This is a genomic window from Ruminococcus sp. BSD2780120874_150323_B10, assembly GCF_015553695.1.
Lineage (GTDB): Bacteria > Bacillota > Clostridia > Oscillospirales > Acutalibacteraceae > Ruminococcoides > Ruminococcoides intestinale_A.
Map to the genome: position 1 here is coordinate 128,660 of NZ_JADNHD010000002.1, position 96,333 is coordinate 224,992.

General features: G+C 39.8%; 81 protein-coding genes, 2 tRNA genes and 1 pseudogene. 17 read left to right on the plus strand and 67 right to left on the minus strand.

The window, feature by feature from the left end; translation table 11 throughout:
* Window positions 1-13: 13 nt before the first annotated feature.
* Complete coding sequence (locus tag I2E21_RS02185) at window positions 14-4,798, minus strand: phosphatidylinositol-specific phospholipase C domain-containing protein (RefSeq protein ID WP_195410285.1); 4,785 nt, start codon at window positions 4,796-4,798, stop codon at window positions 14-16.
* 180 nt (window positions 4,799-4,978) lie between these two features.
* Here I2E21_RS02185 and I2E21_RS02190 point away from each other — a divergent pair, with 180 nt between their 5' ends.
* Both I2E21_RS02190 and I2E21_RS02195 read left to right on the plus strand, forming a co-directional pair.
* Window positions 4,979-5,692, plus strand: coding sequence for a LytTR family DNA-binding domain-containing protein (locus I2E21_RS02190; RefSeq protein WP_195410286.1), 714 nt, complete (start codon window positions 4,979-4,981; stop codon window positions 5,690-5,692).
* A 13-nt stretch (window positions 5,693-5,705) separates the two neighbouring features.
* Entirely contained in the window at window positions 5,706-7,013 is a 1,308-nt protein-coding gene (locus I2E21_RS02195; protein WP_243240575.1) for a GHKL domain-containing protein, read from the plus strand.
* A 379-nt stretch (window positions 7,014-7,392) separates the two neighbouring features.
* On the opposite strand, the gene I2E21_RS02200 is transcribed toward I2E21_RS02195, so the two are convergent.
* The 4 genes from I2E21_RS02200 to I2E21_RS02215 all read right to left on the minus strand — a co-directional run bounded on the left by I2E21_RS02200 (window position 7,393) and on the right by I2E21_RS02215 (window position 13,109).
* Window positions 7,393-7,479: transfer RNA gene (locus tag I2E21_RS02200), tRNA-Leu, on the minus strand.
* 658 nt (window positions 7,480-8,137) lie between these two features.
* A complete protein-coding gene (gene upp / locus I2E21_RS02205) occupies window positions 8,138-8,764 on the minus strand; it encodes a uracil phosphoribosyltransferase (RefSeq protein ID WP_195410288.1) in 627 nt (208 codons plus the stop codon).
* Between the two features lie 86 nt (window positions 8,765-8,850).
* Complete coding sequence (locus I2E21_RS02210) at window positions 8,851-10,410, minus strand: glycoside hydrolase family 32 protein (protein WP_195410289.1); 1,560 nt, start codon at window positions 10,408-10,410, stop codon at window positions 8,851-8,853.
* 116 nt (window positions 10,411-10,526) lie between these two features.
* Complete coding sequence (locus I2E21_RS02215) at window positions 10,527-13,109, minus strand: TetM/TetW/TetO/TetS family tetracycline resistance ribosomal protection protein (RefSeq protein ID WP_195410290.1); 2,583 nt, start codon at window positions 13,107-13,109, stop codon at window positions 10,527-10,529.
* Window positions 13,110-13,559: 450 nt separating this feature from the next.
* Here I2E21_RS02215 and I2E21_RS02220 point away from each other — a divergent pair, with 450 nt between their 5' ends.
* A complete protein-coding gene (locus tag I2E21_RS02220) occupies window positions 13,560-13,772 on the plus strand; it encodes a hypothetical protein (RefSeq protein ID WP_195410336.1) in 213 nt (70 codons plus the stop codon).
* On the opposite strand, the gene I2E21_RS02225 is transcribed toward I2E21_RS02220, so the two are convergent.
* Entirely contained in the window at window positions 13,767-14,666 is a 900-nt protein-coding gene (locus tag I2E21_RS02225; protein ID WP_195410291.1) for an RluA family pseudouridine synthase, read from the minus strand. The genes I2E21_RS02220 and I2E21_RS02225 overlap by 6 nt on opposite strands.
* On the minus strand, window positions 14,659-14,943 hold the full coding sequence (locus I2E21_RS02230) for a DUF1294 domain-containing protein (protein ID WP_186934851.1): 285 nt from the start codon (window positions 14,941-14,943) through the stop codon (window positions 14,659-14,661). The genes I2E21_RS02225 and I2E21_RS02230 overlap by 8 nt, the downstream gene beginning before the upstream one ends.
* Window positions 14,944-14,969: 26 nt before the next feature.
* Between I2E21_RS02230 and I2E21_RS02235 the strand changes: the two genes are divergently transcribed.
* Window positions 14,970-16,244, plus strand: a complete 1,275-nt coding sequence (locus I2E21_RS02235; RefSeq protein WP_195410292.1) for a family 10 glycosylhydrolase — start codon at window positions 14,970-14,972, stop codon at window positions 16,242-16,244.
* Here the strand turns inward: I2E21_RS02235 and mtaB are convergent.
* Window positions 16,220-17,512, minus strand: a complete 1,293-nt coding sequence (gene mtaB / locus I2E21_RS02240) for a tRNA (N(6)-L-threonylcarbamoyladenosine(37)-C(2))-methylthiotransferase MtaB (RefSeq protein ID WP_195410293.1) — start codon at window positions 17,510-17,512, stop codon at window positions 16,220-16,222. The genes I2E21_RS02235 and mtaB overlap by 25 nt on opposite strands.
* Before the next feature lie 120 nt (window positions 17,513-17,632).
* On the opposite strand from mtaB, the gene I2E21_RS02245 reads away from it, so the two are divergent.
* Window positions 17,633-17,869, plus strand: coding sequence for a hypothetical protein (locus I2E21_RS02245; protein ID WP_022235142.1), 237 nt, complete (start codon window positions 17,633-17,635; stop codon window positions 17,867-17,869).
* A gap of 55 nt (window positions 17,870-17,924) precedes the next feature.
* Here the strand turns inward: I2E21_RS02245 and hisE are convergent, their stop codons facing one another.
* The 34 genes and pseudogenes from hisE to murD all read right to left on the minus strand — a co-directional run bounded on the left by hisE (window position 17,925) and on the right by murD (window position 52,887).
* Window positions 17,925-18,257 carry a phosphoribosyl-ATP diphosphatase gene (gene hisE / locus I2E21_RS02250; protein WP_022235143.1) on the minus strand — a complete coding sequence of 111 codons (333 nt, stop codon included), beginning with the start codon at window positions 18,255-18,257 and terminating at the stop codon, window positions 17,925-17,927.
* 20 nt (window positions 18,258-18,277) lie between these two features.
* Window positions 18,278-18,604: a phosphoribosyl-AMP cyclohydrolase gene (hisI, locus tag I2E21_RS02255; RefSeq protein WP_022235144.1), complete on the minus strand. Its 327-nt coding sequence runs from the start codon at window positions 18,602-18,604 to the stop codon at window positions 18,278-18,280.
* Between the two features lie 10 nt (window positions 18,605-18,614).
* The gene (hisA, locus tag I2E21_RS02260) at window positions 18,615-19,334 is read right to left on the minus strand and encodes a 1-(5-phosphoribosyl)-5-[(5-phosphoribosylamino)methylideneamino]imidazole-4-carboxamide isomerase (protein WP_022235145.1); all 720 of its coding nucleotides are present in this window, start codon (window positions 19,332-19,334) and stop codon (window positions 18,615-18,617) included.
* Complete coding sequence (gene hisB / locus I2E21_RS02265) at window positions 19,335-19,913, minus strand: imidazoleglycerol-phosphate dehydratase HisB (RefSeq protein ID WP_022235146.1); 579 nt, start codon at window positions 19,911-19,913, stop codon at window positions 19,335-19,337. It lies immediately after the preceding gene.
* Window positions 19,914-20,094: 181 nt separating this feature from the next.
* Window positions 20,095-21,396, minus strand: a complete 1,302-nt coding sequence (hisD, locus tag I2E21_RS02270) for a histidinol dehydrogenase (protein WP_022235147.1) — start codon at window positions 21,394-21,396, stop codon at window positions 20,095-20,097.
* Window positions 21,393-22,022 carry an ATP phosphoribosyltransferase gene (gene hisG, locus I2E21_RS02275; protein ID WP_022235148.1) on the minus strand — a complete coding sequence of 210 codons (630 nt, stop codon included), beginning with the start codon at window positions 22,020-22,022 and terminating at the stop codon, window positions 21,393-21,395. The genes hisD and hisG overlap by 4 nt, the downstream gene beginning before the upstream one ends.
* 19 nt (window positions 22,023-22,041) lie before the next feature.
* Window positions 22,042-23,211: an ATP phosphoribosyltransferase regulatory subunit gene (gene hisZ, locus I2E21_RS02280; protein ID WP_195410294.1), complete on the minus strand. Its 1,170-nt coding sequence runs from the start codon at window positions 23,209-23,211 to the stop codon at window positions 22,042-22,044.
* 137 nt (window positions 23,212-23,348) lie between these two features.
* The gene (locus I2E21_RS02285; RefSeq protein WP_195410295.1) at window positions 23,349-24,677 is read right to left on the minus strand and encodes an AI-2E family transporter; all 1,329 of its coding nucleotides are present in this window, start codon (window positions 24,675-24,677) and stop codon (window positions 23,349-23,351) included.
* A gap of 15 nt (window positions 24,678-24,692) precedes the next feature.
* The gene (locus I2E21_RS02290) at window positions 24,693-29,063 is read right to left on the minus strand and encodes a PolC-type DNA polymerase III (RefSeq protein ID WP_195410296.1); all 4,371 of its coding nucleotides are present in this window, start codon (window positions 29,061-29,063) and stop codon (window positions 24,693-24,695) included.
* Between the two features lie 17 nt (window positions 29,064-29,080).
* Entirely contained in the window at window positions 29,081-30,124 is a 1,044-nt protein-coding gene (gene ispG, locus I2E21_RS02295) for a flavodoxin-dependent (E)-4-hydroxy-3-methylbut-2-enyl-diphosphate synthase (RefSeq protein WP_303106225.1), read from the minus strand.
* 16 nt (window positions 30,125-30,140) lie between these two features.
* Entirely contained in the window at window positions 30,141-31,514 is a 1,374-nt protein-coding gene (gene rseP / locus I2E21_RS02300) for an RIP metalloprotease RseP (RefSeq protein ID WP_195410297.1), read from the minus strand.
* Window positions 31,515-31,556: 42 nt separating this feature from the next.
* On the minus strand, window positions 31,557-32,708 hold the full coding sequence (locus I2E21_RS02305; RefSeq protein WP_022235154.1) for a 1-deoxy-D-xylulose-5-phosphate reductoisomerase: 1,152 nt from the start codon (window positions 32,706-32,708) through the stop codon (window positions 31,557-31,559).
* A gap of 3 nt (window positions 32,709-32,711) precedes the next feature.
* On the minus strand, window positions 32,712-33,542 hold the full coding sequence (locus I2E21_RS02310; RefSeq protein ID WP_186934862.1) for a phosphatidate cytidylyltransferase: 831 nt from the start codon (window positions 33,540-33,542) through the stop codon (window positions 32,712-32,714).
* A gap of 19 nt (window positions 33,543-33,561) precedes the next feature.
* Window positions 33,562-34,305, minus strand: a complete 744-nt coding sequence (locus tag I2E21_RS02315) for an isoprenyl transferase (protein WP_195410298.1) — start codon at window positions 34,303-34,305, stop codon at window positions 33,562-33,564.
* Between the two features lies 1 nt (window position 34,306).
* Complete coding sequence (gene frr, locus I2E21_RS02320) at window positions 34,307-34,861, minus strand: ribosome recycling factor (protein WP_022235157.1); 555 nt, start codon at window positions 34,859-34,861, stop codon at window positions 34,307-34,309.
* A gap of 31 nt (window positions 34,862-34,892) precedes the next feature.
* Window positions 34,893-35,606: a UMP kinase gene (gene pyrH, locus I2E21_RS02325; protein ID WP_022235158.1), complete on the minus strand. Its 714-nt coding sequence runs from the start codon at window positions 35,604-35,606 to the stop codon at window positions 34,893-34,895.
* Between the two features lie 98 nt (window positions 35,607-35,704).
* Complete coding sequence (locus I2E21_RS02330) at window positions 35,705-36,163, minus strand: YaiI/YqxD family protein (RefSeq protein ID WP_195410299.1); 459 nt, start codon at window positions 36,161-36,163, stop codon at window positions 35,705-35,707.
* Between the two features lie 112 nt (window positions 36,164-36,275).
* Window positions 36,276-36,776: pseudogene (locus I2E21_RS02335) on the minus strand (peptidylprolyl isomerase); the annotation flags it as partial.
* A gap of 1,126 nt (window positions 36,777-37,902) precedes the next feature.
* Window positions 37,903-38,319, minus strand: a complete 417-nt coding sequence (locus I2E21_RS02340) for a hypothetical protein (RefSeq protein ID WP_022235161.1) — start codon at window positions 38,317-38,319, stop codon at window positions 37,903-37,905.
* A gap of 40 nt (window positions 38,320-38,359) precedes the next feature.
* A complete protein-coding gene (locus I2E21_RS02345; RefSeq protein WP_195410300.1) occupies window positions 38,360-39,697 on the minus strand; it encodes a glucose-6-phosphate isomerase in 1,338 nt (445 codons plus the stop codon).
* A gap of 149 nt (window positions 39,698-39,846) precedes the next feature.
* Complete coding sequence (locus I2E21_RS02350; protein WP_195410301.1) at window positions 39,847-40,995, minus strand: D-alanyl-D-alanine carboxypeptidase family protein; 1,149 nt, start codon at window positions 40,993-40,995, stop codon at window positions 39,847-39,849.
* Between the two features lie 56 nt (window positions 40,996-41,051).
* Window positions 41,052-41,552 carry a zinc ribbon domain-containing protein gene (locus I2E21_RS02355; protein ID WP_022235164.1) on the minus strand — a complete coding sequence of 167 codons (501 nt, stop codon included), beginning with the start codon at window positions 41,550-41,552 and terminating at the stop codon, window positions 41,052-41,054.
* Between the two features lie 81 nt (window positions 41,553-41,633).
* Window positions 41,634-42,101 (minus strand): 2-C-methyl-D-erythritol 2,4-cyclodiphosphate synthase, encoded by a 468-nt coding sequence (ispF, locus tag I2E21_RS02360; RefSeq protein ID WP_022235165.1) that lies wholly within the window; start codon window positions 42,099-42,101, stop codon window positions 41,634-41,636.
* 15 nt (window positions 42,102-42,116) lie between these two features.
* Window positions 42,117-42,824 carry a 2-C-methyl-D-erythritol 4-phosphate cytidylyltransferase gene (ispD, locus tag I2E21_RS02365; RefSeq protein ID WP_195410302.1) on the minus strand — a complete coding sequence of 236 codons (708 nt, stop codon included), beginning with the start codon at window positions 42,822-42,824 and terminating at the stop codon, window positions 42,117-42,119.
* 24 nt (window positions 42,825-42,848) lie between these two features.
* Entirely contained in the window at window positions 42,849-44,120 is a 1,272-nt protein-coding gene (locus I2E21_RS02370) for an O-acetylhomoserine aminocarboxypropyltransferase/cysteine synthase family protein (RefSeq protein ID WP_022235167.1), read from the minus strand.
* A 24-nt stretch (window positions 44,121-44,144) separates the two neighbouring features.
* Window positions 44,145-44,660 carry a hypothetical protein gene (locus I2E21_RS02375; protein ID WP_195410303.1) on the minus strand — a complete coding sequence of 172 codons (516 nt, stop codon included), beginning with the start codon at window positions 44,658-44,660 and terminating at the stop codon, window positions 44,145-44,147.
* A 226-nt stretch (window positions 44,661-44,886) separates the two neighbouring features.
* Window positions 44,887-45,135, minus strand: a complete 249-nt coding sequence (locus I2E21_RS02380) for a hypothetical protein (RefSeq protein WP_195410304.1) — start codon at window positions 45,133-45,135, stop codon at window positions 44,887-44,889.
* Between the two features lie 359 nt (window positions 45,136-45,494).
* A complete protein-coding gene (locus I2E21_RS02385; RefSeq protein ID WP_022235170.1) occupies window positions 45,495-46,067 on the minus strand; it encodes a dipicolinate synthase subunit B in 573 nt (190 codons plus the stop codon).
* The gene (dpsA, locus tag I2E21_RS02390; protein WP_195410305.1) at window positions 46,064-46,939 is read right to left on the minus strand and encodes a dipicolinate synthase subunit DpsA; all 876 of its coding nucleotides are present in this window, start codon (window positions 46,937-46,939) and stop codon (window positions 46,064-46,066) included. The genes I2E21_RS02385 and dpsA overlap by 4 nt, the downstream gene beginning before the upstream one ends.
* Before the next feature lie 435 nt (window positions 46,940-47,374).
* Window positions 47,375-48,640: a methionine gamma-lyase family protein gene (locus tag I2E21_RS02395; protein WP_022235172.1), complete on the minus strand. Its 1,266-nt coding sequence runs from the start codon at window positions 48,638-48,640 to the stop codon at window positions 47,375-47,377.
* Window positions 48,641-48,646: 6 nt separating this feature from the next.
* The gene (locus I2E21_RS02400) at window positions 48,647-49,423 is read right to left on the minus strand and encodes a GNAT family N-acetyltransferase (RefSeq protein WP_195410306.1); all 777 of its coding nucleotides are present in this window, start codon (window positions 49,421-49,423) and stop codon (window positions 48,647-48,649) included.
* Window positions 49,424-49,441: 18 nt separating this feature from the next.
* On the minus strand, window positions 49,442-50,473 hold the full coding sequence (locus I2E21_RS02405; protein WP_195410307.1) for a M42 family metallopeptidase: 1,032 nt from the start codon (window positions 50,471-50,473) through the stop codon (window positions 49,442-49,444).
* Entirely contained in the window at window positions 50,466-51,488 is a 1,023-nt protein-coding gene (locus tag I2E21_RS02410) for a M20/M25/M40 family metallo-hydrolase (RefSeq protein WP_186934872.1), read from the minus strand. Before I2E21_RS02410 ends, I2E21_RS02405 begins: the two co-directional genes overlap by 8 nt.
* 7 nt (window positions 51,489-51,495) lie before the next feature.
* The gene (murD, locus tag I2E21_RS02415; RefSeq protein ID WP_022235176.1) at window positions 51,496-52,887 is read right to left on the minus strand and encodes a UDP-N-acetylmuramoyl-L-alanine--D-glutamate ligase; all 1,392 of its coding nucleotides are present in this window, start codon (window positions 52,885-52,887) and stop codon (window positions 51,496-51,498) included.
* A 193-nt stretch (window positions 52,888-53,080) separates the two neighbouring features.
* On the opposite strand from murD, the gene I2E21_RS02420 reads away from it, so the two are divergent.
* Window positions 53,081-53,839: an SDR family oxidoreductase gene (locus I2E21_RS02420; RefSeq protein WP_186934874.1), complete on the plus strand. Its 759-nt coding sequence runs from the start codon at window positions 53,081-53,083 to the stop codon at window positions 53,837-53,839.
* A 40-nt stretch (window positions 53,840-53,879) separates the two neighbouring features.
* Window positions 53,880-55,328 carry a PLP-dependent aminotransferase family protein gene (locus I2E21_RS02425; protein ID WP_195410308.1) on the plus strand — a complete coding sequence of 483 codons (1,449 nt, stop codon included), beginning with the start codon at window positions 53,880-53,882 and terminating at the stop codon, window positions 55,326-55,328.
* Between the two features lie 123 nt (window positions 55,329-55,451).
* On the opposite strand, the gene I2E21_RS02430 is transcribed toward I2E21_RS02425, so the two are convergent.
* Window positions 55,452-55,712 (minus strand): helix-turn-helix domain-containing protein, encoded by a 261-nt coding sequence (locus I2E21_RS02430; RefSeq protein ID WP_022235179.1) that lies wholly within the window; start codon window positions 55,710-55,712, stop codon window positions 55,452-55,454.
* A 434-nt stretch (window positions 55,713-56,146) separates the two neighbouring features.
* On the opposite strand from I2E21_RS02430, the gene dinB reads away from it, so the two are divergent.
* Genes dinB through I2E21_RS02445 form a run of 3 tightly spaced genes read left to right on the plus strand, consistent with a single transcriptional unit; the run spans window position 56,147 to window position 58,577 of the window.
* Window positions 56,147-57,421: a DNA polymerase IV gene (dinB, locus tag I2E21_RS02435; protein WP_195410309.1), complete on the plus strand. Its 1,275-nt coding sequence runs from the start codon at window positions 56,147-56,149 to the stop codon at window positions 57,419-57,421.
* Window positions 57,422-57,444: 23 nt separating this feature from the next.
* On the plus strand, window positions 57,445-57,684 hold the full coding sequence (locus tag I2E21_RS02440) for a hypothetical protein (RefSeq protein ID WP_195410310.1): 240 nt from the start codon (window positions 57,445-57,447) through the stop codon (window positions 57,682-57,684).
* A gap of 8 nt (window positions 57,685-57,692) precedes the next feature.
* Window positions 57,693-58,577, plus strand: coding sequence for a radical SAM protein (locus tag I2E21_RS02445; RefSeq protein WP_195410311.1), 885 nt, complete (start codon window positions 57,693-57,695; stop codon window positions 58,575-58,577).
* Window positions 58,578-58,668: 91 nt separating this feature from the next.
* Here the strand turns inward: I2E21_RS02445 and I2E21_RS02450 are convergent, their stop codons facing one another.
* From I2E21_RS02450 to I2E21_RS02490, 9 genes are all read right to left on the minus strand, one after another.
* Entirely contained in the window at window positions 58,669-59,160 is a 492-nt protein-coding gene (locus I2E21_RS02450) for a DUF2798 domain-containing protein (protein WP_195410312.1), read from the minus strand.
* Between the two features lie 310 nt (window positions 59,161-59,470).
* A complete protein-coding gene (uvrA, locus tag I2E21_RS02455) occupies window positions 59,471-62,299 on the minus strand; it encodes an excinuclease ABC subunit UvrA (RefSeq protein ID WP_195410313.1) in 2,829 nt (942 codons plus the stop codon).
* Between the two features lie 64 nt (window positions 62,300-62,363).
* Entirely contained in the window at window positions 62,364-64,373 is a 2,010-nt protein-coding gene (gene ftsH, locus I2E21_RS02460; RefSeq protein ID WP_279310039.1) for an ATP-dependent zinc metalloprotease FtsH, read from the minus strand.
* Between the two features lie 43 nt (window positions 64,374-64,416).
* On the minus strand, window positions 64,417-64,962 hold the full coding sequence (gene hpt / locus I2E21_RS02465; RefSeq protein WP_195410314.1) for a hypoxanthine phosphoribosyltransferase: 546 nt from the start codon (window positions 64,960-64,962) through the stop codon (window positions 64,417-64,419).
* Window positions 64,955-66,298 (minus strand): tRNA lysidine(34) synthetase TilS, encoded by a 1,344-nt coding sequence (gene tilS, locus I2E21_RS02470; RefSeq protein WP_195410315.1) that lies wholly within the window; start codon window positions 66,296-66,298, stop codon window positions 64,955-64,957. The genes hpt and tilS overlap by 8 nt, the downstream gene beginning before the upstream one ends.
* On the minus strand, window positions 66,291-67,658 hold the full coding sequence (gene dnaB, locus I2E21_RS02475) for a replicative DNA helicase (protein ID WP_022235188.1): 1,368 nt from the start codon (window positions 67,656-67,658) through the stop codon (window positions 66,291-66,293). Before dnaB ends, tilS begins: the two co-directional genes overlap by 8 nt.
* Before the next feature lie 32 nt (window positions 67,659-67,690).
* Complete coding sequence (gene rplI, locus I2E21_RS02480; RefSeq protein WP_022235189.1) at window positions 67,691-68,137, minus strand: 50S ribosomal protein L9; 447 nt, start codon at window positions 68,135-68,137, stop codon at window positions 67,691-67,693.
* Between the two features lie 18 nt (window positions 68,138-68,155).
* Window positions 68,156-70,108 (minus strand): DHH family phosphoesterase, encoded by a 1,953-nt coding sequence (locus I2E21_RS02485; protein ID WP_195410316.1) that lies wholly within the window; start codon window positions 70,106-70,108, stop codon window positions 68,156-68,158.
* Between the two features lie 34 nt (window positions 70,109-70,142).
* Complete coding sequence (locus I2E21_RS02490) at window positions 70,143-72,026, minus strand: ribonuclease J (RefSeq protein WP_295054347.1); 1,884 nt, start codon at window positions 72,024-72,026, stop codon at window positions 70,143-70,145.
* A gap of 509 nt (window positions 72,027-72,535) precedes the next feature.
* Between I2E21_RS02490 and rnhA the strand changes: the two genes are divergently transcribed.
* The 4 genes from rnhA (at window position 72,536) to I2E21_RS02510 (ending at window position 75,392) form a co-directional block, all read left to right on the plus strand.
* Complete coding sequence (gene rnhA / locus I2E21_RS02495) at window positions 72,536-72,979, plus strand: ribonuclease HI (protein ID WP_022234884.1); 444 nt, start codon at window positions 72,536-72,538, stop codon at window positions 72,977-72,979.
* A gap of 42 nt (window positions 72,980-73,021) precedes the next feature.
* Window positions 73,022-74,221, plus strand: coding sequence for a cysteine desulfurase NifS (nifS, locus tag I2E21_RS02500; protein WP_022234883.1), 1,200 nt, complete (start codon window positions 73,022-73,024; stop codon window positions 74,219-74,221).
* Between the two features lie 15 nt (window positions 74,222-74,236).
* On the plus strand, window positions 74,237-74,665 hold the full coding sequence (gene nifU, locus I2E21_RS02505) for a Fe-S cluster assembly scaffold protein NifU (protein WP_022234882.1): 429 nt from the start codon (window positions 74,237-74,239) through the stop codon (window positions 74,663-74,665).
* A gap of 556 nt (window positions 74,666-75,221) precedes the next feature.
* Window positions 75,222-75,392, plus strand: coding sequence for a hypothetical protein (locus I2E21_RS02510; protein WP_195410318.1), 171 nt, complete (start codon window positions 75,222-75,224; stop codon window positions 75,390-75,392).
* A 41-nt stretch (window positions 75,393-75,433) separates the two neighbouring features.
* On the opposite strand, the gene sigK is transcribed toward I2E21_RS02510, so the two are convergent.
* From sigK to I2E21_RS02580, 14 genes are all read right to left on the minus strand, one after another.
* Entirely contained in the window at window positions 75,434-76,129 is a 696-nt protein-coding gene (gene sigK, locus I2E21_RS02515; RefSeq protein WP_022234880.1) for an RNA polymerase sporulation sigma factor SigK, read from the minus strand.
* An 84-nt stretch (window positions 76,130-76,213) separates the two neighbouring features.
* Window positions 76,214-77,902 (minus strand): ABC transporter ATP-binding protein, encoded by a 1,689-nt coding sequence (locus I2E21_RS02520; protein ID WP_195410319.1) that lies wholly within the window; start codon window positions 77,900-77,902, stop codon window positions 76,214-76,216.
* Entirely contained in the window at window positions 77,877-78,617 is a 741-nt protein-coding gene (locus I2E21_RS02525) for a hypothetical protein (RefSeq protein WP_195410320.1), read from the minus strand. Before I2E21_RS02525 ends, I2E21_RS02520 begins: the two co-directional genes overlap by 26 nt.
* A gap of 87 nt (window positions 78,618-78,704) precedes the next feature.
* On the minus strand, window positions 78,705-79,580 hold the full coding sequence (locus I2E21_RS02530) for a leucine-rich repeat protein (RefSeq protein ID WP_195410321.1): 876 nt from the start codon (window positions 79,578-79,580) through the stop codon (window positions 78,705-78,707).
* A gap of 6 nt (window positions 79,581-79,586) precedes the next feature.
* Complete coding sequence (locus I2E21_RS02535; protein ID WP_158552409.1) at window positions 79,587-79,748, minus strand: hypothetical protein; 162 nt, start codon at window positions 79,746-79,748, stop codon at window positions 79,587-79,589.
* Window positions 79,749-79,817: 69 nt separating this feature from the next.
* Window positions 79,818-84,848 (minus strand): InlB B-repeat-containing protein, encoded by a 5,031-nt coding sequence (locus I2E21_RS02540; RefSeq protein WP_195410322.1) that lies wholly within the window; start codon window positions 84,846-84,848, stop codon window positions 79,818-79,820.
* Between the two features lie 472 nt (window positions 84,849-85,320).
* A tRNA-Ser gene (locus tag I2E21_RS02545) sits at window positions 85,321-85,413 on the minus strand.
* A gap of 69 nt (window positions 85,414-85,482) precedes the next feature.
* Window positions 85,483-86,361: a TIGR01212 family radical SAM protein gene (locus I2E21_RS02550; protein ID WP_195410323.1), complete on the minus strand. Its 879-nt coding sequence runs from the start codon at window positions 86,359-86,361 to the stop codon at window positions 85,483-85,485.
* A 340-nt stretch (window positions 86,362-86,701) separates the two neighbouring features.
* A complete protein-coding gene (locus I2E21_RS02555; RefSeq protein WP_022234360.1) occupies window positions 86,702-87,358 on the minus strand; it encodes a TIGR03936 family radical SAM-associated protein in 657 nt (218 codons plus the stop codon).
* Window positions 87,333-89,189, minus strand: a complete 1,857-nt coding sequence (locus I2E21_RS02560; protein ID WP_195410324.1) for a TIGR03960 family B12-binding radical SAM protein — start codon at window positions 89,187-89,189, stop codon at window positions 87,333-87,335. Before I2E21_RS02560 ends, I2E21_RS02555 begins: the two co-directional genes overlap by 26 nt.
* 13 nt (window positions 89,190-89,202) lie before the next feature.
* Window positions 89,203-89,811 carry a site-2 protease family protein gene (locus I2E21_RS02565; protein WP_195410325.1) on the minus strand — a complete coding sequence of 203 codons (609 nt, stop codon included), beginning with the start codon at window positions 89,809-89,811 and terminating at the stop codon, window positions 89,203-89,205.
* Window positions 89,801-90,163 (minus strand): hypothetical protein, encoded by a 363-nt coding sequence (locus I2E21_RS02570; RefSeq protein WP_195410326.1) that lies wholly within the window; start codon window positions 90,161-90,163, stop codon window positions 89,801-89,803. The genes I2E21_RS02565 and I2E21_RS02570 overlap by 11 nt, the downstream gene beginning before the upstream one ends.
* Before the next feature lie 42 nt (window positions 90,164-90,205).
* On the minus strand, window positions 90,206-91,558 hold the full coding sequence (locus I2E21_RS02575; protein WP_195410327.1) for an MATE family efflux transporter: 1,353 nt from the start codon (window positions 91,556-91,558) through the stop codon (window positions 90,206-90,208).
* A gap of 32 nt (window positions 91,559-91,590) precedes the next feature.
* Window positions 91,591-92,073: a VanZ family protein gene (locus I2E21_RS02580; RefSeq protein ID WP_195410328.1), complete on the minus strand. Its 483-nt coding sequence runs from the start codon at window positions 92,071-92,073 to the stop codon at window positions 91,591-91,593.
* 225 nt (window positions 92,074-92,298) lie between these two features.
* On the opposite strand from I2E21_RS02580, the gene I2E21_RS02585 reads away from it, so the two are divergent.
* From I2E21_RS02585 to I2E21_RS02595, 3 genes are read left to right on the plus strand one after another with little or no spacing between them, the layout of a single operon-like run.
* Entirely contained in the window at window positions 92,299-92,748 is a 450-nt protein-coding gene (locus tag I2E21_RS02585) for a small multi-drug export protein (RefSeq protein ID WP_186935009.1), read from the plus strand.
* Window positions 92,749-92,794: 46 nt separating this feature from the next.
* Entirely contained in the window at window positions 92,795-94,012 is a 1,218-nt protein-coding gene (locus I2E21_RS02590) for an aminoacetone oxidase family FAD-binding enzyme (RefSeq protein WP_195410329.1), read from the plus strand.
* The gene (locus I2E21_RS02595; protein ID WP_195410330.1) at window positions 94,009-95,601 is read left to right on the plus strand and encodes an FAD-dependent protein; all 1,593 of its coding nucleotides are present in this window, start codon (window positions 94,009-94,011) and stop codon (window positions 95,599-95,601) included. The genes I2E21_RS02590 and I2E21_RS02595 overlap by 4 nt, the downstream gene beginning before the upstream one ends.
* A 74-nt stretch (window positions 95,602-95,675) precedes the next feature.
* Here I2E21_RS02595 and I2E21_RS12520 read toward each other — a convergent pair whose 3' ends face one another.
* The gene (locus tag I2E21_RS12520) at window positions 95,676-96,233 is read right to left on the minus strand and encodes a leucine-rich repeat protein (RefSeq protein WP_347708274.1); all 558 of its coding nucleotides are present in this window, start codon (window positions 96,231-96,233) and stop codon (window positions 95,676-95,678) included.
* Window positions 96,234-96,333: the final 100 nt, after the last annotated feature.

Sequence of the window (96,333 nt, forward strand, 5' to 3'; positions counted from 1 at the left end):
AATATATATTTTTTTATTTTTCAATGCGTCCTCTTTTCTTCAATACAGCAAAGGCAAGCAAAGCGATAATTGCCGTAAGTGAAATTGTATAAATCACGGTTGCGCCCGTCTTTATTGTTGTATTGTCAATCTGTGTATTGCCTGTGTTGTTGCCGCCGCTTGACGAGGTTTCCACAAGTGCAAAATCAGTCGGCTGTGATAATGTAAACACTGCTTTTCCGTTTTCAAAAGAGTCGGGCTTTATGTATTTTATGCCGTCATCGCCGTCAAGTACCGCAAGGCTTACATTTTTGCCGCTTACCGGCAAGGTGAGTTTTAAATTATTGTCACACCAAAATTCCGCAAATGCCGAGTTTCCGTTATTGTCCGAAAGTGTGCCCTTGTAAAAATCAAGAATTTTTCCGTCCTTAATAAGCGACTCGAATTTTTTATACTGTTCGTCATCTGTTGAATAAGCAGTGTAGCTTACATTGAGTGACGAGTGCATATTGCCCGAAAGAGTAATGCCGCTGCCTACAGATTTAACGCTGTACTTTAGGAAGCTGCCTTTGATGTACGGATAACCTCTGTTAAAGTCAGAGCAAATAAAGTTTATACTGTCATCTGTAACACTGTTTAACTTATCCGCAAGGCTTGCGCTTGCCATTTCAACCGTTCTTTCGTATGCAATATTTGTACTGTCGGCTTTTGCCTGTGAATCCGTGCCTACTGCATTGAGTGAATTTTGTGCTGTGTAAAATACATTCTTGACTGTTACACCGTCAGTTCCCACAATGCCGTTCAAGCCGACAATCGAACCCTTTGCAGAATTGATTTTGCAAAGTACATTGCCGCAGTTATAGGAGCTTTCGATTTTGCCGCTGTTCTTGCCGACTAAACCGCCTGCAACCGTTGAAGTATCGAGTCCTGTCTTGCCTGTGTTTGCACAACCGTAAATTTCGCCTGTGTTAATTGCCGAAATACCGCCGCACTCGTTGCCCTTTACGATCGAGCAATTTCGTGTGCCTGTAATTTTACCGTTGTTAATACCCGCAACACCACCGCAGACATCTGCGTTAAGAATCGAGTTAAGATCCGATGCGTTGATTTTTAAATTTTTGATAAAGATTGTACCCGATACAGCGTTTATACCGCTTACGCAATGGTCAATCACACCGTCATTTACAGCCGCAATTCCGCCGCCTGTTTTTGCACTGCCCTTAAAGTCGCAGTCATAAACAAACAAATCTTTTACAATGCCTTTTTCTCCGATAAATTCAAACAGTCCGCCGTATTCGCCTGCGGAAATATTAAGTGCGCCTATGCTGTAGCCGTTGCCGTCAAATGTGCCGTTAAACGGTTTATTTTCAGCAACAGAGCCGATTCCCTGTGCCCAGCTTGAATTTTCATCTGCGTAAATATTATTTACAAGAATATAATTCTTGTCGCCGTATCGCTTGTAATCGGTTCTTACAACCTGTGAAAGTTTTACAAGGTCGCTGTAGGTTTTTATAATAAATCTGCCGTCGTCGTCCTTGTCAAACTCATCGGGTGTTCTCTCAAAGTTTGAATATGTATTGTCAAAGTCCGCATAATAAACCGTACCGCCGTTAAATACGGGGTAATCGTCAGGAGTAAGACCGTTGTCTATGTTCTGATACCAAACCTGTGTGCCGTCGGTAACACCGTTGTTGAGTTTAAAAGCAACTTCACCGCACTTAAATTCGGAAATTGTTTTTTCGTTTGCCGATAACCCCAACTTGCTGTCTGTACCGAACGGAGTGTTTCCCGTATCTTTGTTGTAATAATTGTTTGCGATATTCGACTTGTTAAAATTCCTTGCCCAACCGATAATTGCGCCGCAATGACTGCCGCTGCCGTTATCGCTTATCTTTGTGTAATTGTAGCAGTTTTCGATTGTCGGGTTTGTATTGTTAAGGTAGCCGAGAATACCGCCGACATATGCGCCGCTTTGCGTTGCTGTAACTGTGCCTAAGTTTGCGCAGTTTTTAACTCTTGCGCCGCCGTTTGAGTAAGCTATTACGCCGCCGATACAATCGGAAGAATTATTGAGGTGAATGCTTCCGTAGTACATACATTTCTCAATATCTGTTTTATCATTTCCTACAGAGCCGATAATGCCGCCTGCGTGCGTTACCTGCGAACCGTATTTGTCATTATTTATATTTACATAAGAAACTACATTTTTGACAGAACCCAAATTAATGTAGCCGACAACACCGCCGATATGACTTGCGGAATTTTTGACTGTAATGTCGCCGTAAACCGTAATATCGGAAACACTGCCCTCGTTTACAGAACCGAAAAGTCCTGTGTAATCTGAAGCCTTGCTTATATTAAGATTTAAAATACTGTGTCCTTTGCCGTTAAAATTGCCTTTATAATTATTGACAGGCGCCCATTCCCTATTTTCAAGGTCAATGTTTGCGGCAAGTTCTGCGTTTGCACCTGCATTTTGCTTATCAAAATCAGCATAGCTGTGGTCGCCGTTTACAAGTGATGAGAACCAGAAAAGCTGACCTGCGTTGTTTATCGTATACACATCGGTGCTCTTATTATAAATGGCAGGCTGATACTGACCGCAAATTGTGCAAAAGCCCTTTTCATTATATGTATGAGTGTGTTGTGATACAAAGTTTGTCATATAAATTCTTTCGCTTAGCTTTGCGTCAATATAGTTTGCCATAACAAAACCAATGCTTTGTATAGCGCTTGATGTGGCTGGCTGTGACAAAAAGCTGTCCTCCATAAGCGACCTGTTTACTATTCTTGGCTGATTAATATTATCCTTAGCACCCGAATAGTTAAAAAGATAATTTCCTTGCTCGGTATATTTATTCTTAGTAGCATCGGAAATTGTGCTGTAAAAATAAAGGAGTTTTGTATCTGCGTCGCGCTCGCCGTAATTATCCTGTACATAAATATTGCTGTTTCCTACACGAACGGCATTTTTATTAAGAGAATAATCATTATCGTCCCATCTGCTTGCATCCATACCGAAAGCGTCCATTACAGAAAAGCCTAAATCTTTGCTTTCTGCTTTTTTAATGTAACTGTCCGAAAAATCGAGTCTGCGAATAAATACAATTTTTCCTCTTACATCCTTGAGCTTAGGCGAATACTCACTTCCGCCCTTCTGCGGTTTGTAAATCGGATAATTTTTATTATTCAGATATTGCTTTAAAACAATATCACCGATAATTTCGTCGCTGCCGTTCGAATCTCCCTTCAAAGTCATCACAACAGTTTCGTAAGGATGTTCTTTAAGGAAATCTTTGGCAGTGTCCATTATATTACGCAGAGTCATATCACTGCCGTCCCTGTTGTGGCAGGTGTAAAAATTTTCTCCGTGAATAATAGTAGGATTACTGTCTTCGTTAGTTGATTTTCTTCTGTTAATTCTTATGTCCCATGCTCTTACTCCCGAATTAAGCTGTTCGTCGGGATAAAGCTGCTGACAACATACTTTTGAAACCTGTTCTGCGACATCAGTCATATAAGTTGCGCCTGTGTCATGCGTTCCGGGCATATTAACCTCTGAAAGATACATATCATCAGGCAAATGTGACATCCAATTGCCGCTGTTTATTACATAGCTTTTATCGGTTTTGTTTTTTACATCTTCGGCAGTATATGAATTTAATGAATTCATATTAAGAAATTTCAAATCCCACTTAAAAGCTTTTTTGGAAAGAATAAGTTTTACATCATTGTTATCGTTTTTATTTTCATATCCCTCAATCGAAAGATACAGCTTGTTGCCTACATTATAAATGTAATAAACATTAGCCTCGGAATCAACAGGAATAAATCTCCAAAGCTGACTCAAATGATTGTTGCCTAAATTTTCCCAAACATGAATAACAGCCTTATTTGGGTTATTCACACCGTCTACATCCCATACGGCATCATATGGGACTGACGAACCATAAGCATTTTTCGGAACATTCTCGTTAATATCATAACTTCTCAGTCTGTAAGCTCTTCTTGAGCTGACCCATTCCGCAGTAATTTTAGGAGTTGTGCCGGTGTAATAAAGCTGCAGGCAATTACCTTGAACCACTGCGTCATTATTTACATTTACATCACTGATATAATCTTTTGGATAAAGCATAAAAACAGGAGCGTTTTCCTGCGGCGTTATTTTATTGGAATCACCGCCGGGAATCTGCTGTTCTCCGAAATTTTCGGATACATCATCCGTAGCCCTAACAACCCACTCTGTTTTTTTAGATGTCAATGCAATTTTTGATTCTTGTTTATAAGCATTATTCTCCGTACCGACATAAAGATTGTTGTTTTTTTGGTCGGTAATTTTAGCAATTATGTAGTATGTATCTGCTTTGTTAGGTACAGGCTCAAATCTGAAATATTGATTATCATTTTTCAATGTGTCGTCCCATTGATGAATAACATTACCTACCTCCGACTTTTTATGTTCAACATCGAGCCATTTTTTAAAATCATCACATTTTATACCGTAATAATCACCTTTTTGCTGAAGCTTCATCTTACATTGCTTACCGCCGAGATAATCAAGATGAGCTACATTTGCTCCATATCCTGTACCGTTGATGTTCCAACGGAACTCGTTGCGGGCAAGCGGCTTATCGGTGTCTTTATCAGGCAAATTAAGATAAATATAATACAGCTTGGCTGTGTCAAACTTTGCCGATTTTGAGGCGTCCATACTTTTTAGCTCTGCCGCATTTGCAGTCACTGCAAAAGTGCCGAGCGTAATAATCGCCGTGAGCAGCAGTGCCGTGAACGATTTAGTCAGTCTGATTGCTTTGTTCATTTGTTTCCCTTCTTTAACAATATTTTTATTTTTTATAATTATACCTATATTTTGCGATTTATTCTATACAAATAGCACGAATTGCAGAAATCCGTCACAAATTGATATGCAAAGACAAGATTTTTACAAAAAAATGTGGTACAATGTTGAATATAGTAATATCGTACCGAGGGGATTACAATGCGCATTGCTGTTATTGACGATCTGAAAAGTGACAGACAATTGCTGATAAGCAGGCTTAACAAGTTACTTTCGGATAATAGCATTAACGGAGAAATATACGAATTTGAAAAAGGAATTGATTTTATAAATGCCTCAAAGCAAACAGCATTTGAAGTTGCATTTATGGATATTTACATAGATAAAGAAAACGGAATAGAAATTTCAAAACTGCTTAGAGAATTTGATAAGGAATGTATCCTGATTTTTACAACCACTTCGTCAGACTATGCACTCGAGGGCTTTAAAGTAAGGGCATTTGACTACCTTGTCAAACCATATACGACAGATGAACTTAAAATTGCATTTACGGATATTTTAAACCGCCTGCCGTCATCGGACAAATATATAGAAGTAAAAGTAATCGGCGGCACACAGAGAATCAGGCTGAATGAAATAATCTACGCCGAACATTTTAAGCACTGCATCAACATATACAAAAGCGACTGTGCAACCACCGTGGTTCGCAGTACATTTGCGGAGTTTGGCAAACAGCTTGAAAGCGACGAAAGATTTTTTATGTGCAACCGTGGAGTAATTATTAATTTTGATTACGCAAGCGATTTTGACGGAACGGAATTTATACTGAACAACGGAGTGAGAATTTCGGTCAGCCGAAGTCTTACAAAATCCGCAAAAAGTCGGTTCGCCGATTTTATCTTTAACAAGAGGTGATATTGTGACGGAAATGCTACGACCTATGCTTGAGCTTGCCGTGCTGATACCCGGCACTTTACTTGCATACCTGCCTATGAAACAGCATTTAAAAATAAAAATGGGCGCATTGACGGCAATTTGGCTGTCAACACTCCTTATGCTTTGCATAGTGGGCGGACTGTTTTGTTATTCGTTTGAAATAAAAACAATTTCTTTAATCCTGCCTGCCTTTATGCTTATGACCATTGCCTACTGCGCAACGCTTAGGACATCTATATTGAAATCCGCAAATATTGCACTTGCCGTGTGCGGCGTTTATGCCTGCCTTGCAAGCATAACACGAGCCATTGACTCAATAGTTTATCCTAAAAATATCGAGCCTTGGTTCGGGCTTACGGGCGGAATTGTTTTCAATATTTTTTGCTGGATATTTGTAATGCTTGCGTTTTACCCTGCCTCTCACGCAGTATGCGACCTAATAGACGACGAAAACATTGCTCACACATGGTATGTGTTCTGGATATTACCCGCTGTTTTTATCACCATAAACATATTTATAATACCGTGGAATCCAAACATTCTGCATACAGGAAGAATTATGCAGGGATATATTGTAATCTGTTGTACGATGCTCGGTTTGCTTTTGCTTTTTTACGCTCTGTTTTACATAATGGCAAAAAGCCTTAATAACAATCACAAGCTCACACAGGAAAACACAATTCTGTATATGCAGCAAGAGCAGTACAACACGCTTAATAAGGCGATTGAAGAAACCCGACACGCCCGTCACGATATGCGGCATCATCTGTCGATTCTTAATTCGTTTGTCAAACGAAAAGATTGGGCAGGCCTTGAAAATTATTTAAGCAAAATGAGCAAGAGTATTCCGAGTTCGGAACTCAAGCTGTGCGAAAACAATGCGATTGACGGAGTAGCGGGGCATTATTATCATAGGTATAAAGATTTGGAAATACCGTGTGTATTCAAGCTCGAACTTCCAAAAGAACTTTCCGTATCTGAAATTGATATTTGCCTTGTGCTCTCTAATTTGCTTGAAAATGCGCTTGAGGCAAGTATGCGAACCGCACCCGACAAACGAAGAATAACCGTGTTTGCAAGAATGCACTCGGATAATGTAGTGCTTATTAAAGTAGAAAACTTCTACAACGGAGTTGTAAAAGAAAAAAACGGAATTTTTGAATCAAGCAAACACAGCGGCGAAGGCATCGGCACACAATCCGTCCGCCGCATAGCCGAAAAGGGCGGCGGCTACTGCCGTTTCACGCAAAAAGACAGCATCTTCACCGCCGATGTAATGCTTAGAGGAAAAAGTAAATAGTTGCAGGAAAATAAAAAGCACAGACTTTCGTTATTTTGAAAAGCCTGTGCTTTTTAATTTTTAATACTGAATTTTATTCATATCCCCTTATCCTTACCGCAAGAACCGTTTTTTAAATTTTCCGAAATATTATAATTAGTATTTCAGAAAAGAAAAAAGAGCAGTTAAAAATTACTCTTTTGGTGCAGGTAACATACTTTTGTTTTAGAAAAAACTTTTTACCTCGCCTATTGCGGCTTGTCCATAGTCAAAGTATCATCAACGCTCTCGCTAAAAACAGTCCACCGGACTGTTTTCTTAACGCTCGTCTTCAAGTCCTGAAAGAAAATCAACAAAATTTTAAGAGGTATTAATACTTATGTGTACTAATACCTCTTTGTGGTGCAGGTAACAGGACTTGAACCTGCATGAAATTGCTTTCATATGGACCTGAACCATACGCGTCTGCCAATTCCGCCATACCTGCATATATATTAATTTGTATTCTTGCGACAGGTTAGTCTGCCTACAAAATCTATTAAAATAGATTTTGTATAAGTTCGTATTGCCAAATCACAGATTTGGATACTCACTTAAATTCCGCCATACCTGCATATCTATTAATTTGTGTTCTTGCGACAGGTTAGTCTGCCTACAAAATCTATTAAAATAGATTTTGCATAAGTTCGTATTGGCAAATCACAGATTTGGATACTCACTTAAATTCCGCCATACCTGCATATCTATTAATTTGTGTTCTTGCGACAGGTTAGCGATATTCAAAATATCATACTAACAGATTTATTATATCAAATCAATTAATAAAAGTCAATCGGATAGGCGAGATTTTTATATTTTGTTTTACAGCAGACAGCACAAAAATGCTGTCCGCCCTAATCAAATATAATTTAGACCGTAAGAATAAATATCATTCCAATTTCTGTGTATAACTATATCGGCTGTCAGGTCAGTATCATCATACACTATATTATATCAAAGAGGATTGACCTGCTGCTCAGAAGGCAGTTACTCTGTCATAAAAAAGAGTAACCGTAAATTTAAGCCGCCCCAAAAAGTTAGACTGAAAATCTAAAGATTTGTAGGTCGGTTTTTATGGCTACTCCTATATTTATCAGCGTTTTTTATTATTTAGTACCGAAAATTCTGTCGCCGGCATCACCGAGGCCCGGACGGATATATGCGTTATCGTCAAGTTCACGATCGAGTGCGCCAACATAAAGCTGAATGTCAGGGTGCGCTTTCATAAGGGTTTCAACGCCCTTAGGCGCTGCGATAATTGACATAAATTTAATTTTTTGACCGCCGTGCTCTTTGATGTAATCTACAGCGGCAACTGCCGAACCGCCTGTCGCAAGCATAGGGTCTACAACAACAATCTGTCTTTGGTCGATCGGCTCGGGAAGTTTGCAGTAATATTCGTGAGGCTCGTGAGTGACAGGGTCACGATAAAGTCCGATGTGACCTACTCTTGCTGACGGTACAAGTGCGAGAATACCGTTTACCATACCAAGACCGGCTCTTAAAATCGGTACTACGGCAAGTTTTTTACCTGAAATTACAGGCTGTTTTGACTCTTCAAGCGGAGTTTTAATAGAAATTTCCTGTGTTTCAAGGTCAGAAAGTGCCTCGTATCCCATAAGCATAGCAATCTCTTCAACAAGTTTTCTAAACTCGTTTGTAGATGTGCTCTCTTTTCTGAGCAATGTGATTTTGTGTCGGATAAGCGGGTGTGTCATATATGAAACAGACATAATTTTCCTCCGTATTTTTTAATATTTTATCAACTTTATATATAATATCACATTTTATAAATATATTCAAGCAGTAAATAAAATTTTTAGTGAATTGAATTTAACTCGGAAACTCTTATATTGTGAATTGTTGCGTCTTTTGATTCGATACGCAAGCTGTTCAGATTACTGTCGGCGATATATGTCATACCCATAAATACAGTGCCGAAATCAGCGAAAATTTCAGTGTATAAAGTATCGAAAATTATTCTCAAATCTACTGTGCCGTTCTCACATTTAAGCGGTGCGGATTTATCAAGACACTGCAATATTTTATCATCTGCATTAAAAGATATTTTAAGACCGAAAAGCTCCAAAGAAAAAGATTTTTCCGCACTTGCAGAAACAGAAATATCGCAGGCTTTGCTTTGAATACTCTTAATAAACGGCATATCCGAATTAATCACAACATCGGTTTTGACATCTCTGTTTTTATAAAGCGTTTCAAATTCTTTTACAGGCAATGCCGATAGATACGGTTCACCGTTAATTGTTTTTATAGTCATATTTTGCGGTATGTTAAGACAACTGCCAAACGGATTATTCGGTATTACAAATGACGCAAAAGCAGTTCTCACTCGTCTGCCGTTAGGTATATCCGACCAGGATTGAGCGGCATATGACGCATTACCGAAATTCAGTCTTTTTTGTTCGGTTTCAATAATAAATTTATTGCCGTCAAACGAGCCGATATAATACCTGTCGGAGGCGGCTGAAAATATCCATTTAATATTTTTGCTGTCGCCGTCTGCGCAAAGCGGATAAAAGTCGGGACATTCCCCATCGTCGGGTAATGAAATTTCCTGTATTTGCGACCAATCAAGCAGATTTTTGGATTTTAAAATTGCAAAGCTGTGACCGTCAAGGAACAGCACCATAATATAACTGTCATCAGGTTCACAGTATATTACTTTCGGGTCACGGTTTTCTTTTATAATATTTTTAATTATAGGATTTTTGTCATATTTAATCAGCGTTTTGCCGCCGTCATTACTGTAAGCAAGACATTGTGTAAACGGTTTTCCTTTAGAGGTTTCTGATGTATTTCCCGCAGAAGTATAAAAATATAAGATTGCAGGCTCATTACCTCTCTGTAATCCTGTCAGATTTTTCTTGTCAATTATTGCACTGCCCGAAAACATTGTGCCGTCTTTATCGGGAAAAAGTACATCTCCGATTTCTTCCCAATGTATAAGGTCATCACTTACTGCGCCGCCCCAATGCATATTTTCCCATGTTGTGGCAACTGGATTGTGCTGAAAATACATAAGATACCTGCCGCCGTAATATACAAGTCCGTTCGGGTCGTTTATCCAGCCTTTTGAAGCCGTAAAGTGCACCGAGGGTCTGTATTTTCCGTCATAATCGAATTGTATTTTATCGGCTTTTTCAAAGCAAATATTCATCATAGGATTGGATATAATTTTTATCTTGTTACCCTTAAATCTTCTCATATTAACAGAAAATTTATAATCGGGAGAATCATTGTCAAGTTTTAAAACTATATCATAAACGAGTTCATTGTCAATATAAAAATACAGCCTTTTGTTTTGTGCGTTATCGCTTGTCGGAAACAATATATAATTAGTATCACATAAAAATTCCATTTTATCACCTTGAAAAATCAGTAATATTAATAACAATTTAATTATATTATCAGTATTTATATTTGTCAATACTTCACAAAGCAAAAGCCTACAGATTGTATTCTGCCAACTTTCGTTTAATCGTTATTTATAATATTTCTGATTTCTTCTTCCGCCTGTCTTACTTCTTCAAGAAAAGCGAGTGAGGATACACGCAATGCGCCGTTTCCGAGAATTATCATTTGCTCAAGTGCGTCAGAAGTGACAACACGCACTCTGTTGTTTTTCGCAAGTTTATGCGATACTTTCTCTATGTACATATCAGCAGTTTCTGCCTCTTTGGTGTAAACAATGCTGATTCCGTTCACGGTTTCCACTTCTCTGTACTGCCCTTTTACACGGTAAGCATCAAATACGAGAATGAGATTGCACTTGCTGTATCCCTGATAATTGCAAAGAATATTTATAAGCACCTGCCTTGCACAGTCAAGACTGCGTTCCGTCAATTCTTTGAGGTGCTCCCAGGCAAAAATCACATTGTATCCGTCTACAAGCAAATATTCCGTGCCGTTGTACTGCGGATTTTTCATTAATTTTTCAGCCGCCTTATCTATTGCGGAAACCGCAGTAACCTTTCGCTTTTCGGGTGCTTTTTTATGAGTAATCGGGCCGTAAGTCTGCTCAAAAATTTGCATAAGTTCTTTGTCAAGAGCAAAAACATCGTCCTGATTTTTGCATTTTTCAAAGGCGTTTTTGCTGTTTGTACTTACGCTGTCCTCCTTAACGGGTTCAAGAATACTCGGCAAATGCATATGCTGTGCAACTTCATTCCAAGGCACATTGTAACCTGCACCGTGCGAGCAAAAGACAGAGCCGCAAGGATTTTCTAAGTCGGCATCGCAGTCATAACCGATACTTTCAATAACTTCTTCTGCATTGTGACACGGCTCATATCCCTTTAAAATACACGCAAGTTTGCCCTTGCCGTGAGTGTATTGCATAACCTCTTTTGTGTAACTTCCCATTTCCGAAACAGGGCAGGTGCCGCTCAAAACCGTAACATCTCCCCTGCTTTCCGGTGATGAAAATGTACCGTTCATACGCTGAATATCCGTCATTGCCCTGCCAATATTTTCATTGGGAACTTCAAGCGTAAATTCATAAACGGGTTCAAGCAAAACGCTTTTTGCCGAGCGCAAGCCTTGTCTTACAGCTCTGTAAGTTGCCTGTCTGAAATCTCCGCCCTCGGTATGCTTTGCGTGAGCTTTGCCCGATACAAGCGTAATTTCAACATCAGTAATCGGTGAACCTGTCAACACTCCGATGTGCGTTTTTTCGTGCAGATGAGTAAGAATAAGCCTTTGCCAATTACGGTCAAGCAAATCTTCTTTACAGCGTGAATTAATGATAATTCCACTGCCACGCTTAAGCGGTTTTATAAGCAGATGAACCTCCGCATAGTGCTTGAGCGGTTCAAAATGGCCTACTCCCTCAACGGTATTTTCAACGGTTTCTTTATAAATAATACTGCCCGTGCTGAATTCAACCTTCATACCAAAGCGTTCGTAAATTATACTTTTGAGCACTTCAAGCTGAATTTCGCCCATAAGCTGAATATGAATTTCCGCAAGTCGGCTGTTCCAAACCACATTAAGCTGTGGGTCTTCATTCTCTATAATCTTAAGTTTTGTAAGGGCAGTGTGTGGGTCTGTTCCGTCCAAAAGGTCGACACGATAAGTGAGAACAGGCTCAAGCATTGGCAAATCGGAATCCGCTTGAGCACCGAGCCCGTCACCGGGTTTTGCAAAGGTAATGCCTGTTACTGCGCAGACAGTACCTGCCGCCGCCTCGTCAATCGCAGTGAATTTCTCTCCCGAATACACTCTGATTCGGTTCACTTTTTCGGCATTGACATTTTTGTCACTCTTAAGCACTTCACGCACCTTTAAACTTCCGCCCGTCACTTTCAAAAAAGTAAGTCTGTTGCCCTGATTATCCTCTGCGATTTTAAAGACCTTCGCACCGAATTCATCGGGATAATCGGGCATTTGTGTATATAAGTCAACGCAATCTATAAATTCACGCACGCCGTCAAGCTTCAGTGCCGAACCGAACATACACGGAAAAATTTTGCGCTGTTTAATCGCTCTTACAATATCCGAATTTTCAACGCTGTCGGTTTCGTAAAATTTCTCGAGAATTTTATCGTCACATACAGCAACACTCTCACGAAAAGCATCCGTATTTCGGTATGTAAAATCAATGCAGTTTTCATCAAGATTTGTTCTAAGCTGTGCCATAACCGCAAGTTTATCCGCACCGTCAAGATCCATTTTATTTACAAAAATAAAACACGGCACATTGTATCTTTTAAGGAGTTTCCAGAGTGTTGCAGTGTGACTTTGCACACCGTTTGTACCGCTGATTACAAGAATTGCATAATCGAGAACCTGCAAGGTGCGCTCCGCCTCGGCTGAAAAATCAATATGCCCGGGGGTGTCAAGCAGAGTAAATTCGGTATCGTTGTACTTCATTACAGCCTGTTTTGAAAATATGGTAATGCCTCTGTCACGCTCAAGCGAAAATGTGTCGAGAAAAGAATCCCTGTGGTCAACTCTGCCAAGTTTTGTAATATTGCCCGAACAGTACATAAGCGCCTCTGAAAGCGTAGTTTTTCCCGAGTCAACATGAGCAAGTATTCCGACTGCGATTTTCTTCATTTTATCACCGTACCCTGCAAAATAATACAAAAATCAATTAATAAAATTATATCACAGCAAACGCAAGTTGTAAATTATCCAATTGTATTTTTATAACTTAGCAATCATCGGTCGGGTAAACACAGCAAAAGCCAAGCCAATCTTCTTAAACTCGTTTTCCGATAAATTTGTAACTTAATCATTTTCTTAACTTCTTTTAAAGTTATTTTCATCAAGTTAGTTTTTGCTAACTTTTCTTTTAAGAAAAGCTGTGTGTAAAGCATCGTGTAAATACTTGTTCACACAGGTTATGTTTTTAGATATTATGGTTTATACTATATAATTAGCACTTACAGTTTTTTCTGCGTAAACGGCTAACCTTTTGCCGCTTTGCGACATTTCATCGACAAGATTAAAAATATCACCGAATTATTACGGCATTGCGTAAAATAATAACTACGGGGTGATTTTATGAAAAGTAAAAATAAAACAAACAATGCGACAAAAGAAAATGAATTTGCAAACGCAAATAAAAATCTTGAACGCTGTCTTGACCAAATGGCGAACGCTTATTCAACCTATGACTGCACAGGGCTAATTCCGAGCAAGCCCGAAAACGAGGCACAGCTTGAGTCATACAAAGAAGTTTACAACTACCTGCCGACCGATGCGGACACTTTATAAAACAATGTTGTTTTCGAGAGCGGCATTTATTTCCCGAGAAATATTTTTCATATCATCGGGAATCGGCGCAGTGACAGTAATCGGCTGTTTTGTTATCGGGTGCACAAAATCAAGTTTACCGCAGTGCAAAGCCTGCCTTTGAATTTTATCGAGTTTGCCTCCGTACAAATCATCGCCCTCAAGCGGATGACCGAGGTATGCCATATGGCAGCGAATCTGATGCGTTCTGCCTGTTTCAAGCACAAGACTTACCAGCGTGCAGTCTTTGCCCTTTACAAGGACTTTGTAATGCGTAACGGACGGTGCGCCGTCTAATGTGACCTCTCGCACCATTTTGGAGTCTTTTTTTAACGCAATCGGTGCATTTACAGTGCCGTTTTCATTTATAATTCCCGAGCAGACTGCAATATATGTTTTATTAAGAGCAAATTTTACAGCATTTGCCGTGTATCGGTCTTTGGCAATAAAAACTATACCGGAAGTATCCTTGTCGAGCCTGTTGATTGCACGAAAAGTGAACTCCTTGCCTTTGCTCTGCGCATAAAATGCCACAAGATTGGCAAGCGTGTCGCTTTGGTGCTGTTTTACAGGGTGAACAGGCATTGAATACGGCTTGTTTACAATTAAAATATAGTCGTCTTCGTACAAAATGTCAAGCTCGCCCTCGACAGGCTCTATACCGATTTTTTCATCGGGCAGACTGATTTCTACAGTTTTTCCTGCCGACACAGTATCTATCGTACGCAAAATTTTTCCGTCCATCAAAATACCGTCTTTTTCACGCTTTAATCGTGTTATCATTCTTGATGAAAGTCCGCAGAACGAGCGCAGAAAGCTAAGGGCATTCACCCCGTTATATTCGGTTGGAACGGTAAAAATCAGCTTATCAGACATAAATATATCTCCATATCAGAAACACTAAAATACATTGAAGTGCAAAAATTACAGGAATACCAATCATAAATTTCGGATGTTTGGTTTTGTGGCGGATAATCAGCATAGTTATATACATAGACACACTGCCGCCGAGCGCTGAAAGCAAAAGCAAGGTGCTTTCGGGAATTCTCCACTTTCTTTTAATTGCTTTTACTTTATCTGATATTGTTACAATGATTGATACAAGGTTTATCAGTACAAGATAAATCAGTAACAATTGTGAATAAATTTCCATATTACACCTCAAAAGGAAGGATTTAGATGTCTGTAAAAAAACTTGCACCTGTAATTGTATCTGCCGTTCTGCTGATAACCGCCCTTGTGGCACGAGCGTACTCGGTGAAAAACGAAGCAAAACCAACCTCAACCGCAACGGTTGACACTGCCACAATCGACAGTGCAGTCGATGAGCAGCCGAAAAAAGCCGAAAAAGAAATGCGTGGCGTGTGGGTTTCTTACATAGAACTTGATATGCAGAACGAAACGGACAAAAGTGAAGCCTCATTCAGAGAAAAATTTAAAAACATAGCAATCAACAGCAAGAATGCAGGATTTAATACGCTTATAGTACAAGTCCGTCCGTTTTGTGACGCACTGTACGATTCAAAATTTTTTCCGTATTCGCACATTTTGAGCGGCAAACAGGGAGTAAATCCGGGTTATGACGCACTTGAGGTAATGTGCGAGGTCTGTTCGCAGCTTGACCTTGACATTCACGCATGGGTGAACCCGTACAGAATCAGCACAGACAGCACTCCGCAAGCCTTGAGTGAAACCAATCCGTATGTGATTGACAACGAAATAGGCGAAGAAACCGAAAACGGAATTTTTTTAAATCCCGCAAACAAAATGGCACGAAACCTTATAATCGACGGTGTAACCGAAATTGTAAGGAATTACGATATTGACGGAATACAATTTGACGATTATTTTTATCCCACGCAAGACAGTGATTTTGACGATACGGAATATTCCGAGTATGTGGAAACCGTAGGCGAAATGAACTGTATGTCAATTGATAATTGGCGGCTTGCCAATGTAAACACACTGATTTGCGATACCTACAGAGCAATTCATAAAATCAGTGATGATGTGGAATTCGGCATTTCCCCGCAGGGAAATATCGACAACAATGCACAGATTTACGCCGATGTAAAAACATGGTGTATCTGCAAAGGTTTTGTGGACTACATATGTCCTCAGCTTTATTACAGCCTTGACAATCCCGCATTGACATTTGAAGATTCCCTCACCGCATGGTCTGAGCTTGATATTAATAAATCGGTAAAACTATATGTCGGATTGGCGGGCTATAAAGCAAACAGCGATGCCGACGAGGGCACTTGGCTTTACAGCAACAATATTCTTGCCGACGAATATAAAACAGCTGTTAATAACGAAAAAGTCAGCGGAATTATGCTCTACTCATACTCCGCACTTAAAGACGAAAACGCAGGTACGGAAATTGCTAATCTTACAAAGGCTATGAGCAATAATTTAGATGCCGAAAATCAAACAACAGTACCCATACAGTAATCATCTTCGGCAGATGTGATTTTAACATTCACAATCTGACCGCAAAGGCTTTCGTCGTCGGATATAATATGAACAGGTGTGTAGTTTTTTGTGTAACCCTCAAGATAGCCGTGGCGAAGTTGCTCAATAAGCACAGACTCAGTAAGACCGACCTGTGTTTTCAGAAATTCCGCTCTTGACTCGGCAACAAGCTCGCCCATCTCTTTGGCTCTCTGCTCCTTGATATTCGGCGCTATCTGGTTAGGCGCTTTGTCGGCAACCGTGCCTTTTCTTCTTGAATACGGGAACACATGTACCTTTGCAAAGCCTGTCTGCTTTACAAAATCCATAGACGCTTTAAAATCGTCTTCGGTTTCCCCTGCAAATCCAACCATAACATCGGTGGTTATTGAAGAATTGTCAAATGTATTTCTGATGTTAGATACAATCTTGCTGTACTCGGCGGTATCGTAATGTCTGTTCATTGCTTTTAATGTGTTGTCACAGCCGCTCTGAAGTGAAAGGTGGAACTGTGGGCAAAACTTAGGTTGAGCGGCAAGCCTTTTTATCATCGGTTCGTCCATTTGCTCCGGCTCAACAGAACCAAGTCTGACACGCTCAATTCCCTCTTGTGCGCACACACATTCTACGGCATCGGCAAGGTTAAGTCCCTCGTCCTGACCGTATGCGGAAAGATTGATACCTACAAGCACAACCTCAAGATAACCGTTGTTTGCGATTTTTTCCACTTCGGCTTTAAGCGCCTCTATGCTCTTTGAACGAACTCTGCCTCTCGCAAAAGGAATAATGCAGTATGAGCAGAAGCGGTTACAGCCGTCCTCGATTTTTATAAATGCTCTTGTATGCTCGCCGAGAGAAGATATGGATAAATCTTCAAATTTCTCGTTTTTTACAGGGTGCGGTGATATAAAAACATTTTTCATATGATTTTCAATATATTCGTAAATGGCGGGAACAAGCTCCGCTCTTTTTGCGTTTCCGAGCACTATGTCGCAATTCTCAAAATTTTCCTGTCTGTCGGGAAAAGCCTGCGGCATACAGCCTGTAAGCACAATAATTCCGTCAGGATTTTCTCTGCGGATTTTATTGATAAGCTTACGGTTTTTAGCGTCACTTACAGAGGTAACTGTGCAGCTGTTTACTACAGTTATATCGGCAGGTGTGTTTGGCTTGGCAAGTTCAAATCCGTTTTTCAGAAGAACCTCACGCATTGCCTGTGATTCATACTGGTTTACTTTACAACCGAGGGTTATTATATTAAAATTCATACTGATTTTCCTTTTTTTCGTATAATATGTGGATTTTAAAATATTGCTTATTTTGTTATTGAATTAATGTCAAAAAAATGGTATTATAGTGCTGTTATTATTTTAACGAGGTGATATAAGATGTTTAATATTCCGATTACAATTACAAGTCAAAAAGAAATTATGGATGTATTTGAAATTTTCACAAAATTTCCCCACGAAACTATAATGATAAAAAACGGCGATGTCGCCATTGACGGACACTCTATTATGGGATTTTTCTCGTTAGATATTAACAAGCCTGTTGAGCTTGTTTTAAGCTCCGAGCCGACAGAAAGCTTTACAAATGCGCTTTCAAAATATATGGTTGCCGCATAAATAAAATTTACACATTTTTAAACCCTATGACATTTGCCATAGGGTTTTTGTTTTATCAGGAATTTTTATCAACAGTATGGAACTTCTTTAAGTTACCTGTCTTTTCGCTGCGCTTGTCAAGCTCTGCAAGCACATCTTCAAGAGGGATGTTCTGCTGAACCATCATAACCGTAAGATGATAAATAAGGTCTGCAATCTCATAAACAGTTTCGCTGTTGTCGCCGTTCTTTGCGGCAATAATTGTTTCACTGCACTCCTCGCCTACTTTTTTGAGAATTTTGTCAATTCCCTTGTCAAGCAGGTAACAAGTATATGAACCTTCCTTTGGATTATCTCGTCTGTTTACAACTGTCTGATAAAGTGCTGAAAGAATTTCATTCTCGTTCACTTGTATTCACCCTTTATATATTATTTTAATTGTGTATAAAAACAGGAATGATTGCCTGTGTGACAAGCTGCGCCTGTCTGCTCAACCGTAATAAGCAAAGTATCGTCATCGCAATCTCCGAAAATTTCAATTACTTTTTGAAGATGTCCCGATGTAGCGCCCTTGTTCCAAAGCTCCTGACGGCTTCTTGACCAAAACCATGTGTATCCTGTTTCAAAGGTCTTTTTCATACTCTCTTTATTCATATAGGCAAGCATAAGCACTTCGCCTGTTGATTTTTCCTGAATAATTGCAGGAATTAAATCTGATTTCACAAAAAATTTATCAAAATCAATATTTTTTTCCATAGTGTTTTCCTTAAATCTTGCTTGTAATTTCAATAGCCTGTTTCAAATCGAGGTTGCCTGTGTAGATAGCCTTACCGCAGATTGCGCCGTAAACATCAAGCTCCGCAAGGTTAATTATGTCTTTAAGAACAGACACGCCGCCGCTTGCTACTACTCGGCAGTTTACCTCGTGAACAAGGTCGTCAAGCTGCTTTAAATTAGGGCCTGCAAGTGTACCGTCCTGGTCAATATCGGTAAACACAATCTGACCAACGCCAATATCCTCCATACGCTTTGCAAGCTCTATGTAGTTGATTTCCGACTCGTCAATCCAACCCTCGGCACAAACCATACCGTTTTTAGCGTCAATGCCAACAACAATTTTGTCGCCAAAAGCCTTTACCGCCTCAATTACAAAGTCAGGATTTTTTACAGCCGCCGAACCCAATATAACCTTGTCGATGCCGTTGTTAAGGTAGCGTTCAATAGCAGCCATATCACGAATACCGCCGCCTACTTCTACCTTAAGTCCGCTCTGCTTTGCCACATCAATGATGAGGTCTGCATTTGCGAGAGTAGCGTCCTTAGCGCCGTCAAGGTCAACCATATGCATATACTGTGCGCCTGCAGCTTTAAACTGTTCAGCCGCTTTATAAGGTGTGTCGCACACCTTTTCTACTGTTGAGTAATCACCTTTAAAAAGTCTTACGCAGTTACCGTCTTTAATATCTATTGCAGGTAAAATAATCATTTATAACACTCCTTTAGTGGAAAGAGGTTTATTTGAGGTATTTTCCTTTACGGCAAGTCTTAATGCGTGAGCAACCGCTTTATAAATTGCTTCTGTAATATGGTGAGAATTGTCACCGTACAAAGACTTTATGTGCAGAGTAATGCCTGCATTGTAAGCAAGTGCTCTCATAAACTCAACAGTCATTGCACAATTGTACTGACCGCACATTTCCTGCGGAAATTCTGCGTCAAATACAAGGAAAGGTCTGCCGCTTATATCGACAGAGGCAAACGCAAGCGCCTCGTCCATCGGTACATAAAAACTGCCGAAACGGTCGATAGAAGATTTATCTTTTAAAATTTGAGAAAATGCCTTGCCGAGGACTATACCCGTATCCTCAACTGTATGATGCTCGTCAACATACAAATCGCCCTTAACCTCAAGCTCAAGACCAAAGCCTGCGTGTGTGGCAAACGAATTGAGCATATGGTCAAAAAATCCAATGCCTGTGTCAATTGAAATATCTCCGCCCTCAAGACAAAGTGAAAGCTTGATGTCGGTTTCTTTGGTTTTACGGCTGATTTCTGTTTGGCGCATTTTCTCACCTCAAATAAGTTATCTAAACAGAGCCTAAAAGCTCAGTCTATATGATTATATCCTTTTTAAAGACGATTTACAATAAATATTACAAAATTTTAATAATTTCCGTAAATTTAAATCAAATAATTTTTTGACAAAACACTCTGTCAAATCACTATTCATTTTAACTTAAAATCATTTATTCAAAATCAATGTCATCAAATCTGACTTTGATTGAATTTGCGTGTGCTGTAAGTCCCTCTGTGTCCGCAAAGCGAACTACATCCTGCGCATCGTTTCTTAATGCCTCTTCTGTGTAGCAGATAAAGCTTGATTTCTTAACAAAGCTGTCAACCGATAGCGGTGAGAAAAATCTTGCTGTACCGCTTGTAGGAAGAACATGGTTAGGACCTGCAAAATAGTCGCCGAGAGGTTCAGGTGAATAGTTGCCGAGGAATACCGAACCTGCGTTGTCGAGTTTGCCTACATACTCCATCGGATTTTCACAGCATACTTCGAGATGCTCCGGAGCAAGCTCGTTTGCGAAAAGTACGGCCTGTTTCATATCACTGCACACAATAATCGCACCGAAATTGTCAAGCGAAGAATTTATAATTTCATTTCTCGAAAGGGTTTGAACCTGTCTTTCAAGCTCTTTTACAGTCTGATTTGCAAGTTCTTCGCAGTCTGTAAGAAGAATTGCAGACGCAAGTTTGTCGTGCTCTGCCTGGCTCATAAGGTCGGCGGCAAGAAATTTAGGATTAGCCGATTTATCGGCAATAATAAGAATTTCGCTCGGGCCTGCAATCATATCAATATCAACGGTACCGTACAAAAGTTTTTTGGCTGTGGCAACAAAGATATTGCCCGGACCTACAATCTTGTCAACCTTAGGTACGCTCTCTGTGCCGTATGCCATAGCAGCAACAGCCTGTGCACCGCCCATAAGGAAAATTCTGTCAACACCCGCAAGCTTGGCGGCTGCAAGAATATTTGGGTTCGGCTTGCCGTTTTTCATAGGAGGTGTGCACATTACAATTTCCTCAACACCTGCAATTTTAGCGGGAATTGCATTCATAAGTACAGATGACGGATACGCAGCTGTACCGCCGGGAACATAGATGCCGACACGCTTCAAGCCTCTGATACGCTGTCCCATAATAACGCCGTTATTCTTTGTGGTAAGCCAGCTCTGCTGAACCTGACGCTTATGGAAATCCTCAATATTCTTTGCGGCTTTTCTTACTGTTTCGATATATTTAGGGTCACATTCAGAAATTACGGCGTCGATTTCATCAGCAGAAATCTCTGCCTTTTCAGGTGCTTTGCCGTCAAATTTAACGGTGTAGTCATATACCGCCTTGTCGCCGTTTGTCTTAACATTTTCAATGATTTCAGACACAATCGGAATAACATTCTTGTCTGAATTTTGCGCTCTGCTTTTGAGAAGCTCTATAAAATCGTATTCCTTTTTTCCGTCAGCAATTACAGTAGTAATCATTTTGTTACAGCCTCCAGTTTCTTTTGAAGTTCCTCAATTTCTGCCTTGCGAAGTTTAAGGCTTGCTGTGTTTGCAATCAGTCTTGCCGAAATTTCAGTTACCCACTCAATAACCTCAAGTCCGTTTGCCTTTAGTGTTGAGCCGGTTTCTACAATATCAACAATGCCGTCAGAAAGTCCCACAAGCGGAGCAAGCTCTACAGAGCCTTCGATTTTAATAATTCTGACATCCATATTTTTATCGTCAAAAAATGCACGGGTTACATTCGGATATTTAGTTGCAATAGTCTTTGTGTTGTATCCGCTGTAAAAATCTGTGCCTTTTTTAGTAGCAAGGGCAAATCTGCACTTGCCGAAGCCTAAGTCGAGCAATTCATAAAAAGAATTGCCGTTTTCGAGAATGGTGTCCTTACCTACCACGCCGAGGTCGCACACACCGTGCTCAACATATGTAATAACATCGGCCGCCTTTGCAAGCACAACCTCAAAGTCGTTGTCACCAATCGGAAGAATAAGTCTTCTGCCCTTATTGATAACCTCATCGCAGTTGTAGCCGATTTTTTGGAAAAGCTCAATAGTTGTTTTCTCAAGTCTGCCCTTTGTAAGAGCTATTCTTAATGGTTTCATTTGAAAAATCCTTTCACACTCAGCCGATAATCTGTACTTTTTCTATACCCATTTTTTCTGCAAAAGCCTTTGCCTCTTCAAGAGTTTCGAGCACGCAGAAACGGGCGTTAATTCCGTTTCTCTGCATATCGGCAACGGCATTGATTGCCTCAATCTCTGCGCCGTCATTTGCATAAACGAGAATATCGGGTACATCAGTATAGCTTGTATTTTTATCGGAAAGCAGTTTTTCTGTGATTGCGTCCGTATCAATCGCAAAACCCGCTGCGCCCATAGGAGCGTCAAATTCAGAAAGAAGGTCATCGTATCTGCCGCCCGAAAGGACTGCGTCACCTATGCCTGAAATATATCCGCAGAAAACAAAACCTGTATAATAATCGTTTCTCTGTACAAGACCGAGGTCAACAATGAGTTTGTCCCCAAGTCCGAGAGTTTTAAGCGAATCGTAGAGTGTATGTAAATAATTGAGTGCGTCAACAGCCTTTGTGCCGCTGCAAAGCTCTGTTGCCTTGTCAAACACTTCGTCACCGCCAAAGAGCGACGGCAAACTTCTGATAGCGGTTACAGCCTTGCAAGGCGCAAGTTTGTCAAGCAGGTTATTAAGAGCAGAATAATTTTTGCCCTCAATGGTAACTCTGATTTTCTCTTTGAAATCCTCGTCAATATCTATTTCACTGATAAGTGCGTTAAATACCTGTGCGTGACCGAGTTCGATTCTGAAATCATCGGCAACGCTCATAATCGCTCTGATTGCTGTTGAGAGCACCTCAAGGTCTGCCCTCTTGCCCTTTACGCCGAGCAATTCAACGCCCATCTGCATAAATTCATTTCTTCTGCCCATAAGAGTAGGGTTATTTCTGTACACTGCCTGCTTATAGTAAAGTCTTACAGGCATAATGCTGTTTTTAAGTCTTGACGACACCATTCTTGCAATCGGAAGTGTTGAATCGGGACGCATAACAAGAAGTCTGCCTTTGTTGTCAACTGATTTAAACATTGACTGCTGGTCAATTCCGCTGCATTCCATTGAAAAAATATCGTAAAATTCAATGCCCGGTGTGATTACTTTCTTAAAACCACCCTTTGTAAATACCTTTTCTATTTTGCCGCATACATCGTCCATTGCCGAACACTCCGCAAAAAGAAAATCTTTCATTCCTTCTGGGGTAATTTTTAAATTCTTTTTCATAAAAACCTCTTTATAAAACGCTTTAGTGTGCTAATATGCTAATATAATAACATATAAAAATGTACTTGTCAATTTTTTAACAAAAATATTTTTAATTACAGAGCAGCAAACAATTTTACTGCTCTGCAAAATAAATGTTATTCTTTGTCGTCTTTATTATCGTCATCGCTTTCGGAATTTGTATGTTTATCGGGTTTGATAAACTTCAAAAGCTTTTCCTTTTGAGCGTTTTCCTTTTCTTCTCTTATCTTCTTTTGTTCTGTGGCAATCTTTACATAATTCAGCACCTCAAAGTCAAGTGCCTCCTGAGCGATTTTGCCTTTGTTGTCAATAGCGTTTTTAACTCTTTTGCCGATCAGCGTATAAATAACCGCATATATAGGAGTACCTAAAATAAAGCCTACCATACCGAATAAACTTCCGCCGACGATAACGCTGAAAAGTACCCAGAAACTTGAAAGTCCGACCTGACTGCCGATAATCTTCGGCTTGAAAAGGTTGCCGTCAAGCTGTTGAATAACAAATACAATCGCAATGAATATAATCATATCCCACGGGCTTTCAAGGAAAAGAATAATAGCACTCGGGATTGCACCTATGAAAGGTCCGAAAAAAGGAATAATATTTGTTACGCCTATAAGAACCGCAATCAATGCGGCATACGGCAATTGGAAAATAGACATTGTAATGAATGTGAGCACTCCGATAAAAGCGGCGTCAATAATGTCGCCAACAAGGAATCTACCGCATTTTGTATCGGTAATATCGACAATCTCATAAACTTTAGGCAAGAATTTTATCGGAATAAACGCAACGGCAAGTCGCTTTACCTGTCTGCACAGCATTTCCTTTGCTGACAGGAAGTAAACGGAAATTACAATACCCATAATAAAGTTATAAATTCCCGCCGTGGTGTTTGTAATCATAGGTACAAGAGTATCAAACAACACATTTTTTGAGAAATTTGCAATTGTAGTGCCGTTTAAATTATTTGCAATCTCTTTGCCGAGTTGAGCAAAAGATGCGTCAATATCAATGTTTGCATTATAAGTCTTATTAGCCCAATCGGCAACGCTTGAAAGCCATTCATATACTGAATTAAAATATGACGGCACTCTTTCAACAAGGCTCGAAATATTGTCGCCGATCTGCGGAACAAGAATGGCAATCAAAAATCCGAGTACGGCAATTACCGCCGTATATGTGCAAATTATAGATAACGGTTTGCGCATTTTCGCAAAAAAAGCTTTTTTGTTTTTCAAAAATCCGAATACTTTTGAATAAAAGAATTTGTAAGGAAAATTCAAAATATACGCAAACAAAAATCCTATTACAAACGGTGTCAGAATAGATGCAAACATACAAATTGCGTTCCATACCACACTGAAATTATCCTTTACAAACAGCAAAAATATTGTAAAAAGAATACAAATCAGTACATTTTTTAATGTAAAAAGTTTTTTCATTTATTACGCTACTCCTTAAAACAATGACATCTGTGAGCTTTCCGGAAGTCCCTCAAGTGCGCCGATATTTTTCAGCGACTCAATAATAGACTTGGAAACCTTTGTCTTTATCTGCATTTCTTCAATGGAAAGGTATGTATTTACCTTTCCCGATTCAGCGAGAGATATTGCGGCGCTTTCGCCAAGTCCGGGAATTGTTGAAAACGGAAGTCTTATTTTGCCGTCCTCAACCTTGAACATTTTAGCCTCGGATTTGTAAATGTCAACAGGCAGAACTTCAATTTTTCTTGCAAGCATTTCATTTACAATCTGAAGTGTAGCGTACTCCTGATCTTCTTTTGTAGACGATTCGTGGGCGCTTTGCTTTTGCTTTATAAGTTTCATTCTGTTTTTAACAGCCTGATGTCCCTGCATAAGCACAACACCGTCAAGGTTTTCGCTTCGTACCGTAAAGTAAGCTGCGTAATATTCAACAGGCTTATGCACCTTGTACCAGCCAAGTCGCAATGTAGAAATCATATATGCGGCGGCGTGGGCTTTCGGGAACATATACTGAATTTTCATACAGGAATCAATGTACCATTCGGGAACATTGTTATCTCTCATCGCCTTGAAATGTTCTTCGGTAAGCAATTTTGTCGCATTACCTTTACGGACAATTTCCATTATCTTAAATGCCATACCCGGCTCAAGTCCCTTATGCATAAGGTAAGTCATAATGGAATCTCGAGTACCGATAACGCTTGAAATATCGCAGGTATGATTATGAATAAGCTCCTGCGCATTGCCAAGCCATACACCTGTTCCGTGTGACAAACCTGCAATCTGCAAAAGGTCGGTAAATGTTTTTGGCTTAGCCTCTACCAACATTCCTCGTACAAAGGAAGTACCGCATTCGGGCAAGCTGAATGTACCTGTTTCTGAGCCTATATCTTCGGGAGTTACACCGAGAGCTTTGGTTGATGTAAACAGGCTCATAACCTCGGGGTCACTCATTGATACTTTCATAACGGGAATACCCGTATAAAGTTCAAGATAGTGATAAATTGTCGGAACATCGTGTCCGAGCTCATCAAGTTTTGTAATTGTATCGTGAATAGAATGGAAGTCGAAGTGAGTGGTAATATTGTCGGACTTCATATCGTTTGCAGGGTGCTGAACAGGACAGAAGTCGTAAACTTCGCTTGTTCTCGGTACAACAACCATACCGCCTGGGTGCTGACCCGTTGTACGCTTAACGCCCGTACAGCCGAGAGCAAGTCGCTTGATTTCAGCCTTATGAAGAATCATACCCTTATCGTTGGCATAACCCTTTACATAGCCGATAGCGGTTTTTTCCGCAACGGTAGAAATAGTACCCGCCTTAAACACATTGTTTTTACCGAACAGTTCCTCGGTATATCTGTGCGATTTTGACTGATACTCACCGCTGAAATTAAGGTCAATATCAGGCACTTTGTCGCCTTTAAATCCAAGGAATGTTTCAAACGGAATTTCGTGACCGTCCTGGTCCATAAGAGTGCCGCACTCGGGGCAATTCTTAGGAGGCATATCAAAACCCGAACCGTAACTGCCGTCTGTAATAAATTCGCTGTGCTTACATTTTGGGCATATATAGTGCGGACAAAGCGGATTTACTTCGGAAATACCCGACATTGTCGCAACGAATGACGAACCTACAGAACCTCTGGAACCTACAAGATAACCGTGTGCCTCGCTGTCGGCAACGAGTTTTTGAGCGGTCATATAAAGTACGGAGAAGCCGTAGGTTGTAATTGAATTAAGTTCTTTGTCAAGACGAGCCTTAACAATTTCAGGAAGAGGGTCACCGTATTTTTCCTTTGCCCTTTCCCATGTGATAGAAACGAGTTCTTCCTCCGCACCCTCAATGTTAGGAGGGAAAGTTCCCTTCGGAATAGGTCTTATCGACTCGCACATATCGGCAATTTTGCGTGGATTTGTGACAACAACTTCGTATGCCTTTTCTTTGCCGAGGTACTCAAATTCTTTGAGCATTTCCGCTGTGGTTCTAAGGTAAAGCGGAGCTTGGTCTTCGGCATCTTTAAAGCCCTGACCCGCCATAAGAATTTTTCTGTAATCGGCGTCCTTCGGGTCCATAAAATGAACATCGCAAGTAGCACAAACAGGCTTGCCGAGTTCTTTGCCGAGTTTTACTATAGTCTTATCAATTTCGTGGAGTTCTGCCTCATTGGCAAATCTGCCCTCACGAATCATAAAATTATTGTTTCCCGCAGGCTGAATTTCAAGGTAGTCATAAAATGATGCAATTGCTTTGATTTCAGGCCACGGCTTTCCGAGAAGTATAGCCTGATACAGCTGACCTGCACAACAAGCCGAGCCGATTATAAGTCCCTCACGGTGCTTAACAAGCTCACTCTTAGGTATTCTCGGCTTTTTATAAAAATATGTGAGATGAGCGTAAGAAATCAATTTATACAAATTCTTAAGACCTGTTAAATTCTTTACAAGAATTATTTGGTGATAAGTCGGCAGTTTTTTGAAGTCACCGCCGCCTGCAATCTGTGTATTGATTTCGTTGGTTTTTGTAATATTGTAGTCATCTTTAAGACGGGTACAAAGATTTATAAAAATTCTTGCAAGCATTTCCGCATCGTCGGTTGCACGGTGATGATTAAAGTCGCCAAGTCGCAAATACTTTGCAACGGTATCCAGCTTGCAGTTTTTAATATCGGTCAAAATGGCTCTTGAAATTGCAACGGTGTCAATGGAAGTGTAGTTGTACTCCCTGTTCATATTTTCGCAAGCCTTACGGATAAACGAGGTATCAAACGGTGCATTATGCGCAACAAGCACATTGTCGCCTGCAAATTCAAGAAATGCGCTAACCGCCTCGCTCTGTGACGGTGCGTCTTTTACCATAGCGTCGGTAATGCCCGTAAGCTCGGTTATCTTTGCGGGAATCGGCATACCCGGATTTGCAAAAGTTGAAAAAGTATCGGTTATCTGTCCGTTTTCAACCTTTACGGCACCGATTTCTGTGATTTTGTCATGATTTGCGGAAAGACCGGTAGTTTCAATATCAAAGCAGATAAATGTGCCGTCAAGCGGTTCTTCGCTTTTGCCCGAAACAGATTCTACAAGGTCATCCATAAAGTAAGCCTCTGTGCCGTAAATAACCTTGATTTTTTCGCCGTCTTTATTAATTTTATCGGCGGCTTTCATAGCATCAGGGAAAGCCTGTGCAACACCGTGGTCTGTGATTGCAACTGCCGGGTGTCCCCAATCGGCGGCTCTTTTTACAAGGTCGCCTGCCGAGGTTACTGCGTCCATCTGCGACATATTCGTATGCAAATGCAGTTCGACACGCTTTTCCTCCGCTTTATCCACAACCTTAACCTTATTTGCAGTGCCGATTGACCTTGCAATAAGCATAAGTTCGCCTGCGTAGCGGTCATATTCGACATCGCCCTGAACAACTACTGTGTCACCTTTTTTCAGGTTATCAAGAATTGCGGTGTCTTTGATTGTTCCGAAAACTTTTACGGATGTAGAACCCGAATAGTCGGTAATGTCGATTACAAAAATATTTTTATCTCCCGACTTTGTTACCTTTTTTTCAATATCAAAAATATCGCCCCATACGACTATTCTGCCTGTGTCGGCAACAATTGTGCTGATTGGCTCGATTTTACCTCGTATAGACCTGCCGTAAAAAGGTTTTATTGAGGCTTCAACAATCTGCGGCAGCAAAAACTTGCCCTCCCGCACTTCAATTTCCTGCACTGCATCGGAATTTCTCTTTTCCTTTACAGCCTTTGTAACAGCCTCATTGCTCGCAGTATCGTGCACGCTTTCTTCAATCTTTTGTCTTTCGATTTTTTCTGCGGCATTTTTCATTGTCTGCATATATTCTTCGCTCTGTCCGTCAACTTCAAGCGTACCTGTATATATAATGTTGATTTCAAGCGAAAATTCCTCTGCAACAAGCCTTTTAAGAGCCTTGTCAAAACCCTTGGCATCTAAAAGGCTTTTGCCGCCGTTATTAAGTGTGATTTGCAAATTACCTTCCTCATAGGTAACAAATGCGTTGTTAAGTGTGCCGTTAATACTCGGAATATCACGCTTAACCGCCTTATACAGCTCAGGAAAATAATCTGCTGAAAAAAGTTTAGAATCATAAATCGGATTAATTCTGACAGAGCCGAGATTTAATTCGGATTTGGAAATTTGTTTTTCGGCAGCAAAAAGGTTATCCCTCAACACAAGACCGCCAAATTTGGCAGTCATTGTGATTGAGCGATTATTACTGTTAATATTAAGTTTTAAAAGCTCGGCTGATGATATATCATCAGCGAGCGGTTTATCCGCAAGATACGGATTAAAGACTTCTCCGAGTGTTTTCATATTCTTCCTTATAAGAATTATAATTTATCGATTTCATCCATAAGAGCGTCAACAAGCTGCTCCTCGGGAACTTTTCTGATTACTTCACCTTTTTTGAATACAAGACCGCAGCCGTCACCGCCTGCAATTCCGATGTCAGCCTCTCTTGCCTCACCCGGGCCGTTTACAACACAGCCCATTACGGCTACTTTGATATTCTTTTTACAGTCTTTAAGTCTGTTTTCAACCTCTCCCGCAATTTTTACAAGGTCAATTCTTGTTCTGCCGCAGGTCGGGCAGGATACAAACTGCACACCGCTCTTTTTAAGTCCGAGCGCTTTTAAAATATCGTTAGCGGCATAGATTTCCTTTACAGGGTCAGCCGTAAGAGAAACTCTGATTGTGTCGCCGATTCCGTGAAGTAACAGCGAACCGATACCTGCAGCCGACTTGATAATGCCCATTCGTTCGGTACCTGCCTCGGTAACGCCAAGGTGGAGCGGATAATCGCACTGCTCGTTTGCAAGCTCATAAGCCTTAACCATAAACGGAACGGTTGAGCTTTTCATTGAAAGAACAATATCGTTAAAATCGAACTTTTCAAGCAAAGACGCATGATAAAGCGCACTGTCGCAAAGCGCCTGCGGTGTGGGGTGACCGTACTTTGCGAGAATTTCCTTTTCAAGCGAGCCGGAATTTACGCCGATTCTGATAGGAATATTTCTCTGACGGCAAGCGTCAGCAACCGCCTTTACCCTGTCATCAGAACCGATATTGCCCGGATTTATACGAATTTTATCAACACCTGCGGCACAAGCCTCAAGCGCCAATTTATAATCGAAATGTATGTCGGCAACAACGGGAATTGTAAGAGCCTGCTTTAATGCCGGAATAAGTTTAACCGCATCCTTGTTAGGAATAGCGGCTCTTATAATCTGACAACCTGCTTTTTCAAGTTCAATCGCCTGTTTAACCGAACCCTCAATATCAGTTGACGGTACATTCAGCATTGACTGAACGCTTACTTGTGCACCTCCGCCGACAAGCACATTGCCGACCTTAACTTGTTTTTTACTTCCCACTGTAATTCCTCCTGTGCTACAGGCTTAGCTGTCCGGTAAACAACTGCCATATATCCTTACAGGTTACAACAACCATAAATCCCATAAGAATAATAAAGCCTGCTGCATTGATATATTGCTCAACCTTTCTCGGTATCGGCTTTCTGAATATCCACTCAATAAGCAAAAGCAAAAATCTTCCGCCGTCAAGTGCCGGGAACGGGAGCATATTGAATATACCGAGATTTATTGTAATCAAGGTCATTACATTTAAAATATTAAATACCGCAGAACCGAAGTTTGTTTCAAGTCCCTGTGAGGCAACCTGTGTTACCGCAGATGCAATGCCGACAGGACCTGACATATCTTTAAATCCAAATCTGCCCTGCACAATCCATACAACCGACTGCCATACCATTCTGCCGACTGACAAAGCTTCGGAAAATCCCTGTTTAATTACAGAAGTGAATGTCTTGTCGATTGGCTCAACATAAAAATCAAGAGAAACCGACGGCTTATCTGCCTCTTTATCCTCTTCGTTTTTATAGTAAGTAAAGAACTGAACATCGTTTAGCTCAACTTCTTTGCCGTCCCTTATTACCGTAACAGTTGCAGTATAACGCTGACGGGTATCTTTTTCGGTAATTGTCGGGAGAGTATAGTCTGTTACACCGATTGTATCATAAAGTTTTTTGACGGTATCGTCCATCACCTTTTTAGCCTCGGTTTTGTCGGCGGAATTATTCACCACCGTACAACCGTCGGTTGTGATATTGTAAAGTTTCAGGAGCGTATCGTCATCGGGCTTTTTATCGGTTGCGATTTTACTGTACTCCGTACAGATTGCATTTGCGCAGTCCTGCTTATATACGGATACAGACTTACCGTCAACATTTTCACAGTTTACACCTGCAAACGAAAAAGATAAATCCTTTGAATTGTAAATATCATATCCGTTGACCTTAACGATTTTATCGCCGATCTGTAAACCGCAGTTTGCGGAATAAGAGCGTGGGTCAAACTGTTCAACAGTCGTAGAAGAGTATGCCTCCTGCGGAATGACCATTATAAAAGAAAAAATTATGCCAAGAATTATATTCATTACCGCACCCGCAATAATGACTATCATTCGTTTCCAGACCTTTGCATTATTAAACGAGCGCGGCTCGGGACTGTCTTCGTCCTCGCCCTCCATTGCACAGAATCCGCCGATTGGAAAAAGTCTTAAAGAATACTGTGTTTCGCCCTTTTTAAAACTAAAAAGCTTTGGCCCCATTCCAAGTGCAAATTCATTTACCTTAATGCCCGAAAGCTTTGCCGTAATGAAATGTCCGAACTCATGTAATCCTATAATCAGCTCAAAAAGCAGCACCGCAATTACTACCAAGGCTATAGTTACTAATATTTGCATATTTGGTCAATCAACTCCAGATAAAAATTCCGCAAAATCTAATTATTTGTTTACCGTTCTGCGTACAAACTCTCTTGCAAGTGCGTCTGCGTTCAGAACATCCTCAACATTTTTTTGATTAATTGTCTTTACGGCATTTAATGATTCCGTAACAAGACTGCCTATTTCAAGGAAAGATATTTTTCCCTGACGGAATAAAGCGTTTGCCTCTTCATTTGCGCCGTTTACCACAGCCGTAGCCGTACCGCCTGTATCAAGGGCTTTCTTGCATGCTGTAAGACATTCAAAAGTCTTGTAATCAGGCTCAAAAAATGTCATTTTGGCAATATCCGCAAGTTTAAGCTCGCCCACAGGCGACTCATAACGGTCGGGATATGTAACCGCATACTGAATAGGAATACGCATATCGGGCAAGCCGAGTTGAGCGATAACCGAATTATCGTCATACTCAACAAGCGAATGGATTATACTTTCTCTGTGAACCACAACATCAATTCTGTCGCCCTCAACATCAAAAAGTCTGCTTGCCTCTATAATTTCAAGTCCCTTATTCATCATTGAAGCAGAGTCTATGGTGATTTTAGCGCCCATACTCCAATTCGGATGATTAAGAGCCTGCTCTACCGTAACATTTTTAAGTTCGTCACGGGTTCTGCCAAAGAAAGGACCGCCCGATGCCGTAAGTATCAGCTTTTTAAGCGCCTTATTCTGCGGCATACCCTGCAAGCACTGAAAAATTGCCGAGTGCTCGCTGTCAACAGGCAAAAGCCTTACATTATTATCCCTGACAGCATCCGTAACAAGATGTCCGCCCGCAACAAGAGTTTCCTTATTTGCAAGCGCAATATCTTTTTTGGCATTTGCCGCCGCAATTGTGGGCAGCAAGCCTACCATTCCCACAACGGAATTAAGTACAAGTTCGCAACTTTTTTCGGTTGCCGCCGCAATAAGTCCGTCCATTCCGCCGAGAACTTTTGTATTGGTATCTTTGACCGCAAGCTGTAATTCTTTTGCTTTTTCTTCGTCAAAAAGCACTGCAATCTGCGGCTTATACTTTCTTATCTGCTGTTCCGTTAGCTTTACATTTGAATTTGCGGTAAGCGCTGTAACATTCAAGTTAAGTTTATCGACAACATCAAGCGTTTGAGTACCGATTGAACCTGTTGAACCTAAAACGGAAATATTTTTAATCATAATTTACACCACCGTAGCAAAAGGCAAAAACTGATTGATTGCAAGCATAACAGGAGCGGTAAAAATAATGCTGTCAAATCTGTCGAGCATACCGCCGTGACCCGGAAATACAGAACTGTAGTCCTTAATGCCTACACTTCTCTTGATAAGAGAAAAACTCAAGTCGCCGAAAATAGAAACCACGGCGTCAACAACACCGAGAATGATAAGAGCAACAAAGTTAAACTTATATTCGGGAGCAATTACAAACGCAAAGAGCAAACCGAGTACAACGGCAGTCAATACGCAGAAAATTACTCCGCCGACTGCGCCCTCAACCGTCTTTTTAGGGCTGACATTCGGACAAAGTTTATGTTTGCCAAAGCTTGCGCCGATAAAAAATCCGCCTGCGTCCGCCATCCAAGGAAGTGAAAAAATAGTTGCAAAGTAAAAACTCAACGGCTTGCAATTAAGGCAAAGAGCCGAAAACGCACTCATTCCGAATGTGATAAGAAGTGTGCCGAACATCGCATACGCAAAGTCAAGATAATTGATTTGCTTGTGATTGTATATCAGCATAGCAAACCCCACTATCATAAAAACGGCAATAATCGGATATACCAAGCCCGTATTTAATACTATGGGAATTACTGCTGCAAATAGTATGCACGGAACCGAAATAAAATATTTTTTCAACAGCTTGTTAGCGTGTAAGTATTCGCCTGTCATAAACGCCGTAACCGCAGCTACCGCAAAGGCGATTACGAGCGGCTGTATTTCTCCCAAAAACAGCAAAACTAAAATTATGGAAATGCCGACAACCGCTGTAAGAAGTCTTGCTTTTAATGATTTCATAACTGATCTACCTGCTTCTTTATACTCCTCCAAAGCGCCTGTTGCGTTGAGAGTATATATTAATAGCCTCGTCAAGGTCTGATTTTTCAAAATCAGGCCAGAGCTTATTCATTATGACAAACTCGGTATAAGCAGCCTGCCATAGCATAAAGTTTGAAATTCTGTATTCACCGCTCGGTCTGATAATCAAATCGGGATCGGGCTGACCGGCGGTATAAAGATAATTTGAAAAAAGCGCTTCGTCAATATTTTCAACATCAATCTTACCGCTTTTTACATCTGTGCTTATATTTTTAACGGCACGCACAATTTCGTCACGGCTGCCGTAATTCATAGCAATATTAAGCACCATACCGTCACGGTCTTTTGAGCTTTCCTCGTTTTCAATCATAAGATTTTGCAAATCTAAGCTGAAATGAGATTTATCTCCGATAAATTTTACAACAATGCTGTCATCTTTAAAGTCCTCAAGCGCCTCGTTAAGGTAAGACTTAAAAAGTTTCATAAGAGCGCTGACTTCGTCCTCTGGGCGTTTCCAGTTTTCAGTTGAAAAAGCATAAACGGTAAGATATTTTATACCGATGTCCGAGCAATATCTTGTGATTTTTCTGAAAGTTTTTGCGCCCTCACGATGTCCGACAGAACGAGGCAGACTGCGCTTTTTTGCCCATCTGCCGTTACCGTCCATTATAATACCTATGTGTTCGGGTAAAATTATATCCGTTTTTTTAGCTTCTTCAGACTTTGAATTCCAAAAAGCCATATTACATCTCCAAAATTTCTTTCTGCTTTGCGGCTGAAATTGTGTCTATATTCTTGATATACTTGTCTGTAAGCTCCTGCGCTTTCTTTTCGCCCTGCTTTAAATCGTCCTCTGTAAGCTCACCGCTCTTCTTCATAGCCTTAAGTTTGTCGATTAAGTCACGGCGAACATTTCTTACCTGTACCTTTGTATCTTCGGAAATCTTCATAATGTCTTTTACGATTTCCTTTCTTCTGTCCTCTGTAAGAGGCGGGAATACAAGGCGGATAACCTTACCGTCGTTCTGTGGGTTAATACCGATGTCAGATGTAAGAATAGCCTTTTCAATCTGTCTTAAAACAGACATATCCCAAGGCTGAACGGTGAGAGTTCTTGCCTCTGTTACCGAAACTGCCGCAAGCTGATTTACAGGAGTAGGTGCACCGTAATAATCAACCTTTACCTTATCGAGTACACCGGGGTTTGCTCTGCCGGCTCTGATTTCAGAAAACTCCTGCTGCATATGAGATACTCTTCTCTCCATTGATTCAGAAGCCTTTTTAATCTGTGTTTGCATAATGTTTCCTCCGTTAATTCATCATAAAATATTAGTCTATAGCATCAACTACAGTACCGATGTTTTCACCGCATACCGCACGATAAATATTCTCAGGGTCTTCAAGGCTGAAAACGAGAACAGGGAGCTTGTTGTCCTTACAAAGTGAAGCTGCTGTGCTGTCCATTACCGCAAGGTCCTTGTTGAGAACCTCGTGGAAAGAAACAACATCGTACTTCTTAGCATTTGGATTTGTTTTAGGGTCGCTGTCATATACGCCGTCAACCATTGTAGCTTTCATCATAATGTCAGCCTCAATCTCGTTTGCACGAAGAGCGGCAGCTGTGTCTGTGCTGAAGAACGGGTTACCTGTACCGCAGCCGAAGATTACAACCTTGCCTGATTGGAGATGGCACATAGCCTTGTTGCGAATGTAAGGCTCTGCAACCTGGCGCATTGAAATAGCGGTCTGAACTCTTACTACGCAGCCGAGCTGCTCAAGTGCGTCTGCTACGCCGAGAGCGTTGATTGCAGTTGCAAGCATACCCATATGGTCTGCTCTTGTTCTGTCCATATCACCTGAACTTCTGCCTCTCCAGAAGTTACCGCCGCCAACAACGATACCTACCTGAACGCCTGCGTCTACGCACTTTTTGATTGGTTTACATATTTCAACAACTTTGTCGAAGTCGATACCTGTTTTCTGATCACCTGCAAGTGATTCGCCTGAAAGTTTTAATAAAATTCTATTGTATTTTGGTTTCATAACTTAACACCCCACTGTGTAATATAATTACTATAATAATACTATAAAATGCCTGTTTTGTAAAGAAAATTAAGACAATATTTTCTATTTTGCGTTCTTTATTTTAAATCGTGTGACAATATTCTGCATAAAAGACTTTCAAATGCCGATTCAAACCTTAAATCGTCCTCTTTTGTACGCTTTTTAGGCCCTTTGAGATGATTTTTTGAAGATGACATTCTTGCCTTTTTGTTGATATGCCGCTCCATTAAAAGTCCGTCGATATTCTCGTTTGTAAATATTTTTCCCGACTGATGAATTGCATAACCGCCTTTGCCGAGTACAAGAGCCGCAACTCCGTAATCCTGCGTAACAGCAATATCTCCGCTTTGACAAAGATTTGCAAGCGCAATGTCAACAGCGTCGGCGCCTGCACCGATTACTTTAATTTCACTGTAATTTGATGAAAGAATGTGGTTTGTATCGCAAAGCAAAATGACAGGCACTCTGTGCTTTTTCGCAATCTTTTCAACTTGTTTTACAACGGGACAAGCGTCTGCATCTACCAATATTTTCAAGCGTTTACCTCCTTTTTATATCGTAATGTTTTTATTAAAGTTACACAAACATTGAAATTAACTCTAAGGCAATAACCTAAAAACGGACTTGAAAAATCAAGTCCGTTTAGTTTTAATCTGTAATTTTAATTGAATTTATAACTGGCTGATTTTCTGCGTCTACAGAACCGTTGCTGTCGGTTGTTACCGCATTTTTACAGATTTCATCGACAATATCCATACCGTCGGTTACATATCCGAAGCAAGCGTACTGACCGTCAAGATATGTGCTGTCTGACTGAACAATAAAGAACTGTGAACTTGCGCTGTCCATATCTGTTGAACGAGCCATAGAAATCGCACCTCTTGTATGTGAAAGGTTATTTTCTACGCCGTTCTGCGAAAATTCACCCTTGATTGTGTTATCCGAACCGCCTGTACCGTTTCCTAACGGGTCGCCGCCCTGCATCATAAATCCGTCAATAATGCGGTGGAATGTAAGTCCGTTATAAAAACCGCTGTTTGCAAGATTTATAAAGTTTGCAACCGTAATCGGAGCAACATCACCGTCAAGCTCAACCTTAATTACACCGTAATCACGAATATTAATCTCTGCGTGATGAGTACCCTTTGCCTCATCGGTGCCTATGGTGGCAGATGTATTTGTTCCGGCAGTTACAGAAGCATCCGTAGCTGATGGGGTACTGTTATTTTTATTTGAAGTTACGGCAAAAACAACTATAACAGCAATAAGAAAAACAGCAACGGCTGAAATTGCAATCCACGCTTTCTTTTTATCCGATTTTTGTGGTTTAGCCAAAGACAGCACTATATCATCAACTGCTTTTTCGGCAGTATCGGAAAGTTTTTTCTGTGCCGCAGCGCTTTTAACTATATCCGATGATGCCGTCATTAAGAAAACAATATCTCTTTTACTGAAATTTCCGTTTGACAGTCTTAACTGTTTTTTTACATTTTCTCTGCCGTAATCAAGAGAATTTTGCACTTTATCTTCAGAAATTTTTAAAACATCGGCAATTTTCTTTGCGTCATAATCGCATAATAAATTAAGAGCAAGTGCGATTCTTTGATTTGCTCCTACGGCTTTAAGAGCATTCACAAAAAGTTTTTTCTGTTCGGCTGTAATTGCAGATACAGATGATATTTTGTCTTTATCCGCAAAAGGCTGTAACTTTGCAGGAATATTGTCAGAGTTTTTTTCATCGGAAATAAAGCCTTTGCAAACTCTTGCGGTTTCGTATGTTACAATTTCATCAAGGTTGTCGACTTTAGGATTTTTTTCTATGGCAGAAAAAACAGCCTTAAAAGATTTTTTAAATGCATTTTCAGCTTTTTGACTGTCTGAAATTACAGTTGAACAGAAAAAGCAGACATAATTCTGATATTTTTCGGCAATAAAATCAAGTGATTTTTTATCGCCGAGTGACGCTTTTAAAATTAATTTTTTTAAATTCATCGTTATTCCCTTCCCATTTAGTTTTTCTGTAAAATTATATAAACTAAAACTGACAGTAAGATATAATTTTTGTGAATTTCAAGTGAAAAAGTTTTGAAAGTTGAAAAAAGTAAGATTTTAGCAGAATATTTTACTGCATAATTATAAAAGTTTGGTCAACCTTTTATAATATCTAATGAAGTATTCAGCTAAACCATAATTTATCAATCTTACCGCAACGCAAAATTGCAGAAAAAACGGGCTGCCCTGCAAAAGAGAGCAGTCCGTTAAAACTTGAAATTAATTATACCTTCTGGCAAACAGCGTTGATAGATTCAGGAAGTTCTGACTCCTCTGCTGAAATAAGAAGAACGATGTTTGTCGATGAAGCCTCTGAAAGCTCCTGCAACTTCTTTGTGAAAGTTTCTACACCGTCAACACCTGTAGGACAAATCTTGAATGTTGAGTCAACAAGAATGTCTGTAACATCATAGTTGCCTGCGCAGATACCGCTGATAAAACCAAAGAGCATATCGTAACCCTCAATGAGGTACTGCTCGGTATCAATAAGTCTTGCCTTGTGTGTTACATCGTAAGTAAGCTTTGCGCCCTTTTCGATTACAACAACATTACCTGCAGAAGCAGCAACTGCCTCATTAGCAAGAGCGATAAGTTTTTTTGTTTTGCCTGTTCCTTTTTTACCGATAAGTAAAGTAACCATATTATTTCCTCCAGAATATTAAACTTATTTACAAAAGAAATTACTTGAGTCTTGCCTCAAGAGCAGCCTTCTGATCCTCATAACCCGGTTTGCCAAGGAGAGCAAACATATTCTTCTTGTAGCTTTCTACGCCGGGTTGGTTAAATGGATTTACGCCAAGCATATAGCCGGAAATAGCACAAGCCTTTTCAAAGAAATAGATGAGATAGCCAAGCTCTGATTCGTTCATCTCAGGAACATTGAGAACGATGTTAGGTACACCGCCGTCGTTATGAGCAAGAACCGTACCCTCAAAAGCCTTGCGGTTTACATATCCCATTGTCTTTCCCGAAAGGAAGTTAAGACCATCAACATTTGTAGGATCTGTGCCGAGTGTAACTTCTTTTTTACATTTATCAAAGAGAACAACAGTTTCAAACATAGTTCTTCTGCCGTCCTGAATGTACTGACCGAGTGAGTGAAGATCTGTTGAGAAGATAACGCTTGCAGGGAAAATGCCCTTGTTATCCTTGCCCTCACTCTCTGCAAAAAGCTGCTTAAACCATTCAGACATCATTGTGTAAGCAGGCTCGTAAGATACCATAACCTCCATTGTTTTACCCTTACGGTAAAGAATGTTACGGAGTGCCGCATATTTGTAGCAATCGTTTGTAGCGAGGTCGTCATTGTCAAATTCTTTCTGTGCAGTTGCCGCACCCTGCATAAGAGCGTCAATGTCAGCGCCTGAAACAGCAATCGGAAGAAGACCTACTGCTGTAAGTACAGAGAAACGACCGCCTACATCATCAGGAACTACGAATGTTTCGTAACCCTCTTCGTCTGCAAGAGCCTTAAGTGTGCCCTTAGCCTTATCTGTTGTGCAGTAAATACGCTCTCTTGCACCCTCTTTGCCATACTTTTTCTCAAGCATTTCACGGAATACACGGAATGCGATGGCAGGCTCGGTTGTAGTACCTGATTTTGAAATCATATTTACAGATACATCTTTACCCTCGCAAAGCTCCATAATCTCTGCAAGTGCAGATGAGCTGATTGAGTTACCTGTAAAGTAAATCTGCGGTGTATCCTTACAAGTAAGGTTGTAGTTCTGTGAAGTAAGAAATTCAATTGCGGCTCTTGCACCGAGGTATGAACCGCCGATACCGATTACGATAAATACATCGGAATCTTTTTTAATCTTCTCGGCAGCAGCCTTAATTCTTGCAAACTCCTCTTTGTCATAATCTGTAGGAAGATTAAGCCAGCCAAGGAAATCGTTTCCAAGACCTGTACCGTCGTGAAGCACCTTGTGAGCAGCCTTTACTTCAGCAGCCACACCCTCATACTCGTGTTCATTAACGAAACCTTTTAAATATTTGTCTGTAAGTTTTGTAGCCATTATTAATTCCCCCAAAATTCCCTTTCGGAATAATACTGCGTAATATACCGTAAAAACGGTGATAAAAGCAACATAAAATCCGAAACAAGTATCTTTGCTGTCTTATTATACTATAATTCCCGACTTTTTGCAAGGTCATTTTGTATATTTTATAAAGAAATTATAGAATTTAATAAAACCGAGAAAACTGAGGCAAAAGAAATCTTTTCTGCGTCCTGCAAAGCGGTAATTTCAAAGCTTTTTACGGCAATGCCTTCAAGGCTGTATGTAACCGTGCCAAGCTTTTGTCCGCTCACAACGGGGGCTTCTATGCTTTCGGGCAAATCAATTTTTGAAACTATCTTTGAACTGCTGTTTTTATCAAGCACAATGCTTGCGTTTACATCACAGCCGATACCGATATTTCCCTGCATACCGTTTTCAACCTTAATTGTTTTCGGTAAATCTTCGGGTGCTTTCAACTGTGTTACCGAAAAGTTTGCAAAACCGTAATCGAGCAAAGCCGCTGCGTCCGAAAAACGCTCTTTACCCGAGTTACAGCCGAGAACTACCGCAACAAGGCTCATATCTCCCCTTTTTGCCGACGCCGACATACAACAGCCGGCATCATTTGTAGTGCCTGTTTTCAGTCCCGTTATGCCGTTATAAGTTTTCAGAAGTTTATTTGTATTTACAATCTGTGTTTTTCCGTCACGAAGATTATCAAGCCATATTGAAGTGTAATCAAAAATCATTTCGTGCTTCATAAGTTCTCTCGACATTACCGCAACATCATAAGCTGAGGTAATGTGTCCGTCCTCGTCAAGTCCGTTGCAGTTTTTAAATACCGTGTCTTTCATTCCGAGCTGACTTGCCTTTTCATTCATTTTCTCTACAAACACTTCTTCACTACCGCACAGATGCTCTGCAAGCGCAACGGCGGCATCATTTGCAGAGGCAACCACTGTGGCTTTTATCATATCGTCTGCGCTCATAGTTTCGCCCTCTTCGAGCCATATGTCGCTGCCGCCCATTGACGCTGCGTGTGCCGAGGCGGTGATTGTATCGTCAAGGCTTAATTTTCCGTTGTCGATAGCCTCGCAAACAAGCAGCATTGTCATAACCTTTGTAATGGATGCGCAGGGACGCTGTTCGTGCGGATTTTTTTCAAACAATATTTTGCCCGATGAAGTTTCCATAAGCACGGCCGACGGCGCTGTAATCGTTTCTTCCGTCACAGCATTGACATCAACCGAAAATACAGGTATCGCCGTAAAAATTATTGCAATAATCAAAGCCAACGATAATTTTTTTATCATAAAAACACCTCGTTCAATAATATGAACGAGGTGTGGCTTGTATGATTTAAGTTAAATCATTTAAGAAAACCGAGGCTGCGAATAATCGGAATTTCGATTGACTTGTTGGCAAGTGACTTGAAAAGACAGATATAATTGCAAACAAGAACGATAACCTCACAAACAGCTGCCGCAATCGCAAAAATACAAGTCCATGATAAAACAGCTCCGATTACGCCGAGGAAAAACATTACAACAAATGATTTAAGTCCCTGCTTGATATGGAAATCAAGATACTTAGACTTTCTTGAGCTCTGTGCAATAAGTGCAACAATAATACCGAGTATGCTTGATACATAAATCACTGCTGCCAAAAGCTTGTTTTCAGAAACATCTTCGGCAGAAAATTCAGCTGTATGGTCATATTGATCTACAACAGGAGCGGGAGCTGCCGCATACTGATTGTACTGTGGCTGCTGTGCCTGTGGTTCTGCCTGCTGTGCAACAGAAAAACCGCAATTCTGGCAAAAAACAGCGTTGTCTTCCATCTGTGCGTTACATCTTGGACAATTTTTCATTTTTGTGTGCCTCCATTATTTTTGTGTATGATACAAACATTCATAGTTTAATATGTATGCTCAATATCCTTAATTAATTCATTATTCGATAATACAAACAGCGTGAGCGGAAATGCCCTCAAGCCTGCCTGTAAAACCGAGCTTTTCTTCTGTGGTTGCCTTTACGCTTACCTGCGAAATATCAATGCCGCAAGCATTCGCAATATTTTCTCTCATGGCATAGATATAATCCTTAAGCTTCGGCTTTTGGGCAATTACCGTAGAATCAATATTGCCGATTTTGTAGCCGTTTTCGTCAAGGATTCTGCAAACCTCTTTGAGCAAAGCGATGCTGTCAGCGCCTTTGTACCTTTCGTCGGTATCGGGAAAATGTTTGCCTATATCACCGAGAGCCGCAGCGCCGAGCAAGCTGTCCATTACTGCGTGAACAAGCACATCGGCATCGGAATGACCGAGCAAGCCAAACTCATACGGAATTTCTGTTCCGCCTAAAATGAGTTTTCTGTTTTCTGCAAATTTATGAACATCGTAACCGTGACCAATCCTCATATGTTATCCTTTCACTCAACAATTACCGTTTTTAAGGCGGTTTTTAAGTATGCTTTCCGCAAGAATTACATCTACGGGAGTGGTGAGTTTAATATTTTCTTCACTGCCCTTTACAACGAGAACTTCGCCGCCCATATTTTCGATAAGAGCGCAGTCGTCGGTAAATTCAAGGCTGTTTTCTCCTGCATTTTCAAGAGCAAACATATACAAATCTCTTTCAAAAACCTGCGGAGTCTGCACTGCTCTAAGCTGTGAGCGGAGCGGTGTGCTCTCAATCTTATTAAATCCGTCAACGATTTTGATTGTATCCGTAACGGATGTTCCGAGGGTTGCCGCACCGGTTTCAAAAGCCGCCTCAACAACTCTTTCGATTTCGTCAACAGTAATAAGCGGACGGGCGCCGTCGTGAATAGCAAAATATTTTGCCTTTTCATTCGCCGCCTTAATGCCGTTGCGCACGCTTGCGGAGCGTGAAGAACCGCCGAGCACAACTTTGCTGACCTTTGTAAATCCGTTTTGATTTACAAGTTCGTTAATGCGGTCAACATCCTGCTCACGGCAAACTATAACAATTTCTTTTATAAGGTAGCATTTCTGAAATGCTTTTAAAGTATATTCAATAGCCGGCTTGTCAAGAAGCGGAATAAACTGTTTGCTGTCTGCAATTCCCATTCTTACAGAGCCGCCCGCCGCAACTATTACAGCAGAAACATAAGCTGACATAAAATCAACTCCCGAGTATAATTTTTAAATTTTTTCAAACGCCTGTGCAAGGTCTGCGATAATATCATCCGCATTTTCAATACCTACAGAAAGGCGGATAAGGTCAGGAGCTACTCCTGCCTCAATAAGCTGTTCGTCTGTCATCTGGCGGTGTGTGTGGCTTGCGGGGTGAAGAATACATGACCTTGCGTCGGCAACATGAGTAACGATTGTGATAAACTTAAGCGAATCCATAAACTTTATTGATTCTTCTCTGCCGCCCTTGATACCGAAAGCAAGTACACCGCAAGAACCGTTCGGAAGATATTTTTTAGCAAGCTCGTGATACTTGTCGTCTTCAAGGTCAGGATAGGAAACCCACGCTACATTTTCGTTGTTTTTAAGATATTTTGCAACGGCAAGTGCGTTTTCGCAATGCTTTTTCATTCTAAGGTGAAGTGACTCAAGACCGATATTGAGGTAATAAGCGTGCTGTGGTGACTGAATAGCACCGAGGTCACGCATAAGCTGTGAAGTAGCCTTTGTGATGTAAGCCGCCTTACCGAAACGCTCGGCATAAACAATACCGTGGTATGAATCGTCGGGAGTTGTAAGTCCCGGATATTTGTCAGCATGAGCAAGCCAGTCAAAATTACCGCTGTCAACAATACAGCCGCCAACCGCTGTTGCGTGACCGTCCATATACTTGGTTGTTGAGTGAGTAACAATGTCTGCGCCGAACTCAAACGGACGGCAGTTTACGGGAGTGGCAAATGTGTTGTCTACAATAAGCGGAACACCGTGTGAATGTGCAAGTCTTGCAAATTTTTCAATATCAAAAACAGAAACAGTCGGATTAGTGATTGTTTCGCCGAATACAACCTTAGTGTTTGGCTTAAAGAGCTTGGCAAGTTCTTCTTCAGGGAGATCCTGGTCTACAAATGTGCATTCAATGCCCATCTTCTTGAGGGTAGTACCAAAGAGATTGTATGTACCGCCGTAAATTGAAGATGAGGCGATAAGATGGTCGCCTGCCTCGCAGATATTAAACACAGCAAAGAAGTTTGCAGCCTGACCGCTTGAAGTGAGCATTGCAGCCACGCCGCCCTCCATAGCGCAGATTTTAGCGGCTACGCTGTCATTGGTAGGGTTTTGAAGTCTTGTGTAAAAATATCCCTCTGCCTCAAGGTCAAAGAGTTTACCCATTTCTTCGCTTGTGTCGTACTTAAAAGTAGTGCTCTGATAAATCGGCAATTCTCTTGGCTCGCCTTTGTGCGGCTGCCAGCCTGCCTGCACACATTTTGTTTCAATATTCATAGTTTTTCCTCCAAAATAATTAATTTAACCAAATAAACCTTTTATAAAACCCGTTATAAAATCTGTGCCGTACACTGCAAGAGCAACAAGCGCAAGAAAAGCAATGGCTGAAAGGACTCTTACGGTGGTGCGTTTAACACCGCTCATCTTCTCGAATTTTTCGTCAAGAGTAGGCTCGTTACTGTCTTTTTGCTCAACCGCATCTTCAAGAACCTGAGTATCATCTTCTTTAATTGCGCCGATTCCTATACATATATCGTAGGCTTTTTCATATGCGGCATAAGGAACCAAAATATCGCTTTCGGCAGAATTTTTATTTATAAATTCCTGCTTTTTAAGCTGTTTGTCCTTAATAACGCTGTCGCAAGGGATAGAATTGTCTTCAAGTGCTGTTTTAACACGCTCAAGCTCAAATCCCTCGGCAGAAAGGAGATATACGGGAGTATTCTCGTCGATAATGCTCTCAAGAGGAGAATTACAGTTACTGCACACTGCGTCCTCATCATTGTGCAAATGCTTGCATTTAGTACATAGCTTCATAAAAATGTTTCCTTTTTTTATAAAAAATATCACAATAATTTATTTGCAATTCGTATTATTTACCATTTTATCACAAAAAAGCATATGTAGCAATACCTCACCGTAAACTATTTGTGATTTTATAGGAATTATTTTTTTATTTACGCAAAATTCAAATTTTTCACACACAAAGCAAAAGGCGGCAAGTCTGTGCCTGCCACCTTATCAAGAAAGGGTTTGTTGTTATTTAATTATTCTGTGATATATGAATCTGCAGTGCTGTTACATCGGCAACGGAGAGTTTGCCGTCTTTGTTCATATCAACGCAGTCAAACAACTGCTTGTTTGTTTCGTCAATAAAAGCCGAACCGTCGGTGTTTTTTTTGCCTGCAATGTGCATTTGTAAGTATGTAACATCGTTTACATTTAAGAAGTATTTGTATTCCACTTCATTTTCAGCAGCACTAACTCCAACAATCGGAATTGTGCCTACCAAAAGAAATACCGTAAGAATTTCAGATAAAGTCCGTCCAAAATTTTTTTAATTTTATTATTTTTCATGTGTATTCTCCTTTATAAAAAATATTTTTTGTTAAAGCCTGTATAATTACTGCATTTTGCGGTATTTGTCAATATATTTTATAATATTATCAAAAATTATCTTTTTCATAAGTCATTCTCTTCTTTTCAGCCTTTAGAATATATCGGCAATCGTGCCAATTATTTATAAAAAACACTTTTTTGCCATAAAAATCCCCTTTACGGTAATTTTGATTGCATTATACCGTAAAGGGGCGTTTTGTATATTTTCCGTTTTTGACTGACTTATTCAGAAATCGGAACTGTTGTTTTGTATCATATAAATATCGGCTGATGTTGTTTGCCTTGCAGTGCAAGCTCTACACATTCTTCTATTTTAGAAAAATCAGCCACAAGTGAATTTGGCTTTTTAATGCAATTATCCTGCCGCATCGGGACAAAATAAATGTTCTTTGTGTTCATAAGTCTGCCTATGTTCTGCGCAGACGCTCCGAGTGCGTCGTTTGTTGCAACGCACAAAAGTACAGGCCGCAGAATACGCAGATGTGATTTTGCCGCCATTGTTACCGAGGTGTCGGTTACGCCGAGCGACAGCTTTGCAAGTGTGTTGCCTGTGCAAGGTGCTATCAGAAGTAAATCGCACATTTTTTTCGGTCCTATCGGCTCTGTCTGCACCGAGGTGTGAAGTACCTTTTCTCCTGTTATATCCTCGCAAGTTTTAACCATTTCCTCTGCCTTGCCAAATCGAGTATCTGTTGAGTAGGCGTTACCTGACATTATCGGAAGTACCCTGTAGCCTGAATCAACAAGCTTCTGCATTTGTTCAAAGGCTTGTGAAAAGGTGCAAAAGGAACCGCACATTGCATAGCCAATGGTTGCTTTTGTCACCTGTAAACCTCCTTGATTATGTTAAAAATCGTTTTTCTGATAATTTCTCCCGCTGCCTTTGGTGCGGTTCTACCGGGCAATGACAAGGCACGAACGGCATCGGTTTTGTACCTGCGTGCCGCCTCAAAATCCACTCCTCCCGGAAGTGAGGCAAGGTCTATTATAATGGTGTTGCGGTCTGTATTCATAAGCAAGTCGCTGTCAAAAATCATAACGGGAATTGTATTAAAAACAAGGTCGTATCCCTTTACGCTTTTGAGAGCATTTGTGTTGATGTGTTTGCAGCCGAGTGCGTCTATATACGCAAAATCGACTTCGTTTCTTGCGCTTACCGTGACCTGTGCATTAAGAGATTTCAGCATTTTTGCAAGCATTTTTCCTATTCTGCCAAATCCGCAAACAAGGCATTTGCTGTCAAAAATCGTTCCCTCGTACTCATTCATCGCAATTTCAACCGCTCCCTCGGCGGTGAGCAACGCATTGGCAACCGCAAATTCCTCTTTTGCCGAATAATCGTAAACCTCGCAGTCTGCAAGCTGCGGATATGCTTTTAAAAATTTATTTTTCATAGCAACAAATATCGGCTTTTCTTTTAAAAGAGAAATCATTTCTTCGTCAAGCCTTGTTTTGTTGTCCGAAAACGGCGTGTTTACCGTACCGTCTGCGCAAATTGACGGCAAAGGGAAAATTATTGCATCTGATTTTGAAATTGCGGTTTTTATGTCGGATATTTCAATCGCACCGAGGCTTTTCAGCTTATCAAAACCGCCGAGAATTACATCGTAACAACAGTCTGATATTGACTTTGCAAGAAAAAGCTGCCGTTTATCTCCACCAATTATGCCAAAGGCTTTTAGCTCTGATTTTTTCATTTTTAACACCCGCACAATAATTATTCTCTACAATGGTATATTATGCAAAGTCGGAATTTATGTGTTATTTAAAAGAGGTTCTGTCTTAAATGCTTTGGAAGATTATTAAATTATGGTTTAGCGGAATAAATCGGAAAAGCAATTATAAAAGTTTGGTCGACCTTATCAAAGGTCGTGGGTGTGGGCAAAGCCCACAAATACTTTCCGTTTATGCAATCTAACGATAGCCAATCAGCGTGGCTGTTTGCGCACGATAAATTGTTATATCGGAAGATTTTATGGGCGCTGCCCAAACCCGCAAGCCTTTAAAAAGGCTTGGCCTAAATTTTTTAATTATTAAATCGAAACTTTCTGCCTTTTGATAAAAAACCTCAAAAGAAAAAACTGCCCATACATTATGAGCAGTTCGGTAAAAATAAAATGTCAAATTATATTTTAATTTTCTTCGCTTTTCTTTAATATCTTATCCGCCGCAAGCATTACGCCGAGTTTGCCCGAACAGAAATTAAGTCCGCCCTGCATCCATACTGCGTACGGTTCTCTTAACGGTGCGTCTGCGGAAAGTTCGATTGACGAGCCGAGTGTAAACGCACCCGCCGCCATAATTACCTGACTTTCATAACCCGGCATATCCGACGGTTCGGGCTTTACAAAGCTGTCTACGGCAGAGCCGCTCTGTATTCCCTCGCAAAAACTGCAAAGCTTTTCTTCGTTTCCGAGCATAATAAGCTGAATAATATCTCCCCTGTTTTCACTGTATTTAGGAGTTGTATCATAACCGAGAATTTCAAAAAGAGCCGATGCAAACACTGCCGTCTTTAATGCCTCGCAAGACACAAACGGAGCGTGATAAGCACCCATAAAGAGTTCACGGTTGTTGCCGAGCGTTGCACCGATTTCCTTACCCGTACCCGGAGTTGTAAGTCTGTATGCGCACATCTCGACAAGTTCTTTTTTACCTGCGATATATCCTCCCGTAGGAGCAATTCCGCCGCCTGCATTCTTAATGAGCGAACCTGCCATAATATCAACGCCGACAGACATTGGAGTAACCTTTTCAACAAACTCGCCATAGCAGTTATCGAGCATAATAATTGACTTTGGTGACGCTTTTTTGGAAATTTCACAAAGTTTTTTGATTTCTCTGTATGTAAGCGAAGGTCTTATGCTGTATCCTCTTGAGCGCTGGATATAAACCATTTTCGGCTTTTCTTCTCTGATTCTCTGCTCGACTGCCTCGTAATCAACAGTGCCGTCAGCCTTTAAATCAACCATTTCAAAGTTAATGCCAAAATCTTTTAGCGACCCGGGATAATTGCCCTCAAGTCCGATTGCCGAGCGAATTGTATCATACGGCATACCTGTTACGGAAAGCATGGTATCGTTCGGTCTTAAAATACCAAAAAGAGCAACCGTAAGAGTATGTGTGCCGCTTGCAAAGTTATGTCTTACAAGTGCGTCCTCGGCGTCAAAAGCATAGGCATACACACGGTCGAGAGCATCTCTGCCGAAATCGTCATAGCCATAGCCTGTTGAACCCGAAAAATGACTTTCTCTTACCCCTGCCTCCTGAAAGGCTTTTATCATCTTCTGCTGATTGTATTCCTGAATATCGTTAATTTCATCAAGCTTGCTTTTGCAAAGCTCCATAGCCTTTTGCGAGGCCTCGATTATTCTGTTGTCTATATCAAAAAAACTCAAAATTTATCATCCTTTAAAATGGTATTCACACCAGCTGTCAAAGCAGTTGAATTTTAAATTATCGTAAAATGCCTTGTTTGCATTCTCCGCCCTGTGTACAAACACACTTCTGCCCTCTTTTACAAGAATATTTGTAAGGTGATTTACTATGTATGTACCGTAACCTTTGTTACGGAATTTCGGCAGACACGCAACCGCACCGATTACAGCGCCCTGCCTGCTTTCCGCAACAGTCATTGCAATAGCCGCAAGGTCGTTTCCGTCATACAACCCGAGAAGCCGCATTGTGCCGTGGCGCAGTTTGTGGTTTATATCCACATAAAAATCCTCAAATTTCGGCGGAGTAAAATATTTATCCGCCGCCTTTGCAATAAGCTCGTAAGCCTCTTTTATCTGCGGTGTGTCTATTCTTAAGTTATCGCTTTCAGATAATTCCTCTTTGCGTACAAGTATAGGACCTTGCGATTTTTCGTATCCGAACAAATCAAGGCTGTATTTATTACTGCAAATTACCGAAGCTGCACCTGCCACACGCATAAAAGTCGATACTTCGTCTATATCCGTTTTATCGGTCAGAAAAAGAATAAAATCCGTGCCGTTTCGTGCGATTGCTCCCGTTGCAGTGTTGCTTTCGTCATCAAAAACAGTCCAATAATCCACAAACGGAAGATGCGGATTGTAACTTGTACAAAGCGAAATTATGCGGCAGGCAAAAGGATCAAGTCCGTCAAGGCTTTCTATTGTGCTGATAAATTTATCGCAATTATCGGCAGTCAATATCATCTGTCATAATCCTTTCGTTTAATATTCTCCACCTGCAATCTTATTTGCAAGTGCCGACACAATTTTTATAATATCATCGCAGTCGCTTACATTCGCAACTGTAACGCTGCTATGCAAATATCTGCAAGGAAGTGAAATTGCAAGGGTTTTTACTCCGCCTCTGCTCTGGTGAATTACGCCCGAATCGTTGCCGCCTGCAACCGCTCTTTTATATTGAGCCTTTGCACCCGTTTCCTTGGCACATTCAAAAGCCATTTCAGACATTCTCTTATCGTAAATTGTGCGTCTGTCCATTACAGAAATAACCGCACCGTCACCGAGATTGCACACCTGTCTTGTTTCTTCAACACCTGCAATATCCGCTGCGGTTGTGGTTTCCACAACAATGGCAAATTCAGGGTCTACGCTGTACGCCGCAACCTTTGCTCCACGCAGTCCGACTTCTTCCTGTACGGCAAACACAAAGTGCATATCATACTCAAGTTCGCTTTTTATAAGCTCAATAAGCGCAAGACAGCCAAAACGGTCGTCAATAGCCTTTGATTTGATTGTATAGCCGTTATTTTCGTATATAGAATTAAAATTCACACTGTCGCCATAGCTTACAACGCTTAGCGCATCATCTTTGCTTGTTGCACCGATATCAATGTACATTTCGCCGTACTTCGGCACAGCGGTTCTTTCATCTGATTTGCTTAAATGAATAGGCTTTACACCGATTACACCGTTTACCTTATTTTTGCCTACGGTTACAGTTTTGCCGAGCACAACCCGTCTGTCAAGACCGCCGACTTCATCAAATTTAAGGTAACCGTCAGAAGTAATATCCGTTACCATAAAGCCCACTTCGTCCATATGAGCCGAAAGCATAAGTTTTGCCTTTGCTCGGTTTTTGCCTTTTTTAAACACAATGATGTTGCCGAGGTTATCCGTTTTGATTTCATCGGCAAACGGCTTTATTTCGTTTATAATAATTTCTCTTACACTGCCTTCGTCACCCGAAATACCTTCGACAGTGCAGAGTTTTTCAAGCAATTTAAAATCAGTCATTAAAAGCACCTCCGCCGATAATATATTCAGCAAGCAGAGCTGCCGTATTTTCTACATCAGAAATATCAATAACTTCAATCGGAGTATGCATATATCTTTGCGGAATCGAAACAACGGCAGAAGCTACACCGCTTTTTGTAACAGAAATATGGTCAGCATTTGTGCCCGTTGTACCCGAAATAGGCTCATATTGAAAAGGAATGTTCTTTTCCTTAGCGACAGAAATGAGTTTATCACTCATAGCCTTGCTAAGAATCGGAGAAATGCAAATCATCGGACCTTTTGCAAGTTCAACGCCTGCATATTGACCGCTTACATCGGGTTGAGATGCAAAACTTACATCAACGGCAATTGCCTCGTCGGCATTAATCCGGTAAGCACCTGTTTTAGCACCTGTTCCGTAAGTTTCCTCCTGAACGCTCAAAAGAATAACAACCTTGTACGAAAGTTCTTTTTTACCGATAAGCTCGGCACATCTGATAAGAGCGGCAATACCGCATCTGTCATCAAGTGCGGGAGCGGTAATTCTGTTATTCATAAGTTCCTTCGGTTCGCCGTAAAATGTAAGAACATCACCGATTTTGATTTTCTCGGCTACCTTTTCATAAGGCAAACCGAAGTCAATCCATACCTTGTCAATAGGAGCTGCTTTATCTTCTCCGCCGTCAGACAGGTGCGGAGGCATACAACATACCACTCCTTTAACAGGCTCGTCTGAACAAGATACAAGTACAGCGTCTGACAATACCCTTACATCAATTCCGCCGCAGGAGGCAACCTTAACAAAACCGTTTTCATTAATCGAAGTCACAATAAAGCCTATTCTGTCAAGGTGAGCGTCAAGCAAAATCGTTTTGTCTGCATTTGCATTGCCGAGTGTAGCGATTACATTTCCGTTTTTATCTATAGTTGTATCAGCAAAGGCAGAGAGTTTTTCGGCACAGAACTTTGCGATTGGCTCTTCACTGCCCGATACTCCGCCTATGCGGCATAAATCAAATAAAAGCTGTTTCATATTCACATTATCTCAAAGCGTTTACAATAGCCTTGAAATGATTTCCTCTTTCCTCAAAATTCTTGTACAAACCAAAACTTGCGCTTGCCGGAGAAAGCGAAACAATGTCGCCTTTTTCGGCGTGGTTTACGGCAGCCTCAACTGCCTCTTCCATATTGGTAACATTTATGATTGTAATTTCATTTTCGTTGTAGTTTTCAGCCTCAACAACGGCTTTTTCAATCTTCGGAGCAGTATCGCCGAGAAGAATGAGAACCTTAACCTTATCGTTGATTACAGGGCCGAGCGGCTCATAAGGAATATGCTTGTCGTAACCGCCTGCAATGATGATGATTTTTTCATCATAGAGCGAGAGCGTGCCGAGTGCTGTTCTTGTAGGGCTTGATGCAATGGAATCATTGTAATACTTAACTCCGTTGTACTCCCTTACAAACTCCGCTCTGTGTTCAACACCGCCGAAAGTCTTTGCAACAGCCTTAATAGTTTCAATATCAACCATTCCCCATACAGCGGAAATAGCGGCAAGATAGTTTTCAACATTGTGCATACCCGGAATTTTAATATCCTTGATGTCCATAATCTTTGTAACCTTGCCGTAGTCGCTGTAGCAAACAGTTGTACCGTCAAGATAAGCGCCGTTTGCAAGGCTTTCTTTTACACTGAATTTTGCAAGCTGACCACGAACGCTGTCAGAGAAAGAATTTGCAATTTCATTGTCAAGGTTAAGCACTGCCTTTGAAAAAGCATTCTGGTGAAGTACGATGTTTTTCTTTGAATCCACATACTCCTGCATATCCTTATGTATGTCGAGGTGGTTCGGCGCAAGGTTTGTAACCACTGCAACATCAGGACTTTTTCTCATTGAAATAAGCTGAAAACTTGAAAGCTCAACCACTGCCACATCGTCCTCTTTAATGCTCTCAATTTCAGGGAGCAAAGGCTTGCCGATGTTGCCGCCGAGGTGTACATTCACACCGCTTGCTTTCAAAAATTCGGAGATAATTGTTGTGGTTGTGGTTTTGCCGTCGGAACCTGTAATTGCAATGATTTTACATGGGCAGAGGTCAAAGAACACTTCCATCTCGGAAGTGAGTACAACGCCTTTTTCTCTTAATGCAACAAGTTCAGGTCTGTAAAACGGTGTGCCCGGACTGCGGAAAATAATGTCGCCGTCAAGTTTTGAGAGGTAATCCTCGCCCAAAACAAGCTCTGCGCCGTATTCTTTGGCTTTTACGGCATTTTCACCGAGTGATTCAAAATCTTTTTTGTCATATGCAGAAACTACTGCGCCTTTATCCGAAAACAGTTTTATCAAAGGCAAGTTACTTGTGCCGATACCGATAAAACCGACTTTTTTACCCTTTATACTTTCAAAAAACTTATCTGCTAAGTTGTTCATAGAACTATCCCCTTTTTATAAAGTAAGAATTACATACATATTTAATTATACCTTGTTATAACAGAAAATTCAACCGTAAACAGCATATTGCAATATAAATTTTCGCAAATGCTTTTCGACTTTAAATACTTGATTTAAACAAGTACATATGATACAATTATTTTTACAGATACAGTACGCAAAAGGAGGATTTATGTATAATTTAAAAGGAAAAACCGCTGTAATTACAGGCGGTAATTCAGGAGTAGGTGCCGCAACGGCTATGCTCTTTGCAAAAAGCGGAGCAAATGTTGTAATCAGTGCACGCCGACAGGCGGCTCTTGATGAGGTTGCATCTAAAATCAAAGCAGAAGGCGGTAATGTGCTTACCGTTTTGACCGACATTTCAAAAGATGAAGATTGCAAAAATCTTATGAAAGCAACCGTAGATAAATTCGGCGGTATTGATATTTTGGTAAACAATGCGGGTGTTCTCGACACCGGTCTTGCCCCTATCGATAAGTTTGACGATGTTGAAATTCAAAAATTGATTTCAATTAATCAGGTCGGTACAATGCAGTGTATTCGTGCGGCTCTTGAATATATGCAAGAGGGTTCGTCTATCGTAAATGTTGCTTCTGTTGCGGGCGTAAACGGCGGTGGCGGTGCGGCTTATGTTTCCACCAAATCCGCAATCATCGGTATTACAAAGCATACCGCTTTACTTCTTGCCGACAAATACATTCGCTGTAATGCAATTTGTCCGGGTACAATAGTTACACCTATGACTATGAATATGAAGCCTGAAAATCTTGATATGAAAATGTTTGGTGCAATGAGCAAACACGCTGACTTAAAGATAAAGCCTTGTATGGCAGAAGATGTTGCAAATATTATAGAATTTTTCGCATCCGATAATTCAAAGGCACTTACAGGTCAGATTTTAGTAAGCGATTTCGGTGCGTCGCTCTAATGCTCTGTCACATACAATTAAATTTATACGGGAGTAGGATTTGTCTTACTCTCGTTTTTTATTTTGCGTATTGCTTAAAAACAAGTTAAATGCTAAAATATCTAAGGGTGATACTATGCTCTATGACTTTATAATTATTGACAAAACTTCTTGTGCTCCGCTTTATATGCAGATTTACGCATCAATAAGGCGTTCCGTGGAAAACGGAAGTCTTGTAAAGAATACAAAGCTGCCGTCAGTGCGCCAGCTTTCAAGCGGACTTGAGGTATCAAAAACCACTGTATCCGCAGCTTACGAACAACTTTGCGTTGAGGGTTACATCAAAAACAAGCCGCAAAGCGGATATTATGTTGAGGCACAGTTTGAAAACGCCCCAAAGAAAAGCGAAAATACGCACAGCTCCGCAATTGCACAGATTAAAAGATATGACTACGATTTCAGCGGCAAAAGCATTGACGATAAAATCATTAATATTGACGAATGGAAAAAGTATGTCAAAGAGGTAATAAACACGGGATATATGCTTATGTCGTACGGCGAACCGCAGGGCGAAACCGTGCTTAGAAATGCACTGCAAAAATACAGCCTCGGAGTGCGGAGCGTAAATACAAGTGCCGAAAACATTGTTGTGGGCGCAGGAACACAGCTTTTGCTCTACCTTTTGTGTTCTCTTGTGGGCACGAACAAAACCGTTGCAACGGCAAAATCAAGCTACATTCAGGCGGAATTTATTTTTAAAACCTTAGGACTTGATATAAAGTATTTTGATACGGACAGCAAGGGAATTACCATATCCTCTCTCGAAAAAATAAATCCCGATATGGTGCTTATCAATCCGAATTTTATTGCTGAAAACGGTATGAGTATGCCCGTAAGCCGCCGACTTGAGCTTATTAAGTGGGCAAAAGAAAACGATTGCATTATCATTGAGGACGATTATAACGGCGAGCTCAGATACAGTACACACCCTATGCCGTGCGTGCAGAATTACGACATTGAAAACACGGTATATCTCGGCTCATTTTCAAAAATTCTTTTGCCGTCGGTCAGAATCAGCTATATGGTACTGCCCGACAAACTGCTGAAAAAATACCGACAAATCAGCCCGTACATAAATCAGACCGCCTCAAAAACCGAGCAGAACGCACTTGCAAAATATCTTGAAAACCGCAGACTTGACGCTCATTTAAGAAAAGCAAGGCGAGTTTATCTTGAAAAAAGCAAACAAATAACAGACTGCGTATATAAGTATTTTGGCAGCGACACACAGATAATATTCAACGAAACCTCGCTTTATATTTCGGTAAAAATAAAAGGAATTTCCGATTATAACGAAATACGAAAAAAACTTGACGAAAACAACATTGCGGTAATGCCCGAAAAAGCAGAAATCAATGCACTGAACCTAAGTTTTTCGGGTATTTCCGTTGACAAAATAGACGCAGGTATAAAGAGAATATGCGATGTAATACAGCAAGAGAAAAAGTAAACTTTTTAAAGTCCGAATTTCTCATTTCACAAACAACCGTACAAAGCGAACAGGTGACCTTACTTTTGTAAAGTCACCTGTTTTAATGGTAGGAAATAATATAATAAAAACAATCAAGCAAAATTAATTTTTAATCTTCTCATCTCTGCCAAGAAGATAATCGACAGATACCTCAAGAATGTCTGCAAGCGCAACAAGCTCAACATCTGTTACAAATCTGATCTGTCCCTCGAGCTTAGAAAGACCCGATGCGTTCATATCTACTCCGCTTACCTGAAGCTGAGCAAGGAGTTCTTTTTGTTTCATTCCCTTTTGCTTACGAACGCTCTCAACTCTGTGTCCAATCAAGTTTCTGTCGCCCAAATCCTGTTTACGAAGTCTCATTTTTCTCTCTCCCCAAAATTTATATTTCTTTTTTAAAATTCTTTAAAAACATTGTAGACTTATTATATTACTTTATGAGAAAAAAAACAAGACTTTTTTGTAAATATTTTTAAAAAATTGAAATTTTTTTGAAATTTCAATTGCAACAGCATAATATTTAGCGAATACTAACAAATAAAGTTAATTTATATTGTCGATAATTCACAGATTATTAGATTTTTAGTTCATATGTGGAAAAATGTGAGTTATGTTAATATTCCTTTTTGGAATGTTGAAAGATGTTAAATACATAAAAACATATATTTAAGAGATATTTTTTGCAAAAGTTACAAACGGTTACAAAATGTAATCATTTAGAAATTTTAAATTACCTCTTGACTTTTAAGAACATCTGTTCTATAATTTAATAAAACATTTGTTCGAGATGATTTTGTATGAAAATTTGTGACACAGTAAATTCAAAGCTATATAAAAATGACCGTGCTATTCTGCACAGCGACTGCAACTGTTTTTATGCAAGCGTGGAATGTCTTTTAAATCCGAATATAAGAGATTTACCCGTTGCGGTGAGCGGTGATGCCGAGAACAGACACGGAATCATCCTTGCGAAAAACGAAGAGGCAAAAAAGTACAATATAAAAACAGGAGAAGCTATATGGCAGGCAAAGAAAAAATGCCCTCAACTTCTGACTGTTCCCGCAAGACTTGATGTTTACAAGAAGTTTTCCTACAAGGTACGCAGAATTTACTCCGATTACACCGATATGGTCGAATCTTTCGGTCTCGATGAAGCGTGGCTTGACATTTCAGAAGACTATAAAAATGACGCACTCACCATTGCCAAGGAGATTTCACAGCGTGTAAAGGACGAAATCGGTATCACGGTAAGCATAGGTGTCAGCTTTAACAAGATTTTTGCCAAATTCGGCAGTGATTACAAAAAGCCTGACGCAATCACCTGCATTACACGGGATAACTACAAGACGCTTGTATGGAATTCACCTGCCGGCGATTTGCTGTATGTAGGCGGTGCTACACGAAAAAAACTTGAACAGATAGGAATATACACCATAGGCGACATTGCAAATGCTCCAATCGGTCTGTTGAGGACTCACCTCGGCAAATGGGGCGACCTGATTTACGGCTTTGCAAACGGATATGATTCCTCACCCGTTGCTCGAATCGGTGAATATTCAGAGGTAAAATCTATAGGAAATTCAACCACGGCGGTGCGTGATTTAAAAAATCTTGACGACATCAAGGTTATAGCCTATGTCCTTTGCGACAGCGTATGCAGACGAATGCGTGAACAAGGATTTGTGGGCAAAACTGTGTGTGTGAGTATGCGTGACACGGGGCTTTCCACAATTACAAGGCAACATACTTTAAATACCTACACTTCCCTGACAAGCGACATTACAAAAGCCGCTATGGCACTGTTCAAAGAGAATTTTGACAATAAATCACCTCTAAGAAGCATCGGCGTATCAGTTACGGATTTTGCACACAATAACATTCCCAGACAAATGGATATTTTTTCGGACGAAAGAAAAATAATCGCAGAAGAAAAGCTTGATAAAACCTTGGATAAATTAAAGCAACGCTTTGGCAATTATATCATTCGTCCCGCATCACTTTTAACCGACAGAGGGCTGTCTGCCTTTAATCCAAAAGACGAACACACAATTCACCCTGTCGGTTATCTGTGAACTAACGCTTATCGGAGGCTATTATGTTTAAGAAATATGTTAAGGTTACTGCAACATTTGACTGTGACGGCAGCCTCGTACCGAATTATATTTTCTGGGATGACAACAAACGCTATCCCATCGACCGCATAATAGATGTACGCTATGCCACCTCTTTAAAAGCAGGCGGTTGCGGTATTCGATATACCTGCAGAATTTTAGGAAAAGAAAGATATATTTTTCTCGAAGAAAATAAATGGTTTGTTGAAGTAAAAGAAAATTGAGGTATTTTATGCATAAAGTCAAAGAAAAGGGAATTTTATCCGCCTCAAACGGCATTAATATATACAGAGGTTGTCTGCACGGATGTATTTACTGTGATTCACGCAGTGACTGCTATCAGATGAAACATAAATTTGAAGATATTGAAGTAAAAGAAAACGCACCCGAACTTCTGGAAAAGGCTTTATCGTCTAAAAGAAAACCTTGTATGATTGGTACGGGCGCTATGAGCGACCCATACATTCCGCTTGAAAAAGATTTAAGAATTATGAGAAAATGCCTTGAAATTATAGAAAAATATTCTTTCGGAGTTACCGTTCATACTAAATCGTCAAGCGTTATGCGTGATATTGATATTCTTGAAAAAATTAATCGAAAGAGCAAATCCGTACTGCAAATGACTCTTACAACCGCCGACGAAAAACTTTGTAAAATTCTTGAACCCAATGTTTCGACAACCGAAGAAAGAGTAAATACTCTGAAAGAATTTCAAAAGGCTAAAATTCCGACTGTTGTATGGCTCTCTCCGTTTTTACCGTTTATAAACGACACCAAAGAAAATATAGACGCTTTGCTTGATTATTGTGTCAAATCGGGCGTTAAGGGCATTATTTGCTTTAACATAGGAGTTACACTGCGAAACGGCGACAGAGAATATTTTTACAGTCAACTCGACAGATTTTTCCCCGGTATGAAAGAACGATATATGAGAACCTACGGAAATTCATATGAAGTTTTAAGTCCGAACAGCGATTACCTTATGAAAAGGATTGAAAATGTCTGTCAAAATGAGGGAATTATGTTTGGAATTGACAGGGTGTTTTCATACCTTCGCAAATACGAAAATAAATATGAAAATCAGAATATACAGCTAAGTTTGTTTGATAATTTATAAAAGGATAATTTAGCATCAACAAATTCTAATAAATAAAAAAGATATACAATGAAAATTAAATCAACTGTATATCTTTTGTAACTAAAATATATTAATCTTTTTCCGCAGAAATCTGCTTGTTTTCTTCTTTGTTTTTTCCTCTGCGGAAAATTAATCTGAAAACAAGACGAACAAACGGGCCGCAATAAAACATCTGATAACAAATAGCCATCGGAAAATTAAGCGCCCATGTCTGCACCCATGTACCGACTGACGGTATTTTGAACAAACAGGTTGCAATAAGACTCATTATCGGACACATAATACAGCAAATACATATTGAAATTGCATATGTAATAAACTGCGGTCTGTCAGTGGGTTTCATTACCGTAAACGCAAGTTTTGCGGCAATTTTGCCGACTATAAAAAATTCAAGAATAAAAGCGATCGGAGCCATAAAAATCAGTTCGTGCGTTGCCGCAAGAAAAGTTGTTCCGTCAACCTTGCCCGTATTAAGTGCAACATTGTAAATAATCATTCCGTACACCATAACGGTCGCCATAATGGCGGTGAATACTGCATCTTCAAGTTTGTTTTTTGGCATAATAAAGTCCTCCCATGATAACAATATTTATGTGTTGTTCGTTATCATCACGGAGGATGTGCGTTTCCAATAAGACCATATTATGTTGTATTTTGCTGAAATCAGCTTGAATATAATAGCATACTAACAAATAAATGTCAAGAATTTTTTTATTAAACGCAGGCAATACTTAGATTTCTAAGTATCAGCCTGCGTTTTGTTTAATAATTTTTATTAAGTTTTTCAATAGTTGAGGTAAATTATGGTTTATCGAAATATTCGTAAAACAATTATAACAGTTTGTTAAACCATAATTATCCCACAACGCTGTTTAATTCATATTTAAAAACGGTTTTAAATACTGACCTGTAAATGAATTTTCATTTTTTGCAACTTCTTCGGGAGTACCCTCTGCAATTACAGTTCCGCCCATATCTCCGCCCTCGGGTCCAAGGTCAATAATATGGTCGGCAGTCTTTATAAGGTCAAGGTTATGCTCGATAACCACAACCGTATTTCCCGTATCAACCAGCTGTTGAAGAACATCAATAAGTCTGTGAACATCGGCAATATGAAGTCCCGTAGTCGGCTCATCAAGAATATACACCGTTTTGCCCGTCGGTCGCTTTGCAAGCTCGGTTGCGAGTTTTACACGCTGTGCCTCACCACCCGAAAGTGTAGTAGCAGGCTGACCGATTTTGATATAGCCAAGCCCCACATCACAAAGCGTTTTCAGTTTGCGGTAAATCCTTGGAATATTTGCAAAGAATTCCATTCCCTCTTCGGCAGTCATCTCTAAAACATCATTAATCGACTTGCCTTTGTACTTCACCTCAAGGGTTTCACGATTATATCTCTTGCCCTTACACACCTCACAAGGAACATAAACATCGGACAGGAAATGCATTTCGATTTTTATAATACCGTCGCCCTGACACGCCTCACATCTGCCTCCTTTTACATTAAAAGAAAATCTGCTTTGTGAAAAGCCTTTCATTTTAGCGTCTTGAGTTGTGGCAAAAAGTGCTCTTATGTCGGTAAACACACCCGTATAAGTTGCAGGATTTGAGCGTGGAGTTCTTCCGATCGGGCTTTGGTTGATGTCGATTACCTTATCAAGATTTTCAATGCCTTTTATGCCCTTGTTTTTACCCGGAATAATCTTGGCTTTGTTTAAATCACGGGCAAGAGTTTTGTATAAAATCTCATTAATCAGTGAACTTTTTCCCGAACCCGAAACGCCCGTTACGCAAACAAGTTTGCCGAGCGGAATCTTTACATTTACATTTTTAAGATTGTTTTCGGCGGCACCGAGAATTTCAATAAATTTTCCGTTGCCCTCCCTGCGTTTTTCGGGAACAGGAATAACTCTTTTATGGCTTAGATACTGACCTGTAATTGATTTTTCGCAAGCCTTGATCTCATCAACATCGCCTACGCACACAATTTCTCCGCCGTGCACACCTGCACCGGGTCCGACATCGACAATACAGTCGGCAGCGTACATAGTATCCTCATCGTGCTCAACAACAATAACCGTATTGCCCAAGTCACGAAGTCTTTTAAGCGTGCTCAAAAGTTTTTCGTTGTCACGCTGGTGCAAACCGATACTCGGCTCATCAAGAATATAAAGCACACCCATAAGACTGCTGCCGATTTGAGTTGCAAGTCGTATACGCTGACTTTCACCGCCGCTAAGCGTTCCTGCAGAACGGGAAAGCGTAAGATAGCCAAGTCCGACACGCTGTAAAAAGTTAAGTCGTTCACGGATTTCCTTTACAATCTCGGCAGAAATAATCTTTTCTTTTTCGGTAAACTCAATTGTATCAAGAAATTCAAGCGCAGATACAACGGATTTTTTACAGAAATCCGCAATATTAATTCCGCCGACCGTTACGGCAAGGCTCTCTTTTGAAAGCCTGTCGCCGTGACATTCATCGCAATGAATTTCCGACATATATGTTTGGATTTCTTCCTTAATCCAATTACTCGAAGTATCCTTATATCTGCGCTCAAGATTATTTATAATTCCCTCAAATTTTTGCTCGTAACTGCCACTGCCGTAAACCGATTTACGGTGAATAGTCAAGATTTCGTCACCTGTACCGTAAAGCAAAATTCTGATAATTTCAGGTGATAGTTCCGACAACGGTGCGTCAAGTGAAAAATTATATTTTTCGGCAAGTGCCTCAAAGTACATAGCCGCAATGGAACTGCCCTCCATTGCCCAGCCGCTTCCTTTTATAGCGCCCTGTCGCACACTTTTACTCATATCGGGAATAATTTTATTTTCGTCAATCTTAAGAAATACGCCCAAGCCCGTACATTTAGGGCAAGCACCGAACGGATTATTAAAAGAGAACATTCTCGGCGATAAATCTTCAATACTCACACCATGGTCGGGGCATGAATACTTCTGTGAGAACATTACATCTTCTCCGCCGACAATATTCACAAGAATGATACCGTTTGAAAGTTTAGAGGCGGTTTCTATACTGTCAGAAAGTCTTGAAGTAATTTCAGGCTTTACTACAAGTCGGTCAACAATTACTTCTATATTATGTTTTTTATTTTTCTCAAGCGGAATTTTTTCTGACAAATCATACACAATTCCGTCTGCTCTTACTCTCGCAAAACCCGATTTTCTTGCACTTTCGAGTACCTTTACATGCTCGCCTTTTCTGCCACGCACAACAGGAGCCAAAACCTGAATTTTTGTGCCCTCGTCGTAAGACATAATTTTATCTACTATCTGGTCAACCGTCTGCTGTCTGATTTCTCTGCCGCAAACAGGGCAGTGCGGAATACCGACTCTTGCATAAAGCAAACGCAGGTAATCGTAAATTTCGGTTACGGTGCCGACGGTTGAACGAGGATTTTTCGATGTGGTCTTTTGGTCAATGGAAATAGCAGGTGACAATCCCTCAATGCTCTCTACATTCGGTTTGTCCATTTGTCCCAAAAACATTCTTGCATAAGAAGAAAGGCTTTCTACATAGCGTCTTTGTCCCTCGGCGTAGATAGTATCAAAAGCAAGCGAGCTTTTGCCCGAACCCGAAAGACCTGTTATTACAACAAGTTTATTTCTCGGAATTTCAACATTGACATTTTTCAGATTATGCTCTTTAGCTCCTCTTACTATAATTTTGTCGTGTTCCATCTCTTTCCCCTTTTTCCTTTATTTAGCAATTATAGCCTCTCATAAAGAGAGGCTATAAAAATTATTATTCGTTATCTTTGTTTTCAGCAGTATTTGCATTATCCTCTTCGGATTCGGCATCTTCTGCCTCAACAGGCTCAACATAAGTGCCGTTCATAACAGCCTCAAAGTCTTCGCCGCCCATTTTTTCATGCTTAATAAGGTAAGCTGCAACCTCATGAAGTTTATCAATATTATCCTTCAAAATGGTTTCTGCTCTGTCGTAAGCATTGTTGACAATCTCAAGAATAAGCTCGTCAATCTTAGCGGCAGTTTGCTCTGAATAATCTTGAGTATGACCCATATCTCTGCCAAGGAATACGGCACTGTTGTCTTTGCCGTAACAAATACAGCCGAGTTCCTTAGTCATACCGTACTTTGTAACCATATCACGGGCAGTCTTTGTAGCCTTTTCAATATCGTTAGACGCACCGGTTGAAATATCATCAAGAATGATTGCCTCCGCAACTCTACCGCCAAGACATACTACGATGTCTTCAAGCATTTCTGTGCGTGAGTTGTAAGACTTATCTTCAGACGGCAACGGCATTGTATAACCGCCTGCCATACCTCTCGGAATAATAGAAATCTCGTGAACAGGGTCTTGTGTAGCAAGCTCATGGAAACAGATTGCGTGACCTGCCTCGTGATAAGCGGTAAGTTTCTTTTCCTTGTCGCTCATAACTCTTGTCTTTTTCTCTGCACCGACTACAACCTTGATTGTAGCCTCTTCGATTTCTTCCATAGTAATGGCTTTTTTATTCTTTCTTGCAGCAAGCAAAGCAGCCTCGTTAAGGAGATTCTCAAGGTCTGCACCTGTGAATCCTGCTGTTGTCTTTGCAATAGTCTTGAGCTTAACATCGGGAGCAAGCGGCTTTTTGCGAGCATGTACCTTAAGGATAGCTTCTCTGCCGTTGATGTCAGGATAGCTTACGATTACCTGTCTGTCAAATCTGCCCGGACGCATAAGAGCAGGATCGAGAACATCAGGTCTGTTAGTTGCGGCAATAAGGATAACGCCCTCGTTTGCTCCGAAGCCGTCCATCTCTACAAGCAACTGGTTAAGTGTCTGCTCACGCTCATCGTGACCGCCGCCAAGACCAGCGCCTCTCTGGCGACCTACGGCGTCAATCTCATCAATGAAGATGATACACGGTGAGTTCTTCTTAGCCTGTTCAAAGAGGTCACGAACTCTTGACGCACCGACGCCGACAAACATTTCTACAAAGTCGGAACCTGAAATTGAGAAGAACGGAACGCCTGCCTCGCCTGCAACAGCTCTTGCAAGCAATGTTTTACCTGTACCCGGAGGGCCTACAAGGAGTACACCCTTAGGGATTCTTGCGCCGAGTTTATTATACTTATCCGGAGCTTTTAGGAATTCAACGATTTCTTCAAGCTCTTCCTTTTCTTCGTCTGCGCCTGCAACATCTTCAAATGTGGTTTTGCGCTTTTCGTCATTTGTATTTTTGATTTTAGCCTTGCCGAAGTTCATTTCTTTTCCGCCAAGACCGCCGCCCATTTTCTTCATAATGAATATCCATACAACTACAAAGAGGATTCCCGTTACAAGTATAGGCAAAAATTCATATAAAAGTGTGTTGTCACTGCCTTTGATATAATCATAAGAAACAGCTTCGTCCGCCGATGCGGTGTAAACGGAAACATCGTCAATAAATCTTTCAATATCGGCAAGAGTACCTCTTACAACAACATTTTTTGCTGAGCTCTTGGCATTTTTTCCGTCAGGATCTGTAGCTGTGATATTATCATCCGTTGTATCCTGAATAATGCTGTCAGCTGTAGCGATGTCCTTTGCGGGTTTAAGTTTTACACCCTCTTTAAGTGTAATTTCAATCGCACCTGTTCCGTAGTTGACGGTATAACTCTGAACCTTGTCCTCTTTAAAAAGATTTACCAGTTGAGAGGTTGTGTAACTTTCAGATGAATTTTTGGTCATCAAAAATGCCACACCGAGCACAACCATAACCGCAACAGTGATATAAATAATTATGTTACGCAGTTTTTTGTCCAATAGGAATCACTCCTTTTTATATTATGAATTTAAAAGCGTAATTTTATGTATCCTGTGAATAAACAGACTCCTTAAGAACGCCTACATAAGGGAGATTTCTGTAACGCTCCGCATAGTCAAGTCCGTAGCCTACAATAAATGCGTCGGGAATTACAGAACCGACATAAGCAACATCAATATTGGTAACTCTTCTGTCAGGCTTGTTGAACAATGTGCAAATCTTTACAGACGTAGCATTTTTTGCATAAAGATACTGTGAAATAAAAGCAAGTGTTCTGCCCGAGTCCACAATATCCTCAACAATGAGAATATGCTTGCCGTCAACAGAAGTTGAAATATCTTTCTGAATATTAACTCTGCCCGAGCTTACAGTTGAGTTGCCGTAGCTTGAAACAGCAAGAAAATCTATGCTGAAATCAAGGTTTACTTCCCTCATTAAATCAACCATAAACGATACGCAGCCCTTAAGCAAGCCTACCATTATAAAGTCCTTGCCATTATAATCCTTTTCAATCTCTTTTGCAAGCCTTTTCACAATATTTTTAATATCCTGCTCGCTGTAAAGTATTTTTTCGATGTCCTTATGCACAAAAAATCCTCCCTTGTTCACATATTATAATAAATTTTCTTTTTTCTGCACTATAAGATGTCTGAACCGAATTTATCCCCTCACACCACAATATTTCATTATTCACTGCCACAAGCGGAAGTTTATCCCTCAATTCAGACGGAATTTTAAATTCATTCATAGCCTTTCTTAAAGGCTTGGTAATATTTCTGTCCTTGAAAAAAATCTTATCGCCCTGTCTGCGTGTGCGTATCACGGCATTTTTCGTTTCTTTTTCGGACATATAAATCGGATTATCGGTTAAATCGTCAAAATCTGTAATTTCTTTTACAAAATATTTTATATTATCAAATGTAAATTCTTTATTAATAACATCGGCAAAAAATATTTCTTCACTGAAATTATTAACAGCTTCGGTATTTTCTATCCGCAGTATTCCCTGTTTTACCACAGCTCGGAAATTACCGCACAAATCAACACAACCGCTTTCAAAAAGAGCATTATCAATAAGTTCGATATGAATATGCTCGGGAATATCGGCTCCGTTTTCAACACAAATTTTTTTGATTACATTCTGCCGTATGATTTTATCCTGCTCACAAATCTTTTTTGCCGAATATCCGAAAGCAAGTCTGCTGTCGGCAACCGCTTTATCTGTCTGTTTGTCAAGATAAACTGACAGAAGTTTTGCGTCATCGCACAGTCGCTTTAAAGAAGCTTCAAAACTCGGATTTATCTTTTTCAGCTCGGTGATTACATTATGACGGATTTTGTTTCTTGTATAATCATCGGTAAGGTTTGTGCTGTCGGTCACATAATCAAGTGAATTTTCACGGCAGTAATTTTCAATGTACGCTCTGTCGCACAAAATCAGCGGTCTGATTATATAATCCCGCCTTTCGGGAATTGCACAAAGTCCGTTAAGCGATGTGCCCCTTACAAGGTTAATCATCAGCGTTTCCGCATTATCGGAAAGCGTGTGTGCAGTTGCGATTTTACAGTTAAGCTTTTTGGAAAGCTCGTCAAATTCTTTATATCTGACATTCCTTCCACAAAGCTCCGTACTGATTTTTTCTTTCTCCGCTATTGACGGAACATTTATTTTTTTTATAAAAAGTTTGACGGAAAGTTTTTTACAAAATTCTCTGCAAAATTCTTCATCTCGCTCTGCCTCTTCGCCCCGTATCATATGATTAATATGGATTGCATATAATGTAAGATTATATTTTTCTTTTACAGAACAAAGCATATGAAGAAGTGAAACCGAATCTGCTCCGCCCGAAAGCGCAACGGCAACGGAATCATTTTTTTCAATCAGCTTATATTTATTTACAGCCGCCAAAAAAGGATTACTCACTTCTGTCCTCCGTACCTGTAAATCTCATAAACTCACCCTGCCAATGCATTTTTACCGTACGAGCCTCGCCGTGACGGTTTTTGGCTACAATACACTCACCCGAATTTTGATCTGCACCCTGCGGAGAATCGTCCTCGTTTTTATCGTAATATCCCTCACGGTAAAGAAAAAGTACGATGTCGGCATCCTGCTCAATAGAACCCGAATCACGCAAGTCGGAAAGCTGCGGTCTGTGGTCGGTACGCTGTTCGCTTGCACGGGAAAGCTGTGACAGTGTGATAACGGGAACATTCATTTCTTTTGCAAGAATTTTAAGATTTCTTGTGATTTCAGAAATTTCCTGAACTCGGTTATCTATTCTTCTGCCGCTGCCCATAAGCTGTAAGTAGTCAATAATTACAAGGTCAAGTTTTCTCATTCGTCTTAACTTTGATTTCATTTCGGTAATGGTAATACCCGGTGAATCGTCAAGATAAAGCTCCGACTTGCCAAGAATATCGCTTGCCGGAATAAGTCTGTCCCATTCCTCATCGTTTAGCTTACCTATTCTCAGCTTTGTACCTTCAATAAGAGCCTCTGCCGACAATAAACGGCTGGCAAGCTGTTCTTTTGACATTTCCAAAGAGAAAAAAGCAACCGTTTTTTTAGCCGTACAGGCAACATATCGTGCAATATTCAGCGCAAAACTCGTTTTACCCATACCCGGACGGGCGGCGAGCAAAATAAGGTCGCTTCGGTTAAGACCCGTAATTACTCGGTCAAGGTCGCCGATACCCGTAGAAACAGGTTTCATACTGTCGTCTGTTGTGCTGTTGAGAGCGTCAAGTCTGTCAAAAGTCTGCATAATAACAGAGTTAATTCTCTCAAGTCCCTTTTTCTCGTTACCCTGTCTTATGTCAAAGATTTTCTGCTCGGCAGAGTCAATAATAACAGATGTATCTTCCGTGCCTGCCGTAGCATCATCAATGATTTCTCTTGCAGCGGTAATAAGCCTGCGGATATTGTATTTATCTCTTATAACCTCCGCATAAGCCTCGGCATTGGATATTGACGGACAGTTGTTTACAAGGTCATAAAGATATGTCTTGCCTGTTGTTTCGTCAAACGAACCTGTCTGCTTAAGTTTTTCAAGCAATGTGACAAAGTCGATTTTGCCGCCGAAGTTGACCATCTCGGTCATCGTCTTGAAAATCAGCTTATGCAGTGAAACATAAAAATAATCGGGGGACTTGATGTATTCAATTACTTTATCAAAAACATCGCTTTCAAGAATAATCGCACCAAGCAATGCCTGTTCAGCTTCGGGACTGTACGGCATATGAAGTCCATCGTAGCTACTTGAAATTTGATTATCCGCCATTTGTCACCCCTCCTTTGCAATCGTAAATAAAATCAAGCCTCTGATACCTTAACGGTAATGTTTGCAACAATACCCGAATAAAGTTTTACATCGGCTTTGTAAGAACCGAATTCTTTAATATCACTTTCAAGAACAACCTTACGCTTGTCTATGTTGATATTATACTGTTTTTTGATTTCCTCGGCAACCTGCTTTGCGGTAATGCTGCCGAAAAGCTTGCCGCCCTGACCTGCTTTTGCTTTCATCTCAAAGGTTTTGCCCTCAAGCTGTGCTTTGTAACCCTCTGCCTGCTTTTTCTCGGTAGCAATCTTAAAGTTCTTTGAGTTTTCAGCGTTTCTATATTCATTCATAGCCTGTGCATTTGCCTCTCTTGCAAGGTTCTTAGGAAGAAGAAAATTTCTTGCATATCCGTCAGAAGCATTTACAAGGTCGCCTTTTTTGCCAAGTGCCTTAACATCCTGCAAAAGTATTACTTTCATAATTGTCGTTCCTTTCTGCTATTTGCAACTTGCATCCTCAAGATTTGTATCTATAACTTCGATAAGCATCTTGAGAGCCTGTTCTTTATTTATATCACTAAGCTGTGTAGCCGACATTGTCTGATGTCCGCCACCGCCGAGCTTTTCCATAATAATCTGCACATTTACAGCGCCAAAGCTGCGTGCGGAAATACAAATTTTACCGCCGCTTTCATAAATTACAAAAGAGGCTTTTACATTTTCAAGCGTGAGTAATTCGTCTGCTGCCTGCGCAGAGGCAAGTCTTACATCACCGTCAGCGCCCTTTGCGATTGAAATTGCGCAGTTTCTGTATATTTTTGCATCGCATACTATGCTTACTTTTTCACGGTAAGTTTCAATTGAATCGGAGAACATCTGCTTTACATTAATTGTAGTAGCGCCTCTTCTCCTCAAATATGCGGCTGCTTCAAAGGTTCTTACACCTGTTTTTAAAACAAAATTCTTTGTATCAAGCATAATGCCCGCAAGCAAAGCGTCCGCCTGTGCATATCCGATTGCTTTATCATCAATGCAACTGATAATCTCGCTGCACATTTCACACGCAGACGAAGCAAACGGCTCGTGGCAGAAAACAAGTGCGTTATCTATATAATTAACCGCTCTGCGATGATGGTCAATAACAATGACCTTTTTACATTCATCGTAAAGCTGTGGACTTTCAAGAGAATTTCTCAAATGAGTATCAACAATGATAAGCAAAGTCTTTGGTGTAACCTGCTTCATTGCCTCATCGGGGGTAATAAATATATCTTTTCCTATGTTTTTCTCTGCATAATCAATCAGCTTTTCAGCCATAGTTTTTGTTTTATCAACAACTATTTTTGAATACAGATTAAAAGATTTTTCCATAACCGACTGCATACCGATAGCCGCACCGATACAGTCAAGGTCAGAAAATCTGTGCCCCATAACAAAAACTTTATCGCAATCGTTTATCGTACGCTTGATTGCATTTGCAATAACACGCATACGCACCTTGCTGACCTTTTCGGAAGTAGCGGAAGTACCTCCGAAAAATTCGTAAATATTGTTGCTTATAATAGCAACCTGATCTCCGCCTCTGCCAAGCGCCATATCAAGCGCCTTTCTCGCATTGGTTTCGCTGTCTTTGAGAGAGTTTATGCCTCTGCACAAACCGATAGATACCGTAGCGGTATGCTGACCCGCTTTTATGCCGTGAATTTCCTGTAATATTGGGAACTTTTGTTCAACAAGTTTGTCAACATCGGTTTCTTTAAAGATAATCATATAACGGTTATTGCCGATTATCTTAAACAAAGCGTTATACTCGTTCGCCCATCTCTGCAAGAACGACTGAACATTCAGAGAAACCTCGGAATAAATTTCATCGGATTCGTTTGAAAAGTCATCGCTGTTATCAAAAGTAATAATCGCTACACAAGGACGGGTTGCATTGTACTCACGCACAATTTGCCTGTAATATGTATTCTCCACAAAATAACAAACATATCCCTCGTTTGTAGAGATGACAAAGCCTACAAATTCATTGCCGTTGCAGGCGGTTTCAAATGTTTCGTGGTCGGCGACTTCTGTTATTTTCTTGCCGCCTATGTAAGGCGAAATCATATCGCCTTCGGGATTTTTACCGTTGCAGAACTGCTTTCTGAACCTTGTATTGCTCCAAATTATCTCGCCCTCTGCACCAAGCACCGTGACGGGAATTTTGTATTTATCAAGAAATTCGGGATTAAATCCGTTGATTTTCTCGGCTGTACTGCGAACGGTGGCAGCTATATAGTTACGAAAGCGAAGGGTCGAAACGACAACTATACCTGCGGTTACAACCGACACGGCAATCTCAATGTAGCAAAGCATCGGGTCATAGCTGTATGATGCAAAAGACATAGCAAGCATTGCAACCGAAAATATAACAAATGTCGGCATAGTCGTAAAACTTTTCTTCTTCAATTCAAACCCTTCCTTTCGTAGATTTTTAATTATATTATACTTCCTGTAAAATCGGAAGAATCATTGGGGTTCTGCGTGTTTTTTGTGAGATAAGTTTGGAAACATCATCTTTAATTCTGTTCTTGATTATACCCCACTCATGAATGTTGTTGTCTGCACAATCTTCAAGAATGTTGTTTGCAACCTGTCTTACCTCGTCAAGCAAACCCTCGCTCTCACGAACATATACAAAGCCTCTTGATACAATATCAGGGCCGCTGATAACATGACCGTCATAAACATCGAGAGATGCAACGATAATGATAAGTCCGTCCTGTCCGAGGTGCTTTCTGTCACGAAGTACAATACTTCCGACATCACCTACTCCAAGACCGTCAACAAATACCTTTCCCGCAGGTACGGCAGGCAATTCTTTCATATAGTTTTCGTTGATTTCAATGCAACTGCCGACATCGCCGATATAAATATCTTTTCTGTCCATACCGAGGAACATAGCAAGATCGGCGTGTTTTCTTAGGTGCTTTTGCTCGCCGTGAACAGGGATAAAGTACTTCGGTTTTACAAGTTTATGAATAATCTTAAGTTCTTCCTGACAAGCATGTCCCGAAACATGAACTTCATACATTGATTCGTAAACGACCTTACAGCCCTTTTTGAGGAGTTCGTCAACAACATTTCCGACTGTTTTTTCGTTACCGGGAATAGGATTGGCAGAAATGATAATAAAGTCACCCTCGCCGACCATAACTTTGCGGTGGTCTGAATATGCCATTCTTGACAACGCACTCATCGGTTCGCCTTGACTGCCTGTAGTAACAAGAACAATTTGCTCTCTCGGGTATCTGTCAAGCATATCAAGGTCAATTAAAATATTTTCAGGCACGCTAAGATAGTCGAGCTCGCTTGCTACAGCCATATAATTGACCATACTTCTGCCCGAAAAAGCTACTTTTCTTCCGTATTTTTCCGCACAATTAATAATCTGCTGTACTCTGTTTACATTTGAAGCAAAGGTTGCAATAATAATTCTGTCGTGCTCCGCTCTTCTGAAAAGATTGTCAAAACTATCCGAAACCGTGCGTTCGGTCTGTGTGTAACCGGGACGCTCTGCGTTTGTGCTTTCAGCAAGAAGAGCCAATACGCCCTCATCTCCTACACGGGCAAAAGCCGACAAATCAATCATATCGCCTGTAATAGGTGTGCAGTCAATTTTAAAGTCGCCTGTATGCACAATTGTGCCTGCAGGTGTGCGGATAGCAAATGCAACCGCATCCGGAATTGAGTGGTTTACATGGATAAACTCAACACTCATACAGCCGAGTTTAATTGTTTCGCCTGCATTAACTCTGTTAAGGCTTGACTCATTATAAAGGCTGTGTTCCTTGAGTTTGTTGCCTACAAGTCCGAGAGTAAGCGCAGTTCCGTAAATCGGAATATTCACTCTGCCAAGTAAGAACGGAAGTCCGCCGATATGGTCTTCGTGACCGTGAGTAAGCACAATACCTCTGATTTTGTCTTGATTCTGTTCGATATAAGTAAAATCAGGGATAACGAGGTCAACACCGAGCATATCTCCGTCAGGGAAAGCCATACCGCAGTCAACAAGAATTATATCGTTCTCGCACTCAATCATTGTAATGTTCTTGCCGATTTCGTTAAGCCCTCCAAGGAAAGCAATCTTTACAGACGGCTTGTTTTTAATCGGTTTAAACTGTTTTTGATAAGGCTTTTTGCGGTAATTCTTTGAATATTTAAAATTTTTATTACCGCCCTTAAAAGTACCTCCCTTAAAAGATTCGGATGCTCCCTTGCCCTGCGACGGCTTGTAAGAAGACCCTCCGTAATTTTTTTTACCTTTTGAGTACTTATTGTAGCAGTTGCTTTTTCTTCGATTATCGTACTTAAATTCTGTACTCACAAATTTACCTCCATATTTCTTAAAATTTATTAAAATTAACATTTCACACAATACAGGCATAAATTCCTTTTGTATGTATCAAAATATAAAGCCTGAAAATTCGTAATAAATACAAAGTTCTGATATAAAACGGTCATATCAGCAAAATGAAATATTAATTATTATATACAGTATAAATATATTTTGAATCCGTATTTAATACAGATTAAATCCTAATTGTAATCTTCTTTATTGTACCGCAAATCAAAGAGCAATGTCAAGCGTGTTAAAGAATTAAAAGACAATTTTAATATTACATTTAAGTAAACATTCCATATATTTCTATTTTAGTATGCTCAATATTTGAATTTTAAAATCATAATTACGGAAGATTTTAAAATTAAGAATTATGATTTAATAAATTCCGTAAATAATATAATTAAATTGAAAAAATAAACATAAAATATGGTTGCATTTGGTGATTTTGCGTATTATAATATAGGTTGAACATCAGCTAAGGAGAATTGCAAATGAAACAAGTTGAAATTTTTACAGATGGAGCTTGCAGCGGCAATCCGGGACCCGGTGGCTGGGGTGCGATTTTGAGATATAATGAGCACGAAAAAGAAATCTCGGGAGGAGAAGCCGTCACCACAAACAACCGTATGGAAATTAGTGCCGTAATCGGTGCGCTTTCACTCCTTAAAGAGCCTTGCAATGTAACTCTGTACAGCGATTCTCAATATGTTTGCAACGCATTAAAGCTCGGTTGGGCTAAAAAATGGAAAGCAAACGGTTGGATGCGCAACAAAAAAGAAAAAGCGCTTAATCCCGAGCTTTGGGACAAGCTGCTGTCTTTATGTGATATTCATAATGTTGATGTTGTATGGGTAAAAGGTCACGCAGGACATCCCGAAAACGAGCGTTGCGACCGTTTGGCGGTTGCCGAGGCGCACAAGTTTTCAAAAGCCTGACTGACCGATTTTTATATAGATATAGATAGGAGATTATCAAGTATGAGATATATTTATGCAGACAACTCCGCTACAACAGCTATATCGCCTACAGTGCTTGAAAAAATGATGCCTGTACTCACCGAGTACTACGGCAACCCGTCAAGCCTTTACAGAATAGGCGGTAAAGCCAAGGAAATTCTTGAAAACTCAAGAGAAAATATTGCAAAAAACCTTGGTGCTGCTAATGCTAATGAGATATACTTCACCTCAGGCGGCAGTGAATCTGACAACTGGGCATTAAAGGGCGTTTGCAGAGCCCTTAAGGCAAAAGGCAAAAAACACATTATCACTTCTAAGTTTGAGCATCACGCTATTCTTCACACATGCCAGACTCTTGAAAAAGAGGGCTTTGAGGTAACTTACCTTGATGTGTACGAAAACGGTATTGTTCATCCCGAAGATGTAGAAAACGCTATCAGAGAAGATACAGCTATTGTATCTATTATGTATGCAAACAATGAAATCGGTACTATCCAGCCAATTACCGAAATCGGAGCAATTTGCAAAAAGCACAAAGTAATTTTCCATACCGACGCTGTTCAGGCTGCCGGCTATGTAAAAATAAATGTTCAGGAGCAGAATATTGATATGCTTTCAATGACTGCTCATAAATTACACGGACCTAAGGGCATCGGACTTCTCTATGTAAGAAGAGGTATCAGATTAGAGAATTTAATTGACGGCGGTGCTCAGGAAAGAAATAAAAGAGCCGGTACAGAAAATGTTGCGGGAGTAGTAGGTCTTGACGCAGCTCTTCAGGAGGCCGTTGACACAATGGACGAAAGAAGAGAGCATCTTGAAAAATTGCGTGACAGACTTATTGACGGACTCCTCAAAATTGAGCGTTCAAGAGTAAACGGCGACAGAGTTCACCGCTTACCCGGCAATGTAAATATGTGCTTTGAGGGCATTGAAGGCGAAAGCCTGCTCTTAAGACTTGATATGAACGGAATTTCGGCGTCTTCGGGTTCAGCTTGTACTTCGGGCAGCCTTGACCCAAGCCATGTTCTTCTCGCTATCGGTCTTCCTCACGAAATCGCACACGGCAGTATGCGTCTTTCTTTCTCGGCAGAGCTTACAGACGAAGATGTTGACTATATGCTCGAGGTTATTCCGCAGGTTGTAACATACTTAAGAAATATGTCACCTCTCTGGGAAAAAATTAAAAAGCAAGAGGCTCAAGAAGCCCTTAATAAATAAACAGGAGGCTTAGTTATGGCTTATTCAGAAAAGGTAATGGACCACTTTGCCAACCCAAGAAATGTTGGTGAAATTCCTGATGCCGACGGCATCGGTGAAGTTGGTAACTCAAAATGTGGCGACATTATGAAAATGTATATCAAAGTTAAGGACAACACTATTGTAGATGTTAAGTTCAAAACTTTTGGTTGCGGTGCAGCTATTGCTACAAGCAGTATGGCAACAGAGCTTATCAAGGGTAAATCTATTGATGAGGCTTTAAAACTTACAAACAAGGCAGTTATGGAGGCTCTTGACGGACTTCCGCCTGTAAAGGTTCACTGTTCTGTACTTGCCGAGCAGGCTATCAAGGCTGCTCTTGCAGACTACTACAAAAGAAACGGTATCGACCCAACACCTATCGTAGGTGAAATCGGCGACTGCGACGATTGTCATTGCCATTAATCAAAATTTTAGGACAGGCTTTGTGCCTGTCCTTTTTTGTTGTTTCTTTATCGAAAGTTGAGCTAAATTATGGTTTAGCGGAGTGTCGGTCGGGGATTGAAATTTAGCTAACGCTAAATTATCCTCCCAAAAGCAAAAAAGTTTACTCAATTTTTTCAAAAATTGCGGGTTTGGGCAACGTCCATAAGAATCTTCCAATATAACAATTTATCAGGCGCAAACAGCCACGCTGTTTGCGTGCTAAAACTAAGTTTGTTAAAACAGGCGACAGCCTTTTAGAAAAGAAATCATTAACTTTTCATTATATATCGAATGTCTTTCTTGTTGCTATCGCATTTAATGGCATTCTCCGTTGTGTTCAAGCCGCCAAACAGCAAGCTGTTTGGCTATCGTCAGATTGCATAAACGGAAAGTATTTGTGGGCTTTGCCCACACACGACCTTTAAAAAGGTCGACCAAACTTTTATAATTGTTTGGTAAATCATTTCGCTAAACAATAATTTATCTAAATGAATATTATTTTCAAAACTGAAAATAATAATATCGGTGATGAAAAATGTATAAAGATATGCCGTTAGGCTTTGTAAATGCACTTGCAAAAAATGAAAGTGCAATGCAAAAATTTGCTCAAATGGAAAAAAGCGAAAAAGAAATCGTGCTTGAAAAAGCGCACAATGTTTCATCCAAACAGGAAATGCAAAACCTCATCAACAGCATAGGCTCATAACTAAAGACGGTCTTTCGACCGCCTTTTTTCTTTAAAATAATTTATAAATTTGAACTGTTATCAAAGCGTTTTCGTAAAAGTTTTAAAGCCTTGGTTTCAATTCTGCTTACATACGAACGGGAAATATTCAGTTTCTGTGCAATCTTTTTCTGCGTAAGCGGCTCGCTCCCGTCAAGTCCGTAGCGCATAACAATTATCATTTTTTCCCTTGGTGAAAGTTCTTCGTTAATAAACTGACCGAGCTTTTTACTGTTGAGTTGAAAATCAATCTGCTCAAGTATATTGTCATCAACCGCCATTATATCAAGCAAAGTCAGCGGATTTCCGTCCTTATCGCTGTCAATCGCTTCGTTGAGTGAAATATCCTGCGCCGTCTTTTTAGCATTACGGAAATGCATTAATATTTCATTCTCGATGCATCGTGACGCATAACTTGAAAGCTTAATTTTTTTGCTTATGTCATAGGTATTTATCGCTTTTATAAGTCCGATAGTGCCGATTGACACAAGATCATCTTGTTCACTCTGATTGCCGTAATATTTTTTTATAATGTGTGCCACAAGCCTTAAATTATGTTCAACAAGAATATTTCTCGCCTCTATATCCCCTTTTGCACTCCGCACAAGATACTCGTGCTCCTCTTTTTCGGAAAGAGGTTTTGGAAAAGAGCCGTTTCCGCAGATATGAAGAATAAAAAAGCAAAGGTACTGCCCCAGAAAATTAATTAATTCAATCAAAAAATCACCCCTGACAATGCTTATAATCGGATTTATACCTAATTATAAGTATTCAGTCAGGAGTAAGATTTTGCTTGTACCCACCTAAATATCGTAAGAAATAATTTTTTTATTCTTAATTACAATTTCTTTGTTGCAAATTTCTTTTGCCGCCATTTTATGAGAAATCAAAATACAAGTTTTATCTTTGAGTGTTTTAAGATTTTTAAGCAGTTGAACTTCTGTTTCGGCGTCAAGTGCCGAGGTCGCCTCATCAAAAATAATAATCGGAGAATTACAGTAAACCGCTCTCGCAATCGCAATTCTTTGTATCTGACCCTCCGACAAGCCCTTTCCGTTCTCACCCACGACAGTATCAAGTCCATTTGGCAATCTGTTTATAAAATCATAAGCGCAGGCAATTTTCGCAGACTCAATAATTCTTTCGTCATCGGGATTATTCGACACAAATGCAATGTTATCTCTGATTGTACCCGAAAGCAGAAAATTACCTTGCGGTACATACGAAAACATACATCTTATATTTTTATCGACAAACACATTTTCTCCGTTTGAAAGTGAAAGATAAATCTCGCCTTTATCGGGTGAAATTACATTAAGCAAAAGCTTTGTAAGCGTACTTTTGCCTATTCCCGAAATTCCCGCAAGCAATGCAAAATCACCTTTTTTTAGCACAAGACTTGTATTTTCAAGCACATTTTCCCTGCCGTAGCTGAAAGTAATATTATCAAAAACTATTTTTTCTGTCTTATCATACAGCTTTTCGGTATCGATTGCAGAATTATTTACCACATCTTCATTATCGAGATTTTCAATATCCATAAGTCGCTCCGCACTTGCAAGAGCAGAATAATATGATGGCAAAATACTGCTGATACCACGAACAGGGCCTTGAATTTGCGACACAAGCGCAAGCATAGAAGTCAATACACCGTATGTAATGGTATGGTCGCTGATTGCAAAAGCACCCCAAATTAAAGCATACATATATCCGAGGGCAAATATAAAAGAAAATCCGGTTGTGGCAACTATAGAGATATAATTTCTTTTTCGTTTTATTTTAAAATTATTCTGTTGCAAATTCATAGCATTTTCAGACACCTTATTTTCAGCGCCAAAAACTTTTACCACAAGCAGACTTGAAAAAATCTCCTGAAAAAACGATCTTGTCTTACCATCAGATTCCTGTACCGCCTTATGCAATGTTTTCATTTTTGACTTAAAAAGCAGCACAACAACAAACATCAGCGCACCGCCGAAAACAAAAACAAGGCTGAAAGTTTTATCAATAGCAAACAGTACGACAAAAACACCAACCAATTTTACGATAAAATACACCATATTCGGCACTATAGAAATAATCGAACTGACTAAAACCGACACATCGCTTGTTATTCTGTTAAGTAGTTCGCCGGTGTGTATGCTTGAAATCTCATTATATTTTTTTCTGATAATATTATCGAAAATATCTTGTTTTATAGAAATTTCAAGTTTTGACGATACATTGAAAGTCAGCACCTTACTTATAATTCTTATGACAAGCTGTGCGATCGTAAGTGAAATAAGTATAATTGCGAAATACACAATTCCGCCGACATCAGAGTTAACCGCCGAATCCACAATACCTCTCGACAAAGTAGCGACCGCAACACCGAGATATGCCATTCCGCCGAAAATAACAGACATAATTATAATACCGAAAACCTGTGGTTTGGCTTTTTTTACTATCCACTTATTGGTTTCGGAATCAAGTATTTTTTTCAGCTTTTCCATAGCTATCTCCTGTCAGTAAAAATTTTTCGCAAATTTCCGCCGATTCAATATTCATATTGCATTTTAGCAAATAGAAATAATTTTCCTTAATCAACTTATCAGCCGTATTTAACATATATCCCGCATATTCATCATCAAGAGAAAATTTAATCGTATTTTTATATATTCTTGAAAAAATACTGTTTTTGTCAAGGACTTCAATACTGTTCTCCTCTGCCCTTTCAAGAAAAATAATGCCGCCGAGTTTTGCACGGATATTTTTATTTATGCCCGTTCCACCATCAAAAGGCGAACCGTACACATACCAATCATTGTCAATAAATCTTATAATCGGTTTATCATCATTGATTATCTGTACATTTTCAGCGCCGAATTTTTTTATCCACAGTTTTGTGTGCGTTGACTTGCCCACTCCCGAATCGGCAGAAAAAAGATACGCTTTGCCTTTATAAAGGATTGCAGACGAATGGAGAAATATTGCATTATATTTCAGAATTTTTTTATTGAAAACATCTGACATAAAAATACATTCCAATTCACCGATAGAAAAGAGCATATTCTCGTTGTATTTTTCACGCAGAAAATCTTCTTTGACTGCAAGTTTAATTTGAGCAGGTTCGTTGCCCGAATACTCATAATTCTTTGCATTTTTTTCAAATGTCAGAAATTTAGGTCTTATATCGCTTATAATATCAGCGATTTTGTAAATTGGCATAACATCACCAAATTTTATTATATAACAAAATCTAAAAATAAGCAAGAAAAAGCACAGATGTTGCCACCTGTGCTTAAGTTTAATAATTTAGTTTTGACCGTGAGCGATAAATGTCTGAATTGCTGTAACATCAATTACATCAATAATTCTGTCCTTGTTAAAGTCGGCAACCTTAACAGCGTCATCTGTTAATACAGACTCACCTGCAATGTAACGCTGTAGAAGTGTTACATCATTAATATCTATCTTGCCGTCAAGATTAACATCACCGTACAAAGTTTTTTCGTCAAGAGCAACAAAGTTAATTCCGTTTTCTTCTGCATAAGTTTGAGCATAAGAATTTGTATAACCGAAAATTGTAAGTTTATCACAATTCAAAAATGCTTTGGCAGAAATATTTTTAACTGTTTTCGGAATAACGACTTTTTCAAGAGAGGTACAGCCTGCAAATGAAAAATCCGAAATTGTACCGACAGAATTAGGAACGGTAAACTCTGTTAAAGAAGTGCAGTTCTGAAAAACCTGTCCGTTAATTACAGAAATATTAGAGCTGATGTTAATGTCAGTCAAAGAAGTACAACCCATAAATGAAGCGAAACCGATTTTATCAAGTGTACTCGGAATATCGACTGATTTTAAAGATGTACAGCCCGCAAACGAAAACTCGCCTATAGCGTCGATTGCCTTAGCGTTTGCAAATGATACAGATTCAATATCTTTATTATTCGTAAAAGCAGAATCGGCAATTTCCAATACGGTAAAGGAAGAAAGTTTGTTTGGAACTGACACATTTTTATCAGTGCCTGTATATCCGTAAATTCTGCAATTAAATTTGCTTATAGGTGAATATTTAAAACCGTTTTCTTCAAAATATGTAGCTGCGTTAGCAGATACAAAAGCTGACATTGTGAATATTAATACAAGCATAACACTTGCAATTCTTACGAATTTTTTAGTTTTCATAACAAATTACCATTCTACATCAGCACCATCAGTAGCAATAACATCAGGGTTGCTCTGTTTAATTCTTTGCAATTCAACATCATCATTCTCACTGCCAGCGAGAATATTCTCAAATGAGAATTTAGTTACTTCAACTTCAGGCGAAGAATAAACCTTTTTGTTTTTCATTCAAATACCTCCATAAGTATTTTAACGGCAAGGCAGATTTTACTCTGCCCTGCCAAAAAATTCAAATCATCAAACTGTTGCGTCAGGACCTAAGTTGATGTTTGCTAAGTCAGAAGTAATATATGTAAGGTTACCGATATCATACATATTCATATAAACAGGATCACTTAAGTAAATCTTTCCTGAAACTGTATCATAAATATATGAGTAAACCTTCATAACATTCTGCTGTGATGTTTCACTGTTCTTGAATCTTAAGTAGTACTCAATTCTATTCTTTACAGAAATATTTGAGTTCTTAATCTCATATCTGTAAACATTTCTGTCAGCACTTTCGCTATCAACTTTATAAGTGCCTACCTTACCGTTTGCAGTTGCAGCCTTTACCAAATTGCCAATAGCATCTTTATTAGAAGTTGTTTCATAAGACTTGAGATCATTAATATCGTTATATTTTGCAACGACTTCAAAGGTAACTCCAACCTTGATATTAGCATTATTCTTGATGAGTTCCTGATCCTTATCAAAGCTGAGAGCAAAGTCTGTGTAGAGGTAATCGTTCTTAGTAGCACCTGTATTAAGTGTGCCGTCACCCTTTACACCGTCGCCTGTTGTCCACTGGTTTCTTGTGTACTCAAGGAGTCTGATGCTTGCCTGCGACTCATTGATTTCACTCTTTGCAAACCTGCCTGCATATACAGGAACGATATAGTAGTTCTGATAGCTTACATAGTTATATTCCTTAGAATATGACTTAGAAATAAGATTATCATAACCGTCAAGTTGTGTAAGAGCAGTTAATCTATCTGACATAACCTCAGCAGGATTGCCTGACATATAAGTTGCTACTTCTTTGCTGTACTGTGCAGCCTTTTCTCTGTTATCAAAGATTGCCCAGAAGCTGAAATCGTACTTGGTAGCACCATTATAATCATATTGAGCCGGGAAATCAGTTGTACCTGTCTTGTAGAGATAATCACCGTTTGAAACAGCCAATTCGCCATACTTAACAGTTTCAGGTTTTGTCCATCCACCGTCAACAGCAAGAGCTGTAATTGTAAGATCTGGAGATTTAGTAGTAGCATCAACAGTAGCGATATAGCCGTTGATTACTGCATGATCAATATCCCACTTAATCTCATTTCTGAAGTTAGATACAAACGGAGCTTTCTTTGTGATGAATGCTTTGCTAAGCTGTTCTTTTGGAAGACCGGCAGCTACATTCTCAGCCCACATTTCCTCTAACTCAATACCTGATACTTTATCCTTAATAACATAACTCTGTTTACCGTCAAGTCTTGTTTCATAAGTGTAAGTAATCGTGTATTCGAGTGGATTTGATTTGATATTTGAATAGAACGGAATGTTTGACTTGATAAGTCTGTATGAAGTATTATGATCAACATCTTCATATGATTCAAACAATTCCTTAATTGTTTTACTAACCTCGTAAGTCTTTTCGCCTGTGCCTGTTACACCTGAATTGTAATGTTCCTCGTTACTGTTATAGAAATCTTCAACAGTATCATTACCGTAAGGAACAGTTCTAAGTGTAGCCTTAATGCTGTATTCGCTTGTATAGACAACATATCTTGCAGGAACTACAAGGTTACCTGAAGTTTCGGCAATAGACGCCTTAACATTACCTTTGCTGTCTACGATGTCTGCCTTAATGAAAGTTTTGCCATCTGCAGAGCCTGTAAGCAATGTGTGTGAAAGTGTTAATGTGCCGCTTGGAGTTGGAATAAAGCGAGCAATATAAGTTGCGTTGTTTGTCATTGGGAAGTCAGCATCGGACTCATTAGTAATGAATGAATAACCGTCAGAAGTCTTAAGGTACCAGCCAATGAAATAGTAGTTAGCATCGACATCTGTTTGAGCATGAACACTGAAGTTACCGCCGTCGACTATACCCTGACAAGTTGTCTTGCCGTTGGAATCAGCATTTGTAAAGTAAGCCTGAGCTTTAGTATTTACACCAACATTGCTGCCTTCAACAAATGCATCTTCAACAAACGGAGAAGTACCGTCTGCTTTGTACTCAATCTTAACATTAGCGGAAATCTTCTGAGCTTTCTTAGAGAAATACCAACGGCCGTCAGCACGAGTACCATTATCAGGACCTTGGAATATTGACTTTTCATATGCAATCTTTACAGGTAAACCGGCATGTGACTTAAGTTTTTTATAAGCTGCCTGATAAGTAGAGTCAACCTTGGTCTCATCAATAAGGCTAGAACAGTTGATTGTAGTAATGTATGTACCGTCTTTGTCATATACTGACCACTCGGTAGCATATTTACCAATATTTTTAATTTCCTTATAACCGTTAGATATTACTGTAAGATAATTGCTGTCATAAGTAGCAGTCCAATCTTTTGAAAGAATATTTCCAAAGATGTCAACGATATTACCATAGTAATCCTTAAGCGGTTCAAGCTCGTTCTTATTATAAGTAGAGCTGCTTAAACCTGCCTGTGAAGGCTTGTTATCTGTTGTATTTCTGTAACGGAAATCGAAGATAATATTATCTACATCATTAGTTTCAGAAAGCTTGTAGAAGTCGTCATAGTCATAAGTCTGGCAGTTATCATTAATCTGGTCTTTAAAATTACCACTATGGATACTATCCCAGATATAGTTGTTCAATGTAATACCCTTAACAAAATTATCTTTATTACCGTTAAGGTATTTAGGAATCTGCATTGAATATTTACCACCCTCGTATACCAAAGGCTGACCGGGATAACCGCCAAGCGCATTCTTATTAGGAGAATTATATTCGCCTTCTAATACGCCATCTACGTATTTTTGTTCATCTACACCGTTTGTGTACCAAGCCTGAACAGCAACTGTGTTGCCCCACTTTTTCTGTACTGTTTCGTCAAAGCCCTCTACATAGAAAGTTACTGTATCAGTATCATCAATGTAGTAGTAAATAGGTGTGATTTCGATAAACTTATCTGTGCAATCCTCAGGAATTGTGTATTCAAATGAATATACGCCGTCAGCATTAGCCTTTGAGCTGTCAATAATTCCGTAAGAATAGCCGTTCACACAGAATGCTTTTACATAGTACTTGCTTCTGTAATCCTTATCAATTGTAGTTGTAACTGTAATTGTTGAGCCTAACTTTGCGTAGCCTTCTTCATAATAATCAGCAGATTTCTTCTTAGTTACATCATCGCCTGTGTAAGAAATTACAGTATCTGCCATATCAGCATACTTCTGATATGCAGTTCTGACAGTACCGTCTTTAGCATATACTTTAACTCTCGAAGAAACTGTGCCTGTAGCATCAGGAATAATCTCATAAGTTGTAGCCTTTGTAGAGTCAGTTGAACTCTCAACAATGTCAGTACCTTTGTAGTAACCGAGGTTAACCTTTACGCTTGAAATAGTATCTGCATAATCTTCAAGTACTCTAAATCTTGCGAAAGCTGTATTTACATAAGAAGATTCATCGTGCTTAGGCAATCCCCATCGGCTATCGCCGCAGTCAAAATACTTTGTATTAGCTTCATTAGCAACAGCTTTGGAATTATTGTAATTATCATACGCATATTCCCATGATGTTGACTTACCTACTGAATCAGAAATCGTAAAACAATATGTTTTAGAGGAGTCAAAGTGTTCACTGTCAAAGTAAGCATACACCTGTCCATCTGCGTCACGGTAAAGATTGAGATACTGAGTGAATTTACTCGGGTCTGAAGTGCTGTCGCTGTAAATGAGGTAAAGATTCGGAATCACTGTACCTGTAGCTTCAGCAAACTTTGCAAATACATCAGTTTCTTTTGTAAGTTTAAATGTGTATGTTGTATTTGTTGAAAGGCAATCACTTGTACCGTTGATATCTGAGTACCAACCTTTAAATACATAACCTTCTTTAGCAACAGCATTAAATGTTACCTCTGTACCATACGGATATGTGCCTTCAACTATAGAAGTGCCATTGCTCGAACAGCTGAAAGTACCCATTGTATCACTACTGCCTGTTGCATAGCCAAAGCCTAAACGGCAATCCGGTTTTTGTGCAAATGTAGCAGAAACAGTTACATTGCTTGCAGGCATTGTGTAAGTATGTGTTGATTCGTTAGTAGCCGCAACACTCTTACCTTCAGCATCTGTTACAGTAATAGTATCAAGCTCATAACCGTCATTCGGTGTGGCTGTTACTGTAAATGTCTTGCCTGCCGCAAGTGAGGTTTCAGAAGTAGTAACTGTACCGTTTGTGATATTTTTATCAACAGCTACAGTGTATTTCTGTGTTGTTGGCTCTGTATAATTTTTAATGATGTCAACTTTCGCAGTTGCAGTTGCATTATAAATATACAGGTTTCTGTCTGCAAGATTTTCACCTGTAATATCACCCGTTTGCACACCACCATTATTACCATTATTAAAAATAATAGAATCATAAGCTGCAGGAACTGTTACTTTGTAAACTTTATATGTAACATTATTATAAGAATAATCCGACTGACAAACATTTGAATCTGTAAATTCATCACCCGGCCAAGCTGTCTTTAGTTCACTAGTATTTGATTTCCAAATATAATTACAAACAGTTGTCCAACCGTTATTTACAGGATTAGCGAAGTAAACAACAATATCACTTGCAGGAGTTGTAGGTTCTGTCGGTTCTGTCGGTTCAGCATTGTTATCAGTGATCCAAATCTTTTGGGTTGTTGCATCAAACCACAATCTATAGTTGAGGCTACCGCAAGAATATTTGAAAGCTTTAGCAGTTCTATCCTTTACAGCATCAAACTTAGTATTATATGATGAAATAGAAATATCATCATTAGTTGTAGTTGGACCATATTCGTTGCTACCATTATGTATTCTGAAATAATGATTTCCAGAAGTTGAATTCAGCTTCTTATCAAAATAATAATATCCGGTAGTACTATCATATGACATTGGTGAAGATTTACCATTTGTATTCCATGTTGTATCGTAATCGTCACCGATCACATACCAAGTTTCAGCCGCATTCGAAGTAACCATACCGACAAGCATAGTCGAAAGCATCATCATAACAGCAAGCACAATAGAAATCGACTGTTTGCCAATACGCTTGAAATTCGTTTTCATTTTTATTACCTCCATTAAAAAAATTGAAACATATGAGCCGAATAAGTCTGTACCGTCCGAGAGGGAAGTTTTGCTTTAACGGCGACCGCTTTTACCGACTGACCTTCGGTGAATTTGCTGTATTCGGCAGTCAGACCATATACTAACCCATAATTTTATTCCTTTATATTATAACATTTTTAGGTTTTTATTTCAATATTTTTTTGATGTTTTGTCGATTTTGACATTTCTTTATTAATTATATACAAAACATATATATAATTATTGTGCAATAATAATATTTTAAATTACTTCAAAGAATTATAATTTTATAAATTTTTTATAACAAAAAATTTTTGCTGTCAATATGTATAATTTGCATTATCTTTGCAGTTATTTATTATAACCGCACTTTTTTAGCAATATTTTTCACAATAAAGCATTATAACAAAAGAAAAAGCCTTGCCGAAATCGACAAGACTTTTTAAAATTATGGCGGAGAGAAGGGGATTCGAACCCCTGGTACGGTGATTACCGTACACATGATTTCCAATCATGCTCCTTCGGCCAGCTCGGACATCTCTCCAAAGACAATGCCTATTATATCAAATACGCAAAGGAAAATCAAGACTTTTTTTAAAATTAATAATACTTATTATTCGCTTTCCCTTAATACCTTGTTAATATAGTTAAGCACACGCTTTTTGTCTGCGCTCCACAAGGGGGCTACAAGTATTTTTTTATCTCCGTCACCCGTAAGCCTGTGTATTACGGTGGTTTTTGGGATAACTCTAAGGCATTTTACAAGTATATCCGCATATCGCTCAAGCGACAGAACGGGCACATTGCCCTTTTCGTATTCATCGCATAAGTCGGTATCCTTTAATATGTGCAAAAGCTGTAACTTAATTCCGTCGGAACATTTGCCCGCATATTCAGCACTCTGCACTATCATATCTTCCGTTTCGTTAGGCAAACCGATTATAATGTGCGTTATTACGCTAATGCCCTCCTTGTGCAGTCGCTTAACCGCATCATCATACACGCTTAAGTCATATCCACGGCGAATATAGTCTGCCGTGCTTTTATGAACTGTCTGCAAGCCGAGTTCCACCCACACAGGCTTTATTTTATTAAGTCTTGAGAGCAAATTTACGGTTTTGTCAGGCAGGCAGTCGGGACGGGTAGCGACCGACAAAGCGACAATTTCATCGGGTGCGACAGCCTCGGTGAAGATTTTTTCAAGGTACTCAACGGGCGCATATGTATTTGTAAACGGCTGAAAGTAAGCAATAAATTTTTTACAATCGGTTTTTCTGCCGATTCTCTCTTTAGCCTCCCGAATTTGCTCGGTTATGCTGTGGTTTCTGTCGGCGGAAAATTCTCCCGAACCTCCCCTACTGCAAAATATACACCCCCGTGTGTCTATTTTGCCGTCACGGTTAGGGCAAGTCATACCGCCGTCAAGAGAAATTTTATATACCTTTTCGCCAAAGGTGTTTTTTAAATATTCGTTTAGAGAATAATAATACATAACTGCTCCGTTTTCGGTAAAATGCAAAATGACCGACTATGTCGGTCATTGCTTTGGTTAGAAAATTTAGAAGAGGAAAATCTATGAAAACTTCTTGTTAACTTTATTGTGCTTATATAATAACCTGCTTTTGTGACGATTATATGAATAGAAGTACAAAAAAATGTGAAACTTTGTGTGATTTTTTAAAAATCTTAATTACAGCTTAGAATACAGCTTGATATACTCAAGAAATTTTGCTGAAATTTCGTCTTCAAGTTTTTCAAATTCTTTGTCAATGCCGCCGTTAAAAAATTGCTTGGTATCAATTTGCATTGCGACTTGTAAATGTAAACATAGTTTATCTAAATAATTCCATATCAGAATTATATAAATCCTCTCTCGTAATATCGGCGTAAAATTCTTCACCCGCAGCATTTTCCAAAGCCTTGATAATAAGGTTCGGATTTGCGTTGTCGGTACTGCCTGCGGAAAGTACAATTTCAAGCTCGGCAAAATCACATTTTTCCGATAAAGAATAATTTTTAATACTTTTCTTTAAATCAACAGTCTTGTAACCCGACTTTGACTTCTTTTCAAGCATAATTTCTTCGCTTTCCAAAAGTTCTTTCAGTGCGGTATATACTTTATCAGAGTTAAGATTATCACTGCTGATTTTCATATTAAACCTTGCATACGCAATTTTTCCGGCTTTCATAATCGGCTCTGTAACCGCAAAAACCCTTATGCCCTGCGGCAGGCAGGCATTAAGATTGTTGATTAATTCTTCATCGGAAATATCTTCAATCAATTTTATATCCATACACTCGTTAATTCCTCTGAATCCGAGTGAAAGCGGCAGAGGAAAAGTTGCGAACGGGTGCGGATTAAATCCCTCGGTATGCCATATCGGAGCTTTGCTCTTGTGCAGGGCTCTTAACATACAACGGTTAAGGTCAAGGTGCGATATATAACGGCACTCGTTATCTTTCTTAAACCAAACTCTTGCGTTTTTCAAAGCACACACCCTCCCCGTATTTTGCCGCACCGCAGTTGTTGCACTTCAAACGGCAATGCGGTGTTGTTGTATTTTCATATGCTTTTTTACATTCTTTAATAAGATAATCCTTAGTTACGCCGTAGTCAAGGTGATCCCACGGAAATACCTCGTCAAAGGAACGCTGACGGTTTGCGTAGAATGTCGGGTCAATGCCGCACTCTTCAAAAATATCAAGCCATTTCTGCAAGTCAAAGCAGTCGCCCCAACCGTCAAAATGAAAACCTTTTTCGCAGGCAATTTCCATTGCTTTACACAGCTTTCTGTCACCACGGGCAAATACCGCCTCAAGGTAACTTGTGTCGGCATCGTGGTAATTAAACTGAATCTTGCGGGTTGTAATGCTTTCTTTGATATGCTGTTGTTTAGCGTGCAAAGTAGGGATTGTGTCCTGTCCGTGCCACTGGAACGGCGTAAACGGTTTTGGCACAAATGATGACGCAGAAACTGTTACTCTTACACCCTTTCCCTTTGGCTTATTCGGGCAATTATAATAAGTATCGACTACAGCCTGTCCGAGGTCGGCAATTGCCTTTACATCGTCCATTGTTTCTGTAGGCAACCCGATCATAAAGTACAGTTTTACAGTAGTCCAACCGCCTGCAAAAGCTGTTGCGCAGGTCTGCATAAGCTCATCATGCTGAACATTTTTATTGATAACATCACGCATACGCTGACTTCCCGCCTCGGGCGCAAATGTAAGTCCGCTTTTACGCACTGTTTTGATTTTATTCATAATATCGTCGGTAAAACCGTCAACTCGCAATGACGGCAGAGAAATACTGACTTTTTCGTCCTTACTCCACTCATTGAGTTTTGTAAGCAACGGCACAATCTGTGTGTAGTCGCTTGAACTCAGCGAAGAAAGCGACACTTCGTCATAACCCGTATTCTCACACAATGCTCTGCACTGCTTATTGATAACTTCGGGAGATTTTTCTCTTACGGGGCGATAAATAAATCCTGCCTGACAAAAACGACAGCCACGAATACATCCGCGGAAAATCTCCTGCACCGCTCTGTCATGCACAATTTCCACAAGCGGAACTACAAAATTATCGGGATAATAGCTTTCGTCCATTTTCTTCATAAGGCGCTTGTGAACAACAGACGGAGCACCGTGCTTTGGAATATACCGCTTAATTGTGCCGTCCTCGTTGTACTCAACATCATAAAGCGACGGCACATACACGCCCTCTATCTGTGCACATTCAATGAGAAACTGCTCTCTTGACTTACCCTCTGCTCTGCACTTTCTGTAAAGCTCCATTACCTCAAGGTCAACCTCTTCGCCCTCACCTATGAAGAAAAGGTCGATAAAATCCGCAATCGGCTCGGGGTTGCAGGTGCAAGGGCCGCCTGCGACAACAATCTGCTTTAAACCCGTACGCTCACAGGATTTAATCGGCACACCCGAAAGCTTAAGCATATTGAGCACATTTGTAAAACTAAGCTCATACTGCAATGTAAAACCGATAAAATCAAAATCCGACACAGGGTCGCCGCTCTCAAGTGCATAAAGCGGAATATTATTTTTAATCATTTCTTCTTCCATATCAATCCACGGCGCAAAAACTCTTTCACACCATATATACGGAATTGAATTAAACAAACTGTATAGAATTTTCATTCCGAGATGCGACATTCCCACTTCGTAGGTATCAGGAAAGCAGAAAGCAAACCTCACATCAACATCTTTTTTATTTTTTACAACTGCGTTAAGCTCTCCGCCAACATATCTGCCCGGCTTTTGAACCTTTAGCAACAGTTTTTCTACTTCCTTGCTGACCATTGTATTACCTCCGTCAGAAATACCTGTTATTTTTAAAAATTAATGAAAGTATAATATAACCGCATACAAACAACAGCGAAAAATTATAATCCGAATTAAAAAGTATTATAAATCCCAGCACAGCTATTGGAAATAATGCGATGAAAGTTATGATATTTACTGCCTTTTCCGCCGTATGACCCGTAAATCTGCGGCTAAGCAAAATATACAATAGCTGCCCGCCGTCAAACGACATTACAGGCAGTAAATTTAAAAGACAGAGCGACAGATTTACATAAGCAAATTTTAATAAATCTGTTCCATTACATAAGTATATCAGAAAAATAATAATAAAACAAATAAAATTAGCAAACGGCCCGAAAAAAACTATAAGAAAATTCTGTAAATCACCTCTTTGCTGTCGGCTTTCGTCATTTATTGCAATTTCAAACAATGAAATGCTGATTTTCTTCGGTTTGCTGCCGAAAATCAGCATCATTAAAAGATGCCCCGATTCGTGAATGACCACAGCAAAACTGCACATTACAAATCCGCCGAATATATCAAGTATAATACAAACGGCAATCAGGCAGAGCAATGTGTATGAAACACTGAATTTAATATTGAACAGTTCAAACTTCATCGTCTGTCGCAGTACCGAAAATTTCGGATAAATTGTAATCGTCGGGAGTATTTTCGGCTATAATTGATTTGTTAAGTTCGCCGTAATACCATTGACGGGCAGCAGTGTAAAAATCGCCGCCGACAGTTTTTATAACAAACGCAGCCAAAGCAAGCAATAAACATATTATAAGCTGCATCGTAACAAGGACTTGCGTATTGTGAGATTTTTTACGCTTTTGCGGCGGTAATTCTGTATTTTGAGGGCTTTCCTCTTCCGTTTCCGCATGCGCAGGAGTTGAATATTCGGGGCAAGAGGCACTCTGCCAACCGTCATCGTATGTAATTTCATTTGTAAAATTTTCTTCTGTCAAAACAACCACCTCAATGCAATATATGCACTGAGGTGGACAAAATTAACCTAACTTTTTAAAATCGCCTTTAACAAGATTTATAAAGAAACAAATCGCAATAGTAAGCGAGAAAATCTCGGCAATCGGAAATGCATACCAAACTGCTCCGATTCCCCAAATTCGTGAGAAAATAAACGCAATCGGTAAAATAAGCACAAGCTGACGGGCAAAAGACATAATAAGACTTCTGATTCCCTTGCCGACTGCCTGGAACAAGGTGGTAAAGATAATACCCGCTGCGGCAGGAATAAAGCAAAGACTTATAATTCGGAACGCAGGCACGCCGATCTTCATAAGTTCCTCTGTGCCGCCGAACATTGAAATAAGCTGTTCCGGGATTATCCACATTGCCAATGTGCCTAAAGTCATAATAATTACGCCAATTATAATACCACGCTTGAGTGCGGAATATACACGCTTGCGGTTTCTTGCGCCGTAGTTGTAACCGATAATCGGCATAACGCCCTGGTTAAGTCCAAAGCAAGGCATAAATACAAAGCTCTGCAATTTATAATAAACACCGAGAACCGTTACCGAAGCCTCGGAAGCGGCAAGAATACCGTTAAGTCCGACAATCATAATCGAACCTATCGACTGCATAATAATAGACGGGAAACCAACGGCATATATATTTTTTACAGTCTTCATACTGAATTTAAATTTTCTGAATGTAATTTTAATTAAATGAGATTTCAAGAAAATTATCAGAAGTGCAAAAATCATACTGCAAAACTGACCGAATACCGTTGCAACAGCTGCTCCCGTAACACCGAGTTCGGGGAACGGACCTATACCGAAAATCAAGAGCGGGTCAAAAATAATATTAATTACCGCTCCCGTGAGCTGAAACAACATCGGAAAAATCATATTGCCCGTAGCCTGCAAAGTTTTTTCGATTGTAACTTCTATAATCTCAAAGAGCGAAAAGCAGAGAACCACTGTAAGGTACTGTGTACCGTATTCTATGATATTTTCGTTGGTTGTATAAAGCATCATAAAAGGTCTTGAAATCACAATACCGAGGACAAGAAAGATTGCGTAGCTGAAAAAACTTAACAGCAGACCGTGGGTTGCAACCTCGTTTGCCTCTTTAAAATTCTTTTCGCCAAGTCGTCTTGAAACAAGTGAGTTAATACCGACGCCCGTACCGACCGCTACAGCAATCAAAAGCATCTGCAACGGATAAGCAAGTGAAGTGGCATTAAGTCCTTCCTGACTGTACTGTCCGATAAAAATACTGTCAACTACATTATACATTGCCATAATTGTCATTGAAAAAATTGCAGGCAACGACATAGTAAGTATCAGTTTTGTCATGGGCATAATGCCCATTTTGTTTTCTTTTACATTTTCCATTCGTTTCTGTTTCCTTTCCTAATCTTAAATATTCATTTATTTTCACTTTTAGCGATAAAACGCTTTTTGTATATCAAAAAAATAAAAAGCATTATTAATGTGCCGAAAATCACACCCGAAAAGTCGAGCAGTACATCTGTAATCATTCCCGCTCTGCCCTCTACATTAAGTTGTATGGTTTCGTCACAGACCGCAGTCGCAAGTCCGCAAAACATTACATTTATATAGTATTTATACGGTTTCAGTTTGTCAAAAGCAAATGCGCATGACATAAGCATTGCTCCTATTGCCGTATATTCACAGAAATGAGCGGATTTTCTCACTATATGGTCAGTAAGTTCGGGAGTAAAACCTAAAAAGTCTAAAATTTTCTGCAAAAATTCAAGTACATTTCCGCTTTCTTCCGATGATATATCAGCAGGCATCGAGGAATGAATAAATGCAAATGCCACAAGGGCTATCGTTATTATAATTAAAATCGCTTTGGCTTTTTTGCCGCAACTGTATGTAGCCATTTTTAGTCACCTTGTATTATTTTACACAAATCTGCATAATATGTCAATCGACAAATAAAGGAATGGTTATATTTTAAATGTATGTTAAAATTTTGCGTAAAAGCTGTAGTTTTTTAGACAAAAAATAAATTGCAATATATATCGGTATCTGTTATACTATTTTAGTACCTTTATTTTGAAAGGAGTATTGTTTTGTTAAACTATATCTTGGTATTTTTGATTGCTATGGTTCCTCTTATTGAGCTGAGAGGTGCCGTTCCGTTCGGTGTAGGAATGCAGCTTGATTTATTCTGGGTGTATGTCCTCGCTATCTTAGGTAATATGTTGCCCGTACCTTTTATATATTTCTTTGCAAGAAAAATTCTTGTATGGGGCAGCGACAAAAAATTTATAGGCAAATTCTTTAAATTCTGCCTTGAAAAAGGCGAAAAGGGCGGTAAAAAATTGCAGGCAAAGGCCGGCAGAGGTTTGTTCTTCGCTTTACTTTTATTCGTAGGTATTCCTCTCCCCGGTACAGGCGCCTGGACAGGTACACTTGCCGCAAGTATGCTCGATATGGACTTTAAGTCAAGCGTAATTGCAGTAATGCTCGGTGTAATTCTTGCAGGTATAATTATGGGACTTGCAAGTATGGGCTTATTCGGCGGATTAAGCGCAATTTTTGCTCCAAAATAAAAACCGACGGGCAGCTTTGGCTGCCCTGTTTTTTAGGATGATAACTTTGAAAAATACAAATTATGATATAATAACGGTCGGTGCGGGTGCTGCGGGACTTGCGGCGGCTATATCGGCAAAACGAAATAACAGAGATTTAAAAATAGCAATTCTTGAGGCTCAAAGCAAAGCAGGCAAAAAAATTCTTGTTACAGGCAACGGCCGCTGTAATCTGACAAATACCAATGTCAGTAAAGAATTTTATCACGGCAGTTTTGATGTTTCTAAAATCTTAAACAGATTTTCCGCAGAAAAACTTATAAATTTCTTTTCAACCTTAGGTCTTGTATGCGACACAGAAACGAACGGACTTGTTTATCCTCATTCAAGACAAGCAAGTGCCGTGCTTGATGTTTTGCTTATGGAAATTAAAAGGCTGAAAATCGAAATCATATGCGACTGCAAAGTTGAACTTATCCGTAAAAAAGGCGAATTTTTCAATATAAAAACCTCGAACGGAGAATACACCGCCAAAAAAGTAGTTATGTCATGCGGCGGAAAGGCCTTTCCTACAGCAGGCGGCACAGGGCTCGGACTTGATGTTATAAAAAATCTCGGTCATAAAATCACGCCGTTATTCCCTGCCCTCTGTCCCATTCAGGTCAAAAGTGATTTTATGAAAAGTCTTAAAGGAATCCGTGCTAAAGCGGAAGTTACTCTTTATGACGCCGAAAAAGCAATAAAAAGCGAAATCGGCGAAGTACAGTTTACGGATAATGCACTTTCGGGAATTTGTGTGTTCAATCTCACAACTCTTTTACCCAAAACCAAAAATCCGATTATTTCCGTAAATCTTACAAAAGATTATTCGTATATAGAATTATTAAATTTACTTTATGACAGAAAAAAGCTGTTTGCAAATGAACCGCTCGAAGAATTTTTCACGGGTCTTTTTCATAAAAAAATAGGAACAGCACTTATTAAAAGCATTACAAACAAAGCATTGACAGAAAGCTGTAAAAAGTTAAGCGACAAAGAACTAAAATCACTTGCGAATTTAATTCAAAATTGGAAATTTGAATGTAAACAATGCAAAGATTTTTCAAAAGCGCAGGTAATGCTCGGCGGCGTAAACGGAAACGAAGTAAACGGCTATACATTTGAAAGCAAAGTTGTAAAAAATCTATACATCTGCGGCGAAGCACTCGATGTTTGCGGAGATTGCGGCGGATTTAACCTGCATTTTGCTTTTGCAAGCGGTATTATAACAGGAGAAAACCTATGATAAGAATAAGCAATATACATTTACCTCTTGACTACACAAGCGAAACCGTCTTAAATAAAGCGGCAAAACTTATTAATGTAGATAAAAAGTTTTTTAAAAGCTGTACGATTTTCAGACGCTCGATTGACGCAAGAAAAAAGGATAATATATTTTTTCTTGCAACCGTTGACGCAGAACTTTTTGTAAACGAAGAAAAGATATGCAAAAAATTTAAAAATGCCGAAATCGCAGAAAAATATGAATATAATGTTGAAAAATTCAGAGGTACGGTCAGCCCTGTGGTAGTCGGAGCAGGCCCTGCAGGATTATTTGCCGCACTTATACTTGCACAGAGCGGTGCAAATCCGATTTTAATCGAGCGTGGCAGAGATGTAGATACCCGAACGGAAGATGTACATAACTTTTGGAAAAGCGGTATTCTTGACACAACAAGCAATGTACAATTCGGCGAAGGCGGTGCCGGAGCTTTTTCTGACGGTAAACTTACCACAGGCACTAAAGACACCCGTCAGCGCAAGGTACTTATTGAATTTGTAAAACACGGAGCACCTGACGAAATTCTTTACAATGCAAAACCCCACATCGGCACTGATAAATTAAGACCTACTGTAAAAAGCATACGAAATGGAATTATCCGCCTCGGCGGAAAAGTTATGTTTGAAACAAAACTTATCGGATTTTCAGCAAAAGACAATTCTGTTACAGGTGCGGAAATTGAGCATAACGGAACTAAACAAACCATTGATACCAATGCAATTATCCTTGCAATCGGACACAGCGCCAGAGATACTTTTGAAATGTTAAATGAAAAAGCTATACCGATTGAGGCAAAAGCATTTTCTGTCGGTGCAAGAATTGAGCATCACAAAGAAATGATTGATAAATCACAGTACGGAAAATTTGCAGGCAACAAAGCGCTTGGAGCAGCAAGCTACAAGACAAATGTTCACCTTGAAAACGGCAGAGGCGTATATACATTTTGTATGTGCCCGGGCGGAAAAGTTGTAAATGCCTCAAGTGAAGAAAATCGACTTTGCACAAACGGAATGAGTGAATTTGCAAGAAATGAAGAAAATTCAAATGCCGCCTTACTTGTCGGGATTACACCTGCCGACTATCAATCGGAAAATCCGCTTGCAGGAATGTATTTTCAGCGTGAACTTGAGCATAAAGCATTTGTTGCCGGAGGAGAAAACTTTAATGCTCCGGTTCAGCGTGTATGCGACTTTATTGAAAATAAGGCAAGTACAAAAATCGGTGATGTAAAACCGTCTGTAGGTCCCGACTTTACACCGACCGACCTTAATAAATGTCTGCCTGATTTTATAACAAACTCAATGCGACAGGCAATAGTGCAAATGGATAAAAAATTACACGGTTTTTTATACGGTGACGCTGTGCTGACAGGTGTTGAAACCCGCAGTTCATCGCCAATCAGAATTATGAGAAACAACAATTTACAAAGTATTTCGGTAGCAGGACTTTATCCGTGCGGAGAGGGCGCAGGCTACGCAGGCGGAATTATATCTGCCGCAGTAGACGGAATTAAATGTGCGGAGAAAATTATAGAAAATTCCATATCGGAATAAAAGCAAAATTACAGCAAGCAAAAAGTGCAGTTCATACGAGCTGCACTTCTTTTGTTTATAAGGTATATGAATATTTAATTTTGAGCTGCAATATACATCTGAAGTTCTGTTACATCTAATACTGTAAGCTGACCGTCACCGTTGAGATCGAGTGCCTCAAGTACCGCCTTGTCGCTTTCATCTATTATAGGCATACCGTCATCATTTTTAGAACCCGCAATATGTAACTGCATAGATGTAACATCGGAAACATTTACAACCCCGTCACCATTTGCATCACCCTTGAGCACTTTTTTGCCATCAATAGCCACAAATTTCAGCTTGTTGCTATCGGTGTAAGAGTTTACATAACTCTGTGCATACGAACCTTCGTAGCCATAAATTGTAATGTCTGAGTTAAGGAGGAAGAATAATCTATCGCCAATTGAGGTTACGCTCTTCGGAATAGTTACACTTTTAAGATTGTAGCACTCTGTAAAGGCATACTCTTCAATAGTTGAAACACCGTCCGGAATTACTACGCTTTCAAGGCTTGTGCAACCCCAAAAAGCACAACCCTTAATGTATGTAAGAGTTTTGGGAAGAGTGATGCTTTTCAAATTTGTTTTATTATAAAACGCACCACGAGCAATGTGGTGACCCCCAAAAGTTAGATTTGAAAGCGTAGTGGCTTTTAGCTGCTACGCTTTTGTTATGCAACTAAGGCATTAATCCTGTACTCAACCGGACTTA

Excerpts from the sequence above, each read along its gene's own strand:
- I2E21_RS02185 (WP_195410285.1), bottom strand. The coding sequence starts at position 4,798 with ATGAACAAAGCAATCAGACTGACTAAATCGTTCACGGCACTGCTGCTC.
- I2E21_RS02190 (WP_195410286.1), top strand. The coding sequence starts at position 4,979 with ATGCGCATTGCTGTTATTGACGATCTGAAAAGTGACAGACAATTGCTG.
- I2E21_RS02195 (WP_243240575.1), top strand. The coding sequence starts at position 5,706 with ATGCTACGACCTATGCTTGAGCTTGCCGTGCTGATACCCGGCACTTTA.
- upp (WP_195410288.1), bottom strand. The coding sequence starts at position 8,764 with ATGTCTGTTTCATATATGACACACCCGCTTATCCGACACAAAATCACA.
- I2E21_RS02210 (WP_195410289.1), bottom strand. The coding sequence starts at position 10,410 with ATGGAATTTTTATGTGATACTAATTATATATTGTTTCCGACAAGCGAT.
- I2E21_RS02215 (WP_195410290.1), bottom strand. The coding sequence starts at position 13,109 with ATGAAGAAAATCGCAGTCGGAATACTTGCTCATGTTGACTCGGGAAAA.
- I2E21_RS02220 (WP_195410336.1), top strand. The coding sequence starts at position 13,560 with ATGAAAAGTAAAAATAAAACAAACAATGCGACAAAAGAAAATGAATTT.
- I2E21_RS02225 (WP_195410291.1), bottom strand. The coding sequence starts at position 14,666 with ATGTCTGATAAGCTGATTTTTACCGTTCCAACCGAATATAACGGGGTG.
- I2E21_RS02230 (WP_186934851.1), bottom strand. The coding sequence starts at position 14,943 with ATGGAAATTTATTCACAATTGTTACTGATTTATCTTGTACTGATAAAC.
- I2E21_RS02235 (WP_195410292.1), top strand. The coding sequence starts at position 14,970 with ATGTCTGTAAAAAAACTTGCACCTGTAATTGTATCTGCCGTTCTGCTG.
- mtaB (WP_195410293.1), bottom strand. The coding sequence starts at position 17,512 with ATGAATTTTAATATAATAACCCTCGGTTGTAAAGTAAACCAGTATGAA.
- I2E21_RS02245 (WP_022235142.1), top strand. The coding sequence starts at position 17,633 with ATGTTTAATATTCCGATTACAATTACAAGTCAAAAAGAAATTATGGAT.
- hisI (WP_022235144.1), bottom strand. The coding sequence starts at position 18,604 with ATGGAAAAAAATATTGATTTTGATAAATTTTTTGTGAAATCAGATTTA.
- hisA (WP_022235145.1), bottom strand. The coding sequence starts at position 19,334 with ATGATTATTTTACCTGCAATAGATATTAAAGACGGTAACTGCGTAAGA.
- hisB (WP_022235146.1), bottom strand. The coding sequence starts at position 19,913 with ATGCGCCAAACAGAAATCAGCCGTAAAACCAAAGAAACCGACATCAAG.
- hisD (WP_022235147.1), bottom strand. The coding sequence starts at position 21,396 with ATGATTACTACTGTAATTGCTGACGGAAAAAAGGAATACGATTTTATA.
- hisG (WP_022235148.1), bottom strand. The coding sequence starts at position 22,022 with ATGAAACCATTAAGAATAGCTCTTACAAAGGGCAGACTTGAGAAAACA.
- hisZ (WP_195410294.1), bottom strand. The coding sequence starts at position 23,211 with ATGAAAAAGAATTTAAAAATTACCCCAGAAGGAATGAAAGATTTTCTT.
- I2E21_RS02285 (WP_195410295.1), bottom strand. The coding sequence starts at position 24,677 with ATGAAAAAACTTTTTACATTAAAAAATGTACTGATTTGTATTCTTTTT.
- I2E21_RS02290 (WP_195410296.1), bottom strand. The coding sequence starts at position 29,063 with ATGAAAACACTCGGAGAAGTCTTTAATCCGTATCTTGCGGATAAACCG.
- rseP (WP_195410297.1), bottom strand. The coding sequence starts at position 31,514 with ATGCAAATATTAGTAACTATAGCCTTGGTAGTAATTGCGGTGCTGCTT.
- I2E21_RS02305 (WP_022235154.1), bottom strand. The coding sequence starts at position 32,708 with ATGATTAAAAATATTTCCGTTTTAGGTTCAACAGGTTCAATCGGTACT.
- I2E21_RS02310 (WP_186934862.1), bottom strand. The coding sequence starts at position 33,542 with ATGAAATCATTAAAAGCAAGACTTCTTACAGCGGTTGTCGGCATTTCC.
- I2E21_RS02315 (WP_195410298.1), bottom strand. The coding sequence starts at position 34,305 with ATGGCTTTTTGGAATTCAAAGTCTGAAGAAGCTAAAAAAACGGATATA.
- frr (WP_022235157.1), bottom strand. The coding sequence starts at position 34,861 with ATGCAAACACAGATTAAAAAGGCTTCTGAATCAATGGAGAGAAGAGTA.
- pyrH (WP_022235158.1), bottom strand. The coding sequence starts at position 35,606 with ATGAAACCAAAATACAATAGAATTTTATTAAAACTTTCAGGCGAATCA.
- I2E21_RS02340 (WP_022235161.1), bottom strand. The coding sequence starts at position 38,319 with ATGGTTACTTTACTTATCGGTAAAAAAGGAACAGGCAAAACAAAAAAA.
- I2E21_RS02345 (WP_195410300.1), bottom strand. The coding sequence starts at position 39,697 with ATGGCTACAAAACTTACAGACAAATATTTAAAAGGTTTCGTTAATGAA.
- I2E21_RS02350 (WP_195410301.1), bottom strand. The coding sequence starts at position 40,995 with ATGATAAAAAAATTATCGTTGGCTTTGATTATTGCAATAATTTTTACG.
- I2E21_RS02355 (WP_022235164.1), bottom strand. The coding sequence starts at position 41,552 with ATGAAAAATTGTCCAAGATGTAACGCACAGATGGAAGACAACGCTGTT.
- ispF (WP_022235165.1), bottom strand. The coding sequence starts at position 42,101 with ATGAGGATTGGTCACGGTTACGATGTTCATAAATTTGCAGAAAACAGA.
- ispD (WP_195410302.1), bottom strand. The coding sequence starts at position 42,824 with ATGTCAGCTTATGTTTCTGCTGTAATAGTTGCGGCGGGCGGCTCTGTA.
- I2E21_RS02370 (WP_022235167.1), bottom strand. The coding sequence starts at position 44,120 with ATGAATATTGAAACAAAATGTGTGCAGGCAGGCTGGCAGCCGCACAAA.
- I2E21_RS02375 (WP_195410303.1), bottom strand. The coding sequence starts at position 44,660 with ATGAAGCTATGTACTAAATGCAAGCATTTGCACAATGATGAGGACGCA.
- dpsA (WP_195410305.1), bottom strand. The coding sequence starts at position 46,939 with ATGAAAAAATCAGAGCTAAAAGCCTTTGGCATAATTGGTGGAGATAAA.
- I2E21_RS02400 (WP_195410306.1), bottom strand. The coding sequence starts at position 49,423 with ATGATATTGACTGCCGATAATTGCGATAAATTTATCAGCACAATAGAA.
- I2E21_RS02405 (WP_195410307.1), bottom strand. The coding sequence starts at position 50,473 with ATGACTGATTTTAAATTGCTTGAAAAACTCTGCACTGTCGAAGGTATT.
- I2E21_RS02410 (WP_186934872.1), bottom strand. The coding sequence starts at position 51,488 with ATGAAACAGCTTTTATTTGATTTATGCCGCATAGGCGGAGTATCGGGC.
- murD (WP_022235176.1), bottom strand. The coding sequence starts at position 52,887 with ATGAACAACTTAGCAGATAAGTTTTTTGAAAGTATAAAGGGTAAAAAA.
- I2E21_RS02420 (WP_186934874.1), top strand. The coding sequence starts at position 53,081 with ATGTATAATTTAAAAGGAAAAACCGCTGTAATTACAGGCGGTAATTCA.
- I2E21_RS02430 (WP_022235179.1), bottom strand. The coding sequence starts at position 55,712 with ATGAGACTTCGTAAACAGGATTTGGGCGACAGAAACTTGATTGGACAC.
- dinB (WP_195410309.1), top strand. The coding sequence starts at position 56,147 with ATGAAAATTTGTGACACAGTAAATTCAAAGCTATATAAAAATGACCGT.
- I2E21_RS02440 (WP_195410310.1), top strand. The coding sequence starts at position 57,445 with ATGTTTAAGAAATATGTTAAGGTTACTGCAACATTTGACTGTGACGGC.
- I2E21_RS02445 (WP_195410311.1), top strand. The coding sequence starts at position 57,693 with ATGCATAAAGTCAAAGAAAAGGGAATTTTATCCGCCTCAAACGGCATT.
- I2E21_RS02450 (WP_195410312.1), bottom strand. The coding sequence starts at position 59,160 with ATGCCAAAAAACAAACTTGAAGATGCAGTATTCACCGCCATTATGGCG.
- uvrA (WP_195410313.1), bottom strand. The coding sequence starts at position 62,299 with ATGGAACACGACAAAATTATAGTAAGAGGAGCTAAAGAGCATAATCTG.
- dnaB (WP_022235188.1), bottom strand. The coding sequence starts at position 67,658 with ATGGCGGATAATCAAATTTCAAGTAGCTACGATGGACTTCATATGCCG.
- rplI (WP_022235189.1), bottom strand. The coding sequence starts at position 68,137 with ATGAAAGTAATACTTTTGCAGGATGTTAAGGCACTTGGCAAAAAAGGC.
- rnhA (WP_022234884.1), top strand. The coding sequence starts at position 72,536 with ATGAAACAAGTTGAAATTTTTACAGATGGAGCTTGCAGCGGCAATCCG.
- nifS (WP_022234883.1), top strand. The coding sequence starts at position 73,022 with ATGAGATATATTTATGCAGACAACTCCGCTACAACAGCTATATCGCCT.
- nifU (WP_022234882.1), top strand. The coding sequence starts at position 74,237 with ATGGCTTATTCAGAAAAGGTAATGGACCACTTTGCCAACCCAAGAAAT.
- I2E21_RS02510 (WP_195410318.1), top strand. The coding sequence starts at position 75,222 with ATGTATAAAGATATGCCGTTAGGCTTTGTAAATGCACTTGCAAAAAAT.
- I2E21_RS02520 (WP_195410319.1), bottom strand. The coding sequence starts at position 77,902 with ATGGAAAAGCTGAAAAAAATACTTGATTCCGAAACCAATAAGTGGATA.
- I2E21_RS02525 (WP_195410320.1), bottom strand. The coding sequence starts at position 78,617 with ATGCCAATTTACAAAATCGCTGATATTATAAGCGATATAAGACCTAAA.
- I2E21_RS02530 (WP_195410321.1), bottom strand. The coding sequence starts at position 79,580 with ATGAAAACTAAAAAATTCGTAAGAATTGCAAGTGTTATGCTTGTATTA.
- I2E21_RS02535 (WP_158552409.1), bottom strand. The coding sequence starts at position 79,748 with ATGAAAAACAAAAAGGTTTATTCTTCGCCTGAAGTTGAAGTAACTAAA.
- I2E21_RS02540 (WP_195410322.1), bottom strand. The coding sequence starts at position 84,848 with ATGAAAACGAATTTCAAGCGTATTGGCAAACAGTCGATTTCTATTGTG.
- I2E21_RS02550 (WP_195410323.1), bottom strand. The coding sequence starts at position 86,361 with ATGTATTATTATTCTCTAAACGAATATTTAAAAAACACCTTTGGCGAA.
- I2E21_RS02560 (WP_195410324.1), bottom strand. The coding sequence starts at position 89,189 with ATGGTCAGCAAGGAAGTAGAAAAACTGTTGCTAAAGGTTCAAAAGCCG.
- I2E21_RS02565 (WP_195410325.1), bottom strand. The coding sequence starts at position 89,811 with ATGAAGTTTGAACTGTTCAATATTAAATTCAGTGTTTCATACACATTG.
- I2E21_RS02575 (WP_195410327.1), bottom strand. The coding sequence starts at position 91,558 with ATGGAAAATGTAAAAGAAAACAAAATGGGCATTATGCCCATGACAAAA.
- I2E21_RS02580 (WP_195410328.1), bottom strand. The coding sequence starts at position 92,073 with ATGGCTACATACAGTTGCGGCAAAAAAGCCAAAGCGATTTTAATTATA.
- I2E21_RS02585 (WP_186935009.1), top strand. The coding sequence starts at position 92,299 with ATGGTTCCTCTTATTGAGCTGAGAGGTGCCGTTCCGTTCGGTGTAGGA.
- I2E21_RS02595 (WP_195410330.1), top strand. The coding sequence starts at position 94,009 with ATGATAAGAATAAGCAATATACATTTACCTCTTGACTACACAAGCGAA.